This is a genomic window from Paenibacillus sacheonensis, assembly GCF_009909195.1.
GTDB lineage: Bacteria > Bacillota > Bacilli > Paenibacillales > Paenibacillaceae > Paenibacillus_Z > Paenibacillus_Z sacheonensis.
Map to the genome: position 1 here is coordinate 1 of NZ_JAAAMU010000003.1, position 115,343 is coordinate 115,343.

Genomic DNA, 115,343 nt, shown 5'->3' on the forward strand with positions numbered 1-115,343 from the left:
AGCGTGAAGCCCCCCTCAAGATGAGATTTCCCAGTATGTAAGACCCCTTGAAGACGACGAGGTTGATAGGTTCGAGGTGGAAGCGCAGCAATGCGTGGAGCTGACGAATACTAATCGGTCGAGGGCTTATCCTAGAAGTTATCCTGTTTGCTCAGCTAAGCAAGACACCTTTCGCAAAGGTTCGTATCCAGTTTTCAGGGTGTAAGCTGCCCGAGTTACATACCGTTCCCTGATAGCTCAGTTGGTAGAGCACTCGACTGTTAATCGAGTTGTCACAGGTTCGAGTCCTGTTCGGGGAGCCATCATGGAGAAGTACCCAAGTGGCTCAAGGGGACCCTCTGCTAAGGGGTTAGACTGCGTAAGTGGTGCGAGGGTTCGAATCCCTCCTTCTCCGCCAGTTCTTGTTTTAATGAAAGTAAGGCCCGTTGGTCAAGTGGTTAAGACACCTCCCTTTCACGGAGGTAACAGGGGTTCGAGTCCCCTACGGGTCACCAATAATGGAGGCTTAGCTCAGCTGGGAGAGCATCTGCCTTACAAGCAGAGGGTCGGCGGTTCGATCCCGTCAGCCTCCACCATCTTTATAGTAGTTAACGACGCGGGGTGGAGCAGCCCGGTAGCTCGTCGGGCTCATAACCCGAAGGCCGCAGGTTCAAATCCTGCCCCCGCAACCAATTCAGACATGATCGGACAAGTTCCGAAGTGAATATTACGGAGCCGTGGTGTAGTGGCCCAACATGCCTGCCTGTCACGCAGGAGACCGCGGGTTCGAATCCCGTCGGCTCCGCCATTAATTCACTTGCTCAAGCGGCTCGGTAGCTCAGTCGGTAGAGCAGAGGACTGAAAATCCTCGTGTCGGCGGTTCGATTCCGTCCCGAGCCACCATTCTTCAAATGTTTTATCACCATGCCGGTGTAGCTCAGTTGGTAGAGCAACTGACTTGTAATCAGTAGGTCGTGGGTTCGACTCCTATCGCCGGCACCATTATTTCCTTGAGTCATTAGCTCAGTTGGTAGAGCACCTGACTTTTAATCAGGGTGTCGTAGGTTCGAATCCTACATGACTCACTTGTTTTGCGCGCGTATGGCGGAATTGGCAGACGCACCAGACTTAGGATCTGGCGGGCAACCGTGGGGGTTCAAGTCCCTCTACGCGCACCATCAATATGCGGAAGTGGCTCAGCGGTAGAGCATCGCCTTGCCAAGGCGAGGGTCGCGGGTTCGATTCCCGTCTTCCGCTCCATATTTGCGCCCTTAGCTCAGCTGGATAGAGCGTTTGACTACGAATCAAAAGGCCGGGAGTTCGAATCTCTCAGGGCGCGCCATTTTTTCACGAAAGATCGGCATTAGCGGGATGTAGCTCAGCTTGGTAGAGCACCTGGTTTGGGACCAGGGGGTCGCATGTTCAAATCGTGTCATCCCGACCATATCTAAACGACGAAGCTCCTTGTGCAAGCAAGGGGCTTTTTTTGTTGTGTTCTAGTTGTGATTTTCAATACTTTTTGGTTGATAACCAAGTTGAGTAACCCAAGTCCAGCATGACACCTCTTGAGTTTCTTCAGCCTCAATAATAATCAGCCCCAATAAATTGACAGCTATTGTCATTTTCGGTTGACTTAACGCCGTAATCTTTTATTCAGCCGCGTTTGACATCGAAATGCATGCGGCAGAGCGGGTCCGCCTTGTGTGCTTGCAGCACCGACGATGACGAATCCTGCCGATTCGTAAAATGCTTTCGCGAGGTTGGCGGTTACCTCTATACGCAGACCGCGGCGCGCGATGTCGGCGATCAGCGCACGCGCGACGCCTCTACGCATCCAATCCGGATCGGTGAACAAATCCTCGAGCTCGAGGTAGTCCTCGACCGGTCGCGCCGATGCGAAGCCGACAACCTACCCGTCAACGACAGCAACATGCGCGAACGGCAGCAATGCGGTGTCCCACACCAGCCCTTCGGGATGGGCGGCGATTAGATCGTGGTCAGCTTTGTTGGTCAGCGAAGATCGCCGATAGACGTTGCGCAGTATGTCGATGTCGCCCGCGACTGCGCTCCGAATGACGAAGTCGGCCGAAGGGATCAAGAGTCTGATATGCTATAGTCATACTGCCCCATTCATTTCACTTCACGCTCAAGGTTTTCGATCCTGTCTCGGATTGACACATAGATAGGCGTATCAGCTTCTCCAGCTACGATTGCTTTCTTCAAGGCTTGAATCTCGATCAAGACGATAAACCGCTTGAGTTCAGCCAGATTTATCATGATCTAACGCTCCTCGCCCCACGTTTACCCCGTCACCGTGTACTGGATGTATATTATATCGGGGCTAATGTTAGTCTATTGAGCTGGCCGATCTCGGGTCGCTTAATATGCCTCGCGCTTAGCGCCCTTAGTCATTTCGGCGGGCAATGCTTAGAACAGCATCGTGGTTAGGATCATTCGCTTGTGGCAGGTGCCGAGTTTCAATGAGGTGGCGAGCCAGTGAACAGGATTAATTTTCATAAAAACGTTTTATATGGAGAGAGCGATAAACTGGATTTTTTGAAAGCGTTTTTATTGTTTTGCGCTCCTAACCCCAGTAACATCAAGGGTTTTAAAGTTATAAAAAACGTTTTAGTTTAATGTTGTTAGAAGTGCTGCTCTAATGGTAAGATGTGTCTATAGGCACATGTAAGTGCTTACAATCGATGAATCATCTTTCTCGAGGTGATGGTTCGCGATAAGAGAGGTCATTCTAAAACGTTTTAAGTGTACAGCCTAAGTCATCATTATTCATTCTGGGGGGCTAAGTTCATGCAAAACAAGAAAGTTATTGCAATACTTACCACGGCCGTGCTATCGACAACGCTTCTAGCGGCATGCGGATCGAACAACAATGATCCGAACACGAATACACCGGCTAATACTGCGAATGACCAACCAGCGAACACGAACAACTCGACGGATGCACCGGCGAACGACGGAGGCAATAAAGCCGACGACACGCCGAAAGAAAACAAAACGATCACGTTCTCGACGATTACGAACTACTATACGGCCGGCCTTGAGATCGCGGCTGAGGATTATCACAAGCTGCATCCGGAAACGACCGTGAAAATTGATATTGTAAGCGATAACACGACGTACCAAACGTCGTTCCAAGCAAAAATGGCAGCCGGCGGCGACGATGCGCCTGATATCGTGCACGCCAACTTGCTCGGCGACACGCCGAACAATAACATCGCGAAAGGCTTTATTCTCAAGCTGAACGATTTTATCGAGCAGCCTAACCCGTACAATAATGGCACGTCGCTGAAAGACGGCATCGTTGCCGACTACTGGAAGAATGCAACAGACTCGGCGAACGAAGTCTACATGCTTCCATTCGACCTTGTAGGTACGGGCTTCTTCTATAACAAAGATATTTTCTCGAAAGCTGGCATTACGGAAGCGCCGACGACGTGGGAGGCATTATTTGATGCCTTGCAGAAGATCAAAGATGCCGGCACGATACCTCTCGCAATGTCGCAAGCGACCGGAAGCGATTACGAGGGCTGGATGGTAGGCGCGTTCCTGGATTGGTCTTCGCGTTCGCTTATCCCTGATACATGGCTGCAGCCTGGCGATGCCAGAGACACGCCGGAAGCCGACAAAATCAACTCTACGCTCAAATACAGCCCGGATGATCCGTTCTTCGACGTAGGCGCGGTCGGCGACGTAGAACGTCAGCTCGCCCTTTGGAAATCCGGCAAGTACGACGCAACAGGACCGGCTGAACAAAAAACATGGACGACGCTGAAAAAGCTGTCCACTTACCTGCAGCCTGGTTACGCAACGATGAAAGACGCCGACGCTTATCAGCTGTTCATCTCCGGTAAAGCGGCGGCTTACTGGAACGGAAGCTGGCAGGTCGGCCAAATCTTGAAAGATCAAAAATCGCTCGGCGACAAAGCGTTCCAATGGGGAACATTCAAATTCCCGGACTTCGCTACGCCGGATCCGAACTTCCCGGGCCACCCGCGCGGTATTCTCGTACCGGGCCACCAGCTGTCCGTTACGGCTAAGAAAGATCAGGAAACCGTTGCTCGCTCGAAGGACTTCCTGCAATTCCTGTACTCGCCGGCCGAAGCGCAAAAAGTATTCTCGGCTACGATTGATGCCGGACAATTCGTCCAAGGTCCTAGCTTGGTCAAAGGCGTAACGCTGCCGGATGAAATCAACGCATATCTGGATGGGTTCAAGGTAGCCGGCAACATGGCGCCGATCTCCCTGCTGACTGGCGGTAACCCTGCTGCAGAGCCAAATGCAACGGCTGAAGGGAAAAGCCTTGAACTGCAATACTACAACGATAAAATTTCGCTCGACGAGTATCTGAAGAAGAGAGCCGCGCTTGCGAAGAAAACGAACGAACAGTACATCGCGGACAACAAATACGACTTGGATCCGAAAACGAATCCTTAATCCTCATGAAACGGCGACGGGGCTGTGGCGAAAGCCACCCCCGTCCCCTCTTTTAACCAAGTCATTTGCTATGGAAAGGAGATCCAATAATGAACTTGGCCAAATGGAGAAGATACGGGATCTCGTATCTGTTCCTGATTCCGTCGTTTCTGTTCATTGCGACGTTCCTGTATTATCCGGTCCTCCTGGCTTTCTTTCATTCGTTTACGAAATGGAATCTCGTCACGTCGGAATGGGTAGGGTTGGATAACTTCAAGAAGTTCTTCAATGAAGGTACCTTTGCAACAGGTGCGAAGAACCAGTTAATCTATACGCTGACGGACGTTGTTAAAGCAATCGTGTTCCCGCTGATCGGCGCGGAGCTGGTGTACTTGGTCGGGGGCAATAAAATCAAGTACTTGTTTCGGACCGGCTTTATCTTGCCGATGCTGCTGCCTGGTGTCGTATCGATTCTTCTCTGGCAAAATATTTACGATCCCACGAACGGGCTGCTGAATCAGCTGCTCCATGCGATGGGCTTCACTTCCACGCATGCATGGCTCGGTGAAGAAAAAACGGCTATCTGGTCCATTGTCATGATGGGACTGCCTTTTATATCCGGTCTTCCGTTTCTCATTTTCTATGCGGCGATCGGCAACATGAACCAGGAACAGCTGGAAGCAGCCCGCATCGACGGTGCAAACGGCTGGAATGTGTTTACGAAGATGCACTTGCCGTTCCTTATGCCGCAATTTAAGATCGTTATTATTTTGACGATTCTCGGCAGCCTGCAGGATTACGTAAAAATTATGATCTTGACCGGAGGCGGTCCGGGCGTCGCGACGACGAACCCGGCGATGATCATGTACAACGCGGCCTTCGGCAGCTCGCAGTACGGCTATGGATCCGCCATTGGCGTAGCGCTGTTCTTGGTGATTCTTGTCCTTACGATTTTTAATTTGAAATTCCTGAAAACGGACTATTAAAAAGGGGGGCGCTCACATGACTGGTTCATTGACGAAATGGACAGGTGGGGTTCTGCTCACCATTTTGCTTATATTAACGTTGGTACCATTCGTATTGCTCATCTTCTTCTCGTTCAAGACGCAGCTCGAGGTGCTGATCGACTTTTGGGGCATGCCGGATAAGCTTCATTTTGAGAACTACTCGGCGGCGTGGAAAGCGGTCAGGTCCAGCATCGGCAACTCGTTGTACGTATGCGTGATTACGGTAGCAGGCGCCGTATTGATCGGTTCTTTGTCGGGGTACGTTTTTGCGAGACATAAATTCCCGCTCAAAAGTCCGCTTTACATGCTCTTGATCGGCGTCATGATGATCCCGTCCCTTCTAACTGTGGTACCGTTATATGCGATAATTACGAACCTGCATATGACGCATTCTTTCTGGGGCTTGATACTTCCTTACATCTCCGGAACGCAGCTGCTCGGCATCATGCTGTGCCGTACGTTGTTCGAATCGCTCCCCGAGGAGTTGTTCGAAGCGGCTCGCATCGACGGCGGTAGCGAATTTTATTTGTACTCCCGGATAGCGCTGCCGCTCTGCGTGCCGATTCTCGTCACGATCGGCATCGTTACGTTCTTGGCCGTATACAGCGATTATCTCTGGCCGTTCATTGTTTTGGATCAATCGCAGCAGACGTTTACGATGGCTGCCGTCGGATTGAACAAATCGGGCCGATCGGATATCGGACTTTCCTTCGCGGCCTATATCATCGGCAGCGTGCCGACCGTTCTCGTTATTCTATTCGGCATGAAATACTATATCGAGGGCATGGTTTCGGGCGCAGTTAAATCGTAATCGAAAAGAGGATCAATATGGAGACGCATTCTGTTGATGTGAAGCTGCCGCTGTGGATCTGGCATCCAGAGCGGGAGAAGAGGCTCAGCCTCGTTCTGACCCGCACCTTCAAGGCGGAGCATGATATTTCCCAAGTCTCCTTCCATACCGCGTTTACTGGCGGAGCGCGAATCCTGCTTGACGGAGCACTGATTGCAACGGTAGACGAACAGGCCGGCAATGCCGGCGCATTCATGCAAATCGCTTCATTTCCGGCAGCGCTGGCAGCCGGGGAGCATGAGCTGCGATTAGAGCTGACCTGCAGCGAGATCGTTCCGCTTGCCGAAGTGAATTATTATTTGTGGGATCGCAGGGTTGGCGCAATCGCGTACCTGCAAGGCGAGGGATTATGGCTGGCTTCGGACGAGGAATGGGCCGCCGACGAATCCCAAGCCGCGGTGATTTGTTTGCTTGGCGAAGAGCCTTTCGGCGATCTTGAGAACAGCCCGTCGTCGTTCGTAATCGGCGGATTCGGAGACATTCGGGCCTATGACTTAAATCACGTCACATTGCTGCAGGGCAAAGCGATTCAGGCTTCCGTAAGCGGTTCGTCGGTGCGACTGACCGGACAGCACGGCGCGGACGGGAATCTTACGCTTCCGAAGCAGGAGCAGCTTCAGCTGTTCTACCATCTCCGCAAACAGGATGAATGGAAGGCGATGCGCGGCATTCAGAGCGAGATGGCTCTGGAGGAAGCTTCAACGGTCGTGCTGGATATCGGAGCGGAGCATAATTGCCGATTTATCGCCGTAAATAACGGCTTAAGCGCCGTGAAATTGCTTTGGAACGGCGGCGAGTCGCAGCATGAGCTTAACCACTACGACGGCTGCATTACGGAATGGGTGGTCGTAGAGCCGGGGCAGACCGTATGCACGCTTCCTCAAGGCTTTCGCTATATTCAGCTGCAAGTGCTCGGCGAAGCCGGACAGCCGTTCGACTTGGAGCTGACTTTCCAAACGGTTCATGTCGCGCTGAACCAAGTGGGACGGCTGGAAAGCGACTCGGAACAGCTGAACGAGATTTTCAACGTAGCCGCGCATACGAGCCGCATTTGTCATCAAATCGGCCTGTGGGACGGGATTAAGCGAGACCGGCTCAATTGGACGTTCGACTTTTACTTGGCGGCGAAATCCGATTATTTCCTGTGGGACGATTATGCGGTCATTCGCCGTGCGGTGCGGGAGCTCGGCTTCGGCACGCCAAGCGGGCATTGGATGAACAGCATCTGCGAATACACGCTGTGGTGGATCAAGACCGTCTGCGAGTATTACGTTCAAACGGGAGACAAGGCTTTCGTGCTGGAGTTGAAGGAACCGCTGCAGCGCCATGTCGGATGGGTACAGCAAAATACGCGTTCTGGCGACGGACTCCTCGTGCAGGAAGGCATCCTCGTCGAGTGGGTGCCCATCTCCGATCACGAGAAGCGGATTGCACTGCAGGCGATATATGCACTGACGCTGCAGGATTTAAAGAAGCTGTCGGCAAATCTGCCCGAGCTGGAGCTGGAATTCAGCTGGCCGTTGAAGGCGCTGGCGAGCAGCGAGTTTATGAAGCCGGAGTACGCGCTCGCCGTCAAAACGCTCGGCATCGCCAGCGGATACGTCTCGGACGAGGCGGCGGTCGCATTCCTCGAGAGCTATACGATGCAGGATCCGCTGACCCCGCTGTCGGGGTTCCAATTGGCGGAGTGTTACTCCCGTTATGGCCGCCACGAGCAGGCGCATGATGTGATCTCGCGGATCTGGGGCGGCATGCTGGATAATGGCGCGACTACCTTCTGGGAAGCTTGCAAGCTGGATATCACCGGTGCGCAGGATTTCCATGATGCCCTGACGACGTACACGGCTTACGGCTCCTATCGGATGAGCCTTTGCCATGCCTGGTCGAGCACGCCGGTCAAGTGGATTGGCGAAATCGTCCTTGGCGTGCAGCCGCTCGAGCCCGGCTACCGCAGCGTGCGCATTGCCCCGACGCCTGTCGGAGGCATTCGTGCCTGCAGCGGTACGGTGAACACGCCGCTTGGACCGCTTACGGTCAAGTGGCATTTGGACGAGAAAGGCGAGCTGCAGACGTTCGTGACTGCGCCGGCGGGCATGAAGCTCGTGGAGCCAGATCGATTGAACATCGAGCAGGAGTCTCTATAACCAATAAATGAACAGCCAATCAGAGGCACCTTTCGAAGCAAATCGCGGACGGAGACTTAACGTCCCGCATCCTCGTGCTTCGAGAGGTGTTTTCTGCGCGGTGGAAATTTCTGGATAAAGGAAACAGGTCCGGATGGCTAGAAATAGGAGAGGGAAAGCGGATTACAATCCGGATGGCGGAAAGACAGGCTTGAGTGCTGGCGTCAGCCCTTCTATGAACTCAGTACTCGCAGCTATTGAATAAGTAGAAAAACGTCCCTGCTGGTTGCGACCGGCGGGGACGTTTTATGGCCGCGCACATTGAGTTTACGGCACGTGGATGATTAGTTCCAAGTTATTTTCAGCAGATGCAAATAATGAAGCAGCGCGGCTTGGCAGGCTTCGCCGGATGCGGGCAAGCTTAGCAGAAACGACTGAAGAGCGGCTTCCGTTTCGATGCGATATGGCGCTGCCCAGCGTCTGCCCGCCGATTGCCAAAACAACCGGGAAGCGCTGCGGTTCAGCGTGTCCTGCATTTCCTGATTGCGGCTGAGCGTGATGATGCTGTCCAGGGCGTAAAGCTCGAATTCGCAGAGAGCGGTGCCGCTGCCGGCAGACGTATTCGATTGGAGCGTGGCGCGCAGCTCTTCCAACAGCGTGCTTGATCGCTCACGAAGTCCTTCCGGATCCAGCTGCCTGACGGTGATGATAGCGAACAGCAGCATAGCGGCGATCAGCTCCAGCAGGTCACCGGCCCGCTGAGCGGAAGTATCCAGCACGAGCACGCCATGCTTCGGAATGATTTTGACAAAGCCTTCCGTTTCCAACTGCTGAAGCGCCGCGCGGACCGGTGTCCGGCTCATGTCCAGCTGCGCGCTGAGCTGCACCTCGGAGGTTACCGTGCCTCTGGCAAGCGTGCCTGCAACGATTTGTTGATAGATGATATGATAGGCTTGATCGCGAAGCGTTTGATGGGGCATCCGGTTGTCGGCACCTCCTCTTGGAAAAGCGCAGTGTATGGTTGAAGTATAGCATAGACTGGAAACGTGCAAGTAGAGAGCAGATCGAGCGCATGCTGCGCTGCATAAGGAGATGGACGGAATGAGCAAACCGGAGGGAGCCATGACGCTGCGGGAGACGGCGTTCCAGGTCATGAAGCAGCATATCGTGAATGGCGAATGGCCGGGCGGCATGTTCTTGTCCGAGAAGTATCTGAGCGAGCTGCTGGGGATGAGCAAGACGCCGATCCGTTCGGCGTTCGACAGGCTGGAGATGATGGGGCTCGTCAAGCTGTCCCCCAAGCAGGGCGTCTTCGTCCAGGAGCTGTCGCTGAAAAAGATTCTTGAATTCTACGAGCTGCGAATGTCACTGGAAACGTATGCGGTTCGGAAGCTGACAGGGCGGATGGACGCGGAGTTCTTCCGCAGGCTGGACGAGAATATCGAGCTGCAAGGCGAAGCGATCCGCCAGGATGATATTTCCCGCTATGTCGGGTTGGACCGCGAGTTTCACGCCATGATCGTCGGCGGACTCGATAATGAAGAGTACATGGAAGTGATGTCCCGCATCCAGGACAAGTTCCTGCTCGTCGTGCGCATGACGTTCGTCAAAAACAAACGGCGCCTGATCGGCAGCATCGACGAGCATCGGCAAATTCGGGATGCGCTGGCCGGGCAGGACGCCGCGCTGTCCGCACGGTTGATCGAGGCGCATATCGAGTATGTGAAGAAGATTATGTTTTGAGGGTTACCGTAGCTAACGGTTGTGTCAGAGGCTAATCTGCCCAAAATGGCTATTTCAAACAAGTAACGGTTGCCAGGGAGCTTAATCGGCGATTATTTCGCGCATCGGCCGCTCAGCTCTCAATAACGGCAGCTACAACCGTTAAAGTTTTTGAAGTCGTATTTTTGTTGGATTAGTGACGCTGGCAAGCGTTAGAAACCTGAGCCTGTGCTCCAGCAGCAGGGAATGCTGCATTTTCCAGCCTTTCGCAGAAGCGAGCGCCTTGCTGCATTCTCCGGCCTTTCGAGAAAGTAGGCGAATGCTGCACTCCCCGACCTCCGTCGGTGAGCGCAAGCCAATCGCCAAGTCCATGCCCTCGAAGCGGGCGAATGCTGCACTCCCCGACCTCCGTCGGTGAGCGCAAACCAATCGCCTCACGCAAACCAATCGCCTTACCATTCATCTCATGTATACAAGTCATACATCTTGTTCCCTCTTCGCCGCTGTGCTACGTTGAAGCTAGCAGTTCACTTTTGGGGCAAGGGGAGAACAAGGATGAAAATCACCGATATTCGCACGTTTATTTTGGGCAACCCATGGAAGAACTGGCTGTTCGTGCTCGTGGACACGGACGAGGGCGTGACCGGGCTGGGAGAGGGGACGCTGAACGGCTTTGCCAAGACGGTCGAGGCTGCCATTCATGAGCTGAAGCATCTCGTCGTCGGCCGCGATCCGTTCGATGTCGAGACGATCAGCTTGAAACTGTTCCGCGACGTGTATTCGGACGGCGGCCAGATTCAAGGCTCCGCGCTGGCGGCGATTGAAACCGCTTGCTGGGACATCATGGGCAAGGTAACGAATCAGCCGCTGTATAAGCTGCTCGGCGGCCAATGCCACGATAAGCTGCGCGCTTACGCCAACGGCTGGTACCGCGGACCGAACACGCCGGAAAATTTCTTCGAGAAAGCCAAGGTCGTCGTGGGCAAAGGCTACACGGCGCTCAAATTCGATCCGTTCGGCGCGGCTTGGCGCACGGTAAGCCGGCAGGATTTCTCGGCGGCGATCGAGAATATCGCAGCCGTCCGGGAAGCGGTCGGCCAAGGCGTCGACATTCTCATCGAAGGGCATAACCGGTTCAGCGTATCCACCGCGCTGCAGTTCGCGGACGCCATGCTGAAATACGAGCCGACTTGGTTCGAAGCGCCGGTACCTCCTCATCTGATTACCTCCATGGTGGAGGTTGCCAGACGGAGTCCCGTACCGGTCGCTTGCGGCGAAGACTATTACTCCCGCGAGCAGTTTGCGGAGCTGCTGCGCCATGACGCGGTGCATATCGTCCAGCTGGAGCCGCAATTCCTCGGCATCGCGGCATCGAAGCAGGTATGCGGCATGGTCCATGCGCATAACGGCGTCACGGCGCCGCACAGCGCGCAAGGCCCGGTCTGCTCCGTCGTCTGCAGCCATTTGAACATGGCGACGCCGAACTTCTATCTTCATGAAATCTTCGACGAGTTCAACGAGCCTTGGGAAGAGCAGGTGCTGATGCCGCCGCTGAAGGTACAGAACGGCTACGTGATGCCGCCGGACGGCCCGGGACTCGGCGTGGAGCTGAACTTGGAAGAGCTCGACAAGCATCCGTACCAGGTGGGCAATTGGCTGCCGCTGTTCAAGCAAGGCTGGGAGAAACGCGAGTCGGTCAAATAGAGGAGCGATGAACGATGACGCAAGAAATCGCGAGGCAGTTCGCGCGGAAGGCGGAGCTGCTGCTGGATGCGAAAGCAATCCTGGCGGAAGGACCGCATTGGAACGCGAACCAAAACAAGCTGTATTGGGTGGACATTCAAGGCTTGTCCTTCGGAAGGCTGGACTTGGCTTCCGGACGCAACGAGCAATTCCCGATCGGCAAAACCGTCGGAGCCGTCGTAAGCGATGCCGTGGACGGCGAGATCGTCTATCTCGCGACGCGCGACGGATTCGAGCGTTACGACTGCCGCACCGGGGGGCTGACCGGCGTGGCAGACCCGGAGGCCGATAAGCCGGCCAACCGGTTCAACGATGGCAAATGCGATGCTGCCGGGCGTTTCTGGGCCGGCACGATGGAGGATGCGGAGGCGAACGTCTCCGGCGCCTTGTACGTGCTGGACAACGATCTGAGCTGCCGCAAAACGCATGAGAACGTCGGCGTGTCGAACGGCATTGCGTGGAACGCGGACGAGACCGAAATGTATTATATCGACTCGATGAAAGGCACCGTAACCGCGTTCGATTACGACGCGTCTTCCGGCAGTATCGCCGCTCCGCGGATCATCATCGATTTCGCCGGCGAGCAGGGCGCGCCGGACGGCATGACGATCGACGCGGAGGGCATGCTGTGGATCGCGCACTGGGGCGGCTGGCAGGTATCCCGCTGGAATCCGCGTACGGGCGAGAAGCTGGGGGGCGTGTACGTGCCCGCGGCGAAAGCGACTTCCTGTACGTTCGGAGGGGATGAGCTGGATGTCATGTACATCACCACGGCTCGCATCGGCCTAACGGCGGAACAGCTGGAGGAGCAGCCGCATTCGGGCGGGATTTTCGTCTGCCGGCCTGGCGTAACGGGAACGCCGACGCATGCGTTTCGCGGCGCCGCGGGCTTAAGCTAAACTTTAACAAAAACCAGACTCAAGTCGGCTATCAAAGTCTCTTAAATGGGGTATAGTAGAGATAGAGACGGATGCGGAACGGAAGATCACGCTGCGTCCAGATGCGAGGAGATGGTGTTTGTTATGAAGAGGCATGTACTGGGAATCGCGCTGACCATTCTAGGTGTATCGGCTTGCATTTCAACGGTGTCGGCTGTTGATAACGAGTACACGCCAGTCAAGCAAACGCCGGATACGATCACGGCATTCATTCACGGAATCGACGTGCAGAACGGCAAGGAAACGCTGCAGGCAGACCCGATCGAGTGGTTCGAAGGCAAAGCGGCGGACGAGGAATTCCTGAAGCGCGAGGCGGATTCCGGTCTCGACGGCGCGCCGGACGGCTATTATATCGTCAACGACGACGAGAAGCTGGAGACGCTCGAGGTGGACCCGCAGGCTGCCGTCGTCATGCAGATCTATGACCGCACGGGCAGCCTGGTGGACGCGACGACGGAGTGGAACCAATCGATCTCACTGGCGAAGTTCAACGCGATCTACCGGAACAAGGCCGTTCTCGACGTGAGCGCTTATCCGTATCACTTGACGATAAAGGACGGCAAGGTCGTCCGCATCGTGCAGCAGTTCGTGCCTTGATCGGGCGCGCACCGCACGCATAACGCACGTACGTTCCAACGAACATAAATTCAAACCCTTCCGCGATGGCGGAAGGGTTTTTCGTTTGCCCGGCGTAAGTTAAGGGAGACAGGCTTTTGGATGGCCGACAACGAAGGAGCTGATCCGCATGTTCGATCCCACGATATTCGATAACCTGAAGGTGGCCGTCGAGAATTACGTCTACGACATGGACAACTTGGATGCCCGCGTCGTCATTACGCATCGCATCGACCGGCTGGAGATGGCCGTCATGGCACGGGTGTTCGCGCTGCAGTTTACGCTTGCGGAGGGCAGCGGCATCACCGCCGAGATTCGGTTGGAGTCGTCGCTGAAGGATTTGGCCGCCGAAATCCTCGAACAGGACGGGGCCGCTGGCTGCGCGGTCAGATTGCGTTTCTACATGCCCGTGGATGAAGTAGAATCGGCGTGCGCTTACGTGGAGCAGCAGTTGACCGAGCTTTGGCAGACGGACATGCCGCCCACGCAAATGATCAGTTATCTGTATGGCGAAGGAGCGGTCCCGTCGTATCAGAACGAGATCGAAGTGCATTTTAACCGCAAAATCAACGAAGAACAGATGGAGGATTTGCCCGGGTTGATCGAGCATATGGTGCAAACGCTGGAAACGCTGGAGGCGTTCGCGGGAGAGCTGGCGTAATCGCATGATCGGCTTGGCAATCATCGCACTGCTTCGGCGGGTCCAACCTGCCGTCGGGGTCCGCAGCCGGAACATAGGCCAAACCAATGACGGATATAGGAACTTCGTATTTCACGCGCGCCGCCCTTTCCGATTATGATCGTTATACACTTGGAGGTGGACGTTATGGATAATATGAACCATGTGCGCGCGACGTTCGACGGAGCGGCCGGCGGCTACGACGAACAGCGGCGCAAATTGATTCCTTGCTTTGATGATTTCTACGGGACCGCAGTCGCGCTGGCCGAGACGAGCGAGTCTCGGCCTCGAATACTCGACCTTGGCGCGGGTACGGGCTTGCTGTCCTCCCTGCTTCTGAAGAAGCTTCCGGAGGCCCGGCTCACGTTAATCGACTTGTCGGATAACATGCTGGCCGTCGCGAAGGAACGTTTTGCAGGACGGACGGGCATTGAATACGTGCGCGAGGATTATACGTCTTACACGGCGGAGCAGGCATGCGACCTGATCGTATCGGGCTTGTCGATCCATCATCTGACGGACGAGGGCAAGCAGGCCGTATATCGGAACGCTTATAACAATTTGAAGCCGGGCGGTATCTTCATCAACGCCGATCAGGTACTTGGTCATACTCCGTTCATCGATGCGCATTATAAGGAAGACTGGAAGCGCAAAATCGAAGCGAGCGGACTAACGCGCGCGGAGCTGGACGCCGCCTACGAACGGACCCGAATCGACCGCATGGCGGGCCTCGCCGAACAGCTGGTATGGCTGGCGCAGGCCGGCTTCTCGGACGTGGACTGCGTCTATAAATCTTACAATTTCGTCGTCTTGTTCGGCAGAAAAGCCTAATGCGGAGGCTGCCGTTTCTTTGCTGCCGATATTCTTGAGGGAATGCCGGCTTTTTGTTGATCTAAGGACAGAGCCCTATCCTTAAAATCCCGAAGCCGTCGTCCGATATAGTACATGGCACCTAAATTGCGGGACTGGACGACGTTGTAGCTCCACGGAAGAATGTTCTATTTTACCGATGTTGAATTTTTCCAGCGCCTGCTATAATGGTAGTCTACCTTTTCAATAGCCTGGAAGGAGATTCTATGCGAACTAAATGGATTGGTTGTCTGGCACTTATTTTCATTGTCATCGTCGGCGGTTTCGGCTTGCGTGCTCACGACGCCTCGGCCGTAACCAAGCTTCCTTATCAAGCGAAAGTCACGACCACGGCGCTTAACGTCCGAAGCGAGCCTTCCCTGCAGGCTTCCGTCGTCGGGCAATTGAGGTCAGGGGCCGTAGTCACCGTCACCGAGGAAGACGACGACGGCTGGGTACAGATCAAAGGATCCAAAATTTCCGGCTACGCGGCCGGCTATTTGCTGCATCGGACGGACAGCAGCGGCCAAACGGCAGGCTCGTCCTCGTCCTCGGTCGGCGGCAAGGCAAGCTCGAGCCCGGGATCTACCGCGACCGTCACCGCGGATTCCCTGCGCATTCGTTCCGGGCCCGGGACCGGCTACTCCGTGATCGGTTCCTTGAAGCAGGGAGAGCAGGTCAGCGTCGCGGGCAGCCAAAGCGACTGGCTGAAGATCCGCACGTCGGGCGGCTCGACGGGCTGGGTAGCCAAGGAGTACGTCGGCCAAGGCGCGCCGCGGCAGACGGAGCAAACGCATTCTTCCGGCAACGGCATCAAGGGCAAGCTGATCGTCGTCGATGCCGGCCATGGGGGAAGCGATCCCGGCATGATCGGAACGACGTACGAGACGCAGGAGAAGGAGCTGACGCTCAGCACCGCGCAGTACGTGAAGCAGGAGCTGACCCGGCTCGGCGCGAAGGTGATCATGACGCGGACGACGGACGTGAAGCCGGAATTGTCGGAGCGGGTGCACATCAGCGAAACGAACCGCGCGGATGCGTTCGTCAGCATCCACTACAACTCCTCGGAGAAGAAGACCAGCGGCACGCTGACGTTCTTCTATTCCGAAAAGAAGGACAAGCCGCTTGCGTACGCGATCGAGGCGCAGCTGGACAAGTCCGGCATCGGCCTTCGCAGCAACGGCCTCTCCTTCGGCGATCTGTACGTGCTTCGGGAAAACAGCACGGTGGCCGCGCTGGTCGAACTGGGCTTCCTCTCGAACGCCAAGGACGAGTCGATCGTCCGCGGATCGGGATATCAGAGGAACGCTGCCGCGGCGATCGCGCGCGGTTTGGCGAATTATTTCGACTGATTCGGCGCGAGCTCGGCTCGGAGTCTAGGCACGACGTTTGCCGAAGGCGGGAAGCAGCGAGTCAACAGCGAATCAGCAGCGAATCAACAACGAATCAACAGTGAAAGACCTTCAGCTATGCATGCTGAGGGTCTTTTTCGTGCGCTGCGGCAGCATGGAAGACTCGAAGCGTTTTCTAAAATAGTTGTCCACCATCGGCGGTAATTCCATTACAATGAAAATCAATCAGACCCCGCGGAGGAGAATGCCCGTGAAGATCGATTTTCGTACGATCGCGCCCTACGTCCGTTTCGTTCAGGATTATCATGGCTACGACGATTACAAGATTCAGCCCCGCGTCATTTACGATCATGAGATCATTTTCGTCAAGAAGGGCAAATGCGTGTACCGGATCGGCGAGAAGGAATACACGCTTCGCAGCGGGGACGTGCATTTCATGCCGCCGAACGTGCTGCATTCGTGCCATGTGCCGAAGGGGGAGGATTTCTCGTATTTCGCGGTGCATTTCGATCTTGTCTATATGGGGGAGAAGCTGGACTTCTCCGCGGACGATGTTTATGTGCTGCCGTATGGCGAGATCGACGAGGTGCCGTACGACGAGGAATTGGCCGGGCGTCCGGCACCGGAGTTCCGGGAGGTGCAGTTTCCGTTCGTCATGCAGGCGGCCGATACCATCGTGCTGCACGAGTGGTTTCAGCGCATGCTGGCGGCGTACAGGTCGAAGCATTTCGGCTACGAGATGGAGCTGCGCGCGTTCCTGCTGCTCATCCTTGCCCGGATGACGGCCTCGGTGGCGAACAATGCCGGCATCGCGAAGGAACATGCGCACGGCGGCAAGATCGCCTATGCGATGCAATATATGGAGCAGCGTTATGAGGAACAGGTGGATCTGCGGCGGCTGGCAGATGACGCCGGCATGTCGCCTTCTTATTTTCGGGCCTTGTTCAAAGGAGCGACCGGCCGGACGCCGCTCGAGTTCCTGACCGCGGTTCGCATGGAGCGGGCCAAGGCGCTGCTGCACGAGGGGGATTATCCGATCCACGACATATCGGCGCGCGTCGGCTATGCGGACATCCATTATTTCAGCAATTTGTTCAAAAAAATCGAAGGGCTCTCGCCGAGAAATTATCGGTTGTCCGTCCAGCGCGGAATCGGCGTGGGGAAGAGGGAACGCAATGCCGAATAAGAGGGAACAGCGTCGATAATTACAACTTTCCAGGCGCGTTTCCTTCAAACATAACTTAAAGAAAGCGGTTACAATTGAGGAGTCAGCCCATTTTCGAAAGCGAGAGGGGACTTCAGTTATGAACCGATTTTGGAAGAAGCTGTCCGTAAGCGCGGCAAGCTTGGCGCTGCTGCTCGGCGCCGGAGAGGGAGTCGGATTAACGGGCGCGGGCGGAATTGCGCACGCGAACAACACGACGTACTACGTCAACAACCAGAGCGGCTCCGGCTGCAGCAATGCGGGAGCGGGCACATCCAGCGCGGCGCCGTGGTGCGACTTCACGCCGGTCAACGCGGCGACGTTCCAGCCGGGCGATCAGATTCTGCTGGCTCGGGGCGCGGTGTGGAACCAAGTGCTGCAGCTGCACGGCTCCGGCACGAGCGGCTCGTGGATTACGCTCGATGCGTACGGCAGCGGCAGCAAACCGAAGATCCAGCGCAGCGGCAGCGCGAACGATCGAACGGTGTACATGTACGACCCTTCCTACTGGAACGTGCGCAACCTGGAGGTCGCGAACGCCGGCGACGGCATCCGGGTCAGCTATTCCACGCTTGGCCACGAGGGGCTGCGTTTCGATAACCTCTACATCCACAACATCGACAACGTGGTCAACGCCAGCCCGACGACGCCGGACGGCGTCTATTATTCGACGGGCATTCTCATCGACGCGAACGCGGCGCCCTTCCCGAATACGAGCCAGTGGGTGAGCCGGGATATCGTCATCTCGAATTCGGAGATCGCCTACACGACCGCGCCGATCACCATTATCGACCAGGTGACGTCGAGCAGCGAGGAGACGAAGAACGCCTTTCTGAACGTGAGGCTTAAAAACCTGAACATTCATCATGCCAAAGGGCCGATGGGCATCCGCAACACGACCGACTTCATTATGATGGACTCCCGCATGGACAGCATCGGCTACGTGGCGCTGCCGCAGGGCACGACGGGCATTTTCGTCTGGAAAACCGACAATTACGGCTTCATCAACAACGTGTTGAACAACGTGCCCGCCACCGGTTCGCCGGACGAGACGATGATCGACATGGAAGGATACACGAACAACACGTACTACTACGGCAATTACATTTCGAATACGAACGGTCCGGGGATGGAATTTCTGCAATTAGGCGGAGGCAATCCGCCGAGAAACCCGGCGCTCGACCATAATACGAACAACACGGTAGCCGGCAATACGTTCGATTCCAATCACGGTTATGCGATGAAGACGATCAACAGCTCCAGCAACCCGACGGGCACGATCAGCGACAATCTCTATTACGAGCTGGGCTCCGGCTTGACGACGGGCAGCTTCGCGGGCTTCACGCAGACGAACAATATCAGCATTTCCTCCGCAAGCAGCCTCTACAATGGCGGCAAGCAGTACAGCGGCACGGCCAATACGGGTGGCAGCTCCTGCACGACGGGCAGCGCATGCTGGTCTTACCAGCTCTACAACGGCAGCAGCTACGGCGCGCTCAGCTACGATTCCGGCAATGATTGGTGGGGCACTTCGGGCGGCAACGTATCGCGCTTCAACCTGCTTCCGAATGCGACGTCCAGCAGCTGGGCAGCCAAGGCATGGACGGCGCCGAGCACGGGCACGATCAGCCTTCGCGGACGCGTACTGAAGAGCGACATCTCCGGCGGCGACGGCGTAAAGGCGCGCATCACGAAGAACGGCAGCGTCATCTGGCCGGCTTCGGGAACGCCGCAGACGATCGGATATAATGATCAATCCGGTTACGCGGCGAATTTGGACGCCGTTGCCGTCAGCGCGGGGGACGTTATCCGCTTCGAAGTGAACAACGGGGGCAGCGGCAATGCGACGGCGGATACGGTCAGCTGGTCGCCGACGGTCGCCTATACGGGAACCAGCTGCACGACGGGCGTGAATCTCGGCTTATGCCGCACGTACAGCTCTTCCTCGCAGTGGGACGGTTCGCAGACGGCGGACAAAGCGTTCGACGGCAACTCGTCGACGAACTGGCAGTCCGCCCCGGGTTCCTACAACGGGCAATGGCTCGAAGTGAATTTCGGCGCCAATACGACCTTCGACAAGGTGGTGCTCTCGGAATACGGAAGCCGCACGAGCGGATTCCGCATCGAATATTGGAACGGCTCGGCGTGGACGACGGCCTACACCGGCACGTCGATCGGCAGCGTCGCGTCTCCGAGCACGCACACGTTCGCTCCGGTCACGGGCAGCAAGGCGCGGATTTACTATACGGGCGGCACGAGTACGCCGATCCTGTACGAATTTGAGCTTTACAATTCCGGCTGCGGCGGCGCGAATCTGACGCGCTGCAAGACGTACGGCAGCTCCTCCAACTGGGATGCGACCCGCACGGCGGCGCAGGCGTTCGACGGCGATTATACGACCGTCTGGCAGACGGCCGGCGGCGCGGCGGTGAACGGCAGCTGGGTGGAAGTGAATTTCGGCGCGAGCACGACGTTCAGCCGGGCCGTCCTGTCGGAATACGGCAGCCGCACGACGGGCTACCGCATCGAATACTGGAACGGCACGTCGTGGGCGACCGCGTACACGGGCACCTCGATGGGCAGCGTGACGACGCCGAGCACGCATACGTTCGCGGCGGTGACGGGGACGAAGGCAAGAATTTATTTTACGTCCGGCATCGATATCCCGTTAATCTATGAATTCGAATTGTACGCGACTTAATAGCTTAGGCGGCAGACGATAATGGGGACCCGAAGACAATGGGAGCCCGATGACCTGAGAAACGAAGCGGAAGACATGACAGCAGGAATGAACGTTCATGTAACGTAAACGTACGACGGGCTCGACTAACAAATGACATCAGGAACGATGGAGGGACTTGCAAGTGAACGAAACGACTGGAACTTTTCTCGCTGGCGCCATTCGATGGGATGCTTGGTTTCCGACGAATGCCTCTTACCCGGGGTTCGTGGATCCCTCGCTGTACGCGCGGTACGGCAGCAGGGAACCGATCGACGGCTGGTTCGATTCGGAAGTGCCGGATCATGCGGAGCGCGTCGATAAGCAGATCCAAGCGGCCGCGGACGGGATGCTCGATTTCTGGGCATTCGTCTGGTACCCTGACGACGATGCCCACGAAGGCATTCGGAAGCTGAACAATCCGCTGAAGGACTATCTGGCTTCCGCCAAGCACGGCCTGCTGCAATTTGCGCTCGTGCTGCAGACGGGCTGGGTTGCGGGACGGCAGCAGCAAGAGCGCAGAGGATGGCGCGAGCGGAACGTTCCTGAGTTTTTGACGCTCATGGAGGACCCGCAGTATGTGCTCGTGAACGGCAATCGCCCCCTCGTGTTCTGGATGGATACGGAATTTCTCGATCACGAGGAACGGGGCTTCGGGGCGGCATGGGCGGAGGAGCTGGCTTATCTAGCCGATGCCTGCAAGCTGGCGGGACTTGGCGCACCGTACTTGGTCGACATGCGAAATGACTACGAATCGGCGGCGCGCTTCGGGTTCGACGGCGTATCGGATTACGGGCCGGCATCCCACAAGGGCGAAGGGCATTACAGCTTCGCGGAGCTGGCGCGCCATGACCGCGACAAACGGAAGCCCGAGCACGGGCTTGCGATCGTCCCTGGCGTGAGCGCGGTCATCGATCCGAGCCCGCGGCATAACGACGCATGGACGCAAGCGGTCGGAGCCAGCTACTACGGCTTCTCGTTCGAGTATCCGACCTATGCCGAATGGTTCGGGCACTTAAGCGAAATGCGGGATTGGATGCATGCGAATCCGCAGCATACCTGCTCGCCGCCCGTGATGGCCATCTATGCCTGGAACGAGCTGGACGAAGGCGGGCCCGGCATCATGCCGACGAAGCAGGAAGGGACGATGTTCCTCGATGCGCTCCGCGCGGCCAAGACGGGCGTTCATCCGGAGCGGATCGAGAACCGGGTGAACGACTCCAATCCGGCGATCGATTACGTCGGGAACTGGCGGCGCGAACGCGGCATCGCCGGCTGCTACAACGACGACTTCACGTGGAGCGGGGCAGCGGGGGATTCGTTCTCGTTCTCGTTCGAGGGAACATGGCTTCAATTGTGCGGCGAGCTCAATAACGCCGTCGCGGTCGTCGAGCTGGACGGCGTGCCGGTCCAGGAGGCGAAGGATTGTGCGGCTCATGGAGATGGGCTCTCTCGTTCGGCCGCATGGTTCGATGCGTCCGGCCTTGCCCCGGGCAGCCATAGGGTGAAGGTGACCGTCGGCAGCCATGCGGAGGGAGAAGCCGCCGATACCCGCGTGGCGCTGGACGTTATCCGATTCGGGTGATTCGCCGTTACGGGTTCAGCTGCGATTGGGACAGCTGCGATTGGGACGGCCGACGAAAAAAGGCTGCAGTTGCCGATCAATCGCTGCGTTCAGCAGCTTTGCGGCCTGCTTAGTCCCGAGCACGATCCCGAGCTCAGCCCCGAGCTCAGTCCCAGCGCGGCTCCGAATTGTCCGAACGCGAAATAGGCTGCTGCTTTTATGATGAGCATGGAATAAAAGAGAGAAATCCATCGTTAATTTAAACATGGGCTTCTCTCGTGATTCGAGAAGGAAGGGCCACTGGGCCTTTCCTTCTTTTTTGTTCGTTCGGGATGCGGCATGGCCAGGCAAAAAGCAGGCGCAGCAGGACAACCGCGCTAATTTAATGCCGAGTTGTAACTCTTCTGTAACGACATTAATTAGGGGACGATTTATAATCGTCCATGTAGCCGAAATCAGCGGTAATTATAGACAGCAAGAGGGGTCATTTCCCCTTCTGGAAGGAGAATGCTTTATGCCAAAACCTGTTGGAAGCAGCCGGTATATGCCAGGACTCGACGGATTGCGGGCGATCGCGGTTCTAGCGGTCATTGCGTATCATCTTAACCTCTCGTGGGTGCCGGGCGGCTTGCTGGGTGTCGGTATATTCTTCGTCCTTTCCGGCTACCTCATTACGGACATTTTACTGAAGCAGTATGCCAAATCGGGACGGCTCGATCTGAGAGATTTCTGGATCCGCCGCGCGCGAAGGCTCCTCCCGGCGATGATGATCATGCTCGCCCTCGTTACCGCGTGGCTGCTGATTACCGATTCGGAGCGGCTCGCCTCCATGAAGGGCGAGATCGTCTCGGCGCTGCTCTACTATAGCAATTGGCGGCTTATCTTTCACGATGTCTCTTATTTCGAAAGCTTCGGACCGCCTTCCCCGCTGGGGCATCTGTGGTCGCTGGCGGTCGAAGAGCAATTCTACCTCGTATGGCCGATGGCGCTCCTGCTGCTGATCCGCGGCGTGAAGCGGCGCGGCAGGCTGATGCTGTGGATGCTGGCGGGAGCCGCTGCATCCGCGGGCGCGATGGCCTGGATCTACGTACCTGGCCTTGATCCCAGCCGTGTCTATTACGGCACGGACACGCGTGCGTTCGGTTTGCTGATCGGGGCTGCATTGGCGGTCGTCTGGCCGAGCTGGAAGTTGAACGCGTCGATCTCGCGCCGCGCCAGGCTGGCGGTGGATGCCATCGGAACAGGCGGTCTGCTCGTTGTGGCACTGATGATTGCGCTGGTCGGCGAATACGACGCTTTCTTGTACCGGGGCGGCATGGTGGTGCTGTCCATAGCGGCAGCCGCGGTCGTCGCCGCGATGGCCCATCCCGCAAGCAGGCTGGCCCGCGCGATCGGCTGCAGGCCGATGCAATGGCTCGGCGCCCGCTCTTACGGCATCTATTTGTACCATTATCCGGTTATCGCGCTGACGACGCCGGCGGCACAGGTCGACGAGTTCCATCCGCTGCGCGCGCTGCTTCAGGTGCTTGCTTCCATGGCGCTCGCGGAATTGTCCTGGCGTTACGTGGAGGAGCCGATCCGCCATGGCGCGCTCGGCAAGCTGCGCAGCTGGCTGGTGGCCGGTAGCGGGGTACGCCGGACCGGACGAAGCCGCGGCTTGATGCTTGCAGGCATCTGCGCGCTTGTCGTCGCGAGCGTGTCCTGTTCCAATCAGAACAACCTGGTGCAAGGAGACAATGGCAAAGCGCAGACGGGAGAAGGCCAAACGGTCGGCGTCGGCGCGTCGGACAGCCAAGGCGAGGGCGTTTCGGATTCGGGTACGCAAGGGACGACACCGGACGTCGGCTCAGGATCGACGCATCAAGACGAGGGAAGCGAAAGCGATATAGGTTCGGAAGCCCCGGGCATGGACACGGGCACGGACATGGGCGGGGCGCATAACGGCGGCTCGGACAGCGTAAAGCCTGGCTCTCCTGACGGAACAGCGATTGGATCGAATGGAGATTCGAACGGCGGAAAGGATACTGCGGGCGGCTCGCCTGCCGATTCCGGCACTGCGGGCGAAACCGTCGATAATGGCAGCTCTGGCGGAGCGGGAACCGCCGGGGGCTCGCATGGCGGAAGCGGCGTAAAAGATCCCGCAGGCACGGGCGGCTCGACGGATAAGCCGGGTTCTTCCGGATCGGGCGGCGATTCCGCACCGCCCGCGGATGACGACGGCGACGAGCAGGCCGAGATCCCGCCGGCAATTGCGGCAGACGGGATTACCGTCATCGGCGACTCCGTGATTCTGGATGCGAAGCCATTTCTGGAGAAGCTTATTCAAGGCATCGTCGTGGACGGCAAGGTCGGCAGGCAATTTACGCAGGCGGACGACGTCGTCGCCGATCTGAAAAAACAGAACCGGCTGGGCAAGACGGTCGTCATCGAGCTCGGCACGAACGGATCCTTCACGGAGAAGCAGCTCGACCAGCTGATGGAGGCCATTGGCGCGGACCATACCGTGTACTTCGTGAATACGCGGGTGCCGCGCAAGTGGCAGGATACCGTCAACGACATGCTGTCCGATGCCGCCGCAAACCTGCCGAACACGAAGCTGATCGATTGGTATGCCGCAAGCAAGGATCATTTGGATTTCTTCGGCAAAGACGGCGTTCACTTGAAACGAAGCGGCGGCGAATTCTTCGCTGACTTGATCGCAGGCTCGCTTCAATAGAAGAGGATAGGACACGAGGGAGGCCGAGAGGCCTCTCTTGTTCGTGGCTGGATGCAAGAAGCCGCGCTCGGAGATGCGACAACAAAAGCGCCGGTATCGGACGGCGCTTTCAGGTATTCGTACATTCAACTCGTTTGTTTAACAATTCGTACATTTAGCAATGCGTTCCTTTAGCAGTTCGGATAGTGATAGATATCGTTGATTTGGTTGAACGGATAGTGGAAGGTAGCGAATTGCGAGGTGTACATGTATTGCAGGACGTATACTTCGCCGCCCTGCACGCCGCACAGCTTGCCGGATACTCCTTGTCCGTTGCGCATGGAAATGCCTACATGGGTCCCGACGAGATACGTCGCCTTTTGCTGCAGCTGCATGCTGCCTTGGGATTGGCTTGAATTGGGCATGAACATAACGGATCGCTCCTTTGGAAGCATAGATGGGAAGCTGTAGTAAACGTATGCCCCGGTATACGGCTGGGGTACAGCGAATGCCCACCTCGGGCGTAATTATATGTCCCGCTTGCAACCGGCAGCTCCGGGGAGAGGGCAGGCTGCAGATGGATGCTGTACCGATCCCCGCTGCGCGATCCAGCGTCTCTCTTGGTTTTGGTTGATCGACTGCTCATGGTTACGACGGATCTCAATGCAGACGGGAGAGTGCCTAATGAGGAAAGGATCGTTTGCGGAAGTTTGCGGAATTGTCCCATAGGGTAAATTATTCCTGAAGCGATCTTATCTCCGCAGCCGGTAGATTACGGGAACGAAGGGAAGACGGTTGATAACCGTACAGCCAGAGGGGACGCTTGCCCCTCCGAATCGGTTCATGGCGAGGCTCGCGTTCATGTTTTCTTCAAAATGACGGACGAGCCGAGGTTCAAGCAAGCTGAAAAAACGGCAGAAATTTGGAAGAATTCCATCCTTTCGGGAATACTATCCGGGTAAAAGAGCATATGTGAACATTGTGTCAACTAAATTAACACAGATGTCCGGAAGTTCACGTTCTTTTTAACAAAACTTATTTACAAAATAGCTAAATCCCCGTATATTTGATACATATCCAAACAAATGTTAAATAGGGATCTTTACAAATGTTCAGTTCAGGGGCGGCAGTACACTACTTAATTTTAGGAAATGAGGCGTTTCGAACATGAAGAAAAGTTTAAGCTTGCTAGTCATTTGCATGCTGGTATTGGCATTGGCTGCATGCGGCAGCAAAAATAACGGCGGCAACAACACGGATACAGGCAGCAATAGCGGTACGAACAACGGTGCCAACAACGGCGGGGAGAAACCATCATTCAAGGCCGGCATGGTAACAGACTCTGGCACGATTGATGACAAATCCTTCAACCAAGGTACTTGGGAAGGCTTGGAGCGCGCGACGAAAGAACTCGGCGTGGCAAGCAAATACCTGAAACCGGCCGGTACGACCGAAGCCGACTACATGAAAGAAATCGGCAACCTGTACGACGCAGGCTACAAAATGATCGTCGTGCCGGGCTTCAAATTCGAAACGGCCATCTATGCGTCCCAAGATAAATACAAAGACGCCAACTTCGTTCTGATCGACGGCTCGCCGCATACGGCGGAAGACCCGACGCCGAAAGTCGGCACGAACACGGTATCGATCTTCTTCGCGGAGCATGAGTCCGGCTTCCTCGCCGGCGTAGCGACTGCGGTTCAACTGAAGGAAGGCGAAGCCGGCTTCATCGGCGGCATGGAAATTCCGCCGGTCCAGAAGTACAACTGGGGCTTCCAGCAAGGCGTGAAATACGCGAACGATAACCTCGGCACGAAGATCAGCATGAAGAAAGAGAACGTTGTTTACCAAGGCAGCTTCGACAACTCGGCGGCAGGCGGACAGCTTGCGGCGCAAATGTACGACCGCGGCGTGAACGTCATCTTCACCGCGGCGGGCGGCGTAGGCGTGGGCGCGATCAACGAAGCGAAGAACCGCGCGAAAGCAGGCAAAACCGCTTGGATCATCGGCGTCGACGGCGACCAATACAAAGACGGCGTATATGAAGGCGACAAATCCGTTATCTTGACATCGGCAATGAAGAAAGTCAACGAGGCTTCCTTCGACATGGTGAAAGCATTGCAGGAAGGCAAATTCCCGGGCGGCCAAACGTTGACGTTCGACATCAAGAACGACGGCGTCGGCATTCCATCGGAGAACCCGAACCTGACGGAAGACACCATGACCAAAGTGAACGAAGCGATTACGAAGCTGAAGAGCGGCGACGTGAAAGTAGCTGCCGAAAAAGGCGACTTGATCAAGTAAACGATTGCCATAAGCATGTCATATCCAGAAGAGACGGAGGCTCCGTCTCTTTTTGGTTACTATTTATCGATCGTGTACGCAAAGCATGATGCGAATAAGGCGAAAAGGGGCCGTAACGTATGGATTTTGTAGTGGAAATGCTCAATATTCGCAAAGAGTTTCCGGGCGTCGTAGCCAACGACGACATTACGCTGCAGCTTCGGAGAGGCGAGATTCACGCGCTTCTCGGCGAGAACGGAGCCGGCAAATCCACGCTCATGAGCATTTTGTTCGGCATGTATCAGCCGGACCAGGGAAGCATCCAAATCAACGGGACTCCGGTGAAAATCGCGAATCCCAATATCGCGAACAATTACGGCATCGGCATGGTCCATCAGCATTTTAAGCTGGTCAGCAATTTTACCGTTACCGAAAATATCATCTTGGGCAACGAGCTTACGTCATGGGGCATGCTTAACCTGCAGGGAGCCGCTCGCCGAATCAGGGAGCTGTCGCAGCACTACGGCCTGAACGTCGATCCGGACGCGAAGATCGAAGACATCTCGGTCGGCATGCAGCAGCGCGTCGAGATTTTGAAAATGCTGTATCGGGACGCCGAAGTGCTCATTCTCGACGAGCCGTCGGCCGTTCTGACGCCGAAGGAAATCGAAGAACTGATCAAGATCATGCTTAATCTGGTCAAAGAGGGCAAATCGATCATCGTCATCACCCATAAGCTTAAGGAAATCAAAGCGGCCGCCGACCGGTGCACCGTCATTCGCCGCGGCAAGACGATCGGCACGGTCGACGTCAAGACGACGAGCGAAGCCAAGATGGCGGAAATGATGGTCGGGCGGGACGTTACGTTTACCGTCTCGAAGGAAAGCAGCAAGCCGGGCGAAGTGATCTTGCAGCTCAGCGACCTGACCGTTAAGAACAACAAGAACGTCGCGGGACTAAAGCAATTCTCGCTGGACGTGCGCGCCGGAGAAATCGTGGGCATAGCCGGCGTGGAAGGAAACGGGCAGACGGAGCTGGTCGAGGCGATTACCGGCCTGCGCAAAGCGGAAAGCGGAAGCATATTCTTGGATGGACAAGACATTACCCGGGATTCCATCCGTTCGCGGATCGACAAAGGGATCGCGCATATCCCCGAGGATCGGCAGAAGCGCGGTCTCGTGCTGGACTATACGCTGGAGGATAACATGATTCTCGAAGTTTATAACCGGCAGCCGTTCTCCAAGCGGGGCATTCTGAACCGGTCGGCCATTCGCAAATACGCAAGCGCCATTCTAAGCAGCTTCGACGTGCGTTCGGGCCGCGGGCCGCTGTCCGTAACCCGCTCGCTGTCCGGCGGCAATCAGCAGAAGGCGATCATCGGCCGCGAAATCGAGCTCAATCCTTCGCTGCTCATCGCCGTTCAGCCTACGCGCGGTCTCGACGTCGGCTCGATCGAATACATTCATAAGCGGCTCATCGAGCATCGGGACAACGGAAAAGCGGTTCTGCTGATCTCGCTTGAGCTCGACGAGGTCATTAACGTATCCGACCGCATCGCGGTCGTGAATAATGGGGAATTGATCGGCGTCGTAAACGCATCCGAGACGAACGAACAAGAGATCGGCCTGATGATGGCCGGCGTAGGCAAAGGGGGAGAACAATGAGAAACCTCATCATATCCCTGTGCGCCGTGCTGTTCGGCTTGATCGGCGGCGGCGTGCTGATGGCTGTCACGGGGCATGATCCTTTCGAAGGCTATAAATTCCTGTTCCAAGGGGGCCTCAAGAATTCGCAGCGCCTCGGCGATACGCTCGCGACGGGAACGCCGCTCATCTTCACGGGATTGTCGGTGGCATTTGCTTTCCGTACGGGCCTCTTCAATATCGGCGCCGCGGGCCAAATGCTGTTCGGCGGCTTCTGCGCGACCGTAATCGGCTTGAACGTCGATACGTCCAGGCCGCTGCTGCTGCTCATGATGATCGTGGCGGCATTGCTTGGAGGCGCCGTGTGGGCGTTCATCCCGGGGCTGCTGAAAGCGCGGTTCAACGTTCACGAGGTCGTATCCACCATCATGATGAACTGGATTGCCTATTGGACGATCTATTACGCGGTACCGGCATACCTCAAGGCGGAATCCGTGGAAACGGAATCCCGGCTACTGCCGGACAAAGCAACGCTCAAATCGACGTTCCTCTCCGACATGTTCGGCGGCTCGTATATCAACATGGGGCTTTACGTCGCGGTGATCGCGGTCATCATCATTGCGTTCATCATCAATAAGACGACGCTCGGGTATGAGCTTAAGGCCGTCGGCTATAACCGCCATTCCGCGGAATACGCGGGCATCAAGGTGAACCGGAGCATCATCACCTCGATGCTGATCTCCGGCGCGCTCGCGGGTCTCGGCGGCATGGCCCAGTTCGCGGGCAACGGCGCCAACATTCAGATCGGCGTGCTGCCTACGCAAGGATACGACGGAATCGCCGTAGCGCTCCTCGGCGCGAACTCGCCGCTCGGCGTATTGATCTCCGCGTTGTTCTTCGGCCTGTTGTACTCGGGCCGGGGCTTCATGAACGCCATGACGGATATTCCGCCGGAAATCGCGGATTCCATCATCGCGATCATTATCTATTTCGCCGCGACGAGCGTGCTGATGGACAGATTGATCACCCGTATCGTCAACCGCCGGCGGGCTGCCACGGGCGGCGCAGGCACGAGCGGACCGGTCAGCGGAAAGGAGAACGCATAACCTATGTGGACGACAATCGAGCAAATTTTCCCGTACGCGATCATGTTCACCATTCCGCTGCTCATCACCGCTCTGGGCGGTCTGTTCAGCGAACGAAGCGGCGTCGTCAATATCGGCCTGGAAGGGCTGATGGTCATGGGCTCCTTCATCGGCGCGCTGACGATCAGCAAGCTGCAGACGGCATGGCCGCAGCATATGGTGGGCGCTATATGGATTGGCCTTCTGGTCGCGCTGGCGGCGGGAGTCCTCTTCTCCTTGCTGCATGCTTTCGCGAGCGTTCATCTGAGCGCGAACCAGGTCATCAGCGGAACGGCGATCAATATGATCGCGGGCGCCATTACGGTATTCTTGTCCCGAAACATTACGGGCAGCGGCAACATCCGCTTGACGAACGGCTTCCAGTCCTTCGACGTTCCGTGGCTGTCCGATATTCCGATCCTTGGACCGCTGCTGTTCACGAAGACCTACTGGACGACGTGGCTTATTCTGGCCGTCGTGCTGATTAGCGCTTGGGTGCTGAAGAAAACGCCGTTCGGCCTGCGATTGCGCGCTTGCGGCGAATATCCGCAGGCAGCCGAAGCAGCAGGTGTCAACGTGCGCAGAATGCGTTATATTGGGGTTATGATTTCCGGTGCATTCGCCTCGCTCGGCGGCGCGATTCTGCTTGTCACGATAGCCGGCGAATTCACGGGCACGGTCGCCGGTCTTGGCTTCCTGTCCTTGGCGGCGCTGATCTTCGGCCAATGGCGGCCGCTCGGCATCCTGGCGGCGACGCTGTTCTTCGGCTTCGCCAGCACGGTCGCCAACGTTTCGCAGGTCATCCCTGCGCTGCAGGATATTCCTCCGATCATCCTTAAACTGTTTCCATACGTGATTACGCTGATCGCGCTCGTTATTTTCTCCAAGAGCTCGCAGGCGCCGAAAGCGGCAGGGGAGGTATTCGATTCCGGAAAACGCTAACGATTGCATGGGATAGGGGAGTGTTGGGAACAAATGTATGACGAACGCACAGACGACAAACGAGGCAAAATGCTTGACGCCGTTCGTATGTATTACCAGTTGGACTACAGCCAACAGGAAATCGCCAAGCAGCTCGGCGTGTCCAGGCCGACAGTCAGCCGTTTCATTCAGCAGGCAAAGGAAGAAGGGTACGTGGTCATCAGCATCATCGACCCGCTCGAGAACAACGATCTGCTTGCCGGCAAAATCGAACGTAAATTTGGGCTCAAGAAAGTCGTTATTGTCAACGTACCGAACTACACGGACGTCGTCGTCAGGAAATACCTGGGCGTAGCGGCGGCCAAGTACTTGGACAATATCATCAAGGATGGCGACATCGTGGCGGCGACGTGGGGAACGACGCTGTACGAGGTCGCGCTGAACCTGCAGGATAAGCACGTGAAGGATGTCAAGGTCGTGCAGCTGAACGGCGGGGTCAGCCATTCGGAGACGAGCACGTATGCCAGCGAGATCATCAGCTTATTCGGCAAGGCCTTTCACACCGTCCCGTACTTCATTCCCCTGCCGGCAATCGTCGATCACCCGATCGTGAAGAAGACGATCGAGACCGACCGTCATATCCGCAACATATTGGAGCTGGGCAAGAAGGCGAATATCGCGATGGTGACGGTCGGCGCCCCGACGGAAGATTCGGTGCTGATCAAGGCGAACTATTTCAACGAGGCAGAGCTGAAGCTGATCTATGAGAAAGGGGCGGGAGACATCTGCTCCCGCTATTTCAATATCAACGGCACGATCTGTTCGCAGGAGCTCGATCAACGCACGATCGGCATCGACTTGAACGACCTGAAGAAGAAGGAGCAGTCCATCCTCGTGGCGGGCGGCATTCGGAAGGTGGACGGCATCTACGGGGCATTGCGCGGGCGCTACACGAACGTGCTGATTACGGACCAGTTCTCGGCGAAATATCTGATGGAGCGCCCATAACTTAGAGAGAGAAAGGAAAGATCGACATGGATAAGGAACTGGCAGGAGCAGCCTTGGCTGCGTACTTTGATCATACGGCATTGAAGCCGGAGACGGCGTTCGCGGACATCGTGAAACTATGCTCCGAGGCGAAGGAGCACGGATTCGCGACCGTATGCGTCAATCCATACTGGGTCGGGGAAGCGAAGGAGCAGCTGAACGGCACGGGAGTCGGCATCACGACCGTGATCGGATTCCCGCTCGGAGCGAACAGCACGTTCGTCAAAGTAGCGGAGACGAGAGACGCGATCGCAAGCGGCGCAACCGAAATCGATATGGTGCTCAATGTAGGCGCCTTGAAGTCGGGACGTCTCGAGGTCGTGGAGAAGGACGTGCGGGCGGTGGCGGAAGCTTGCCAAGGAAGCGCGTTACTGAAGGTTATTCTCGAAGTCGGCCTGCTGACGGACGCAGAGAAAGTAACGGCAAGCGAGATCTGCAAGCGCGCCGGAGCCGATTACGTCAAGACGTCCACGGGCTTCGGTCCCGGCGGCGCGACCGTGAAGGATATCGCCTTGATGCGCAAGACGGTCGGACCCGACATGGGCGTGAAAGCATCGGGCGGCGTGCGCGATCTGGAGACCGCCCGCGCGCTCATCGCGGCAGGCGCGACGCGGATCGGCGCGAGCGCCGGCGTCGCGATCGTAAGCGGCGGCAAAGGCGAAGGGTATTGATGGGTTAACTTCCGATAATCGCAAGCCGCACGGCAAGAATTGCACGGCAACAAGGCTGATAAGTGCGCAGCCTGGAGCGAATTTCAAACCATACGCGAAGGAGCTGCCCCCGGTCATGTTCATGACACGGAGGCAGCTCCTCGGTGATTGTAGGTCAGGATTGCAAGTAGCGGTCGCGAACCACGTTCAAGTGATGCAGCTCGTGTCCGGCGATGACGCAGGCGAACGCGCGGGCGGACATCGTCGTATTGCTGGCGGTTCCCTTATGCAGCCAAGCGTCCGGCGCAATCGTGGATGCCAGGCTGATCGTCGCGGCGCGCACCGCTTGGCAATCGCTTAGCAGCTGCTTCACGGAGAAGCCGTCGAAGTTCGCGGCGGCAATGTAATCGTCCTGCTCGAAGCCGGGCAGAGGCGTCGTATCGCCGCGGGCGATGCGCATCATGCGGTAGCTCATGACGCGCTCCGTATCGGCCAGATGGCCGAGCACCTCTTTGAGGCTCCATTTGCCGGGCGCGTACCGGAAGAGGGCTTGTTCTTCGGACATGCCGGAGAATAAGGCTTGCAATAGGCTGCTGTTGCTTTCGAATTGGGCCAAGACGTCGTCTGTCTGAACGAGACCGATGTAATTGCCAAAGTGGCCGCCGAATTCGTCTGCGAGCGGTCGGTTGAGCATCGTCTTCATCTCCTCACAAAGGTTGAATTTCTAGCGCATATGGGTGTAAGCTACTAGAACAAGCGTAACCCCCGCGAACGATAATGACAAGGAGTGTTTACAAGAATGGCAGGAAGATCGAAGGAAGAATTGCAGCATGGCGGCATCTCGCATTTGGGCAATCAAGGCACGCAGTATTCGTTTAACTACAGCCCGGAAGTGTTGGAATCGTTCGAGAACAAGCATGTCGGCCGGGATTATTTCGTCAAGTTCAATACGCCGGAGTTTACGAGCCTCTGCCCGATTACGGGCCAGCCGGACTTCGCGTCCCTCTACATCTCGTACATCCCGGACGTCAAAATGGTGGAAAGCAAATCTCTCAAACTGTATCTGTTCAGCTTCCGCAATCATGGCGACTTCCATGAGGACTGCATGAACATCATCATGAACGACCTGATCGCCTTGATGAATCCGCGTTACATCGAGGTATGGGGCAAATTCACGCCGCGCGGCGGCATCTCGATCGACCCTTACACGAACTGGGGCCGTCCGGGAACCAAATTCGAAGAAATGGCGCATTATCGTCTCATGAATCATGATCTGTATCCGGAGAAAGTCGACAACCGGTAATCCGCCTCTCCTTCGGCGGTCGGAACAGGCTGTCGAACCGTAACCAAGACCCCGGCGACTTTCATCGGATAAGCCGCACTCAGCACAAAGGAATTCTCTCTTGCATTCTCGGCCTCCTTGGATGATGCGTCATCGAAGCGATCCGAGACTGATGAGGGGAGGAGCCGCGCGAGCCGTCGAACGGCAGATCGGCTTCTTCCAATGGCGAAAGGACGTGGCTGCAAGCAATGAAATTTTCGTGGGAACGCAATCTGATCGTACTTTGGACGGGCGTATTTTTCTGCAGCATGGCCTATTCCATCTCCATCCCTTTCCTGCCGATCTTCCTCAATACGGAGCTTGGCGTGGAGCATCATCTAGAAGCTTGGTCGGGCATCGCCTTCGGCATTACGTTTCTGGCAAGCGCGCTGATCTCGCCCTATTGGGGTTCGCTTGCCGACAAATACGGGCGCAAGCCGATGTTGATCCGGTCGGGCTTCAGCCTGGCCGCTCTTTATTTGATTAATTACTTCGTTCATGATCCGTACTGGTTCCTGGTCATCCGGATTTTCCAAGGGCTGCTGGCCGGCTTCGTGCCCGCCTCGATCGCCCTGGTCGCGACGAATACGCCGGAAGAGAAGACGGGATATGCGCTCGGCATCATGTCGACGGCAGGAGCGACGGGCAGCATTCTCGGGCCTCTCGTCGGCGGTTTGGTCAGTCATTATATCGGTAACCGCGAGGCGTTCCTGTTCTCCAGTGCCATCGTGCTCGTCTCCGCGCTGGTCGCGGTCTTCCTCGTGAAAGAGCAGAATTTCAACCGGAAGGCGGCGCGCTCGCATGTACTGGACGACCTGAAGCATGCATTGTCGAATCGCAGCTTCACGATTCTGCTGACGATGGTCGCGATCAGCACGTTCTCCGTCATGATTCTAGAGCCGCTCATTACGGTCTACGTGCTTCGGATGGGCGTCCCCAAGGACACGGCGTCGCTGAGCTCCGGCATCGTCTTCTCGGCGGTCGGCATCGCCACGGTCATCATGGCGCCCCGATGGGGCAAGATCGGCCGGAAGATCGGCTACGAGAAAGTATTGTTCATCGGTCTGATCGGCGGCGGAATCGGGAATATGCTGCAGGTGCTGACGACCAATTATATCGGTTTCGGCATTCTTCGTTTCGGCTATGGCTTGTTCTTCGCCGCGGTGAACCCGTCGATTAACGCGATGATCGTGCAGACGACGGAATCGGATTTTCGGGGACGGGCGTTCAGTCTGAATCAATCTTCCTCGCAGATCGCCACGATGGCCGGGCCGATCATCGGCGGACTATTGGGCGGCTGGATGCCGATCCGCTGGATATTCGTCATCAACGGCAGCGCGCTGCTGCTGGCCGCCCTGCTGTTCAAGTCGCGGAATCATGGCAAGGCGTCGGTTGCCGCGAGACATAGCTGAGCTAGCTAAAACGCAGCTACTGCAAAGTAAAAGCATGGCTGCAGCATCCCTGCGTGCGGATGCATCCATAAGAGAGGCTGCCTCTTCAGGAGGCGGCCTTTTCGTCATGTTCTGACATTTTTCTCTAATTCTCGTTCTCTATTGAATCGGCGCATGGTATAGTAATCGGTAGAATAAGGCAGTTATTGCCGACTGGTCAGCGTTGCTTTCGAAATCGCTTTGCAAGACAGGCGGTTCATAGATTAATAGTGTGATCGTTAGGGGGACAATATCGTTCATGGCCAAGAAAAAGAGCAAGAAACGGCAGCATTCGGCGAGAAGGGCAGCCCGGATGATCGGAGCGGCCGCCGCGGTCATGCCGCTGGCAATTTCAGTGCCGATTATAGCGAGTGCGTATACCGAACAGGGGCCGCAATCGATTGCGAATATCGACGGACTGCTGGCAAATGCGTACAGCGCCGCGCTGATCGCGGGCAACAGTTTTACGATCGATTTGGATGAGGTCTTCCAGAATGCGGACGAGCTCGAATATACCGTCATTGTACAGAATGCGCCGGTAGCGGATGTCTACGTAGCCGAAGACGGCGAGACGGGCAAGAGCCTTCGCATCGGGCTGAATAAAACCGGCATGACGAAGGTAGATCTGCAAGTACGGAATCCGGAGAGCGATACAATCGTCCATGAGCGATTCACGCTGAACGTGCGGCCGAATTCGGACCTGAACAGCTCGGGCACCGCGACCGTCGGCGACGTCGTCCGCTACTACAATGCGCATCCCGAGCGCTTCACGACGGCGGAGGATGCCCGCCGCCTGCTGCAGGCTGCCGTAACGAGTTCCGCGCCGCCGGTCAATCATGCGCCGCAGGCAAATCCGGAGACGCAGCACGTCAATCTGCTGCTGGACGAAGAAGACGAAAGCACGATGTACGCGTCGATCGAGCTGAGCGATTATTTCAGCGACGAGGATGGAGATTCGCTGGCTTATGAAATGATTGACGGTCCGGGTCCTGCGTCGAGCGGTTCGTTCGCTTACGGCAAGATCGTCGAAGGCTCCACGCTGGAGCTGCATGCGCGCGGGAGCTCCGGCGAAGGCGCGGAGGAGTTCGTGGTGGAGGCGACGGACGAGAGCGGCGAGAAGGCGACGAAGACGTTCCGGTTAACGGCGGCGTGGGCGCCTGAGCCAGAGAATCATGCGCCCGTCGCGCACACGATCGGCGATGAGAATACGTTCAGCATTCGGTACGGGCAGTCGGCGGACATTGACTTATCGCAAATGTTCGAGGATATCGACGGGGATGAACTAGTATACGATTTCGATATCGATTCGGAGTATGTCGGCGTCACGCCAAACGGCTCGAAGCTGGAGCTGCACACGACCGGTTCCCCCAGCGTGACGAAACTCACGGTCATGGCGAGCGACGATGGCGAAGAGAATTGGGTGCCGCAGACGATTACGATCATTCCTGAAGGATGGGCTGATCTTCTGACCGATAAGACGTATTCAAACGCGCAGGCGACGACGACGATCGATTTATCTGTCTACTTTGACGGCACCGCTACTTACAGTGCTTCCGCGGAAGGTTCAGTCCAGCCATCCGTCGCCGGCACGAAGCTCAAGCTAGAGCTGACGCCGGATTCCAATTCTTCGGTGAATGTGGATGCTTCGGACGGTCACGGATTGACGATTCATGATACGTTTGACGTACACGTCGTTCCAGGCATCGTCGTCCAAGATATCGGTCAGCAATATTTGCAGGATAACGGGGATGGCGGCTTTAATGCCGAGATCGATTTGAGCAGCGTTTTCTCGGGAGCGACGTCGTACAGAGTGACGGACCACGACGTCGATTTATTCGGGAGCCTTAGCAGTCATATGGAATGGTCGAATAACGCCCTGCTGTCGCTGCAGACCTTGGGCTCGGTATACGGAACGTCCGTAACCGTTGAAGGCAAGGATAGCGAGGGAGAAACGGCTTCCTGTAGGATTTACCTCCGTCGTAACACCGCGCCTTATGTCTGGTCCCCCAACGAGTCTCCGGACGGAGTCTTCGTCAAGAAAGGCGCCGAGCCGGTCAAAGTGTGGCTTTCGGACGGCGAGGAGGATGCGATTCGAAAGCTGAAGGCTGTTTCAAATGAGGAGACCATCAGCGCAAAACCGGATATCGAGGAAGGCGCCATCATCATCAGCGGGACGGAGCCTGGCAGCGGGAACGTCGTCGTCGATGTTACTGACGGTCTGCCAGGCGGTGCCGCACACTTCACGCTGCCGGTGTACGTTTATGAGGAAAAAGTCGACTTCGATGGCTGGAATGATTGGAGCGCTTCGCTTGACGTATCGGCCTACCTAGACGAGCTCGATACCTCCGAGAATTCGGAGCTGACGGTCACGGTTAACGGAAGTTCACTCATCGATGCCGACGGCGCGAGCATGGATGGCGCATTCGTTTATTTTAATGCCAAGGCGGACCCTCAGTATCCGGAAGCGCCGATGCTTGGCAGAGAGCTTGTCACGTTAAGCATTAGTGACGGGCATAAAACGAAGCTAATTACCGTCTACATTAATCACTTGGACATCTCCGCTTAAAGAACGGAGAAGTAACGGACGGATTGCAGGAAAGGCCAGCTTGCGAAGCTGGCCTTCTTGCCGTCCCGGGACAGGGATGCAGGAAAGGATGGCGCAAAGATGAACAAACCGGACGATCGGAATGCCGTCCGTGAAGCGCTGCGGGCTGGCAGATACGACGAGGCCGAGCAGCTCGCGACAGCGGGCATACAGGCCGAACCGCTCGCTCCGCAAAGCTGGGTCTATCTGGGAGAAGCGCTGCTTCATGGCGGATATGCGAATGCGGCGCGCCGCGTGTTCGATCGGGCAGCGCTGTTGGATCCTCAAGCACGGTGGATGCCGGACGTGGAACGGGCTCTTGTGTCTCGTTCGGCTGGACCGGATCGAGCGGATATCGTACGGCTGCTTGAGCCGCCGTACATCGTCTCGGTTGCTGCGGCTGTTCTGACGCGCAATGAAGCGCGCAGCATCGGGCGCTGCATCGAGAGCCTGCTCGGTGCCGTGGACGAAATCATCATCGTCGATTCCAATTCGACGGACGGCACGATCGAGATCGCCGCGCGTTATCCGAACGTGAAGATTCTGCAGGGCGTTGCGCTGAAGGACGACTTTGCGGGCAAACGGAACGCAGCCCTGCCGCATATTCAGAGCGATTGGGTGCTGTGGGTCGATGCCGACGAATGGCTGTTTCCGGAGGATGCTCGAGCGGTCCGAGAGACGGCGGGACTCTTCCATCGCGTGCGCGAGCATATCGTGCTGAATATCAGCCAGGTCAATCACGTGTCGGGCAAGCAAATGACGGACTTCGGCATGCCGCGGTTGTTTCCGATGAACCGAGGCTTGCGTTATTACGGCCGGGTGCATGAGCAGGTCGTCATCCAGGGCGAGGACATGTACGACGAAGCCATTCTGCGCCGCAATGTGCGCATTCGTCTGCATCACGACGGGTACGAGCCGGAGCGAATGGCGGAGAAGGGAAAAGTCGCCCGCAATCTGCGGCTGCTCGCGATCATGACGGAGGAAGAGCCGGACAATCCCGGATGGCTGCTCTATTATGCGCGCGAATCGCTTGCAGCCGGGCACAGCGGCGCCGCGAAGGAAGCGCTGCTGAAGGCGGAGGCGGCCGCCGAGTCCACGCCGGGCTTTGGCAGGCATCTGCAGATCTATCAGCTGCTGCATAACATCCATATGTCGGAGCGGGATTTCCGCGAAGCGGAACTCGCGTGCCGCAAGGCGCTGGCCGTGCAGCCGGATTTCCCGGATGCGCTGTATCATCTGGCTCAGGCCCAGGCTGCGCTTGCCGCGGAGGCGCTGCGTCAGGCGCAGCAGCATGCGGAAGAGGCGAAGTCCGCCTTCCGGACTTACAGGGGAGCGGTCTCGGCGGACGAAGCGATCGCCGACTGGAAGGCGGATTTGTTGATCGCCGACCTGGAGTCCATGAGAGGAAGACGGACGGAGGCCAAAGCGAAATACGAGGCGCTGTTCGCCCGCCATCCGGAGCTTGCCGAGCGGCGCATGAAACGGAGGGGAAAGGACCTTTCGTAAACGTTCGCGATTCACTGACAGGCTGTTGTCAGGGAATGAGGGGTATAGTAGGAACAAGAGCGGCCTATTAGATCACTTGGAGGCGAACGAATATGTTTACAAGCGTTAGCGAGTTTATCGGAGAGTACCGTATGGAGTCGAACGCGACCCAGAAGCTGCTGGATGTCCTGACGGACGAATCGCTCCAGCGTCAGGTCGGGGAAGGCTACCGCACGCTGGGCCAATTGGCTTGGCATCTCGTGCATGACGACTCGGGCATGCTGCAGCGCATCGGATTGAAGTTCCAAGCGCCGCCGGCATCCGCGGAGCCGCCGCAATCGGCCGTCGCAATCGCGCAGGCGTACCGGACGACGGCAGCATCGCTGTTGGAGGCAGCGGCGGGTTGGAGCGATGGCAGGCTGCTGGAGAACAACGATATGTTCGGTCAGCAGTGGTCTAATGCATATACGTTGTACGCGTTCCTGAAGCACGAGATCCATCACCGCGGACAGCTGACGGTTCTGATGCGTCAAGCCGGCTTGCCTGTTGCGGGCATGTACGGCCCGTCCAAGCAGGAATGGGAAACCATGGGCATTCCGGCGCCGACGAAGTAAGCGGATGAAAGAAGACTGGTTATTGGCGCAAATGCGGTGACTAAGAGAGTTGAAATTCTAAGAGGTTGCCCGCATAATGCAAGGATCGCAGTGATTACAGTGATCGCATTGAACGAAAATTCACAAAGGCCGCAGTCCCAATGGGATTGCGGTCTTTGCTGTATATAAGCGTACAGGAAACTGCGAAGACCCGGGTAGCTTTAGGGCACTAAGCAGGGCAGGAAGCCTACCGAATATGTTACCGAAACTGCTAACGAACCTGCTGCCGAAAACTCTAACGCAACCTGAAGTCCTTATTGTCCCGAAAATGACCCCCTCCGCTGGGCTAACGAATCTCAGCAGCGTTATTCGGCAGAAAATCCTGAACGGGGGAGCAGCTGAGGCGAAAAACGATTGAGAGGTTCGTTACATTTTAAAAACCTGACATGCAAGGCAAATAGAGCTCGTCAGGTTCGTTAGCGATCCACCGGCAACCGCGGGCCGTGGCCCGTAACCCAGCGGATCGGAGGCGGCGAGTGCGGCCAGACCGGGGCATCACCCGGCCAGAAGCTTTATGCCGCTTGAGGCGTGCTCTCGTTTTGAGCCTGCCAAGCGTCTCGCCAGGCAAGCAGCTTTGATTTCAATTTGCGCAGCCGTTTCATGATCGTCGACGAACCTCCTAACCGCTTCATTTTGCTGTTTCCAGCTTAACGCGGCTTTGTTATCGGGCCGTTAGCGGAAAGTTAGGGGGGCGAGAAGAAAATGTAAAGATCCCGCGATTGCCGATTGCGGCGGCGCGGGATCTTTTTGCCGCGGCCTGCAGCTAGGCCAGGCAGGCTGTTCGTTACCCTTCGGAGGCGGCCTGACGCAGAAGCGCCTCGTTCGCCTGCCGTCCGAAATGCTCGGCCCAGCCGAGCGGCGTGCTGCCGTATCGGGCGTCCTTCAGCGAGAGGTCCGCGCCGCGGCGGATGAGCATGGCCGTCAGCTCCGCATTGTCGCCGGCCGCTGCCCAGTGAATTGCCGCCGCTCCCGTTCGGTCGAATCCGGAGGGAACGCCGTTCACGTCGGCGCCGCGATCCAGCAGGCAGGCGGCGCATTCCAGACTGCCGCCGATGACGGCGTAGATGAGCGCTTGCTGCAGCAGCTCTTCCGGCTTGGCGCCGCCCGGAATCGGTATGTTCACCGGTTCGCGATGGCGTCCGGCGCTGGGCAGCAGTCCGCCATCCGGGCCGAAGAACGAGGGAAGCAGGTCGACGCGTCCCGCGGCTGCGGCCAGCTCCAGGTCCAGGGCGGCTCCGCGCTCCAGCAGCAAATCCCTGACCTTGCGGCAGCCGTACCAGACCGACTGGGCGAGCGGCCTCCTGTCGTCGTTCAGCCCGTCGACCGGGGATCCGGCGTCGATGAGGAGCCCCGCCATGGCGGGGTCGTCATTGCTGGCCGCCCACTGCAGGCCGGTTTCCCCATGCTCGGGATCGATCGCCCTGGCGTTGACGTCGGCACCCGCCGCAAGCAGCAGCTTGCCTGTCTCGAGCTGGCGCGGATAGTGTCCCGGCCAGTCGCACAGCTGATGCAGCAGCGTGCGGCCTTGGGCCGAGCGTGCATTCGCGAGCCCGGGGTGCTCGGCTAGAAGCTCGCGCAGCCGCTCGGTCTCCCCGAGCTTGACGGCTTGATAAGCGGCGCGATAGCTCTCTCGAAAGTTCTCGTTCGCGGCTTGGTCATCGATATCGTTGGCGCAGGTCAACGGGAATCAGCTCCTTTTTTTGGGAAGGACAGCTTTTCTATCGCCTTCACTCTATCATGAATCGCCGCGGGGGAAAATACGATGTAATAAGCGGTTGTAGCATGGGGCGCTCTGTCTGTTTCGGGAAGGGGGCGTTATGCGCATGGAATTCGGGCTTTCGGAGGAGCAATCGATGATCCGGGACATGGCGGCGCGGTATGCGGAGCAGGAGGCCGCACGCAGGGCCGGACCATTAGACGAGTCGGAAACGTTCGACAAGGAATCGTTCGGCGAACTGGCGGAGCTGGGCTTTACGGCGCTGCCGTGGCCGGAGGAGGACGGCGGAGCCGGCGGCGGCTTCATTGGCTTCGCGCTGGTGCTGCAGGAGCTGTCGCGGGCGAACGCCTCGCTTGCCGCGGCGTTATGGGCCCATGTGTATCTGGCCGCTTGGCCGCTCATGCGGTACGGAGGCGAAGAAGCGATTCGGCGATACGGGGATCCGCTGCTTACGGGGAGCATGCTTGGCGGCGGCGTCCTGCCGGGAGCAGCCGGCAGCGCTTCACGGCTTCGGGTAGGTTTGACGGCAGCGCGGGACGGATCCGATTACGTGCTGGAAGGGCAGCAGAAATACGTACTGGGCGGCTCGCAGGCGGATCTCTTCGTCGTCTACGCGGAGACGGGCGGGGAGAAGAGGCGAAGCGGCGGCCGCAAACGGTACAGCGCCTTCATCGTCGGCAAAGACTGCCTGGGGCTCGACATTCAGCCCGTGACGAAGAAGCTGGGCCTGCGTGCCGCGGGCATGGCGCATCTGACGTTCAAGGGCTGCCGCGTGCCGGAGGGCTGCCGGCTCGGCCGCGAAGGTCAGGGAAGCCTGCTTGCGCGCGAAGCCGCGGCTGGCGTGCGCTGCGGATTGGCGGCCATCGCCGCAGGCATCGCGCGGGGAGCCGCGGATGCGGCGCTGGGGTACGCGCGGACCCGGACGCAGTTCGGCAGGCCGATCGCGAAGCATCAGGCGATCGCGAGCATCCTCGCGGACTTGGATACCGGCGCGGACGCCGCGCAGCTGCTCGTACGCCAGGCGGCATGGCGCGCGGATGAGGGGCTGGAGGATGAAGGAGCGGCGGGTCTGGCGCTGCGGTTTGCGGCCGACGCGGCGATGTCGGGCAGCATTCAAGCCGTGCAGGTTTATGGAGGTTACGGCTACATGAAGGAATATCCCGTCGAACGTTACATGCGGGATGCGAAGGCGGTGCAAATGTTCAAAGGGCTCGACGGGCCCGATCTCATGCCGCCGCAGCGGCGGGCGGGGAAGGGAAAAGAACGTGTCTGAGACGGTTATCATCGGCAGCGCGCGCACGCCTTTCGGCAAATTCGGCGGCGCTCTGAAAGGGAGAACGGCGGCGGAGCTTGGCGGCATTGCCCTGCAGGGCGCGCTGCAGCGGAGCGGATTGGCATCCTCTTCGGTCGACGAAGTGATCATGGGCATGGCGATCCAAGCAGGAGCGGGGCAAAATCCGGCGCGCCAAGCGGCCTTGCATGCCGGATTCGGCGCCGAGATACCGGCGGAGACCGTGAACAAGGTCTGCGCTTCCGGCTTGCGGAGCATCACCATGGGGGCCCAGATCATCGCGGCGGGAGATGCGGAGATTATCGCGGCCGGCGGCATGGAAAGCATGAGCGGCGTACCCCATGCCCTGCGGGACTACCGCTTCGGCCGGCGCATGGGGGATGGCGCCGCCGCGGACCTGATGCTGGGAGACGGGCTGCGCTGCGCGGCCGGGGGCGGGCATATGGGCGATTATGCCGACAGCCTCGCGGCTTCATACGGCATCTCCCGCACGGAGCAGGACGAGTGGGCGCTGCGCAGTCACGAACGAGCGGTACAGGGCATTTTGCATCGTATCTTCGAGACGGAGATCGTACCGGTACCGCTCGCGGACGGGACGCCAGCCGCCAGTCACGTCTTCGCCGTCGATACCGACGAACCGCCGCGCGGCGACACGAGCATGGAGAAGCTTGCCGCCTTGCGGCCGATTTTCAACGCGGGGGGAGCCGCCGCTGGCGCAGTCTCCATCTCGGGTGCGGGCTCTGGTGCAGGTTCGAGCCCGGGTGCAGGCGCCTTCGCAGAATCGGGCGCGGGCAGAGGCACGATTACGGCGGGCAACGCGCCGGGGGTGAACGATGGGGCCGCGGCCGTCATCGTCGCCTCGCAGGCGCGCGCGCTGCGCGAAGGATGGGCGCCGCTCGCGACGATCATCGGGCATGCGGCGATCAGCGTAGAGCCGCATCTGTACCCGATCGCGCCGGCGCTGGCCGTGCAGAAGCTGCTCCGGCGTGAGGGGCTTCAGCTCGATGCGGTAGACCGCATCGAGCTGAACGAAGCGTTCGCCGCCGTCGTGCTGGCCTGCGGCAAGCTCCTCGGCTGGGATGCCGACAAGGTGAACGTGCACGGCGGCGCCATCGCGCTCGGGCATCCCGTCGGGGCAAGCGGGGCGCGGATCGTCGTCACGCTGATCAATGGACTTCGGCGGCGCGGCGGCGGTCTCGGCATAGCCGCGATCTGCAGCGGCGGCGGTCAGGGAGATGCGCTGCTCATCAAGGTCGAAGGTTAGCGGCGAGAAGCACGGGATGAACGAGCGCAGACTGCCGGCTGGCGGATCTCATGGTTATGCATCCACAATTCCCGGAAAGGAGCTGGCATGGTGACGATTCAGAACGTATCCGTAGTCGGAGCGGGGCAGATGGGCAGAGGAATCACGCAGGTCGCGGCGCTGGCAGGCTGCCGGGTACTGCTTCACGATACCGACGACGCTCGAGTCTCCGCGGCGCTCGAGGCGATCGGCAGCGCGCTGGCATCCGGCGCCTCCAAAGGTCGCATCTCCCCGGAAGAGGCGGCGATGGCGCTTGCGCGCATCGTCCCCTGCGGCAATTTGAGCGCGGCGGCCGAGGTCGAGCTGGTCATCGAAGCGGCGACGGAGAACATGGCGGTGAAGAAGAAGATTTTCAACAATCTGGACGGGATCTGCGGGAGACGGACCATCCTGGCCAGCAACACGTCTTCGCTGTCCTTGACGGAGCTGGCGGCGGCGACCCGGCGGCCGGAACGGGTGATCGGCATGCATTTTATGAACCCCGTGCCGGTTATGAAGCTGGTCGAAATCATCCGCGGGCTGCGAACGAGCGACGAGACGTACGCGGAGACGGCGGCTCTCGTGGCGAGGATGGGCAAGACCGCGCTGGAGGTGCGGGATTTTCCGGGCTTCGTGAGCAATCGGGTGCTGATGCCGATGATCAACGAGGCCATCTATGCGGTGTACGAGGGCGTGGCGTCCGCCGAGACGGTGGACGGCATCATGAAGCTGGGCATGAACCATCCGATGGGGCCGCTCGCGCTGGCCGATCTGATCGGGCTGGATACGTGTCTGGCCGTCATGGAGACGCTGCACGAGGGGTTCGGCGATTCCAAATACAGGCCATGTCCCTTGCTGCGAAGCTACGTCCACGCAGGCTGGTTGGGTCGCAAGAGCGGCCGAGGGTTTCACGGCTATGACGATGCGGAGGGGAGCTGAACTCCCAATGAGGTTTCGGTTTTCGCAAGAACAGGAGGCGCTGCGGGAGCGGGTGAGGACGTTTGCACGGGCCGAAGTGGCGCCGGCGGTAATAGGAATGGAAGAGAACGATGCTTTTCCGCGCGAGCTGGTGAAGAAAATGGGGCGCGAGGGCTTGCTCGGCCTGCCGATCGCGGCCGAATGGGGCGGGAGCGGCTGCGACATGGTTTCCTACATGCTGGCAATCGAGGAGATCTCTCGTGTCAGCGCTGCCGCGGGGGTTATTCTGGCGGTGCATACGTCCGTCGGCACGCTGCCGATCGTCTACCATGGAACGTCCGGGCAGCAAAGCCGCTGCTTGCCGCGGTTAGCCTCGGGCGCTTGGCTGGGGGCGTTTGCGCTGACGGAACCGCATGCCGGCTCGGATGCATCGGCCATCCGGACAATCGCCCTTCGCAGGGAGGGCGGTTATGCGCTGTCGGGCACCAAGGTGTTTATCACCAACGCGGGCGAGGCGGACCAGTACGTGTTGTTCGCCGTCGTGCAGGACGATGCGGCGCAGACGAAGACAGGGAGCTCCAGTACCGGCGGCAGCGCCGGCGGAGGCATCACGGCTTTCCTGGTGAGCAAAGACACCCCGGGATTCACCGTAGGCCGCAAGGAGAAGAAAATGGGGCTGCGCGGCTCCAATACCTGCGAACTCATACTGGAGAACGTTCAGGTACCGGCGTCGCAGCGGCTAGGCGCGGAGGGGCAGGGCTTCCGCATTGCCAAATCGGCGCTGAGCGGGGGCCGCATCGGCATCGGCGCGCAGGCGCTCGGCATCGCGCGCGCGGCGCTGGCGCTGGCGGAACGCGAGCTGCCGCAGGTGCCGCGGCGCCAGCGGGCCAGAGCCGATGCGGAGCTGCTCGACCTGGCCGCTGCGACGGAGGCCGCCGCGCTGCTCGTCTACCGCGCGGCGGAGCTGCTGCAGCGCGGGCGTCCCTGCACGAAGGAGGCGTCCATGGCGAAAATGTTCGCCAGCGACACGGCCGTTCGCGTGGCGACGCGGGCACTGCAGTGGTGCGGTCCGGAAGGACTGACGGAGGAGCACGCGGCGGAGCGTTACTTCCGCGATGCGAAGGTTACGCAGATTTACGAAGGGACCAACGAGATTCACCGAATCGTGATCTCGGGCGAGCTGCTGAAAGGATAACGCCATCATTGGAAAGGAGGGATTGCGATGGACGGAAGCGGTGGGAACGGTTATCGCTGCGACGTTGACAAAGGGACTGATTTTGGCGCCGGAGGTAATGGCGGCGTTGAAGGTGCGCTCGGCGAGGGCACTAGCGGAAGCGGGGTTAGCGGCAGCACCTCTATTGGCGCCAACGGCGCCGCGGGCGAGCACCGGCGCGGCGGCGGTAACCGAGCTTCCCCCGGCAAGCGCTTCAGGGAAGCAATTCGGCAAGAGAGGCCGCTGCAAATCGCGGGCGCCGTCAATGCGTACGCCGCGATGCTGGCGCAGGCGACCGGATTCCGCGCGCTGTACGTCTCCGGCGCCGGCGTGGCCAACGCGTCCTTCGGACTGCCGGACCTTGGCATCACGACGCTGAACGACGTCGCGGAGGACGTGCGGCGCATCGCGGGCGCGGTGAATCTCCCCATCCTGGCGGACGCGGATACGGGCTTCGGATCCGCGTTCAACATCGCGCGTACGGTACGCGAGATGATCCGGGCGGGCGCCGCGGGCATTCATATCGAGGACCAAGTCGCCGCGAAGCGGTGCGGCCACCGGCCGAACAAGGCGATCGTGCCGCAGGGCGAGATGGAGGACCGAATCGCCAGCGCGGCGGACGCGAGGCACGACGAGCATTTCGTGCTGATGGCCCGGACGGATGCGCTGGCTTCGGAAGGCATGGAGGGAGCGATCGCGCGCGCGCTGGCTTACGTGGACGCGGGGGCGGATATGATTTTCCTGGAAGCGGCGACCACGCTCGAGGAGTACCGGACGTTCACGGCCCGGGTGAAGGTACCGGTGCTCGCGAACGTGACGGAGTTCGGACGCACGCCGCTTATGACCGCGGAGGAGCTGGGCGGAGCGGGAGTGGCCATGGTGCTGTATCCGTTGTCGGCATTCCGGGCGATGAACGCCGCCGCGCTGCAGGTGTACCGGACGATTCGGGGGAAGGGAACCCAGGCGGACGCCGTTCATCTGATGCAGACGAGGGAGGACCTGTACGGGTATTTGGACTACTACGCTTACGAGCGCAAGCTGGATGCGCTGTTCGATGCAGGGAGGAAGCCGGAGGAGGGATGAAGGATGGCGGCGAAGAAGCCAGGAGGGCTGGCCGGGGTCGAGGCAGGCACGACGGCGATCAGCACGGTGGGAAAAGACGGCTGCGGGCTGACGTACCGCGGATATGCGATCGAGGATTTGGCGGAGCACGGCAGCTTCGAGGAAACGGCGTACCTGCTCATACGCGGCAAGCTGCCGAACGTCGACGAGCTGACGGATTACAGGCGCAAGCTGGAGGCCGCAAGCCGGCTGCCGGCAGCGCTGCAGCGGATCTTGGAGCTGCTGCCGGCGGACGCGCATCCGATGGAGGTGCTGCAGGCCGGCTGCGTCGCGCTCGGGACGCTGGAGCCCGAGCTCCCGGAGCGGCCGGCGGCCGATCTGGCGGACCGGCTCATCGCGTTGACGGGGCCGATGCTGCTGCATTGGTACCATTATCACCGGCGGGGCGATGAGGACGACAGCCCCGTCAGCATCGCAGGCATCGGCAATGGGCAGACGCCGGATCGGTCCGCCGATATCCGGAGGCCGCAATTCAGCGCGGATACGGATGACGGTCTGCCCGAGTCCGTCGGGCCGGAGGCAGACGGGGCAGCGTCCGATGAGCGAAGATCGGCCTCGGGCCGGGCCACGGTCAGCGGCCGGCAGCTCGCCCGCGAACCGAAAAGGGGGCGCGGCGATTCGGCGCCTGCCCGGAATGCGCCCCCCGTCGTGACCGGGGGTCCGCAGCCCGGGAGCGATTCGACGGCCGGATCCGCCCCGGGCAGCGCCGGGCGCGCGGCCCAAAGCATCCCCGCGTCTGGCGGCGGCGCTGCTCCGAGCAGTCCTGCTCCAAACGCCGCTCTAAGCCCTGCACCAAGCCCCGCGCCGGGCAGCCCGCAGTTTGCGGACATCGCAGCCGATGCTGCCGACGAGGACTATACCGTCGCAGGCCATTTTCTCTACCTGCTGCACGGCAAGCACGCCGCTATCCGGCACCGGCGCGTGTTCGACATCTCGCTCACGCTGTACGCGGAGCACGAGTTCAATGCATCCACCTTCGCCGCCCGCGTCACGGCGTCTACGCTGTCGAATTTCCATGCCTGCATCGCGACGGGCATCGGCACGCTGCGCGGCAACCTGCACGGCGGAGCGAACGAAGCCGTCATGGAGCTGATCGAGCGATTCGGGACGCCGGAGGAAGCGGCAGAGGCCACGCGCGCTCGACTGGCGGAGAAGCAGCTGATCATGGGCTTCGGCCATCGGGTGTACAGCGTGTCCGATCCGCGCTCCGACATTATCAAGAAATGGTCCGAGACGTTGTCGTACTGGTCGGAGGACGGTTACTTGTACCCGGTCTCGGAGGCGGTCGAAGCCGTCATGCGGGAGGAGAAGGCCTTATTCCCGAATCTAGACTTCTACAGCGCGACGGCCTATCATTTCATGGGCATTCCGACCGCCATGTTCACGCCGATCTTCGTCATCGCGAGGCTGGCCGGCTGGACCGCCCATATTATAGAGCAGCGGAGGAACAATCGCATTATCCGGCCGTCGGCCGCCTACGACGGACCGGAGGTGCAGCCGTGGCTGGAGCTGCATGCCAGGCGTTAGAACGACTAACGAGAGCGAGGTGATGGAGCGTGTCGCAAGCGCATGAACCGAACGTAAGACCCGAGCCGGATCAACTGCTCGTCGACATCGCCGATTATGCGGCGAATTACCGCATCCGGAGCGAGACGGCGTACGAGACGGCCCGTTATTGTTTGATGGATACGCTGGGCTGCGGCATTCTGGCCTTGAAATACCCGGCCTGCACGAAGCTGCTCGGACCCGTCGTTCCGGGAGCGGACCTGCCCGGAGGCGTCCGAATTCCCGGAACGTCCTACGAGCTTGATCCCGTGACGGCGGCGTTCAACATTGGGTGCATGATTCGCTGGCTGGACTTCAACGATACGTGGCTGGCGGCGGAATGGGGTCATCCATCCGATAATCTCGGCGCGATCCTGTCCGCGGCCGACTATGTCAGCAGACGGAACGACGCCGCCGGCAAGCAGCCGCTCACGATGCGCGACGTGCTGACGGCCATGATCAAGGCGCATGAGATTCAGGGCGTCCTGGCGCTCGGAAACAGCTTCAACCGCGTCGGGCTCGATCACGTCATTCTCGTCAAGGTCGCGTCGACGGCCGTCGCCGCAGGCCTGCTAGGCGGAACGAAGGACGATATCGTCAACGCGCTCTCGCATGCTTGGCTCGACGGCCATCCGCTGCGCGTTTATCGGCACGCGCCCAACACGGGCTCGCGCAAATCCTGGGCCGCGGGCGACGCGGCAGGCCGGGCCATCCAGCTGTCCTTCCTCACGCTGCGCGGCGAGATGGGCTATCCGTCCGCGGTAACGGCCAAAGGCTGGGGCTTCAGCGACGCGCTGTTCCGAGGCAAGCCCATCGCCCTCGAACGGCCCCTCGGCTCCTACGTCATGGAAAATGTCCTGTTCAAGGTCGCCTACCCGGCCGAGTTTCACGCCCAAACGGCGGTCGAAAGCGCCGTCCGGCTTCATCCGGTCGTGTCGGGAAGGCTGGACGATATTGCCCGAATCGTCATCTCGACGCATGAATCGGCGATCCGCATCATCGACAAGACCGGTCCGCTTCACAATCCGGCCGATCGCGATCACTGCCTCCAGTATATGACTGCGGTCGGGCTGCTCCACGGCAATCTGACGGCGGACCATTACGAGGAGAACGCGGCGGCGGACCCCCGTATCGACAGGCTGCGCGGGCTGATGAAGGTGACGGAGAACGCGCAGTTCTCGCGCGATTACTTCGATCCGGATAAGCGGTCCATCGCGAATGGCGTCCAGGTGTTCTTCCGCGACGGCAGCATGACGGAGCAGGAGGTCACGGAGTATCCCATCGGCCATCGCCGCAGGCGGGAAGAAGGCATTCCGCTGCTGCTGCAGAAATTCGAAGCGAACCTGGCGACCCATTACAAGAGCGAGCGGGTGCAGCGGCTCGTTCAGCTGTGCGGCAACCCGCAGGAGCTGGAAACGATGGCCGTCCATCGCTTCATGGACCTGCTCGCGAACTAGCGGCATGCTCTGCGCGAAGCCAAGGCAGCGGCTCTCCGCCGCCTTGGCTCACGACTTTTTCGGCTTAACTGTGCTATGATGCTAGCAGATAGAGACGCTAGCAGCGAGCTGAGAGGAGGCCGGCAATCGGCATGGGAAACTCGATTTTCAATCCTGATCGACTCTACAACGGGAGTTCGGATTTGCAGCTGCTCTACTGGGGCAAGGAAAGCTGCGCTCCCGGCCATTCTGTCGGTCCGGGCATCCGAGAGTGCTGGAAAGTGCATTTTATTCACGACGGGTTCGGGCACGTGACCGTCGGCGATTATACGTATCGGCTGTCGGCGGGCGAGGGCTTCATCGTCTACCCGCAGGTCGTGACCCACTACGAGGCCGACACGGACGAGCCATGGACCTATTCGTGGGTGGCGTTCCAAGGCGCGCAGCTGCGCGAGATCTTGGCCGGGACAAGCCTGTCTCCGGAGCATCCGGTATTCCCGATGGATCTGCGGACGATGCCGGGCCTCTACGACGCTCTGAACGAAGCGGTATCCCACGGAGGCGCGGCTGGCCTGCGGCTCACCGCATTGCTATATGAGTTCATGTTCGCGTTGACGGAAGCGGCTCCGGCCTCGTCGGCAACGCCGGCCGCCCGCAAACAAGACGGCTACGTGCACCGCAGCATCGGTTTTATCCAAACCCACTTCTGCGAAAATATTTCCGTCGGCCAGCTTGCCGCCCACATCGGCTTGGACCGCAAATATTTCTCCGTCCTGTTCAAGGAAGCGCTGGGCATGCCGCCGCAGCGGTATTTGCTTCACTATCGGATGGACAAGGCATGCGAGCTCCTGGAGAGCGGGGCCTATACCGTAGGCGAAGTGGCGCGTTCGGTCGGGTATCAGGATGCGCTGCTGTTCTCGAAAATGTTCAAAAAAGTGAAGGGCGCCTCCCCGAAGCGCTTCATACCGGCTGGCATAAAGCCTGACTTTGTGACATAACAATCAGCCTTGCTGACATTGGCTCGTCCTTCGCCTTCCAGTAAGATGGGAGGAGTGAAACGATGAGGAGGATGGAGCAATGACGTATATAGCAGAACAAGAACGATACGACAAAATGACATACAACCGTTCCGGAAAGAGCGGCCTTCGCCTGCCGGCGATCTCGCTCGGGCTGTGGCATAACTTCGGCGGCATCAACGTGCTGGAGAATCAGCGCGCGATGGCGAGAAGGGCATTCGACCTCGGCATTACCCATTTCGACTTGGCCAACAACTACGGGCCGCCGCCGGGTTCCGCGGAAGAGAACTTCGGCACGCTGCTGAAGCAGGACCTCGCGCCGTACCGGGACGAGCTCATCATCTCGACGAAGGCCGGGTATTACATGTGGCCGGGGCCTTACGGCGAATGGGGCTCCAAGAAGAATCTCGTCGCGAGCCTGAACCAAAGCTTGACGCGGATGGGTCTCGACTATGTCGATATTTTCTACCACCACCGTCCGGACCCGAACACGCCGCTGGAAGAAACGATGAGCGCGCTCGATCTGATCGTCCGCCAGGGCAAGGCGCTGTACGTCGGCCTGTCCAACTACTCGGCGGAGCAGACCCGCGAAGCGTCGCGGATTCTCAAGTCGCTCGGCACGCCTTGCCTCATCCACCAGCCGAGCTATTCGATGCTGAACCGATGGATCGAGGACGGCCTGCAGGATGTGCTGGACGAAGAGGGAATCGGCTCCATCGCCTTCTCCCCGCTTGCCGGAGGCATGCTGACGGACCGCTACTTGAACGGCATCGCGCCGGATTCGCGCGCCGCCGGCCCTTCGGTCTTCATGAAGCCGGAGCAGGTGACGGAGGAGCGTCTGGCCAAGGTCCGCAAGCTGGACGAGCTGGCGAAGTCCCGCGGCCAGAAAATGTCGCAGCTGGCCCTCGCTTGGGTGCTCCGCGGCGGCCGCGTCACTTCCGCCCTCATCGGCGCGAGCAAGGTCAGCCAGATCGAGGATGCCGTCGGCGCGCTGGCCGCGCTTGAATTTACCGGCGAAGAGCTGGCCTTGATCGAAGGTATTTTGCAAGGGTAACCCAGTAGAATGCAGCGTATTTTCGGATACGCTGCGTTTCATTTCGCCGGCGGAGCATGCGCCGGCTGCATGACCCCAATCGGGACACTTGGAAAAAAGTGTACTGGTTGGGGTTATTTGTGCTTTAATGAATGCATTCCGAGGGCCAAGCCCCGAATGAAGCATCTTTAGCAGAGAACGGGCACCCGGGCCGAGCTGTTTTCTCATGCCGGGGAATGCCCGCTAATCCCATGCACAGGAGGTTTTATTTTGGCGCATGACCGCAAACGATTTCATTTCGATAACTTGTATTTCTTGAATCCCAAGCAGTACGAGCTGTTCACGCTTTATCAGATCGGAGACTTGAGCTGCGATTCCGGGTATGTTCTGCAGGAGCATACGCAGGTCTGCTACGAGATCACGTACATCATGTCGGGGAAGGGATGGTTCTCGACCAACGGCAGGCGAAGCGAAGTGGAGGCGGGGGACCTATATATCAATATCCCAGGCGAGGTGCATACGGGCGGCGCCGACGATAAGGAGCCGTTCCGTTATTTCTACATGGGGTTTCTGTTTAACTTGCAGCAGGACGACGACTACCGCGAGAGCTACGAGAGTCCGTTCATCCATATTCAGAAAATGCTGGACAAGCGGGAGAATCCGCTGACGAAGGACCGCCTGGACATGCAGCACACGTTCTTGAGCGCGCTGAAGGAATTCCGCAGCATGTCGCATTATTCGCAGATGATGACGCAGACGTATTTGAATCAATTGATCGTGCTGATGTACCGCAATTTCTTCTCCGATTGGGACAGCACGTACCACTATGACCAAGGCAGCGGCGGAACGAAGGAGATCGTCTACAACGCCATCAGCTATATCGACAACAACATGCTGACGATGCAGGATTTGGCGGAGGTATCGAGGGTGCTCGGGTACAGCTATTCCTATCTCTCGCATCTGTTCACCGAGGAGACGGGGATCAGCCTGCGCAACTTCTATTCGCAGAAGCGGCTGCAGAAAATGATCGAGCTGATGAAATCGCAGACCTGCAGCATCACGGAAATCGCCTCGACCATGCAGTATCAGTCCATACATTCGTTCAGCCGCGCGTTCAAGAAGGCAGTGGGCTTGTCGCCTACGGAGTACATTCGTTTGTATGTCAAAGAGTGACTTGTTGTGTTCAATGTTTGGGGAGTGACCGGAGTGTCGATATGGAGTCGGAAAAGCGTGAGCGCTCGCCTTTGTAGTCAGATTTCTACCTATACTCACTTATATGATCAAAGAAATTAGAACTACAACAGCGATTGGAAATCCATATCGACCGCAGGTCATGCCCTTGCCATCATCTAAACAATGGCACAACTTTAAAGCATGAATGGTTAAATACAGCCCATCCCGATTCAGGTAAGATCACCTTAAGCAACGCACTCTTGAAGAGGAAGAGGGGACGATATGGGAAATGCGAGACGGTTGGCTTCCATCGCATTGGCGGGCAGCATGGCATTTGCGATGTTGTCGGCATGCGGCAACGGGAATTCGAATGACGGCAATGGATCATCTGCGAATGCGAATTCGCCCGACGGGAAAGCGGCGGATACGAACGCGAACGGCAAGAACGCAGGGGGCACGAACGCGGCGGGTACGACGAACGACAAGCCGAAGAAGGACATCACCTTGAATTTCTGGACCATTTCGCTCAGCCCGAACTTCGACGATTACATCAACGGCCGCATCAAGAAGTATCAAGACGAGCATCCGGGCATCACGGTGAAATGGACCGATCTGCCTTACGGCTCCATGGAGAACAAGCTGCTGACTTCCATTGCCGGCGGCAATTCCCCCGATGTCGTCAACCTCAATACCGGCATGGCGCTGACGCTCGCCGCCAAGAACGCCCTTGTCGACTTGAACAAGGAAGCGACGGAAGAGCAGCGTTCGATCTATTTTCCCGACCTCTACAATTCCACCAAGCTCGGCGACAGCGCCTATGCCTTTCCTTGGTACTTCGGCTTATCCGTCTTCATGTACAACAAGAAAATTTACGAAGAAGCAGGGCTCGACCCGAACAAACCGCCCGTCACGCTCGACGAGCTGAAGCAGCAGGCGGTTCAGATCAAGGAAAAGACCGGCAAGTACGGCTTCACGCTCGTCTCCAATCCGCCTGCCGATCTGTATTTCTCCGGCGTGCCGATGATCAGCGAGGACAAGAAGACGATCATTCTCAACACGCCCGAAGCGCTGGCGTGGGCGAAATGGAACAAGGCGCTGTACGACGAGGGCGTCATTCCGAAGGACAGCGTCGGGGCCGATGCCAATTACGCGACCGACAAATACCAAGGCGGACAGATCGCGACGCTGACGACGGGCGCGAATTTCCTGAACCGCGTCAAGACGAACGCGAAGGACGTGTTCGACAACACGCTTGTCGCCAAGATGCCGGCCAAGAAGGAAGGCGGCAACTATCAGGCCAGCCTGATGGACGTCGTCGTGCCGACGATGAGCAAAAACCATCCCGAAGCGATCGACTTCGCCAATTACATCACGAATGACGAATCGCAGCTGGAATTCTGCAAAGTGGTCAATATTTTGCCATCCACGAAGAAAGCGGCAGCCGATCCGTTCTTTACGCAAGGCGGCGACGATCCGGAATCGAAGGCGAAGATCATCGCGGCCTCGATGGTCGGCCAGGCCAAGGACTTCACGCTCGGCATCAAGGACGAATCGAAGGTGCTGGATCCGCTCTGGAAAGGCTGGACGAAGATGATGCTCGGCCAGCAGTCGCCGGAGGACATGCTGAAGACGGCCGAAGCGGAGATGCAGAAGCAATTGGATGCGGTCAATGCGGGAGGGTAAGTCGACTTGCGGGGAGTGAGCTTCTCTCTCCCCTTTATCTAGGGGAAGGGGGAAATCCCGTTGGCTGCAAAATGGTCCAAACAGCAGAGGAGCCGCGCCCGTTTCGCGTATCTCATGATCGCTCCGGGCGTCCTGCTGCTGATCGTGTTTACCTTTTATCCGATCCTATACGGCCTTCCTCTCGCGTTCACCAATTACTCCGCCCTCGATACGACGAAATGGATCGGGATGAAAAACTTCCAGCGGGCGTTCAACGATCCGGACTTCTACGTAGCGCTCAAGAACTCGTTGATCTACGTGATCGTCGTGCCGATTATCCAGATCATCGCGATCTTGATGGCCGTGCTGGTGAATACGAAGCTGAAGTTCGTCGGCTTGTTCCGGGTCGCCTTCTTCATTCCGGTCGTTACGTCCATGGTCGCGGCGGCGATCGCTTGGAAGTGGATGTACGAGGAGCAGGGAATCATCAACTATATCCTGCGCAGCCTCGGCCTTACCCATCACGATATCGCGTTCATGGTCGAGCCGAAGTATGCGCTGGCAGGCGTCATGCTGGTGACGATTTGGAAAGGACTCGGTTATTACATGATGATCTACTTGGCCGGGCTCCAGTCCATTCCGAGCGAGCTGCAGGAAGCGGCCCGAATCGACGGGGCTAACCGCCTCCAGGTCATCCGCCTGATCACCATTCCGCTGCTGATGCCATTCGTGCTGCTCTGCTCGCTGCTTTCCGTCATGGGCGCGATCCGCGTGTTCGACGAGATCTTCGTCATGCACGGTCCCAAGGGCGATCCGATCAACTCGACGCTGGTGGCGAGCGTGTACACGTACAAAGTGGCGTTCCAGGATTTCGACTTCGGCTATGCGGCCGCCATCGGGCTCGTCGTCGCGCTGATCATTCTGGTGTTCTCCTTGTTCATGTTCCGGTACACGAGGAAGGGAGGGCTGACCTATTATGAATAATGCCGCCTCGCTCCGGAAGATCGCCTCCGGTATTATCCTGTACGCGCTGCTGGTACTGACGGCGCTGCTGTGCCTGGGCCCTTTTCTATGGCTGCTCTCCACTTCGCTCAAGGTAAACGCGAACGTCTATAAATTCCCGCCGCAGCTCATTCCGTGGCCCCTCAACTTCAAGAACTTCAGCGACGTGTTCCATATCATGCCGCTTTGGACGTATATCAAGAACACGGTGCTGATGACGGGAATGGGCGTCCTGCTGAACGTGATCATCTGCACGATGACGGCGTATCCGCTCGCGCGCATCGCGTTCCCGGCGCGGAATTTCGTCTTCTATGCCATCGTGAGCACGATGATTCTGCCGAATGCCGCCGGGATGATCGTCAACTTCATCATCATCCAGAAGCTGCATCTGTATAACACGATTCTCGGCATCGTCCTCCCGTCGGCGGTCAGCGTATTCAACGTTTTCCTGCTCCGGCAGGCGTTCATTACCATCCCGAACGATATGGAATATTCCGGGCGGATCGACGGGGCGGGCGAGTTTCGGATCTTCTGGAACATCATGGTGCCGATGGTGCGGCCCGCGATCGCGACGGTCGTCATCTTCGACTTCATGGCCTTCTGGAACAGCATGATCTGGCCGATCATCATCCTGGACGACAAGGAGAAATATCCGCTCGCCGCGGCGCTGCAATATTTGCAAGGGAACTTGTCCTATAACTTCCCGTATATCGCGGCCGGCACGATCATCTCCGTGATTCCGATCATCGTTATTTTCCTGGTGCTGCAGAAACAGTTCATTAACGGGATGGTCGGCGCGGTCAAAGGGTGATGCAGCGCGGGCCCGCGATCCCGAATTCGAGATAATGAGGAGTGGTTATGTTGAAACGTAAAATCGCATTGGCAGTGTCCCTCGGTCTGATTGGCGCAAGCACGGCTTTCGCGGCAGCGGCTCCGACGCCGGAGACGGTTCCGGTTGCTTCCCTTCTGCCCGCCGTTCACCTCGAGAAGCCGCAGCTGACGGGCACGGGCGGCAAGCTGCTGCTCAGCGATTCTCCGGAAACGTTCGCAACCGCCGGCGCGTTCTACCGGGATACGGCCGAAGGCGAGTTCCGCGTGTTCTGGCATCATCAGAACGAGGCGCCGCAAACGCTGACGGTCGGCGTCGCGATCACGAACACTTCGGCGGATACGGTCTCGTTGTATCTCGAAGGCAACGGCATCGGAACGAACATCTATGTCGACGTCGCCGGCCAGTCGGCGCTCGCCGACTTCATCGCTTCCGAGAACAAACGAACGCTGGCGGCGGAGCTCGCCCCGGGCGAGAGCTATTACCTCGACGCGCCGACGGACAACAACATTACGAACAGCGGCATCGTGCAGTTCGAGGCCGTGTCGGGCAAGAAGAACGCCCCTGCGCAAGTAACGGCCACCGTATTAAGCTATGACGCGAAGCCGGAACATCCGGAGCAGGTCGCGGTGCTTCCGGAAGATTCGCATACGCGGGGGACGTTCCCCCACTTTGACCGGACCGGCACGATTCAGTACGATACGTCGATCGGCAGCGCCTACTTGCGCATCGATTCCGCGGCATACGGCCAGTGGAGCGACGCCATGCCAGGCGAATACGAGGATGGCTGGGATGCGGTGGACGGCAACAAGCCCGTCATCAACAACGGCAACTACGGCGTGATGTACCATCTGAACACGGAGATCGTCAACAGCTTCCACCATCCGCGGCAGGTCGGCTTATTCTTGAATCCGTCGGGCGGATACGGACACTACGTCGTCAAATGGAACAAGAACATCTTCCAATCGGGGTACCTGACGTACGAGAACGCTTGGAACATCACCGACTTCAAGCTGAATCCGAACGGCGGGACGTACAAGTCCGAATTGAGCCTCACCGGCGGGGCGGCCGGTCCGCAAGTCATCTATTTCACGAATCAGCAGAAATAATAGGATCGAGGGGGCTTACCCGATGAGCAAGGAGATGCATGCCGATCTGGTCGTTATCGGCGGCGGGACCGGCGGCTGCGCGGCGGCGCTGGCGGCTGCCAAGATGGGCCTGACCGTCATCATGACCGAAGAAACGCCGTGGATCGGCGGCCAGCTGACGAGTCAAGCCGTGCCTCCCGACGAACATCCCTGGATCGAGCAGTTCGGCTGCACGAGGAGCTACCGGCGGTTTCGCGAGGGCGTGCGGCAGTACTACCGGGACTATTTTCCGTTAACGGCCGAAGCCAGGGCGAACGTCATGCTGAATCCGGGCAACGGCTGGGTAAGCCGCATTTGCCATGAGCCGCGAACCGCGCTCGCCGTGCTTCGCCATATGATGGCTCCTTACGTCCATAGCGGCCGACTGTCGATTCTGACCCGTTACCGGGTGGAGTCGGCCCGCACGGAAGGAGATAACGTTCTATCGATTACGGTGGCAGGGTCGGAGCAGCTGGACCGTCTTGAGCTGACGGCCCCTTATTTCCTGGATGCGACGGAATGCGGCGACGTTCTGCCGCTCGCCGGCGTCGAGTACGTCACCGGCGCGGAATCGCAGCGTCAGACGGGGGAACCCCACGCGCTCGAGGGCGACCCGCAGCCGATGGACATGCAGGCGTTTACGTATTGCTTCGCCATGGATTATCTCGAAGGGGAGAACCATACGATCGACAAACCCGGGCAGTACGACTTCTGGCGCGAGTACAAGGCGGACTTCTGGCCGGATCGTCTGCTCAGCTGGACGGGCGTAAAACCGGCGACGCTGGAGCCGATTCCATTCGACCTGTTCCCGGACCGAGACTGGATGTCGCTGATGGGGTACCGAAGGATCGTCGACCGGAGCAATTTTGCGCCGGGAACGTATCGCAGCGATATCTCGCTGGTGAATTGGCAGCAGAACGACTATTGGCTCGGCCCCGTGATCGATGTGAGCGAGGAAGAGAAGGCGCGGCACCTCGAGGCGGCCAAGCAGCTGAGCCTGTCCCTGTTGTACTGGATGCAGACGGAGGCTCCCCGGCCGGACGGCAAGCAGGGCTATCCCGGCCTGCGCCTGCGTAATGACGTCGTCGGCACGGCGGATGGGCTTGCCATGGCGCCATACATCCGCGAATCGCGCCGGATCAAAGCCGAGTTCACGGTGCTGGAGCAGCATCTGAGCACGGAATGCCGCGGCACGGAAGAAGCGGAGCCGTTCACCGATTCCGTCGGCATCGGGTGCTACCGGATCGATCTTCACCCGAGCACGGGGCTGCGCCATTACATCGATATTTCCAGCCTGCCGTTCCAAATTCCGCTCGGCAGCCTGATTCCCGTTCGCGTCAACAATCTATTGCCCGCAGGCAAAAACATCGGCGTCACCCATATCACGAACGGCTGTTATCGGCTCCATCCCGTTGAATGGAACATCGGCGAGGCGGCGGGCTATCTGGCTTCCTACTGCCTGCAGCATGGCGTCAAGCCGCGGGATATCCGCAATCGGCAGGAGCAGCTGCTTGCGTTCCAAAAGCTGTTGATCCAAGAAGGAATCGAACTCGCCTGGCCGGAGTCCCGTCCGGTCTAAGCTTCACGACTACCTATAAGCAGGGAGTGTCTACTATGACGAACACCATTCGGATTGGCGTTATCGGAGCGGGCTCGATCTCGGAGAGTCATCTGAAATCCTACCTCAAGAACCCGAATGCCGAGCTTTACGCCATATGCGATTTGAACGAGCAGCGAGCGCGGGCCAAGGCCGACAAGTATGATATCGCGCATGTCTATACGGACTATCTCGAGCTGCTTGCGAACCCCGAGATCGATGCGGTCAGCATCTGCACGTGGAACAACAGCCACGCGGCAATCAGCATCGCGGCCGTGAATGCGGGCAAGCACGTGCTGTGCGAGAAGCCGCTGTGCCGGACGGTCGAAGAGGCGCTTCAGGTGGAGCAGGCCGTGGGGCAAAGCGGCAAAATCCTGCAGGTCGGCTTTGTCCGGCGGTACAGCGCGAATACGCGGATCGTCAAGGAAATGGCGGATCACGGCGAGTTCGGCGAGATCTACTACGCGAGAGCGTCCTGTATCCGGAAGCTCGGCAACCCCGGAGGCTGGTTCTCCGACCGGGAGCGCTCCGGCGGCGGGCCGCTGATCGACGTCGGCGTTCACGTCATCGACCTGTGCTGGTATCTCATGGGCCGGCCCAAGGCGAAGTCGATCAGCGGCAATACGTACAAGAAGCTCGGCAACCGGGCGAACGTACAGAACTTGGCCTATTACAAGTCATCCGATTACGACGCGGAGCAGAATACGGTGGAAGATATGGCGAACGCGCTCATTCGCTTCGAGAACGGGGCATCGCTGTACGTGGATGTCAGCTTCGCGCTTCACGCGAAGGAGGACGAGCTGACGGTCAAGCTGTACGGGGAGAAGGGCGGCGTGGAGCTGGAGCCGTCGCTGACCTTCATCACGGAGAAATACGATACCATTCTCAACGTGACTCCGCAGATCAACAACCTTTCGTTTGATTTCGCGGCCGGCTTTCAGGATGAGATCAATCATTTCGTCGCGGCATGCAGCGGCGGCAAGCAGACGTTGAGTCCGGTCGAAGACGGCGTCGAGATGATGAAAATGCTTTGCGGCATCTACGAGTCGGCCGCGAGGGGAGAAGAAATCCGGTTATAACGGCGGATGTGGGGTGCGAGCATGAGAACGATCGGGTTCATCGATTATTATTTGGACGAGTGGCATGCCGAGCATTACCCGGCGTGGATCGAGCAGGCGTCGAACGGCGAGATGAAGGTTGTCTGTGCGTACGGCAAAGTCGATAAGATCGGCGGGCTGACGAACGCCGCCTGGTGCGAGAAGAAAGGCATTCGGCTGATGGCCTCCATAGAGGAGATCGTTGCGGCGAGCGACTATCTGGTCGTGCTGTCGCCCGATCATCCGGAGTATCACGAGGAGCTGGCGGGGCTTCCGCTGCGTTCGGGCAAGCCGACTTACGTGGACAAAACGTTCGCGCCCGACCGGAAAACGGCGCTTACGTTGTTCGAAACCGCGCGCAGGCACGGTACGCCGCTCTATTCCAGCTCCGCGCTTCGTTATGCAGCGGAATATGCCGAAGCGGATAAGCAAGGAATCGCGGTCATCGGCAGCCTGGGACCGGGAACGTACGACAATTACGCGATTCATCAAATCGAGCCGATCGTAGCGCTCATGGGCTGCGAAGCCAACCGCGTGATGTACATCGGCAATCCGGCCTCGCCCGCGCTGCTGATCGGGTTCGCGGACGGCAGGCAGGCGGAGATCCGGCATTTCGGCTGGAATTGCCCGTTCGGCATGACGGTGCAATACGAGACGGGGACCGCCGTAACCTTGAAGCCGGAATCGGATTATTTCGGAGCGTTTATCCGGGCGATGCTGGCGTTCTTCGATAGCGGCGTCTCCCCGGTGGATCCGGCCGAGACGATCGCGATCATGACCATTATGGAGTATGGGCGATTGGCGGCGCAGCAGCCTTATGTATGGATGGAGCTGCCGGCGGCGGGGAAGGAACTTGGCGAGGCAGCAAGCGGAATAAAGTAAATCGACGGCGATAGTGTCGATAGGAAGCGAAAAGCTTGCCCTGATTGGGCAAGCTTTTACTTTGTTCATTTAATATAATGCGACTCTTAAGGCAGGACGTCTTGGTTTCTTTGCGCTCGAATAGGGTTCAATGGCCGCTCTGCTCGATAACTTCCGAGACGACCGGCACGAAGCGCTTCATGACTTCGAGGTGATCGGACAACGCCGCGGCGGCGAGCCCGACGTCCAGATCCTGTCCGGCGCCCAGGGCAATCGTCGTTCGGTAGCGCAGCTCGCCGTCTTCGATGTCCATCTCGTAGCTGCCCGAAGTGCTCCCGTAGTTCTCGCCAATGAAGGCCAATGCGGTTTCCTCGCGCAGGGCAGAGGGAATCGCAGTCGGGAAGACGGAGTAAAGGACGATCGTGCGCGCCGCCTCTTCCACTTGAATGACGCTGCCCCATTCGGCTTCGTCCGTGTAGAAACGCAGCCGCATGAGCTCATCGTTGACCGGTTCCACGATAAGCGCCTTGGCTTCCAGGTAGCGTTGCATTTGTGCATAGAGGGGAGTGGCGCGGACCGGATCGTGGGCGGTCTTCTCGCGCCAATTCGTTCGCAGGCTGATGGTCAAGCGTCCGTTCTCGTCGCCTTCCTCAGGCTGTTGAACCAATTGCTTCAGTTCGAGCGCGAGCCAGCTCTCCGTCTGCTTCAATTGAACGGAGAGGGAGGACTTCGCCGATTCGCCGGACGGTAACAAAGCATCGAGAACGTCTTCCGCATCCATCCCTTGCGAGATGAGCCCGCGGACGATGGCCGGACGCAAGGCGACGAGCAGCTCGGCTGGCCGCCCCGGCTCGAAGGTCGCTTGATTCAACCTGACGCTGCCGAAGCAATGAAACCATTCCTGCGCCACGATGGCCGCGCACGTCTCGCCGTCGACTTCCAGAAGCATCTCGCAGGATCCGGCCGCGGAACCCGAATCGTCGTAGTGCAGCTCGATATGAACGATGACTGCAGATAGGGAAGCTCCGTCCAAGGTACGGAACAGGAGAGGCAGTTGCGTCTTTACGCTGGATCGTTGAATGGCCATGTCGGGCAGATCTCCTTGTTCTTTCATTCTAAGTATATAATCGGCTATAAAGTTTCCCTTCGCAACAACCGGCTAAACGAACGCGCCATACGCCTCGTCCTGAGGGGGATGCTAACGATCGCCAGACACGTTATTTCCCTGTTTTGGCCACTTTTCATTTTCTAACGCTCGCCACGGTGCTTATCTGCCGACTAACGACCCATTTCGCTTGAAAATAGTCAACTAACCATGCTAGCGATCGTTTTAGATTTTAAAACGAGGCGATTGGAGCGAAATAGCCACTGTCACGAGCGTTAGAGACGCCGCACATCACCGCTTACTTCGATTACGCGTCTCGCACGCTTAGGACGCGCGCTTACGTCTCGAAACCAAGGAACCCGCCCTTGAATTCCAATTCGCCGTTGTCGTTCGTGCCGAAGCCTAGCTTGCCCAAGCTCTTGGATTTCTCGACGGACACTTTGGCGATCTCCGCATCCACTTCGAACGTCTTCGTCTCGGCGGCTCCAAGCGAAATTTCCCATTCCTTTGGCGTGCCGGTCTTGGTCCATTCCTTATCGAACGAGAGCGAGAGATCCAGGGAACTGGACAGCAGAATCTTGTTTACCTTCTCGGTGGCGCTCGTGGTCGGCTTGCCGGTTATCCAGCCCTTGACCGTATCGTTGATCGTCTCGTCCCCTTTGATCTTCTCCACGAGGCCTTTGCCGACGGAGTCGAATTGAGGAAGGGTGAACATGACGTCCGAACCGGTGTCGAGCACGCCGCCCATCCCTTTCTTGACGCCTTCTTCGTCGCCCCTCATCTTGCTCTGGAGGAGGCCGGCCACGTTCTTGGCTCCGCCGACGATCGGGGTAACCCACTTGGAGGCGATCTTCGCCCAATCGGAGACATCCTCGCCGTAAGCGAACGGAATAGAGCCTTTGGCTTCGATGGACAAGCTGCGCATCTTGTCGTTCACGAAGGCGAGCGAGCCTTCGAGTCCGAAGGCCACGCTCGTGCTGCCAAGCTTGACCTCGGTCGTGGCGCCGGCTTCCCAAACGCGTTTATTCGATTTGAAGCCGAGCGCCGACGCTTTGTCCTTCAGGGAGGCGACGTCGGTCTTGTCGCCGAAGCCGGTCTTGCCGGGCGCGGCCGTCTTTCCGGTCTTGGTGTTGTGTTCCGCTACTTTGTCTTCGATCGTCTCTTGGTCGTAATGATGCAGGCGCTTGTAACCCAATTCGCCGCCCATCTTGGCCACGCCGGCGTTGATGTCGGCTTGGAGCTTGGCCATGAGGCCGACGTCGACGTAGTTGCCTTCCTTCATGTGCGTCTGCTCGATCATCGCCGCCCACAGCTCGGCTTCCTCGGTCTTCTCCATGCCGGACTTGCCGCCTTGACCCCAGAAGTACTCCGCCGCCCGGGGCGCGATATTGCGCATTTCCCGGTACATGCCGTACGAGAGCAGCTTCATGACGCCGACGGAGTCCTTGGACTGGCTCTCCATGAACAGGCCGGCGCGGAAGTTGGCGTCCAGGCCGAACGTCTGGAAGCCCGCCCCGAACGTAATCGAGGCGTTGACCGTCAGATCGCTCTCCTCGCGCTCCGCCTCCGCGGCCAAACCGAACAGGACGTAGACGTTGCCCGTGTGGTTAACCGGGATCTTCAACTCGAATTCGAACGAGCTGGAATCGCCGTTATTCGGAACGGCAAGGTCGATCACCTTGCCCACCTTCGCGAAGCCGCCGTTCAGCGTATCGGCTTCGACGGCTTGCTTGATGGACTTCTCCCCGACCTTGTCCGCGGAGACTTGCGACTTGACCCCGCTCGCGATCTCACCCTGCTTGACGGTGTCCGCCGGGACGCTCGAATCGCCCTTCTTGCCTTTCGTGATCGCCCGGGCGGCCGCGACGGCTTCCGTCTGCTTGACTTTCAGCAGCTCGATCGCTTTGATCTGCGCGCCTTTCTTGGCGGCGGCGCCAATCTTATCCGCATCGCCCGGATTGCTCCTCGCAACCTCGAAGGCGGACGATTGCGCGGATGTTTTCAACGCGCCCTTCGTCGCGGCTTCCGGCAGCACATGCTTCGCGATATCGATCGCGCTCTTGTCGACGACGGCGTTGACGGAGCCTTTGGAGAGGGATGCCGCCTGCACCTTGGCCAGCATCCCGTAATACTTCTTGCCGAGCTCGGACTTGCCCGCCGTGTTCGTGTCCGTGTCCAATTGGCCTTCGATGTCTGCCCGGGCTTGCTCGTTCGCGGCGGTAGCCAGCTTCTTCACGAACGCCTTGGTCTCGTCGGAAGTCGTGCTGAAGAACCCCCGTTCATACCCGAGCTTCATGACGACGGCGAGCTTGATCGGATCGAACAGCTTGTTCGTATAAATCGATTCGATCACGTTGTCGGCGACGAGCGCGTCGTTCGAATCGTGCCGATCCTTCAAGTCTTTCATGCCGGCATCTTTGACGTCGACGCTGCCGCTGAGGAAGGAAGCATCGTTCTTGATTCGCAGAGCCAGGTCCTTCTTGATCTGAGTGACGAGCTCGGTCAGCTTGCCGTCCGCCGCGGTCTGGCCTGTCCGTATCGCCTGCTTCTTGGCCTCGTCCTGCTGCTTGGCGAGCGGCGTCTTCAGCTTGGGCAAGACGGAATTATAGCCTTCCTTGGCCTTTTGTTCCAAAATCGCCCTGTTGTCGGCGCCGATGGCGGCTCGAACCGTGTCGTGGGAGAGGCGGGTCAGCGAATCCTCGACGATCATCGCCTTCCTGACGTTCTCCTCGGCGTACTTCTTGGCATCCGCCTTTTCGTCAGCCGTCGCGCCGACGTCCGCTTCGATGTTGTTCTTGACCTTGTCGATCGCCGCCTGACGGACCGAGTCGCGCAAGGCCAGCGCTTCCTTGTTCGTGAGGAGATACTGATCGGTCTGCTGCTTCGCGCCGGATATCAGGGATTGATAGAGCTGGGTGGCGATTATCGGCGTATGTTGGTCTCTGTAGGTCGCCAGGTCCTCCTTGCGCTGCTCCTCCGGGGACTTCTGCGCCTGGAGCGGCGCTTGCCCGGCCATCTGCGGCGTTTGCTGGCTGGCCTGTTGGTTGCCGGCCGTGCTTGAGACAGGCCCCCCTTGCGTCTGATTGCCCTGCGGCGGCTTCGGGCTCTTCGAACTTCTGAACAAGCTCTGGAACACGGCAATATCCCCCTCGATACCCATATATGGAATCCATTATACATGAGCTTTCGGGAAAAACGCGCGAATAACCAAGAAAAAAGTGGAAGAAGAACGAATTTTGCATTATTTTGGATTTGATATGTAGTATGATTGAAGCATGCATGGAACGAATTGCTAGATAAGGTGGAAGCGCATGTGTTAGCGAAGCTCCAATCGCTGTTTAATCTCAGATTCGAGGATCGGCAGAAGGTATGGATCATGGGCACCGTCTTCTTCTTGGCGGGCTTGTCGGAGATGGTGAACTATACGTCCTTCATGGCGCTCTTCAATAGCCGCGTAGGCACGCAATATTTGCCCATGATGTACCTCGCGGAAGCGGTGCTGATGCCGCTTGAAGGTTGGGCCTTCTCCTACTTGTCCCAAAAATTGCCGAAACCCCGGTTTATGATCGTTATGTATGTCGTGTTTATCGCCATAGGCGTGGTCAACGGGGGAGGGCTGCTCGTTTCTCGCCTGTTCGATCTGTCTTGGATGGGCTTCTATGTCATCTTGTTCCTAGGCTCCAACTTCGTTATTCGGCAGCAGACGCTGCTCATGTGGAGCACGGCGTTCGATCTGTGCCCGACGCAGCAGGCCAAGCGCGTCATGCCCGTGTTCGTGCTGTCCGCCATCTTGGGCGGCATCGCTGCCGGGCTCTTGTCCAACTTGTTGGCGCCCGCGATCGGTCCGGAACTGTTATACATACTGGCGACGCTGTTCTTGTTGGCGGGATTGCCGAACTTCATGAAGGCGATCAAGCAATACTTGATTCCGCTGACCTTCAAGAACGAGAAGGAAGAGGAAGAAGAGCAAGGGGAGCGGCTGGGCTCGTCCTTCTATCTCAAGCAAGCGCTGCGCTCGCCGTTCCTCATGACGGTAATCGGAATCATGACGCTGATGCCGGCCGTTTATTTTCTCATCGAATATCAGTATTTCACTTCGGCGCAGGCGGTTTACACCGACGAGGCCGAACTTACTTCGTTCTATGGGCTCATGGTCATCGTGCTGTTCTGCGCGGCATTCCTGCTGCAGCTGTTCGCGTCCAGGCTGATCGATTTGCTCGGTGCGAGCAACACCGTGTTTGCGATCGCGATCGCGTTCCTCGGCAGTTTCGGTCTCGTGAGTTTGTTCATCGGGACGCCGTACGCGCTGGCGGCCGTCTCCGTAGGCTATTGCTTGTCCTATTTGCTGCTCTATTATTTTGCCGAGCCCAGTTATCAATTTTTCTTCAAAATGCTCCCCCTCAAGCACCGGGACGGCTTCCGCTATATCGCGCAAGGAATCGCCGCTTCGGCGGGCGTGCTGATCGGGTCGGGAGCCGCGATGCTGCATTCCGTCCTGGGCGTGGAGATGACTTGGCAAGCGATCATCGGCACGATCATGGCCGCTTTTTTGTTCCTGCTGGCTTGGGGGAATCGGCATCTCTACATTAAGGAGCTCGTCCGTTATATCCAGATCGGCACCTCGTCCGTCAAGGATTTCATGAACGAGTTTATCGAATCGATGAAGAACGACCGCGTGAAGCGGACCCTGCTCGAACAATTGCGCCATCCGAACGAAACGGTGCAGCAGCTGACGATTCAGTTATTCGCCGGCAATCCGGATGCGGCCGCCACCGAAGAGCTGCTGCAGTACGCGGAGCGGCGCGGCGGTCGGTCGAGAGCGGAGGCGCTGGCCGCTATTCCCCCGGGGAGCTGGAGCAAGATCAAGCTGGAACGATTGGAGCCTTTCATTCGGGACGGGGACGAGGACGTGCGGGCGATCGCGTACCGCAAGCTATTCGCGTCGCCTTCGTGGAGCGGCGAGCGGGAACGTTGGACCCGGCAAGCCAGGCACGACGGAAGCAGGCTCGTCCAGGCCGAGGCGCTTCGCGTGATGGCGCAGTCGGAGAGCCTTGCGCGGGAGCTGCGGGCTTGGCTCGAGGAGCGGAATTCTTCGACGGTGCTGGCCTGCCAAATCATCGGAGAGCGTCAGCTGAAGGATCACTACTTCGATGTCATGATGTGCATGCTCGAACCGACTCCCTTCGTCAGGAATATGGCGGTTCGCACGCTTGGCCGAATCGGCGACGAAGAGACGGCCAACAACCTGGGGGAGCTCTTGATCGGAGCCGACGCGGAGCTGTGCGCGACGATCGAGGAGGCGTTCATCGATATCGGAACGGCCGGCATGCCCGTCTATAACCGATTCATCGCCTCGTACAACGACGAGGTGTGGCGAGCCGCCGTAACCGCGATCATCGCGGTCGGCTTGGAGAAGGACATTCACGAGACGGTCGTGCCTTCTTGCATTCAGAAGCTGCGCGAGCTGCGAGCCATTCGGGCCTATGTCGACCGTATCGGGGAAGCGGGGCACGCGGAATGGACGGAGCTCGCGCGGATGAGAAGCAACGAGTTAACGCTCTCGCTGCTGGATACGATTTGGACGGTCATGCTTCGCTTCGGTGACGAACGTTCCATTCCCCAATTGCGGAAGGCGCTCGAAGGCGAAGACGAAGAGGTTCGCGACAACGGACTGGAGATTCTGTCCGAAGGGCTCGGCAATGCGAAGCTGGCGGCCGCGCTGCTCGCTTTTTATCAGAGAAGGGGCCAGCCCGTGAAGGGCCGCGGCGGTTCCGGCTCGCAACTGCCGGACGAAGCGTTAAACTTGGACGAAGCAATTACCGATCCGTGGCTGCAGGCCATCGCGATCAAATCCGGAGCAGCGGAAGGGGCGACCGCATTGGTAAACAACTGGGAATATTTGAGCGCGCTCGACAAAATCGTTTTCCTGAAGCAAGTGCCGCTATTCCAAGATATCTCGATCGAAGAGTTGGGCCGTATCGCCAGCATTGCCCATGAACGGGTCTTTCCGGAAGGGGATTTCCTGATGAAGCAGGGCGAGCGGGCGTCGTCCATGTACGTGCTCGTGGACGGTCACGTCGAGATCGGCGGACGGAACGAAGGCGGAACGTTCGGCACGATCGGCATCATCGGGGCGAAGGAATCGATCGGGGAAGCGGGTTTGTTCGACGAACGTCCGTCGCATGTGTCCGCGCAGGTAATCTTGGACGAGGCCCGCGCCCTGGAGATCGAGGGAAAGGAAGTGGCGAAGCTCGTGCGGGTGTACCCGGATGTCGGCGTCGGCTTGCTTCGTTCGATCGGCCATCGTTTGCGAATGATGGAGGATTTGGTGCTTAAGCTCGGATAGCAAACAAGGGGGCGACGGCATGCGGCAGGTAAGCGTTCGACTGACGCCCTCCATGAACGAATGGGCGAAGCTTAACGGGCTCGTCGCGTCGTTCTGCAAAGCGCAGTCGCTGACGAACGAATTGCGGTTGGATCTGCAGCTCGTCTGCGAGGAATGGTTTACGAATATTGTCGTTCACGGTTATGAAGAAGGCGGAATCCATCCGAGCGGCGCTGCCCCGATCGACGCAGAACTGCGTTTGGAAGAATCGGACGAGATCGTTCTCACCTTCCGCGACGGGGCAGGGTTCTTTAATCCGCTGGAGAGAGAGAAGCCGGATTTGGGGCTGGAAGCGGAAGAACGCCCGATCGGGGGATTGGGCATCCACCTGATCAGGGCCAAGATGGATAATTGTTCTTATGCAAGAACGAATGACCGCAACGTATTCGCCATGCGGGTAACCGCGCGAAGAATGAAGCAATAAGGCATATGCAATAAGGCATGGGGAGCGAAGGACGATGAACGTAACGGTCGATACGCAGAATCAAATTCGGACGGTGAGGATAAGCGGCCGGCTGGACGGCACGACGATGCAGGAGCTGGAGGAACGATTCCTTCGGCTTGCGGACGAAGGCGGCTCGAGGTTCGTCTTCGATCTTAGCCTGCTCGATTATATCAGCAGCGCGGGGCTTCGCGTCATGCTGCTGGCCGTGAAGAAAACGAAAGCGGTTGGAGGCAAGCTCGCCCTGTTCGGCCTGAACGACAACGTGAACGAGATTTTCCGCATATCCGGCTTCTCCACGATCTTCTCCCTGTTCTCCGCGGAAGAGGAAGCGCTTGCGTTCGTATCCTAATCGAGAAAGACGAGGGGCATGCAATGGCATTCGTTATTTCTTTCTGGGTTGCGTTGGCGGTCCTGCTGCTAGCTGCCGGAATGCTGCGCATCGTCCGCAAGGAGCAGCATAGAACGACCAAGCTATTCAATATCGGCCTTCAGCTTAACGCCACGATCAAGCGGAAGGACCTGCTGGGAATCATCATGGAGACCGCCTCCCGCGAGATGTCGGCGGAGGGATCGTCCATTATCCTCGTCGACCAGAAGACGGGCGAGCTCTACTTCGAAGTGGCGACCGGCGATAAGACGGACGAGGTGAAGGAGATCAGGCTGAAAGCCGGAGAAGGCATTGCCGGTTGGGTGGCCGGATCGGGCCAATCCGTGCTTATCGCCGACGCCGCGAACGATTCCCGTTGGTCGAACAAGGTCGCGCTGAAGGTGAAGATTCCGACGCGCAACATGCTGTGCGTGCCTGTCCGGTCCGGCGGCAAAACGCTCGGGGTGCTGCAGGTCATCAACAAGCGCGGAAGGAGCGCCTTTAACAAGCTAGACCTTCGCCTTCTGGAGATGATCGCTTCCCCGACCGCTATCGCGCTGGAAAACATGCTTCTCTACGAGGCGCTCGAGCAATCGATCGAGAACCTGCGCGTGACGACGGCCGCCAAGGAGAGAATGGAGAGCGAGCTGAAGATTGCCAGGGACATTCAGATGAGCTTCCTGCCGGGCGAGTCGCTTCGCTCCGGCAAGGCCGACCTGCACGCGCGCTTGATACCGGCGCGGGAAGTAGGCGGCGATTTCTATCACTTCATGGAGATCGGCGAGGACAAGCTGCTGATCTGCCTGGGCGACGTCTCCGACAAAGGGATGCCCGCGGCGCTGTTCATGTCGGGCTTGATGATCTGGATTCGGGCAAAGGCGACGACGGGCTTATCGCCCGCGGCGATCTTGATGGCGATTAATCGCGAGATCAGCACGGAAGAGTCCACGATGTTCGCGACCATCTTCCTCGCGATTCTGGATACCCGGACAGGGGCGATAACGTACTGCGACGGAGGGCATTGCACGCCGCTGATTTTGTCGGCCGGCGGGGTTAGGGAGCTCGAGACCACGAAGCATCTGCCCGTCGGAATCTTCGGCGATTTGCGCTACGAGGATAACGAAGACACGCTTGCGGAGGGCGAAACGCTCTTGCTGTACACGGACGGAATCACCGAAGCGGAGAATGGCAGAGGGGAGTGGTTCTCCATGGAACGGCTGCGCGAAGAGCTGGGGTTCCATGCAAGCCGATCCCCGATCGAATTGACGGAATCGTTGGTGAATGCGGTCGCTCGGTTCGCCGAGAAGCATCCGCAATCGGACGATATCGCGATCATGGCGCTGCAATACGCCGGATCGTAGAATTTAATCTCGAAATTACTCGGATTTTGTTGATCTTTGGCGGATATCGTGTGATTATTAGGATGTTAACCATTATTTGCATAAAATCGGAACCGGCAGCGCTTAAGGAGTGACCGAATGACGGATATACAGAGGGCGTACAAGGACCCTTCGGACCATCTTTCCGATGAGCTGAAGCGACTGGATATCCGCTTGGAATCGGAAGCCTTGCATATGAATGCGGCTCCGCAATCGGAGCTGCCGTTCAACGAGTTCCCCGGCTTGTTCGTCAATGCGTCGGAAGCCAAATCGTTCCTTGGCGACGACAACAACGGATTCGCTTACACCTACGAGCAGGCCGAACGGCTTCAAGCCGTCGAAGCCCGTCTGGAAGCCAGACTGCAAGCGACGGAACGACAGGGCATCCGGCTGCCGCTCGTCGCCCTTCGCAGGCGATTCGGCTTGGGCGAACTCGAGTCTCGTTGCCTGATCGCCGCGGTCGCTCCCCATGCCGGACGACCTTACGACAAGGTTTACGGTTATCTGCAGGGGGACTACGTCAGTCCGTACTTGTCCATTGATCTTATGCTTCGCCTATGCGGCGACGACGCGGCAGAGCGCAGATCGATCATCCGGCTGCTGTCCGAAGGCTCCTCCTTCCGCGACGATTTCTTCGACGCGCGGGACGATCGCGCCCAAGCTCCTGCTTCGTCTTTGCTCTCGCGAGCGGTTCGGCTCAAGGATCGCATGGTCCATTATCTTCTCGGCATGGCATGGAAGGAGAACGGACCGCTGGCTCGCGTTCGGTTCTATCCTTCATCCGAAGCATCCCTGCCGCCGATCTTGCTTCATGAGGAACTCCAGAAGCGCGTGAACGACTACGTTCTGCAGAGAAGAGGGCGGGAAACCGCTGCGGCGCTAATGATTCACGGGCCCTCGGGGAGCGGCAAAACGTATCTTGCGCGGCAAGCTTGCGCGGCGCTCGGGCAGTCGCTCTTGGAGTGGGATCTGCGGGACGCCCCGGAAGAAGAACGGCCTTTTATCGAAGCTATTGATCGTTTGCTGGTTGAAGCCAAGCTGTCGGAAGCGATTCCGGCTTTCGATCATTTGCATATCTTACAACGTCCTCGTTCGGATAGAACGACCGAAGACAGACGATTGGAACGTTTGATGGAACGGCTTGACGCCTGCAAGCAGCTTCTCTTCCTCTTCAGCGAGGAAGAAGTCAAACCCGTCATCGCTCTCGTCCATATGGTTGCGATTCACATCCCGCTCGGCACGCCCGACATCGGCGAACGAAAGCGACTGTGGCAATCGTTGGCGAAGCCCGACATGCGTTTATCGTCGGAAGCGGCGGAAACGTTAGCCGGGAAGTTTCAGTTCACCCCGGGAAAGATCGCGGCCGCGATCGACGACGTGCGCAAGTCCGCCGAATGGCGGTCGCCGGGCAAGGGGGATAGCTCCGTCGGCCAAGCCTCGCCGTTGCTGCATCGGGCGGCGTACCAGCTGATCAGCCATGGGCTGAAGGAGAAAGCGGCGAAGCTGGAACCGAGATTCGGCTGGGAGGATCTCATCCTTCCGCCCGACACGGAGCAATTGCTCCGCCAGGCCTGCGACAGAGTGAAGTACCGTCATCAGGTGCTCCACGAGTGGGGATTCGAAGGAAAGCTGCCATACGGCAAAGGCATCAGCATGCTCTTCACGGGACCTCCGGGAACGGGCAAGACGATGTCGGCGATGGTCCTTGCCAAGGAGATGGACTCGGAGCTCTATCGCGTCGATCTGTCCAGAGTGGTCAGCAAGTACATCGGCGAGACGGAGAAGAATTTAAGCGACATCTTCGATCAAGCCAAGCTTAGCGGAGCCATTCTGTTCTTCGACGAAGCGGATGCGCTGTTCGGGAAGCGCTCCGAGGTGAAGGATTCCCACGATAAGCATGCCAACATGGAGACCGCGTACCTCCTTCAGAAGATGGAAGAATACGACGGCCTGACGATTATGGCGACGAACTTCGCGCAGAATCTGGACGATGCTTTCACGAGGCGGATCCCCTTCATCATCAAATACCCGTTCCCCGACGCGACCCAGCGAGAACAACTGTGGCGCGCTACGTTTCCCAAGAAACTGCCGGTCGCGGAGATCGATTACGCCTTTCTCTCCCAGACGCTCGAGCTGGCCGGCGGTCCGATCAAGAACATCGTCGTCACCGCGGCGTTCCTGGCGGCCAGGGAAGGCGTGCCGGTCTCGATGAAGCAAATCATCGGAGGAGTCGTCCAAGAGTACAAGAAAACGGGAAAAGTGTTGTTAAAAGACCGTTTAGGCGTTTACGCCGACTATTGGAAGGGGTGAGAACGATGGCTGACTACACGGTAATCTCAGACATAGGTTTATCCTTGGTCAAGGTGCTGCGGGAAGCTCTGGTGCCGGAGCTGATCGCGCACCCGGACGGAGTGGGGCTTGCCCATCCGCATGACAAGGGCGATATGAATCTTAGTCTGTACTTATATCAGATTACGGAAAATCCCGATTTTCGCAGCAACGAGCTCATCGATCAAGGAGGAACACTCCGTTATCCCTCGATCGCGCTGGACCTGTCTTACTTGATTACCGCGCATTCCGCTTCCGATGTGCTGACAAGGGCCATCGACGAGCATCGCATCATCGGAAGGACCTTGCAGACGCTTCATGATCATAACACGTTGAGAGGCGACGATTTGGTAGGGGCTCTTGCCGGATCGGACGGGGTCTTCCGCCTCGCCAAGGAAGAGATCCCTCTGGACGTGGCGATCAGCCTGTTCCCCGACGTGCCGTACAAGCTTTCGCTTAACTACCGGATCGGACCGATCTATGTGGATTCGAATCGCTTGAAACCGGTGGGACGCGTACGCGAGCGCCATGTCAAGCTGAATCAAAAGCAATGAAACGCGTAGCAGCGACCGATTCGATTACCGAATGGGTCTTGCATATTTACAATCCGAAGGGAGGAACCGATATACTCGCAGGTTAACAGGAACTTTTGCTGCGTGGAATATCGGGTAATCAAAATGGCTGAGTATCTATCACCAGGCGTTTATGTAGAAGAATTCGACAGCGCGGGGCAACCCCTCTCCGGCGTAAGCTCCAGCACGGCGGGGTTCATCGGCATTGCCGAACGCGGTCCCGTTGAAGGCTTGCCGGTGCTGGTCACGGGCATGAACGACTTCAAGAGGAACTACGGCGGATATCTATCGGACAACCAGTTCGGCGCCTACCGGTTCTTGGCGTACGCGGTTGAACAGTTCTTCGTCAACGGCGGTTCGCGCGCGTACATCATGCGCGCTACTCCCTCGGATGCCGCCGTGGCTGCAAGCGAGGACGATCTCTTCGCGGTAACGGCGAAGAATCCCGGCGCATGGGGCAACGCGGTCGAAGTGTTCATCGAGCCTTCGAGCAAGGTCAAGACGCAAATTTTCGAAGTTATTGGCGCCGGCAAGTATCGCGTGAAGAACGCGTCGGGCTTCCATGAGGGCGATTCTGTTACCTTCACGGACGGCGAGAAGCGGACAAGCACGACCATCGTGCTCATTAAAGACAACGTCATCGAATTAGCCGACGATCTTGGCACGGACGTCGTCGACAACGGCTTGCTTCCGGTTAAAGTGCTCGCGGCCAGCGACTTCTCCTTGTATGTCGCTTATGGGGACGAGTCGGAACTGTACGAGAACTGCTCGTTCAACGCCAACGCGGCAAGTTATGTCGACAAGGTGACTTCGAGATCGGCATTGCTGACCATCGTAGCAGCCAAGGATGCGAGCATCGCCGCATTGTTCGCCGAAGGCAGCAAGTACGCGATCGCCCTCTCCGGCGGCTCCGACGGCACGCAAGGCGGCATCAGCGCTTCGGATTACATCGGCGAAGACAACGGGCCGGGCAAACGTACGGGCATTCAAGCGTTCGTCGATAACGATCAAGTCAGCATTATGTCCATCCCGGGCGTAACCGAGCCTAACGTTCAATTGTCGCTCGTTGCGCATTGCGAGAACTTGGGCAGCCGATTTGCCATTCTCGATATTCCGAGAGAGAAGACGAAGGTTTCCGACGTGCTCACTCACCGAGATATCTTCGATTCCAGCTATGCCGCTATGTATAATCCATGGCTTCAAGTGTTCGATCCGCTGGAGAAACGCAACATCTTCGTTCCTCCGTCCGGCACGGTCGCGGGCGTCTACGCGCGCAGCGACAATACGCGCGGCGTGGAGAAAGCCCCAGCCAACGAAGTCGTGCGCGGCGTAACCGGACTTGACGTGCAGTACAATAAAGGCGAACAAGATATCCTTAACCCAAAAGGCGTAAATCTAATCAGAAGCTTCTCCGGACAAGGCATTCGCATCTGGGGCGCAAGAACGACTTCTTCCAATGCGTTGTGGAAGTACATCAACATTCGCCGCTTGTTTATCTTCGTGGAAGAATCGATCAAATCGGGCACGAATTGGGTCGTCTTCGAACCGAACGACGAGCGTCTGTGGGCTCGCGTGCAGCGCACGATCGACGCGTTCCTGACGCGCGTGTGGCGCGGCGGCGCTTTGGTGGGTTCGTCACCGTCGGAAGCCTTCTTCATCGATATCAGCGCGAACACGATGACCCAGGACGATATCGACAACGGCCGACTGATCTGCGTGATCGGCATCGCGCCGGTCAAGCCGGCGGAATTCGTCATTTTCCGCATTACTCAGAAGACTAACGAGCAATAATGGCCTCATAGCATAACCCTTATTCTAATTGTGACAGGAGAGGACGATTAAACGATGGCAGGCGAACGCAATGATCCATATCGCAAGTTTCGATTTCGTGTAGAAGTAGAAGGGATTGAGCAAGCCGGTTTCAGCGAAGTCTCCGGTTTCGATGCTTCCCTCGATGTAATCGAGTACCGGGAAGGCACCGATACGATTACGCCCCGCAAGCTTCCCGGCCTGGCGAAGTACGGCAACATCTCCTTGAAATGGGGAGCGACGGAAGCCATGGATTTGTTCGAATGGATTCAAGAGTGCATCGTCGAGGGCGCGATCGAGCGCAAGACGGTCACGATTATCGCGATCGACGAAGAAGGCGAAGACGTTGCCACGTGGCAAATCATGGAAGCGTGGCCGACGAAGTACACGGCTCCGGACTTCAATGCGACGGCATCCGAAGTGGCGATCGAGCTGCTCGAGCTGGCGCATGAAGGCATGCTGAGAACACAATAATAATCGCTTGATGCTGAGGAACAACAGTCCATTTTGTTGTTCCTTAGTTGTTATTCTAATCCCGTCTGGAAAAGTTAAACAATTAGCGGCGGGAAACGACCGATCACGAATATTTGAGGAGGGGCATGATGTCTTTCAAGACAGAATACGAATTCGAATTGCCAAGAGGATACGTGGACGAGAACGGCAATCTCCACCGCAGGGGCACGATGCGTCTTGCGACCGCGGCCGACGAAATTCTTCCGATGAGGGATCAGCGCGTTCAACAAAATCCCGGTTACTTGACGATCATTCTGCTGGCCCGCGTCGTAACGAAGCTGGGCGATCTGCGCGCGGTCGATACGAAAACGATCGAGAAGCTGTTCACGGCGGATCTCGCTTTCCTGCAGAATCTGTATCGCGAGGTCAACGAGACGGAGAAGCTCACGGTAAAGGCCATGTGTCCGAAATGCGAGCATGAGCACGAGGTCGATATTTCTTTTTTGTCCGAGATGGAAGGGGCTTAAGCCTGTACCCGGAAGAGAAGCTTTACGAGGAGACGGGATTTATAGCTTACTACTTCCATTGGACGCATGACGAGATTATGAACATGGAGCATAAGGAACGGCGCAAGTGGTGCGAGGAAATTTCAAGAATCAACCGGAAGACGAATGACGAGCCTGCCGCGAAGAACAATCCGTTCGACGTGTTCAAGAAGAGGTGATAGGCAGTGGCGAATAAATCGGATCAAGCGAGAGCATACGTCGTCGGGGCGTATCGCTTCATGGTGGAATTGGACGGAATGCTGGTCGCCGGATTTTCCGAGGTGAGCGGGTTGAATTCGGAGCTCGAGCTTCAAGAAGTGGCCGAAGGCGGACTTAATCAATATACGCATCGGCTGCCGGGCAGGGTCAGGCTGGAGCCATTGGTTCTCAAGCGCGGGATGACCACGACCAACGAGCTTTGGAGCTGGTACTCGGACGTAATGAGAGGCGTAATCCAGCGCAAGAGCGGGTCGATCATACTCTATAACGAGAAGGACCAAGAATTTCGCCGTTGGAATTTCTACGATGCTTATCCGACCAAGTGGAGCGGGGCGGACTTGAGGGCATCCAGCAGCGAGATCGCGGTCGAATACGTCGAACTCACGCATAACGGCTTTAAGGCCAGGTAGTCGGAGAGGGGGAATTGAGGATGCGGTCCATTCGGCTTTCCGATGCGAATTTTGCTGACAACGTGATAGGGAAGTTCGGTTGGTCCATCGGACAGTCCTCGAACCGCCCGGGCATGATGGTGCATCGAACGGAGAGCAGGCCGGGCTCCTTCGCGGCCGCGCCGCTCCATGTCGACGTGCACATTCGGCAGATTCGATCCATGCTGCAGATGCATAGCCTTAACGTGAAGCAAACGATCGAACAGCGGATGATGGCCGAGAACCGGATTACCGAGCGCCTGATCCTAAGGGAAATCAGGGAGATCGTCGTGCCGGGGCAAGCGACGAGAAGCGAGCGTCAAGCGGAAATCCGGTCGGCGCAGATCAAGAATGACCGTATGGAGCGGCTAACGGAGCGTTCTACGGATCGGTCGGCGGATCGAACGGGGCTGCTTCCTGCACAGGAGTCTATTGAGCGACAGATCGAACGCCAGATTGAGCGTCAGATCGATAGTCAGATTGTACATCGTGCCGAGCTTCGGCCGGATGCTCCCTTGGAACGTCATGTCGAGCGCCAGGCGGAGCGGTCAGCGCCACCCGAAGGACGCGTTTCGGATGCCGGGATGTCGAGAGATATGCGGGAGAACCCGAAGTCCGAAACGGATAAGAAGGCGCAACCGGATTCGAAACGGCAAGCCGGGCTGCCGGAACGGCAAGTTCGAGACAACGATCGTCAAGCAGAACGTCAAGGCAAGCGTAGCGTAAACGATCACGCCGAGCGGGAAGTCGAGCAGCAAGTCGAGCGTCGGATCGAACAGCAAGTCGAACGTCAGGTCGAAGAGCAAGTCGAGCGTCAGGTAGAGCGGCAAGTCGAACGTCAAATCGAAGAGCAAGTCGAACGTCAGGTCGAGCGGCAAGTCGAGCGTCAGGTCGAAGAGCAAGTCGAGCGTCAGGTCGAGCGGCAAGTCGAACGTCAGGTCGAACGTCGGATTGAGCAGCAAATCGAGCTCGAAATCGAGAAGCGACTGCGGCAAGCGGATCCGCTTGACGAGCAGCGTGCATTTGGGAATGCGGCGCGGGACCCTCGCCTTCAGAGGGCCGGAGGTACGACTAGCCCCTCGCAGGTTCGAGATCGGTCCACCGGTAGATGGTTGCCCATCGTCCGCGAGCTGCGTAGCAAATATACTGAAGCGTTCTATTCGTCATCGTTGCCGAGGGCATTCCTTGCCCAACGCGAAATAGCCGTTACGCTTCAACGAATTAACCAATCGATTCGAATGCAAACATGGCGGACCCAGCCCGAGACACAACCGCTGAGCTCCCCTGAATATAGAACGCTTTCCGGTCTCGCTATCGTTCATCGACAGCTCCCGTCGTTACAGCAAACCATGCTGCAAAGAAGAGCCGAGATAGAAGAGATGAGGCAATGGATTTCGAATATGCGCGATACGGCGCAATACGGCAGCAGCAAGCCCGCGTCATCCGGGAAGTTGGAGAAGGCTGCCGAATTAATCGGCAACGCCGACAAGAGTTCTCGTCGATCCGTCAATCGGGGCGTGCCGGATTCCCATCCCGTGCAAGCTTTGATCCAGCGCTTGCTGCCGGCAGCGGTACAATCGGCGCTGGGGCTTCAGCCAAGCCAAAGGCCTAACGAATTCATCAATCGTGCTATTTTGCATCGGAGCAGCCCGAGTATTCAACTCAGGAACGCTTCGGGTTCTTGGCGAGTAACGGAGAAGATCGTTCGCGAAATTCGAGAAAATAGAGCGGTCATCGACGCCGTCAACGGTGCGGCCGTAAAGCCGAGCGAAACAGCTCAACCAGACAGGCCAGGGAGTTCAATCCCGCGGCCGGGAGAAGCGCTTGCCCGACAGACGGCCAGGCTTCGGGCGGCAGAATCGGATGCAGGGCCAGAGGCTGTTCGGGAAATTCGTCGCACCGGAACGCGGGATAGGAACGAGAGCGGTGAGATTGTTCATGTACAAGCCGAGAATCGCGCCTATCTAACGGAGAGGCTCGTGCGGCATTTGCGACAGGAACAACGGATGTACGAGCATCACCTCCAACAGCCAACGATCGTTGTTGGGAACGCGGCGAAGAACAAATGGCTGACGCGGGCAAGCGTCTCTCGTTTCGACGGGAATCGCAGCGGTTCCCGCAGCAATGGCATGATTCACGGCAATCCTGTCTTGAGGCGAGGCAACAATAACGCCTTGCCAAGCGATAAGGCCATCGACATAAGCCGCCAGACCGGCGGCAACGTGTCGGCGAGCATGGCCGTACAGCCGATCCGGGCACTTAGGCTTCCAAGCCAACCCGATCATGCGAGCCCTGAACGGACGATAGCCATGGCCCATGTCGGTGCCAATGAGAAGCTTATCGTTCCAGCGAGTTCTATCCAACCGGATCGACTCGGCAGACGTTCCGATCCGATGAACGTGGTCCAACGATTAAACGCGAACAAGACGACCACCATTCGTCAAGTCGACCGTGTGAATAACGTAAGCAATTATTTCGTTAACCATACCTTCACGAGTACGATGACCAATAAAATTGCCGGTAATGCTACCCAGAGAGTTACCGACAGAAATACCAGCATAAATACCCGCAGAGATACGAGCAGCGAAATCAATAAAAATATAGCAAGAGATACCAACAGAATTACCGCAACAAATGCCAATCGGGATATCGCCGTTCCAGTCCACCCAAGTAATCGCGTTACCAACGAAAACCAAGCCAATCAAGTCATTAGTCATCTCAGCAACAACATTAACAAAAACAGCAACAACTACATCAAAAACATCAAAAACATCAACAACACTATCAACAATAATCTCAGCAAGATCAACAACGCCACCGGTAACATCATCAGCAACATCGCCAGTACCATCAACAATGCTGCCGGAAACATCATCAACAACGCTACCAATAACATCATCAACAATGCTGCCGGTAATATCATCAGCAACGTTACCAATAACATCATCAACAATGCTACCAATAACATCATCGGCAACGTTACCAGTAACTTCATTAGAAACGTCATGAGCAGCGCCAACAACCATTTGGCTCGGCCAATCGTTCGGCCTGCGCTGCAAGAGCATCGTCAAGTTCGGAGAGTTTCCGCAGCATCGGGCGACGGAACTCGGCAGAATCAAGAGCAGGACAAGTCGAATGCGCCGGAATCGAACGGGCGGCAACCTTCCGACGCGACACGGCATGCATCTGCGCCGCAGGCAGCGCAGCGAAGCGCGGAACAAAGTCGCGCCGCGACCGTGATCCATGCCGCCCGGAGCCATGCAACGGAACGCCGCATCGTGGAGGATCGCACGACGCAGCTCCAGCCAACGCGCACGGAGACGGCGCACGTCCATTTGCGGCTAGGTCAGCAAGCCGCCACGCGAATGGCGGGGCTGGCTCGACAAGCAAGCGCGCACCGGATTTCGAATACGCAATCGATGAAGCTTACGAACGCGTCCCGTAAGCAAGCGGAGACGTCGAGCGGGCAGGTGCCGAACAGACCCGGCAAGCAGCCGTCCGAGGGACTCCTGGGGGGTAGGCGAATCGCCGGCTTGCCTGCTTCGGGCCGGAGGAACGACGAACTCGTACAGGCGGTTTCCGGCCTGAACCGTTCGGGCGCGCATGCAGGAAGTCCCGCGAGAATCACGGAGGACGGCATGGCGGCAGGCAGCCCGTCCCTTATCATCTCGTCTGCCAGAACGCCGTCCGTTCAATCGGCTTCCTCCGCGTCTCGTCAAGCGGTGAATCCGTCGCCCGTTACCATGGACGTTCCCGTCAAGGCGTCCGTCCGGCACGTGCACGAAGAGCCGGTGATTCGTTCCTTGGAGGTTGCGATCAAGACGATCGAGCAGGATCTGAACCTGGCGAAGGAAGAGCTGGCGAAGCCGAAGCTGGACGTGAACCGGCTAGCCGACCAAATGTATAAAGAATTCTCGAAGCGAATGCGGCAGGAGCGGCAGCGCAAAGGAATCTAATCCCCGGAGGTGAAGAAGGTTGGCACTTAAGAAAGCTATGATTCTCGTTCATCGCGGCCCCGTTACCGACCGCGTGGACGTCTTGTTCAATCCAAGCGAATATGAGCTCGATTCTTCCAACCAGTACTCGTGGAAGACGATTCCCGGGCTCTCCCAGCCGATCCCTCATTTCGTCAGCGGCGAAGCGACGACGCTGACGATGGATCTCTTCTTCGATTCTTACGAAGCGCAGACGGATGTCCGCAAGCATACGATGAAAATCGTCGGCTTGCTGGACGTGGACAAGGATCTTCATGCGCCGCCGCTCTGCAAATTCGTGTGGGGCTCCTTGCAATTCAAGGGCGTCGTCGAGAAGGTAGCTCAGAAATACACGATGTTTCTCGATTCCGGCATTCCGGTCCGGGCTACCCTGGCGGTTACCTTCCGCGAGGTTCAGAGCGTCAAGGAGCAATACAAGAACATTCCGCGCCAATCCGCGGACCGAACGAAACAACGGACGATCAAGCAAGGCGATCAGCTATGGCAGATCGCGGCCGAAGAATACGAGGATCCGGGATTGTGGCGAGAGATCGCCCGCGCCAACGGAATCGTGAATCTGAAGCAGCTGGAGCCGGGGTCCGTGATCAAGATTCCACGATTGTACGGATGAGGTGAGAATGAACGGCGATGTCTACCATTAAACTAGGAACCGACACTTATACGTTCGATGATCTGGAGCAGAAGTACCGGAGTTTTATCGCGCCTGCCTATAAGGTATTGGTGGACAGCGCGGACCTGGGCCGGGAGGGCATGGCGCTCACGGACATTTCCGTCGAGACGACCGTTGCCGACAAGTCGGATGTCGTTCGTTTTACGATCAATAACGCTTACGATCTCGTTAAACGGGATTTCGAGTGGATCAATACGAACGTGAAGCTCGGCAGTACGCTGGAAGTTCAACTTGGCTACACGGACCGGCTGACGCCCGTCTTCTTCGGATACGTCACTGCGATCAACGTCGTCTTCCCCAGGGACGGTACCCCGCAATTGTCGATTACGGGCATGGATCTGTCATTCAAGATGATGAGAGGCCGGGGGGTCCGAAGCTACGTCGACTTGAAAATCTCGGATATCGTGAAGCAGATCGGGACGGAATACGGAGCGGTGAGCTTCGTTATCGACGAGACGAAGGTGAAATGCCCGACGTTCGTCAAGAAGCCGGATAACGACTATCATTTCCTTCATGAGCTGGCCCGGACGATGAACTACGAGTTCTTTATCGTCGGCAAGACGCTTTATTTTCGCGAAAAAAACAAGAATAAGTCCCCGTTGATGACGCTCTCCTGGGGGAAGACGCTCATCCAGTTCAACGTCGAGATGAATATCGCCGAACAGGTATCCAAGGTCGTGGTCCGAAGCTGGGATGCAAAGGAAGGCAAAGTAAACGTCGGCACGTCCGGCCCGATCAACAAGATCGGAACCAATACGAAGACGGGTTCGGACGTGCTGAACGCGCTGCTGAGCAACGCGTTCGAAGAGAATCTCTACGTGAACACGGTGGATAAGCAGGATGCCCAGATCAAAGCGGATGCGGCGATGGAGGAGCGCGCGATGAAGTTGGTTACCGGTGACGGGGAATGCATCGGGCTGCCCGAGATCCGAGCGGGGCGGTTCATCCAACTGGAGGGGCTGGGAAGCCGTTTGAATCAGCCCTATTATATCGTCAGCGCGACGCATACGATCGACGAGTCCGGATATATTACTCAATTCCAGGTCGAAGGAAACGCGGTGTAGCGATGAATGAGATGTTCGATTCTTTTAACAAGATGAACGATATGATGCTGGGGCTCGTGAACGGCGTCTATATCGGAATCGTGACGGACAACAAGGATCCGGAGAAGTACGGCCGCGTGAAATTGACCATCCCCGTATTCGACGAGCAGAAGACGACGGGCTGGGCGCGCGTGGCGACGATGATGGCCGGCAAGGATCGGGGGACGCTCTTCGTTCCCGAGGTCGGGGACGAAGTGGTCGTTGCCTTCCAGATGGGCGATCTCCGATATCCGATCGTCATCGGCAGCATGTGGAACAACAAGAGTCTTCCGCCCGCCGGCAAGGACGACAAGAATAACATACGCAAGATCGCTTCCAGGGCCGGCCACGAGTTCAGCTTCGACGACACGGAAGGCGACGGCAAGATCACGGTGAAGACCAAGAAGGGGCATTCGCTCGAAGTGTTGGACAAGTCCGACACGATTACCCTGAAGGAATCGAACGGGCAGAGCACCATTACGATCAAGGGCGGGTCGAGCAACGAGATCAAGGTCGTGAGCGGCGAGACGAAGATTACCATCAATAACAAAGGCGATATCGAGATCAGCAGCCTCAAGAGCCTGAAGCTGAAATCGGCGCAGATCACCGTCGAGGCGACCGCCACGATGGATCTGAAGGCAGGAGCCGCGCTCAACATCAAGACGGACGGCATGCTGACGTTGAAAGGCTCCATGGTCAAAATCAATTGATTTTGGTCCGGTAGGTTCGTTAAGGAGGACACCATGTCGAAGGAATTTTTGGGCCGAGGTTGGAAATTCCCGATCGAGGTCGACGAGGCGACGGGGCGCATCAAGCAGAGCGAGCACGAGGACAACATCGCGGAGGCCATTCGAACCATCATCTGGACGTCCAAAGGCGAACGCCTGATGCGCCCGGATTTCGGCTGCGGAATCGACCGTTATTTGTTCGAGACCAATGACGATACGACGCTGCGATTGGTCGAAGCCGAGGTGGAAGAAGCGATTCGGATGTGGGAACCGCGCGTGCACGAGATCGAAGTGCTGGCGGAGAGGGATGCCAATGACGAATCGAAGCTGCTGCTTCACGTGAAGTACGAAGTCAGAACGACGAACAACTTGTTTAACCAGGTATATCCTTTCTATCTGTACGAGGGATCAAATTAATTGCCATCGGAGAGAGTCGAATGACCAACTTAAGCTCGGGCAGGGGGCCGTTATCCAATCCTCCGGCGATCGATACACGCGATCGGGAACAGCTGATCGAACAAATGAAACGATTGGCGCCTCATTATACGCCAGAGTGGAGATTTCGCCCGGAGGATCCCGACCCGGGGACGGCGCTCTCCCTTCTGTTCGCGCATTTGCTCTCGGGGAACATCGAGAGGCTGAACCAGGTGCCGGGCAAAAGCTTCCTGGCCTTCCTTAATCGCTTCCACGTGGAGCTGGCCCAGGCGAAGCCGGCGCTTGCGCAGATTACGTTCCAATTGACGGAAGGGACGCCGGAGCCGGTGTATATCGATCGCGGGGTCCAATTAGCGGCCTCCGTCCCAGGCGAGGACAGGCCGATACTATTCGAGACGGCCTCTCCGATCCTGCTGACGTCGGCTCGGATTACGGACGCGTTGACGGTAAGTCCGCGCCTGGATCGCATCGTTCATCTCATGCAAGACGGCGCCATGGAGCGGCTTCCTGGCGAGGGACGCGGGACGGCGCTGTTCGGCCCTGAAGGCGACAACCTGCAGGAGCATGCCATGTATCTCCGGCACGACTATCTCTTCCTGCTCCGTAATCCCGCTTTGCTGGAATTCACCGTCTTCCATTCCCGCAACGGGCAGGCCGTCGACGAGTCCGTGCAACTGCTCACCGATCCCGGCAAGGTGCGCTGGGAATATTACAGCGGCGGTCAGTGGGTCGAGTTCAACCGCGCGTACGGATCGGGAGCGACCATTCGCCTGATTAAGTTTACGAATCAACCGATCGATCCGTACGATTATAACGGAATGCCCGGCCGGTGGATTCGATGCCGGGCCGTTTCAATGGAAGAGCAGTCGGGTTCCATCGCCCTAAGCAAGGTTCAGTTGGATCGGCTGCGCATGAAGAGCGAATACGCTTCCCCTAGCAAGGAAGACGGCATTCGTCCGGACCGCCTGTACTTCAATGACGTTCAGTTAAACGACGAGGAAGCCTGTTTGCCGTTCGGGGATTTCTTCGCTCTATTCGGACTTTTCTATTTATCCAGCGAAGAAGTGCTCTCCAAGCGAGGGGCGACCGTAACGCTGCTGTTCGATGCGGAGATTCTCCAGCATAAGCTCATTCCGGACCAGCCCGTTCAAATCAATTGGAAGCCTATCATGAAGCGGCACGAGATGGAGAAGACGGAGAGCTATGATCCGGTCACGGTAGCCACGATTCAGTGGGAATATTGGAACGGCTACTCGTGGGCGTTGCTGCCGATCGACGCGAGCGCCCAGAAGCTGTTCAGCGTGCCTTGGGAAGGGCGGCAGGCGAAGGAGATGACGTTCGTCGTTCCGGAGAATCTTGCGCCGATTTCCGTGAACGCGGAGGAGAATTATTGGATTCGCGGACGCATCGTTCAAATTCTGAACGCATACTCGCCGAAAGCGATCTATTATTCGCCGGTCGTGTCCGGCTTAAAGATGCGGTTCGGATACGGGCAACCGGAGCGTTCCCCGCAGCGACTGTTCATTCAGAACAACATGGAGATCAAGGAACGAACCGGCGAGGCGCAGCTGGGAAGCGATGTCTTCCGGCCTTTCATCGCGCTCGAAGGACGTTATCCGGCCGTCTGGTTCGCTTTCGACGCGCCTCCGGAACGCGGGCCGATTCATCTCTATCTGCAGCTGGTCGAGCGGCGGGTCGCGGAAGACGATATTCCCTTCATGGAATGGGAGTACTTGAAGAAGAAGGGGTCATCGTCCAGCTGGGCGCCGTTGCCTACTGCCGACGACACGAACGGATTTACGCGAAGCGGAGACTTGCAGTTCGTCGGTCCTCGCGATTATGCGGTCGGCGAGTTCTTCGGAATGAGCCGGTATTGGATCCGGGCCGTTAACCGGGACGGCCGTTACGACAAGCCGTCGGAAGAGAAGAACGTGCCGCGGGCGTTAAACATGGCGTTGAACACCGCGCTTGCCATCCAGCAAGAGACGATTCGGGGCGAGCTGCCTCAACGCGTCGAAGAGCACGATACTTTCGAAGAGCAGGTCGTCGAGCGTTACGTTTTGGCGGAGAAGCCGGTCTTATCCGAGGAAGTCTGGGTAGACGAGACCGGCAACATTTCGAAGGATGAACTGGAAGCGCTGGAGAGGGAAGACGGTCTTGTCGACGTGGTGCGGGATTCGGAGAAGGAGCTGTTGCGCGTATGGGTCCGTTATCGCGCCGTCGACCAATTCCTGCGATCCGGTCCGAAGGACCGGCATTATCGCATCGACCGCGCGACGGGCAGCATCAGCTTCGGAAACGGCAAGGAAGGGAAGAAGCCGCCCCATCTCGGGGATGATTCCGTACGCGTCACCTATGCGGCCGGAGGGGGCAAGCGCGGAAACGTTCCGGCAGGCGCGATCAGCGTTCTGCAAGATGCCATCGCCTACGTGGATCGCGTTTGGAATCCGTTCGCGGCGGCGGGAGGCTGCGACCTGGGGACAGTGGAGGAAGCGACCATTCGCGGACCGAAGCTGTTCAATCATCGCAACCGCGCGGTGACGGCGGAGGACTTCGAATGGCTGACCCGGGAAGCGCATCCGAACGTGGCCAAGGTGAAATGCCTTCCGAACCTGAACGCTAAGCTCGCAAGGGAGCCGGGAGCCGTGTCCATCGTCGTTTATCCCAAGTCGGGCGTGGGAAGCGGCGCGCATTTCCAAGAGCTGAAGCGAACGGTCGAAGCCAGCCTGATGGCAAAAGCGGCGTCGAGCATCGCGTTTCCAAGCAACCTGCAAATCATCGAGCCCGCCTTGCTGCAAATCGGCGTTCAAGCGACCGTATGGGTCAATAGCATGGATGACGTCGTCCCGGTAGAACGCGAGATCATGCGCAAGCTGGACGGGTTTCTTGATCCGATCACGGGGAATGCCGACGGCCATGGGTGGGAAATCGGAAGAATCATTCACCATTCCATGTTCTATACGCTGGTCAAGTCCGTCGGGCCCGTCATGCATATTCCCCAACTCGCCTTGGAGATCTACAAAGTAGAGAACGGGGAACGCGCGGAATGGAACGCGGACCGGATCTCGGAAATTCCGCATGGCATCTTCGTCCCGGGAGAGCACCGCATCTCGGTCGAAGTGAAGAAATAAGGGGGAAGCCGCATGTTGCCTTTGCCTAATCTAGACGATCGCACCTTCCGCGACTTGCTGCGCGAAGCGCGCGATTTGATTCCGGCCATCTATCCGGCTTGGACGGACGAGAACGAGCATGACCCCGGAATCACGCTCCTGGAATTGCTCGCCTGGCATATCGAGATGCAGCAATTCCAGCTCGACCGGGTGACGGCCAGCCACGAACGCAAATATTTGAAGCTGTTAGGGGAGGCTCCCAGAGACCGCGCCCCGGCGACAACCTCGGTCAGCTTCTCCAAGGCGCTCAAGCAGCTTCGCTTGCCCTATGGAACGCTGCTTCGGGTAGGAGAGCTTCCGTTCGAGACCGTTCGGCCGCTCACGATACTGCCGGATACGTCGAGACGGATATACGTACATACCGAAGATGGCACGACGGAAATAACGGACGACTTCGAATCCGGCAGCGCCCCGTTCTACCCCTTCGGATTGAAGGCCAGTGTCGGATCGAGCATGGTCATCGAATTCACGGCGTCTTTGCCCGAAGCGGCGCCGCTGTCGCTATGGTTCCAATTGAACAATCAGGAACCGGATCACCGCATCCCCGCCAGGTACCGGCATTTTACGCCATCCGGCCGAGTGGAATGGGTGTATTGGGACGAAGGCGGCGAGTCGGCCGGCGGTTGGAAGCCGATCGCTATGGAGCGTGACGAATCGTACGGGTTCCACCAGAGCGGTCCGATCCTGTTCGAGATTCCGCTCGGGGCCGGCAACGTGCATCGCATCAAGGCGCAATTGGTTGCCGGGGAATACAGCGACCCGCCCTGCATACAACGATTGATGTGGAACGAAGTGTTCGTGAAGCAGGGCCGGACGTTAATCGTCTCGGAGAACTTCGACGGATCGCAGGCCGCCCGTCAACCGCTTCCGTTAGCGCATGCTTTGTTCCATAGCGGGCATGTGTTTGTTCAATTCCAGCGGAAGGACGGCGGGTGGATCGACGTGAGCGAGGCGTCCTTCGCTGTTCAGCGCGGGGACGGGCAAGCTTCTCTTGTGTTCGACGAGCAAGTCGTCCTGCCGAACGATGAGCGCAGCATTCGGGTCATCGCGACGTCCTCCGAGTTCGGCGACCGGATGTACTTGGGAAGCGGCACCGGCATTTCCGGGCAAACCTACTCGCTGCCGATTCTTCCGATGCTTCCCGATCAATTCGGCTTGCAAGTGGGATGGAGCCGGGACGGCGGGTCGGAGATCGTCTGGCAGGATTGGCGGAGGGTACAGGACTTCGATGAATCCCATTCCGGAAGCTTCGACTTCGTGATCGACGAAGAGGAGGGCGTCGTTCGATTCTCTGACGGGGTATACGGAGCGGTTCCTCCTTCGTCGGCCGTTCCGAATATACGGATTACGGGTTACCGAAGCGGCGTCGGAGAGGACGGCAACATCAAGGCCGTGGCCATCAACGAAATCGACGAAGACTTAACCGTGCAGGTGACGAATTTATATCCCGCTTACGGCGGATCGGAGCCCGAGACGCTGAAGGAAGCGATGCAGCGTGCCAGGTTTGCCGTTCTGGAGCCGAAGTGCGGCGTCACGGCCGAGGATCTGGAGGCGCGTGTGAAGGAAATCCCCGGTCTGCGGATCGCCAGGACGAAGGCGATTCCCGGTTATAAAACTTCTCTGACGAATTTTCCGGCGGAGCGGTCCTTCAGCGATATCTCGATCGTGGTCGTTCCCTACAGCATCCGGAGCTGGCCGAAGCCGACGGAAGGCATGATGGAGACCGTGCGCCGTCATCTCGAGCCGTACCGGTTGCTCACCACCAAGCTGCATATTATCCCGCCGGAGTACGTCAAGGTCACGGTAAGGGCGGTCATCGTCGTCGAGCCTCGCTATGAAGGAAGAGAGCATGAGGTGAAGGCGATGCTGTCCGAGTGGCTGCAGCCCTACGGCAAAGATTCGCTTCATGGCTGGGAGTTCGGCAAGCCGATATACAAAAGCGAAATTTACGAATTGATTCATAAGGTTCCGGGCATTCGTTACATACAGGACGTGTGGCTCATGGCGGACGGCAAGGGCGTCCATCGCGAGGAAGGCGGCGACATTCGCATCCCTCCGAACGGTTTGGTCGTATCCGGCGATCACGAAATCGAATATGTTACGTCATTCTGACAGGAGGAGCGCTAGCGTTGAGCGAACCTAAGTTTTTCTCATTCCGGCAGCCTCCCGACTGGAGGCGAGGCACCGGCAGTCAACTGGCAACGGTCAAGGACGGCATTACGATTGAGAGGGAATATGTTTACCGGCATGCCAGCAGGCATCCGCTTCTGTATCCCGAGCTGGCGCCTCCGATCGCGGAAGCCGAAGCGGACGGCGACGGGCGGTGGTTCCTGCTCGACGGCAACGGCGTTATCTGGCGAACGGATCTATCCAGCCACTATATCGAACGAATCGCGCAGACGGACAAATCCCAGTCAGGCCATTCGGCGCTGTTTACCGCAACCCGCGATTCCGTCATCGTCATGCTGCCGGATATTGCGACGACGATCCAAGCGGTCGCGATCGAGAACTCCCAAATCAGATGGTCCCGGGCGGATTGGAACCAAGAGCCGTTCTTCGGGGCGCTGATTACGGCGGACGGGGCGGGCGGCTTCCTGGTGCTGGCCAATCTAAGCGGCCGGAGCGAGGTTTATCTACTTCGCTATAACGGTTCTGGAGATGCCATCGGTTCGATTCTCCTACCGATAGAGGAAGGCTTGGACTTGTCTTCGGTTCCGAGGGGACGTTTCGAGATCGCTATAGGAAGCGACCAGCAGGGATGGCTATTGGATAAAGAAACGAATGCGCTCATTCGGCTGCAGCTGCAGGAGAACAGTGCTTCCTACGCGCGTATTCCCGATGAAGCGGGCAAGCTCGTATCGATTTGCGGCGACGGTCAAGGTCTCCTGTGGGGCTTGTTGGACGCCGAGACGAATGCGGGCGCTCCTACGCTCGTTCGCTTTCACCCGAATGGCGAAATCGTCGAACGCGGGTATGCGGGGAACGAAGGAGGAGATCGGCTATTCTTCGGCAAGGACGCGCTGTTCCTGTTGGATTCGGCGAACCGCTGCATTCACGTCGTTCGTTCCGTCTCGGAGACGGCGATCTGGGGAGCGTTAAACAGAAGGCTGGGGATCTGGCTCAGCGACGGGCTCGACAGCGGTTGGGAAGAGACCGAGTGGCACAAAATCGTCATGGGCAGCAGCCAAGAGATCGATACGCAGATTATCGTCCGCTGTTACGCTTCGGATAGCAAAGAGGTCGTGCTGGGGCGGGAGAAAGTGGACCTCGATGCCTATATCGCGGATCCGGATATCTTGATGGAGATGAAGCTGAACGCGTTGTCCGGGTTATGGTCCAAGCCGTTAGCCGACCCGCAGGATGCGTTGCTCTTCAAGCTCAAGGGGCGTTACCTTTGGGTGTATCTGGAGTTGATCGGCTCGGAGAGCCATGCGCCCGTCGTGCACAGCCTGGAGGTTCATTTTCCAAGAAGCACGTACCTGGAATACTTACCTGCGATCTATCAACGTCATGAGCCCAGCAGGGACTTCCTCGCCCGCTATCTTAGTTTATTCCAGACGATCATGGACGAGACGGACCGGCGGGTGTCGCAAGTCACGCGGGTGTTCGACGCCGAGGGCGCGGACGGCCGTTCGTTGCGATGGCTGCTCGGCTGGCTGGGCATCGACGGCGAGGATTATTGGACGGAGGAGCAGTTGAGGAAGCTTCTGAAGCACGCTCACGTTCTCTATAATTTGCGCGGCACGAAGACGGCGATGGAACTTTTGATCTCCATCTATACCGGCGAGAAACCGATTATTCTGGAATACGAGCAAGTGAAGCCGCTTAAGGAGAACCCGGAGATGGGAGAAGTCGCGGAGCGGTTGTACGCGGCCGACCCGCACGTATTCAACGTTCTGGTCAAATCGGAGCATGCCGATACGGAGATGAAGCGGGTATCCTTGCTGCATCTGATAGACGACTTCAAGCCCGCGTTCGCAACGTGCAAGCTGGTCGTGCTTCAGCCGTGGGTCTATATGGACCTTCACTCTTATCTGGGCATGAATACCGTATTGTCCGAACCGACGCTGCTGACCTTGGACGGCAAGTCGTCCATGCCCCATCACACCATTACGATCGACTTGGGACAAGATAACCGCATGGATCAACATACGAAGCTCGGTTTGGATTCTCGTTTGGAATAAGGAAGGGAGAGGGGATTAAGGATGAACAGATCACGGTATATTCCATTTGAGAGGAACCGTTACTTCTACGGCAAGCTGCTGACCGTGCGGGATTTCATGTCGGAGCAAACGTATGCTTCCGATAAGCGGAGGCTCACGAATCGCCTGTTGCACGGAAGCGGGGTCGTGTCCGGCTTGCAGGTCGTGGCCGTCGACGACAAGTCGATCTCGATCGAGACGGGAGCCGCGCTCGACCAATTGGGGCGCGAGATAATCGTTCCATCTCCGGTAACGGTCAAGCTGTCCCAGTTGGACGGATTCACGAACAACGAGTATGCCAAAAACGTCTATCTCTGCATTACCTACGACGAGAAAGGCAAAGAGCCGGTCCATACCGTTGCGGGAGCGGGGGGACGCGACGGCGACATCAGCGAGCATAATCGCATTCTGGAGAGTTACCGGCTCTTCATCAGCGAGCAATCGCCGGCGCCGAGCATGCAGGAGTACGATCATCTGATCGAAGACACGGCGATTTGTTACGGAGACGCGCAAGTCAGAGTGCTCCAGACGGTTCCGCGTTACTTGGAGCCCGGGCAAGCGTTCGACCTGCGCATCACGATCGAGAAGAACCTGCAAACCTCGCATGTCGCGTTCGAATACGAGCCGGAATGGAGCGGCTTCGAACCCGCCGAATCGTTGCCGGACGGCAAGATTCGATTCACCGAACCGACGGACGGAGAGCAAACGGTCTATAACCGTACGATTCGGGTTCGAGCGCTTCCTATGGAGCCGGGAGAGATTCGGGCGGTTCGTTCGATAAGCGCGAAGCCCGGCACCGCGCGTCTGGTCGTGGGAGACAAGCTGATCTACGAGCTGTCGCGCATACAGCAAACGATCGAGATCAGCGAAGAAGCCGCGGAGAAGCGCATGATTCGTTCCTTCTATGCGAGATCGCTCGATCGGGCATTGGAATCGCCGGCGGACCCTTGCGTGCACTTGGCCAAGATCAACCTGCTGCAGATGGGCGCTACCTATGTCATTGACAGCGTAGATCCGCTGCCGTTGCAAGATTACGTGATGAACGCGACGATGCTTTACAAGATTCTGTTAGCCCAAGGAAGCATCGCCAGGCAAGCGGAAGCAGCTCCGGTTATCGCGGAGCCAAGCCCTGCCGTCGCTCTTCAAGCGGAGGGAGCGTTCCCGGATCTTCAAGAAGAGTTCAGGTTGTTCGAGGGTGCCAAGGAGGAGAGCGAGAAGGAAGAGCAAGCGATGTCCGGAGTCGCCGAGATCTCCATTATTCCTCCGCCGAAGAAGTGGTACCAAAGACGCGAGAGAAGCTTCTATTCCGAGGAGATCAAGCACGGCTTCGGCGGCGGACCGGTCTACATCACGGCAGGCTTGTCCGACGAGCGGGACGAGAGCGCGGTTATCGTGCCCGAGATTTGGAATCGCAGCGATGCGGTTTATTACGGCGATCAAGCGGTCTTCGGCAAGAGCGAGCATGCTTCCGAGCTCCCGAAGGTGACCATCGCATTGGTATACTACCCGAAGAAGGGCACTTTCCGCATTGGCATAAAGGTGCACGGCAAGACGGAACGCACGCGTCTGCGCATTCGCTGGTGGGCGCTGCGGACGACGGACCTTCCGGCGGAGACGGACGGCGACGCGGCTCAGGAGCTTGCGCGGGGCCGGCAGGAGGCCGCGGCGGCACGGGCTTAACGGTGTTGCGGTTGCGCGTCAGCGCATTCGCATTCGAATTGGAAGCGGCGCGAAGCCGGGACGAAGAGACGAATGCCCGAACGAGGGGATGACGATTCCGAATGCCGTCGAAAAAATATGCCATGCAGGGGAAGATCCCCCGCATGGCATATTGGTCGTGGCCGTAGTTGTCAGCATGGTTCCTATTCCGAGACAATCGTGGCACTAATCGGTTTCTTCGCTGTCGTACCCGTACTATTCGTATCGAATCGATAGATAAGCTTGTCCTGAACGAAGGTCGAGGAAGCAGTAAGCTCGACCAGAACGGTGGTCGATTGCTCGGCCTTGGCTTGGGCGGACAGATCTTGATACAAACGCTCGAGGACGGGGCCGTTGCCGATCTGAACCTCTTGCACGGCAGCATCCCCGGAGCCGGATGGATCCATTTCGACGACAAACGACAGCTTCATCTCCGGGTACTTCACGAGAAGGGACGGCGATTCTTCCGGCGATGCATCCGCTTCGCCCGGCAACGCTCCGGAAGCGTCCGCCCCGTCCACCGCGTTCGGATCATCGGCCAAGCCCGCATCAGCGCTCGTGGTAACCGCGAGCGAAGCGACATCCGCGGCATCCGAGACGGGAGCGTGCAACACTTCGACGCTGGTCGATTTGCCGAGCAACTCCTCCAGACGGACGGCACTCAATCCGAGGAAGGCGGAAGGATTCAATTCCCCCTTCGCGAAGTAGCCCTTATAGGTCACGCTGCCGTCGTCTTTGTACCACGTGCCGAGGCCGTCGAGCTTGCCGTTCGCGAAGGAGCCTTGATATTCCAACGCTCCCTCCGCGTTATACTGCTGGCCTTGCCCATGGTACTTGCCGCCGGCGAACGCTCCCTTGTAAACGAGCAATCCGGCGTCTCCGTAGAGCTCGCCCTCTCCTTGATAGTTGCCGTTCAGGAAGCCGCCTGTATAGATCATCGTGCCAGTAGACGAGTACAGGGTTCCGTTTCCGCTAAAGAGCCCGGCCAAGAAGTCTCCCTCGTACTTGACGTTGCCGCTCTCGAAAAATTCGGAACCCGCGCCGGAAGGCTTGCCGTTGACGAATGCGCCGCTATATTGCACCACCCCGTCAGCGAACAACTTCTTGCCCGTTCCGTCGTATTTGCCCGCCAGGAACCCGCCCTGATAAATCATGGCGCCAGTGGCGTCATATGCCGTCCCATCGCCGTTAAACCCTCCGTTCGCATAGCCGCCTTCGTACAGCAGCTTGCCCGACTCGGAGTAACTGCTCCCCGCCCCGTTCGGGCTGCCGGACATGAACTCGCCCTGGTACGAGACGTTGCCGTTCGGATAATAGAGCCTGCCTTGTCCCTGATAAACATTGTCGGCGAATAGACCCGAGTAAATCAGTCGGCCATCTTCATCGTAGCGGCTGCCATCGGTGATCATGCCGCCCGCGAACGTGCCTTGTTCCTTAAGAACGCCGTTCTCCCAGTAGAGCTTGCCTTCGCCGTCGTATTGCCCATCGGCCAGCTTGCCTTTGAATAAGAGGTTGCCGCTCGCGTCTTTGACCTTGGCATCGCCGGTATAGGTACCTGCTTGACCGTCTGCCGCTACCGTGAACGATGGCGTGCGGTGGAACATCTTGTTGATAAACTTCGGTGGCCGGATAAAGAGGAAGAAGTAGAGGATGAGGATAATCAGGACAACGATGACGATCAGTTTCTTGGAGACGTAAGTATCGCCGAATCTCCAGTAACTGTCCTTCGTGATCTCTTTCTGTCCGAGTATGGACTTAATGAATCTCTTCAGAAATTTGGCGAGAAGCTTCGGCCAATTCTTCAGCCGCTTGAGCGGCATCAAGAATTTCTTGATAACCGGAGTAACGTAAGGTTTTATAAGTTTCTCAATCAAGAATTTCGACTCCTTCAGGGAACTTGAACCGTTACTTGACCCGGATTAACGATTTGGATGACGCCGCCCCAATTGCACATGCACTTGGAGGAATTGTTGAGGGCGGGGAAGGTTCCGACCATGACGGTCGGCGACCCGGGAGCCCAAGGCGCCGCGGTGACGGGAACGCAGGGCATCGGAGTGAGCACGCCGAATGCCGCGGCCGTCGCGGAAGCGACCGTCGGATTAGCCAGCGATTGGCACATGCCGAAGGGAAGGATATTCACCATGGGCTTGCTATCCATAATGTTAGCGTAAGGCAACGACTGGATAACCCGATTGGCGGGCATGACCATCAATGCGCCGGGCGCCAATCCAAAACTGCATTGTAGGCTTGCGCCGGCGCAAACGAATTGTCCCATAGGAACTCCTTTTAAGTGACATTTATTAACTTTATTCTACTAAATCTATCAGGATTCATCAATAAATGCGAGGCAATAAACACAAAACCCTGGATTTATAGTACTATAGGAACTAGAGGATGAAACTGGTAATTGAGCGGAGAACAGGGGAAATGCAATGCGCGTTTATCGGAAAATAATCGTTTTGGCGATGTGCCTGTTCCTGGGAGGAACGATCGTCGAGGCGGACAAGGCGCCCGAAGCGCCGGCTCAAGCCGGCGGCGAATTGTTCGCAGCATATATATATGCCTCGCAGCGGGTCGGCATCTGGACGGATTATGCAGCCGCGATCGCAAGCGAGGGCAAGTCGATCGAGGTGAAGCGTCAATTCGGCTTGGTCTCCGCGGAAGAGGCTCAGACCTGGACGGACCGTAAGACGGAAGCGAACCGTCAGCTCCAGCTGGCGAAGCAGCTCAGGGATTCGGCGTCCGCTAAGTTGGCGAGCGGCTATCCATGGAGCGCCGGCGCCTTGGCCGGCACGCCGCAAGCGGCTGCGGTTCAAGCGGATGCCAAGCTGGCAGCATCGCTGCAGCAAGCCCTGCAAAGTCAGAAGAAGGCGAAGGGCGAGGTCGAATCCGCGGCTTGGATGTTCAAGTCGGGTTTAGCGGATTCCCTTCTGCTGCTGGGCAAAGAAGACAGTTACAAGCAAGCGAACCTGGCGGCGACAGCTGCTAAAGAAACCTATACGCAGTCTATCCTCGCAAGTTACGCGGCCGCCAATGCTTCTCCCATGAAAGTTTCCGCTCTGATGGCGGCACTGAAACGAGGACCAATCCCCGCGCTGGCCGGCGAATGGCTGAGCGCGCTATCTCCTTATCTGAAGCCGCTGCTAGCGAAGTCGAAGATTTCCTATCCGATCAAGAACGGGGAAGTCGGCATCCCCCTGAGGCTGATCGCGGAAGAGCTCGGTTATCGAGTCATGTCGGACAAGACCGCGGACCGCATTCAACTGACGCGATCATCGAATAGCATCGTTATCTATCCCAAGCAGCAGCGAATGACCAAGAACGAGCGGCAATATCCGCTTGCCGAAGCGCTTTTCACGCAAAACAACATTACCTACGTACCCTTATCCTTCTTATGCGATGCATTTGGTTTAGAGGCCGTTTGGCGCGATGCGGATCAGCAGGTGCTTAGGATATCCCCGATAATTGGGAAGGACGGGTCGTCTTGAAGGTAAAATTCACAACATTGCTTCTGGCCGTTGTCGCCATAGCGGTCTCGCTTGGGGTATTTCGCGACTATTGGACGTTGAATCCGTTTAAGAACGAAGCCGGTTATACGAATATCTCCCGCGTCACGACGGATCGGGACGGAGCGATCTATACGATTACCGATTCGAAGAAAGTGATTCGGAAAGTCGATGCGTCCGGGAAGCTCTTGTATTCCGTGACGAGCGACCTGGATTCCACCCCGAACGCGATCAAGCTGTTCGGCAGCGTGACGGCAGACGATGAAGGCAATGCTTATGCGCTGGTGACGATCCTGGACTCGTTCGGCTTGCATGTGTTCGGCGAGCGCATCGTCAAGATCTCTCCGGACGGGTCGAAGAAGAGCACGATCTACGCCGTGGATTATCAGGCATCGGACAATCTGCTGCGGGTCGGCAATATTCAATCGCTCTCGGCCAAAGACGGCGCGCTTTACTTCTTCCGCAAGGAAGCGCATGCCGCGTCGCTGTTGAAGCTGACGACGACCGGCTCCGCGGATCGGGGCCAAAAGCCCGAGGTTCTCCGGACCGTCGAGATGTCGGAGAATCGCTACTTGAACGAATTGACCGGCAACGACGAGAAGCGTTTCTTCTATACGACCAAACGCGGACGCCTGTTCGAAGTGAACGAGGGGAATTCCGTTAAGCTCTACCCGCAGACCTCGGATTTGCTGCTGAATTTCCCGGTGAGCATCGTAAGCGGCGGGGATTATGTCTATTTTATCGATTATCACGATGCCGCGGTCAAGAGGATGAGCCTCGTCAAGCCGGAGGCGCCTGCGGAGTCCGTCTTGCCTTTCGCTCGATTGGCGAGCGTATCCGACAAGGAGGAGTGGTCGGACTTCACGAGCATTTACGTCTCGGATACCGCGGTTACGGTCGCAACGGGCGATCAGTTGATCCAGTTGACGCTGAAAGGGGAGATTCTCTCCTATAAGACCGGCTATCACTATCCGAAGCTGGCGATATGGCTGAAGCTCGGTTATTGGGCGCTGATCGCGGCGATGGGCGTTCTGCTGCCGATGCTGGTTCGCTTCGTATACGTGCATCTTCTACGCCGGAAATTGTTCCTGTTATTGAAGCAATTAGCGATCATCATTCCGGTCGTCCTCTTATTCATGGGGGGCTTGTCCTATTCGGTGTATACGTCCTTCTCCGGCGAAATCAAGAAGAACACGGAGAGTCAGCTGAAGCTGCTGGCCGGCAACGGCAAGTACCTCGTGAACGGAGATAATCTAGAGAAGCTGAACGCTCCCTCGGACTTCATGAGCGAGGATTATCAAACGATCAAGGAACGGCTTAACGGGGTGTTCTCGCAGGACGGGGAGAGCCGCGACGGCTTGTACAACACGATTTATCGCTATGTGGACGGTCAGTTGTATATCCTCATGGACGATGACGATAGCGTGACGATGTACCAACCGTTCCCGATCAGCGAGGATAACTTGCCCGTCTTGAAAGAGGGGAAGGTCGTGTCCGGCGAATGGGAAGACTCCACGGGGCAGTGGATGTACGCGCTCGGACCGCTCTATAACGCCAAGGGCGACATTATCGGCATCTACGAGACTGGCAAAGACATGACCGGGATCAGCAAGAGCACGTCCGCGTTAGTCATCAAGATCCTGAAGATCATCGCGTTGATCGGAGGCGTGCTCCTGATCGTCATAACCCTCATGACGGTCTACCTCTTGTCTTCCATTAATAAGCTGAGACGCAGCGTTAACCTGATCGCCAGCGGGGAATGGGACGTCAAGGTTCAGATTCGCACGCGGGACGAGGTCGAGGAATTAGGCGAACGTTTCAACATGATGGCAAGCTCGATTCGCCAGTATATCCAGGAGATGACGAAGCTTAGCAATGCGTACTTCCGATTCGTTCCGCAACAATTCCTGAAGGTGCTGGGCAAAAAGAACATGACGCAGATTAGACTCGGGGAGCAAACGAATCGGCGGATGACGATGCTGGTCTGCAATACGCGCAGCTTCTCGGCGTTCTCGAAGACGCTCTCCACGGACGAGAACTTCCGATTCATTAATTCTTTCCTTAAGGAATTCGGCCCGGCTATTCGCGAATATGGCGGCTTTACGAGTCGCTACCTTGGCCCGGGGATGCTCGCGATGTTTCCGAATGAACCCGAAGAGGCGCTGAAGGCGGCGATGAAGCTGCGAGCGACGCTGGAAACGTACAATGTTCATCGGCAGCATTCGGGCTATGAGCCGATTAACATCGGCGTCGCGGTTCACACGGCGGACGTCATGATCGGTATCATCGGCGAGGAACAGCGCTTGGAGGGCAGCGTCGTATCCACGGACGTGGAACTGACGTTGGAACTCGAGAAGCTGTCTGCCAAGCTTGGCGTGAACGTCTTATTGTCCGAGAATTCCATTCGTTCGCTCAAGATGCCGCCGCAAGGCGCTTATCGTAAGCTGGGTTCTTTTCAGTTGGCGGAAGAGAGCTCCACGATCGAACTGTACGATGTGTTCGAAGGGGATCCGGAGCATATTCGCAAGCTTAAGCAGGAGACGAAGCAGTCGTTCGAGCGTGCGGTGGAGTTGTTCCGGAGCGGGCGTTTCTACGATGCCAGGGAAGTGTTCGTATCCGTGGTGAAGCGGAATCGTTACGATCTGGCCGCGAAGCTGTACTTCTTCGAATGCGATCGGTATTTCCAAGAAGGCGTCTCCGAAGAGTGGAACAACGCGCTTAAGATTTCTTGATAGGGGGAGGGCTGGCCATGAAGTCGAACGCCTTGGAGCAAGGTGCCGTGCAGTTGAACATCAAGACGGTGAAGAGCGGGACGGAGGCGGGAAGGGTATCGGACTTCCTGCTCGGCGATGCTTGCTTCGACGATCAACGTTTCACGCCGGGCGAGACGGAACAGCTTCGATGGCTGCCCATGCGAAGCTTGCAGGAGAATCACGTGAATTGCTGGTACACGGAGGAGAACGGCGAGGTGATCTCCGCCATCGTCTTCGTCGAGAACGAGCATCGAAGCGGAGGCTACCGCCTCGATTACTTCGGCGTTCATCGCGAGTACCGTCACCGCAAGTTTGGCTGGCAATTGATGGACGCCATGTTTACCTATTGTACGTCGCAGCGCGGGAGGTATATCGAGACGTTTACCTGCGATCTGCCGGAATACGCGAGCGCACGCAAGATGTTCGAACGCAACGGTTTTATCTTCATGTGCCATCTGCCGGATTACTATTATCCTGGCGAGGGCAAGCTGCTCTACATCAAGACGTTGGCGGATGCCGCCACGAGCTGAGCGTCGGAAATCCACAGTAGATCGTTTGCAAACGAATCATCAATCGCCGTGCAGCCTTAGGGCTCCGGCGTTTTTTTGCATGCCCAGTAATGACGCGGCTTTAGACGTCTATACAAAAAGCGAAGTACAAAAAGCGGATTTTATGAAAGTTCGCGTTAAAGTATTGGAGTATTGAGAGTAACAATAGCCGACCTTATCGCTCCACCACGGCCTCCGCCTCGATCTCCACCAGCAGCAGCGGATCGATCAAGGCCTTCACCTCCACCATCGTCGCCACGGGCTGAATGTCATGGAAGAACTCCCCGTGCGCGCGTCCGATCTCTTCCCACTTGGAGATATCCGTCACGAACATGCGCGTGCGTACGACATGGGACATGTCCGCGCCCAGTTCCCGCAGCGCCTTCTCGATCGTTTGCAGCGCGAACTTCGCTTGCGCGTACGGATCGCCGACGCCGACGACTTCGCCGTCCTTCACAGCCGTCGTGCCTGCGACCTCTATGCGGTTCCCAACGCGAATCGCGCGGCAGTAGCCGACCAGCGGCTCCCAAGGCGAGCCCGTAAAAACGTGTTTCTTTTCCATGCGATCCCCTCCCGTCGATCCTTCTAAGCTTTATTATACCGAACGCGACGGGCGATGTATCGGGACCATTGCTTCATTTCCGCGCTTATGATAAATTAGGTAACACCTAAATTTATTAAGCAATGCCTAATATCTTGTCCGAAGAGGAGGTCCGACATGCTGGCATGGATGCTGCGTCAAATCATGGCGGAACGGGAGATTTGGTCCGGTGCCGCACTGGGCCGGCTGCTCAAGGAAAAGGCCGGCTACGAACTGTCCGCGCCGTCGATCAGCGCGCTGCTGAGCGCGCCGCCGAAGCAGATCAAGGCCGAGACGATGGATGCGTTATGCACGGCGCTCGCTTGCACGCCAAGCGACTTATGGGTGCATACGCCGACGCATACAAGAGGCGCTTAACATACACAGAGAGGGAGTATCGTACCATGGCCGAGAAAATCATCCTCCCGTTCGGGGATCCGGTATTGCGGAAGATCGCCAAGCCCGTCGAGGACGTCAATCCGAGAATCATCAAGCTGCTGGCCGATCTGGCCGATACGTTATACGCTGCGGAAGGAAGGGCAGGGCTTGCCGCGCCCCAGATCGGCATTTTGCGCCGGGTCGTCGTCATGGACGTCGGGGACGGCTTGATCGAGCTCATCAATCCGATCATCATCGAGTCGTCCGGCGAACAAATCGGCGCAGAGGCCTGCTTATCCTATCCCGGCTATCGGGGACTGGTGACGCGGGCGCAAACGGTCAAGGTGAGCACGCTGACGCGAGCCGGCGACACGATTGTACTGGAGGCGGAAGGTTTCCGTGCGATCTGCATGCAGCATGAGATCGATCATTTGAACGGAGTCCTGTTCATCGATCATGTGAAGGAACCGTACGTGGTGCATGAGGAGACCGGGCATCGGGTTCGCGTGATGGATGCGCAGAAGCTGAGCAGACCCATGTAAATCCGGTTTGTCCGGCGCCCAACGGGCACGACCCCGATTAAGGCAGCCAGCCCGCAACCTGCAGGAGCGACAACACCACTTCAATCACGATGAGGATCACGACGATCCATTCGACGAACAACCCCCGTATGGAGTGGCTGATCGTCGAGAAGCCCTCCATGATGTGATAGAGCACTTCCGTCTTGCTCCTCATGATGGTATGCCGGTCGTTCAGCTCGAAGAATTCCAGCATCTTGTCGTAGAACATGCCCGCATTGCCGTTGGTCCACGTAATATCGGGCTTGTCGAGAATCATGATCGATCCGAGGGTGTTGTATTCATGCCGCACGATGGTCGCGGTCGTTCGCGCCAGTTCCTTGTTGCCGATGCGCAGCTTTCCTTTCTCCAGCCGGTCGATCATATACTCGAGCTTGTCGTGAATCTTGCCGAGCTGCTCCTCGATCTTCTCGAGCGCGACGGACTTCGCGAGCACGGTGGCGATCAATTCCGGATAAAACGGCTCAAACTCCGGGACGACGACGTATTCGTCCGTCCATTCGAGCTTCTCCGTTTCTTCTTGATGCAGGCTGTAATCGTCCGTATAGCGGGTCGCATGCTGAATCTCGATGTCCGGTTCGAAGCGCCGAAGGAAAAGCAGCATGTCATTCATCTCGTCGGGCTTGGTTTGGTTCACGAACACGATGCTGCCGAAGGAGAAGACAAGCACCTGCTGCGATCCGCCGATATTGTGGCGAAAGATGGAGGTTAAGATATCATCCTTCAAAATCAACGGTTCTTCCCACGTGAATTTCTTCGGTATTCCGCAATAAATGGCGATTTTGTTGAGGTCGATTTCGTTTGCGACGGCAAAGGCTCTGAACGTGATAGCTTCCATGATCATCTCTCTTTTCGGTAACGGCCTATTGAATTCCCCAAAAATCCTATATTCCTTGTATCCCCAAATAAGTACGCGCGGACACTTGCCCGTGCTAATCTTGTTGGCGTAAGCTGCGATTGTCCGCGTAGAACGAACAAAACGGGCAAAATGGAGAAGCCGAGGAAACCGGAGCAAGATGAAACAGGACAGATTTCAACATCAGACAGCACTATGCGGGGGTGAACGTGGATCAGCCCTTCGGCTATATCCTGCGGCAGTTCATGACGCGCGACGCTTGGCTGGACCGGCATGGTTCTGAGCTCCGAGGCGCAGCAGCCTCATACATAGGCAAAACGTAGAACGAAGCGTCGCGAAACGAGAAAGAGCACTCCCGCCGGGAGTGCTCTTCAGGCATCTATGGTTGTTCGCCGCGCAAAGGGTCTATCGCAATAAGTGATAAGGCACCGTAGCCACGACGACGTCCTTCTGATTGAACAGATACGCACGGAGCAGCAGACTGGATTGGTTATGCAGGATGTTATGCCACCAGTGCTTCGTGATGAATTGCGGGATAAGCACCGTGATGTGGTCGGTCTCCTGCTGTTTCCATTCCACCGTCTCGATAAAGCGGACGATCGGCCGGATGATGCTGCGGTAGCTGGAACGCAGGACGATCAGGCGAACGCCGGGGTTCCACTCTTCCCATTTCTTCTCGAGCCGTTCGATCTCTTCCTCGTCGAAGCCGACATAGACGGCGACGACGTTGTCCGTCAGCGACTTGGCGTAGCTGATGGAATGCAGCACGACCTTCGTAATGCCGGCGACGGGAACGACGATGGTGCTGCCCTTGATCGCGGGCTTCTCCTTGTCGATGTTGATCCGGAGCTCTTCGGCGGTGTTCATGTAATGCCGGTTAATCTTGAAGAAGATGAAGATGACGATGGGCAGGAAGATGAAGACCATCCAGATCTGCGAGAATTTCGTGAAAATAAAGATCAGCGTGATGATCAGCGTCGTCAGCATGCCGATCGTATTGACGATAAGCCCGAACATCCAATTCGCCGGTTTCAGGCGCAGCCAGCGCAGCATCATGCCGAGCTGGGAGAGCGTGAACGGGATGAATACCCCGACCGCGTAGAGCGGGATGAGATTCTCCGTGTCCCCGTGGAACAGGATGACGAGCAGCGCCGAGAAGACGCCGAGGAAGATAATGCCGTTCGAGAACCCGAGCCGGTCGCCGCGCACCATGAAGGCATGAGGCATGTATTTGTCCTTTGCCAGCATGAAAGCCAGCAGCGGGAAGGCGGAGTACGCGGTATTCGCGGCCAGGAACAGGATCAGCGCGGTAATCCCCTGAATGGCGTAGTACAGGAAGCCCCGTCCGAATGTAGCGTCGGCGATCTGCGAGACGACGGTTTCCGCCGGATCCGGCGCAATCCCGTTCCAGTAGGCCAGCAAGCTGATGCCGATGAACATCGCCCCGAGAATAACGCCCATCATGACGAGCGTCATCGCCGCATTGCGTTCCGCGGGCTTCTTGAAGTTCGGGATGGCGTTGGAGACGGCCTCGACGCCGGTCAGCGCGGAACAGCCGGAGCTGAAGGCTTTCAATAATAGGAACAGGCTGATATTCGAGACGGCCGTCCCGAGCTCGGGAATATGGCTGCTCGGCCCGTGGATGATCACCTTGACGACGCCCGCGATAATGAGCAGGAACACGGCCCCGACGAACAGATAGACGGGGTAGGCGAGCACGGATGCGGATTCTCCGATCCCCCGCAGGTTCATGACGGTCAGGAAGACGATCATGATCAGCGCGATGAGCACCCGGTGGTCATGCAAGGACGGGAAGGCCGACGTGATGGCGTCCGTTCCGGCCGAGGAGCTTACGGCGACGGTCAGGATATAGTCGACGAGCAGCGAGCCGCCGGCCAGCAGGCCCGTGGAGACTCCAAGGTTGTCTTTGGCCACGATGTAGGCGCCGCCGCCCTTGGGGTACGCGTAGATCGTCTGGCGGTAAGACAGGATCAGAATCAACAGCAGGCCCAGGACGGCGATCGATATCGGAATGGAATACCAGACCGCGGCGAATCCGGCGGCGACCAGCACGAGCAGGATCTGCTCGGTGCCGTAAGCGACCGACGACAGCGCATCGGAAGACAGCACGGCAAGCGCCTTGAGCTTGCTCAGCTTCTCGCCTTCCAGTTCGGCGCTCTTCATCGGCCGCCCGATTAATAATCGTTTGAATCGGCTAATCATGGATGGGACCTCTCTTCTCTCCACATAAGGAAACAATGTCTAGGATTGCTATTAGAATATCCGTATTGAACAGAATTCATTATAGCAGAAATCATGCGCGTTAAAAGATCTCGTCAGGAATAAATAGACAGGGATTGATCAAGGAAGCATGGATGATATACTTGGAACAAATACGCCAATTCCGCCTGCGCCGAATGGCTGGCAGGGGAGAACCGGAGGGAATCATGTCGACTTTGCTTAAATGGGACGGACATACGCACACGAAGTTTTGTTATCACGGCAGCAGCGCCGAGTCGGAGGCCTACATCGACCGCGCGATCGAGCTGGGATTCCGGCGCTACACGATCAGCGAGCATCCGCCGCTGCCAGCCGGATGGGTACCGGACGAGAAGCTGATGGCCGAGCTCGCCATGCCGGAAGCGGAGCTGCCGCTTTATCTGGATTACGTAACGTCCATTAAACAAAAGTACGAAGGACGAATCGAGATCGCGACGGGACTGGAGATGGACGTGCTGCCGGGCGCGCTTTCTCATACGGAGGCGATTCTGGACCAGTACGGCGATCGCCTGGAGGACGTCGTCTATTCCGTTCATTTTTTGCCGGGCCGAGGCGGCATGCGCTGCATCGATTTCACGGCGGAAGATTTTACGGAGAACCTGCTGGCTTATTACGGTACGATGGAGAAGGTCGTCGACGAATACTATAACCACGTGGAAGCCGCGATCGAATGGGCGGCGGGCTTGCCGATGCGCAAGCGGATCGGGCATATCAACCTGATCGAGAAATTCGCGCTCAAGCTCCCTCCCGTCGACGAGGCGCAGATCAAGCGCCGCCTGGAGGGGATTCTGCCGAAGCTCGCGAAGAGCGGCGTCGGGATCGACGTCAACACGGCCGGACTTCGCGTGGCGACCTGCGGCAAGCCTTACGTGCCGGAATGGTTCTTCGCTGCCTGCAAGGAACGCGATATCCCGCTTGTCTATGGCTCCGATTCGCACCGCCCGGACCAGGTCGGCTTCGGATACGATTGGTTCGAAGCCCAAGCGATGCGGTAAATAAATGTTTAGGCCTCCTGACTGCCGCTAAGGAGAGCGCTCATGTCGTCCGTTGTCCGCGGCCGCTTGTGGAGTTATTATTTTTTTTGCATCCTGGATGCATGGCCGGCGCTTCGCGCGTATAGATAACTCAAAGGGCGAATGCGGAGGCAGTCCGGCTCTCGGCCGATCATGGAGAAGGAATGAGGCAGCATGACAACGACAGTACCGCAAGTCTATGATCCTAGTATTTGGCAGATCAGCTATTGGGAATTAACGCTCCGTCTGGTCCTGGCGCTCGTGCTTGGCGGACTTATCGGTTTGGAGCGCGAGCTCGGCGGACATTCCGCGGGCTTTCGGACGCATATTCTCGTCTGCTTGGGCTCGGCCGCAATCGTGCTGTTATCGATGTACGGGTTCTCCGAGTTTTCTTCGGATCCGAACGTTCGGCTTGATCCGGCGCGTCTCGCGGCGCAGGTCATCAGCGGCATCGGGTTTCTGGGCGCCGGCACGATTCTGCGCACGGGCATCACCGTGTCGGGGCTGACGACGGCAGCATCGCTGTGGGTCGTCGCCGCTATCGGTCTGACGGCAGGGGCGGGCTTCTACTATGGCGCCGCCGTGCTGACGCTGCTCGTGGTCGTCAGCCTGTTCGTACTGAATAAGGTGGAGAAGAAGTTCTCGCGGGCCAAGCGAAAGCGGGACTTGGTGCTGCGCGTCAACAAAGACTCGTCGAGCCTGAGCCGGGTCGTGACGGAGCTGCATCGGTTCGGCATCGGAATCAATAAGATGATCGTCGAGAACGAAGAGGCCGATATCTCGGATCGCGCCGAGATGCTGATCGTCCGGCTGCAGCTCAAGCTGGGACCGTCCAGGCGATTCGAGGACGTCATCGTCGCGCTGGCGGCGATCGACGGCGTGTACGGGCTGGAAGCGGGCATGGAGTCGTTATAGGGAGCAAAAAGGATTGAAGTTTGAAGGATCGAGAAACGCACGCAGCGTTATAAAAGCAGCCATATCGGCGGAGGGGAGCGGTTCAAACGATGGAGAAATCATTGTGCTACCGCGGGGACGGCACGTTCACGATCGTCCAGTTTACGGATCTTCACTGGCAGAACGGAGAGCCGGATGACCAGCTGACCCGCATCCTCATGGAACGCGTGTTGGAAGCGGAAACACTGGATCTCGTCTTGTTCACGGGGGATGTGATTTACAGCAAAAATTGCGAGGATCCGCGTCAGTCGTTCCGGGAAGCCGTCAAAGCCGTCGACAGCCGTGGCATCCCGTGGGCAGCGGTATTCGGAAATCACGATACGGAGCATCTCGTCACGCGGGCCGAGCTGATGGACGTACAGCTGGAACATCGCTGCTGCGTAGCCGAAGCGGGGCCGGCGGAGTTAAGCGGCGAAGGCAATGCCGTGCTGTTCGTGCGCGATCCCGAGAGCGGCGAGCCGGTCAACGCGCTCTACCTGTTCGACAGCGGCAGCTATTCCGAGGTTCCGCATATTATGGGCTACCAATGGATCCAGCGCGACCAGATCGCCTGGTACACCGCGCGTTCGGCGGCGATCTCGGCCGCGAACGGCGGGGTTCCCCTGCCGTCGCTGGCCTTCTTCCATATTCCGCTGCCCGAGTACAAGCAGGTATGGAAGAAAGAACTGTGCTTCGGCAGCAAGCATGAAGGCGTCGCCTGCGCGCCGGTCAATTCCGGTCTGTTCGCCGCCATGCTGGAGATGGGCGACGTTGTCGGCACGTTCTGCGGCCACGACCACGTGAACGACTATTGGGGCGCCCTGCACGACATCCGTCTGTGCTACGGCCGGGCGACCGGGTTTCAGACCTATGGCCGCGAGGGATTTCCGCGCGGGGCGCGCATCATCAAGCTGGAACGGGACGCACGGGATTTCGCGACGTATGTCCGTTTGGACGACGGAACCGTCATTCGGGAGCCGAAGGAGCATTACCCAAAGGGAATGGAATCCTGAAGGCGGTGATGATGGCTATTCGGGCACGCTTGGGTTTTCGCGCGTAGGCGCGAGGGTTCACGGAATGGCGTCGGGAATCGGACGCCGGACGCTTGTCCTTCGGGGCAAGGTTGTCCGGCGCTCTTTATTTGTGCTACGCTTAGTTATAAGCGCAAACAAGGAGCATGAGGCAATGAAACAGGTTCTGGTTACCGGATACAAAGCTTCCGAGCTCGGCATTTTCTCCGACAAGCATCCAGGCGTGTCCATTATTAAGAAAGCGCTCAAGCAGCGGCTTGGATCGATGGTGGAAGAGGGACTGGAATGGGTTATCGTGAGCGGTCAATGGGGTGTTGAGCTGTGGGCTGCAGAAGTCGCGCTGGAGCTTAGAGCTGAATATGGTTCGTTGCGCTTGGCAGTCATTACGCCATTCCTGGAGCAGGAAGAGAATTGGAGCGAACAGAAGAAAACGGTGTACGGCACCATCCTTGCCGGCGCGGATTACGTCAACAGCGTGTCCCATCAGAAATACGCCGGACCTTGGCAATTCAAGGGGCGCGACCGGTTTCTGCTGGACAACACGGATGGACTGCTGCTCATCTACGACGAGGAGCAGGAGGGATCGCCGCGGTTTCTGCTGGAGCTTGCGAGAAGGCACGCCGAGTCGGTCCCGGATTATGCGATCATCGTCATCAACGGCCAAGACCTGCAGCAGATCGCCGAGGAAGAACAGTATCGCGAGTACGAATAAGAAGGAGTGTTCGGCAGTATGCCCCAACTTACGATGCGAGGCGTCAACATCACGGAAGTCATGAAAGTCAGCAAAGCGCTCATCGACGAACTGGCGGCAATTTGCCGCTGCAGCCGAGATAACTTCACCATCGACTGCATCGCCACGACTTCGATTTCGGACGGAGTCATCGTGCCGACTTTTCCTTTTGTCGAGGTCGCTTGGTTCGACCGCCCGAGAGACGTTCAGGACGGCGTGGCGAACGCCATCACCAATCATTTGCTGCTCACCGGCATCGCGGAGGTCGAGGTTGCCTTCAAGGTATACCGGGAAACCCATTACTACGCCAACGGACAGCCGTTTATGGTGAAGGCCGGACCGCCGGTATTCGATTAATGGCGCTTCTGCCTGAACGAGCGGGGCGGTTCGCCCTGCTCCCGCTTGAATAAGGTGCTGAACTGCGCGTCGCTCGAGAAGCCGCATTCCTCCGCGATGGCGGTGACGGGAAGCGCGCTGTGCAGCAGCAGATGGCTTGCCCGCTGAATACGTTTATTCAGCAGGTAGGCGATCGGCGACCGGCCGAACTTCTTCTTGAATAAATGCCTGAAATGATGATAGCTGTACCCCACCATCTCCGCCAATTCCTCCACGGTAATCTTCTGGTTGTAATTCTCGTCGATATACGCCCGCGCATAATGCAAATGATCGGCCGATTCTTTGAATGCGCTTACTTGGACCTTCCGTTGATGCTCGATCACGATCATGCCGAGCAGGTAATTCAATTTCTCCGGATAATAGGGCCGCTGCTCCTGCATCTCGGTCAGCATGGCAAGGAGAAGCTGCTGCAGAGGCCTGTCCGTTTCCTCCTCGTACAGCCCTTCCCGAAGCTGCATGTCCAAGCCTGACAGCCGGAAGCCGACGCAGATGACATCCGTATCCGTCAGCCGGCGTTCGTCATGGAGGGTGCCCGCGGCGAGGATCGCGTAGGTGCCGCTTCGGTAGCCGTGCGCGGCATCCCGAATATGGGTCGTGCCGCTCCCCGAACCGTAATAGACCAGCTCGTAGCAGGTGTGCGCATGCATCGGCATATAAGAATTGGCCAGCCGGACCGATTGAAAGAGAAAATCCATCTGCGCCTGCATCTGATCGCGCTCCTCTGCTTATAGCCAAATCATACAAACAATCAGCCATATGATAATACAATCCAACGGGCAGCCATTGTAAAATGAGCAGGAATCCAGGCATTGCCTGCCTGCATCATAACCAAATCATAAAAGATTTCGCTGCGCGAAACAACCCTGAACGACACAGGCTTTCAAACAGCGTCATACCTTTGGGAGGATGAGAACGAACATGGTACAATTCCCGGTCATTTCGGATCAACTAATGCTGCAGCGCCTCGCGCACCCGAAGCGCAGCGTCCGCATGGTGCTGGACACGGACACCTTCAACGAGATCGATGACCAATTCGCCGTCGTCTATGCCATGAAATCGCCGGAGAGCGTGACGGTCGAGGCGTTCTATGCCGCGCCGTTCTATAACGACTTGTCGTCGGGACCGAAGGACGGCATGGAGAAGAGTTATAACGAGCTGCTGAAGATCGCGGGCCATCTTCCGGAAATGGCCGGAATTCCGGTCCACCGCGGTTCGGAAGGCTACTTGCCCGGCGCGGAAACGCCGGTCGAGAGCGCAGCCGCGCGGGATCTGGTGGAGCGGGCGATGGCTTCGTCCGAAGAGGATCCGCTCTACGTCGTGGCGATCGGCGCGATTACGAATGTCGCGTCCGCCATTCTGATGGAGCCGCGCATCATCGAGCGGATCGTGGTCGTATGGCTGGGCGGACATGCCCTTCACTGGAGAGATACGGCCGAGTTCAACCTGCATCAGGATCTCCATGCTTCCCGCGTCATCCTGAACAGCGGCGTGCCGCTCGTCCTGATTCCATGCATGGGCGTGACCTCGCATCTGCACACGACGCTGGCCGAGGTGGAGAAGTTCGTGAAGGACAAGGGCTCCGTCGGCCGCTATTTGTACGAGACGTTCCGCGATTGCAGCAAGGACCATTTCGGCTATTCCCGCGTCATTTGGGATATCTCGACGATCGCTTACCTCGTCAATCCGGACTGGACGCCAAGCACGCTCATCCACAGCCCGCTGCTCTCGGAGGATTTTCATTTTAGCATCGACAACACGCGCCACTTCATCCGCATCGTCGACCATGTTCACCGGGATGGCGTGTTCAGCGATCTGTTCCGTAAGCTGGAAGACTAGGCATAGCGCTCTGGCAGACTGCGGCGTGCTCCGGGAAGAGGACCATTGTTCCAGCGATATACTGGAACAATGGTCTTTTTTTTGCTGATAACCGCATCGTTGAAGCTCGGCTTGCGTATAACCAGGTTACAACCCTTGGAAGGATGGCGATCGTAGTGGCGGATACCGGTTTAGACCGCTTGGCGGAAGCGAAGGAGCGGAAGCATCGAATGGAACGGGCGCAGCGCCGGCAGGAACAGCTGCGCAGCCGGATTCGCGAGAATGAACGGCTGATCTTCGAGCTGGAGCTGAAGCTGCAATCCGAGCAGGAAGACGTGGACAAATTAACCCGGATGTCGCTGGCGAATTTGTTTCATACGCTGCTTCGCAGCAAGGATGAGCAGCTCGAGCTGGAGCGGCAGGAGGCGCTTGCCGCGGCGCTCAAGCTCCAGGAAGCGAGGGATGCGGAGGAGCGGATGAAGGGCGAGGTCATCAGCCTCGGCGACGAGCTTACGGCCTGCGGAAGCGCGGACCGGGATTACGAGCGGCTGCTGCGGGAGAAGGAAGAGCTGCTGCGGCATTCGTCCGCCTACGCGAACGAGCTGGCCGCGATGGATGCGGACATCGCCGACAAGTCGCTCCTGGCCAAAGAAATCCGCGAAGCGCTGTCGGCCGGGCGAAGCGTGCTGCTCTCGCTGGAGGATGCCTCGAACAGCTTGGAGAAAGCGGAGAACTGGGGCAATTGGGACCTGTGGGGCGGCGGAGGCATGATCAGCACCCATATGAAGCATGAGCACGTAGACGACGCCAAACGCTCCATCGGCAGCGTGAACCACATGATGCGAACGTTCCGCGACGAGCTGGCGGACTTGGAGAGAAACGTCGATATTCATGTCGACATCAGCGGCATGTTGAAGTTCGGCGATTATTGGTTTGACGGGCTGATTACGGATTGGGTCGTACAGAAACGGATCAACAACGCCCAGGACCAGACGCTGGACGCGCTGCATCAAGTGCGAACCATCGTCAATCGGCTGCAGTCCGAGTATACGTCGGCGGAGTCGGTGTTGGCCGGCCTGCAGTCGAACCGCGTCCATTGGATCGAGACCAGCAAGGCGGAATAATACCGGCAGCAAGAAAGGAGGCTGTCCCAATGCCATGCGGCATCGGGGCAGCCTCCTTTTGTTGCGGTCGGGCGAGTAGTTCTATGGTCGGTCTTAGCGCTCGAAGTGCTTTTGCCTTAGTTCTTTATCCTAGGACATTAGTTCATGTTCTATGGCCTTAGCTCTGGGTTCTATATTCTATATTCTATATTCTATATTCTATGGCCTTAGCTCATCGTTCTGTCGTCTCCACCTTGATCTCGGCAATGGACTTGGAAACGGTCTAGAAACGAGCCAAGTAGGCTTCCAGGGTCAGGCCGAGCTTCTTGACGTCCTTGGCGACGAAGACGCCGACGTAGCGGACATGCCACGGCTCGTACATGTAGCCGGTCTCGGTCTCCTTGCCTTTCTCGTACCGGATGATGAAGCCGTAATCGGCCGCGTGGGCTTTCAGCCACTTGCCTTCTTTCGTCTCGCCGTAGCTCTCTTCAAGCCCGTAATGCACGCTGGCGCTGGAGACGTCCATGGCCAGGCCGGTCTGATGCTCGCTTTGGCCGGGATGCGCGCTGAACGTGTTCGCTTCTTCCTCGCCGTGCGTTTTGGCATAGGCGTTGAAGATCGACTTCTGCGACGGGTAGGAGCGGTAGCCGGACACGGCTTTCAGCTCGATGCCGTCTTTCTTCGCGCCTTCGAACAGCTTGCCGAGCGCTTCCGCGGCGACCTTGCGCATCTGCTGTTTCGGACTGTCGCCGGAGAAGGAGAATTCGACGGGTGCTTTGATCAGGTCGTCCGGCACATAATCGGAAGCCAGCTCGCGCTTCTTATTCACGAGCACCAGAGGACTGGTTGCATTCGTGACATACGAGATGCCGCCCTTCTCGACGGTGGTTCGCGATGCCGCGCTGTCGTGCATGAATTGCTGGAATTCCGTTTGCGCTCCGGCCGGTTCCGCAGGATCCGCCGCGCTGCTGCCCGAATTCGCATCGGATGAAGAATTATTGCCCGAGTCCGACGGCGAAGAGGCGTTATTGCTTGTCCCGGGCGAAGTCGCCTTAACGCCCGTGACGGTGTGGCTGCTGCCGGAATTCGCGGCCGCGGAATGACCGAACGTATCTTGCATGTACGTGGTTTGAGTCCATATAATGGCGGCGGCACCGAGCGCGATGCCGAGAACGACGACCGGTATGACGATGGATTTCTTCAAGCGTATCTTGCCTCCTCAATTGCTGCCCGGTCTAGATATAGCGTCGGCAGGCTGATATCTCTTATCCCGTTCACTTGAGCGGGCATAAGATTGCAGCTCCGTGCAGCTTTCATGTACCTATCTTATACGAATATTATAGATAGAATTGTTGCACTTGTACAACGCGCTAAAGCTTCCAACCCCCTATTTGCAGTCTTTTTAAGTCGAACGGTGTCAAAAAATGTCTTCCAACATGCTTGGTGACTGGTGTAATATGGAATCTATTGGAATTCATTATAGATAGGGGCATAAGAACGAAATGAAGACGAAACAAAGAGCGACGAAGTCTGGTTTGAAGCTCGTGCTGCTACTGGCAGCGACGGTCGTTGCATGGACGACGGTGTCTGCGCAGAACGTGCACGCGATGGATGTATGGGGTATCTACAAGCAGGCGCAGACGCTTGAGAAGCAAGGCAAATATGCCGATGCAATCGCGAAGTATAAGCAGATCGCACCCGAGTTCGCGGCTAAGAAGGAATACGGAAACGCCGCGGGCATGTATCGCCGAATCGGCGACGACTATGCGAAGTTGAAGAAATACGACGATGCCGTCGCCGGCTGGGATTTGGAAGCCAAATATGCCGGATTGGCCGGGCAAACCCAGATCGGCATCGCGGCGAAGCGCCGCGCGGACATGCTGCGCAGCCATGCCAGCCTGTTCGTCGAGACGACGGCCGCGGCTGTCGGCAGCAGCTACGCGCATGGCGCCAAATTCGAGCCCAAGAACGGCGCGCTGCTCGGCGCATACGCGGAGCAGGATCCCGCCGTTCATAACCCGAACACCGCGAAGCCGTTCTACACGGAACAGTTCCCGGTGCTGACGGAGAAGAAGCATGCCGCGTATTTGGAATATTTCACTTACGGCAAGCCGCTGTCCAGCATTCAGAGCCACATCGATCACGCACGCGCGGCAGGCACGGCGATCGAGCTGGGGATCCAGCCGCTGAAGGGACTCGGCGAGGTGCAGGACAATGAATATCTGCACCAGCTCGCCCGCGACATCGAAGCTTCGGGCGTAAAGATGTTCATCCGGTTTGCCAACGAAATGAACGGCGACTGGGTACCGTGGCATGAAGCGAATCCGAAGAACTACATCGATAAATTCCGAATCGTCGCGAACGTATTCCACCAAGAGGCACCGAACAATGCCGCGATGGTCTGGGCGCCGGACCGTCTGCCGGAGAATACGATCGCATCCTATTATCCCGGCGACGACGCGGTGGATTGGGTCGGCGTGAGCTTGTACTCCATCTTCAATCCGGCGCTCGATCCGCTTCAGCAAGGCGAGGACCGCTCCAGCCATCTTGAGAAATTCGATTACATCTACAAGCTGTATGCCGCGCGCAAACCGGTGTTCATCTCCGAGGGCGGCGTCGCGTACATGTATCCGGAGAAGAAGCAGGACAAGACGGATTGGGCCGTGTACAAAATGAAAGAGTTTTACGCCACCCTGCCGATGCTCTATCCGAAGGTGAAAGCCGTCTTCTGGTTCGACAGCAACCACGATGCGTCCGCGAGAATCAAATATTACATGCTGTCCGCGAACGCGAAGCTGCTTGCCGCCTATAAGCTCGCCGTCGCCAACCCGTTCTATCTGAGCAATGTCGGCGACGAATCTCCGGTCGCTTACAAGCCGGCCAGCGCGTCTTCTCCGGTAACGGCTTCCGTTCAGCGCGTCTCTGCTCATGTGAAGACATGGTCGGCGACGCTGGCCAAGGTTACGTATCAGATCGGCGGGAAGACGGTCGCGACGACGACGTCGCTGCCATGGACGACGCAGATTGACTTCGCGCCTTACAAAGGCAAGAAGATCGATGTCGTCGTCAAAGCGTACGACGGCAGGAACACGCTCGTCACGACGCAGACCGTGCCCGTGAGCGTGAAATAACGAAGTCTTGGTCCGGCAGTGCGAAGGGGGGATATCGGCGCCTCCGCGGTGCCGGACATTTTATTATTCCCGCTAGAAATGATTACCCGCAAGAACGACCGGAGAACCGAGGGCAGTGCGGCGGAAGCCGGCAGCTATGCGGCGGCCGCGCGTTCTTTCGCT

92 protein-coding genes, 13 tRNA genes, 1 rRNA gene and 1 pseudogene are annotated in these 115,343 nt (G+C 57.8%); 90 read left to right on the top strand and 17 right to left on the bottom strand.

Annotation, left to right across the window (positions count from 1 at the left end; translation table 11 throughout):
• From GT003_RS05575 to GT003_RS05640, 14 genes are all read left to right on the top strand, one after another.
• A 23S ribosomal RNA gene (locus GT003_RS05575) occupies window positions 1–134 on the top strand; the annotation flags it as partial.
• 92 nt (window positions 135–226) lie between these two features.
• Window positions 227–302: transfer RNA gene (locus GT003_RS05580), tRNA-Asn, on the top strand.
• A gap of 4 nt (window positions 303–306) precedes the next feature.
• A tRNA-Ser gene (locus GT003_RS05585) sits at window positions 307–397 on the top strand.
• A gap of 22 nt (window positions 398–419) precedes the next feature.
• Window positions 420–494, top strand: a tRNA-Glu gene (locus GT003_RS05590).
• Between the two features lie 5 nt (window positions 495–499).
• Window positions 500–575, top strand: a tRNA-Val gene (locus tag GT003_RS05595).
• A gap of 19 nt (window positions 576–594) precedes the next feature.
• Window positions 595–671, top strand: a tRNA-Met gene (locus GT003_RS05600).
• Between the two features lie 39 nt (window positions 672–710).
• Window positions 711–787, top strand: a tRNA-Asp gene (locus tag GT003_RS05605).
• A gap of 19 nt (window positions 788–806) precedes the next feature.
• A tRNA-Phe gene (locus tag GT003_RS05610) sits at window positions 807–882 on the top strand.
• A gap of 23 nt (window positions 883–905) precedes the next feature.
• Window positions 906–981 (top strand) — tRNA-Thr (locus tag GT003_RS05615).
• Window positions 982–991: 10 nt separating this feature from the next.
• Window positions 992–1,064, top strand: a tRNA-Lys gene (locus GT003_RS05620).
• A gap of 10 nt (window positions 1,065–1,074) precedes the next feature.
• Window positions 1,075–1,157: transfer RNA gene (locus tag GT003_RS05625), tRNA-Leu, on the top strand.
• A gap of 7 nt (window positions 1,158–1,164) precedes the next feature.
• A tRNA-Gly gene (locus GT003_RS05630) sits at window positions 1,165–1,239 on the top strand.
• 5 nt (window positions 1,240–1,244) lie between these two features.
• Window positions 1,245–1,321: transfer RNA gene (locus GT003_RS05635), tRNA-Arg, on the top strand.
• A 25-nt stretch (window positions 1,322–1,346) separates the two neighbouring features.
• Window positions 1,347–1,423: transfer RNA gene (locus GT003_RS05640), tRNA-Pro, on the top strand.
• Between the two features lie 189 nt (window positions 1,424–1,612).
• Here GT003_RS05640 and GT003_RS32415 read toward each other — a convergent pair.
• Window positions 1,613–1,876 (bottom strand): annotated as a pseudogene (locus GT003_RS32415) (GNAT family N-acetyltransferase); the annotation flags it as partial.
• Window positions 1,877–2,109: 233 nt separating this feature from the next.
• Window positions 2,110–2,256: a hypothetical protein gene (locus tag GT003_RS05650; protein ID WP_161695353.1), complete on the bottom strand. Its 147-nt coding sequence runs from the start codon at window positions 2,254–2,256 to the stop codon at window positions 2,110–2,112.
• A gap of 531 nt (window positions 2,257–2,787) precedes the next feature.
• Between GT003_RS05650 and GT003_RS05655 the strand changes: the two genes are divergently transcribed.
• The 4 genes from GT003_RS05655 to GT003_RS05670 all read left to right on the top strand — a co-directional run bounded on the left by GT003_RS05655 (window position 2,788) and on the right by GT003_RS05670 (window position 8,414).
• Complete coding sequence (locus tag GT003_RS05655; RefSeq protein ID WP_161695355.1) at window positions 2,788–4,434, top strand: ABC transporter substrate-binding protein; 1,647 nt, start codon at window positions 2,788–2,790, stop codon at window positions 4,432–4,434.
• 89 nt (window positions 4,435–4,523) lie between these two features.
• Window positions 4,524–5,399: a carbohydrate ABC transporter permease gene (locus GT003_RS05660; RefSeq protein WP_161695357.1), complete on the top strand. Its 876-nt coding sequence runs from the start codon at window positions 4,524–4,526 to the stop codon at window positions 5,397–5,399.
• 16 nt (window positions 5,400–5,415) lie between these two features.
• Complete coding sequence (locus GT003_RS05665; protein ID WP_161695358.1) at window positions 5,416–6,231, top strand: carbohydrate ABC transporter permease; 816 nt, start codon at window positions 5,416–5,418, stop codon at window positions 6,229–6,231.
• Window positions 6,232–6,248: 17 nt separating this feature from the next.
• Window positions 6,249–8,414 carry an alpha-L-rhamnosidase-related protein gene (locus GT003_RS05670; RefSeq protein ID WP_161695359.1) on the top strand — a complete coding sequence of 722 codons (2,166 nt, stop codon included), beginning with the start codon at window positions 6,249–6,251 and terminating at the stop codon, window positions 8,412–8,414.
• 323 nt (window positions 8,415–8,737) lie between these two features.
• Here GT003_RS05670 and GT003_RS05675 read toward each other — a convergent pair whose 3' ends face one another.
• On the bottom strand, window positions 8,738–9,373 hold the full coding sequence (locus GT003_RS05675) for a GntR family transcriptional regulator (RefSeq protein WP_161695360.1): 636 nt from the start codon (window positions 9,371–9,373) through the stop codon (window positions 8,738–8,740).
• Between the two features lie 121 nt (window positions 9,374–9,494).
• Between GT003_RS05675 and GT003_RS05680 the strand changes: the two genes are divergently transcribed.
• From GT003_RS05680 to GT003_RS05730, 11 genes are all read left to right on the top strand, one after another.
• On the top strand, window positions 9,495–10,136 hold the full coding sequence (locus GT003_RS05680; RefSeq protein ID WP_161695361.1) for a GntR family transcriptional regulator: 642 nt from the start codon (window positions 9,495–9,497) through the stop codon (window positions 10,134–10,136).
• A 534-nt stretch (window positions 10,137–10,670) separates the two neighbouring features.
• Window positions 10,671–11,819: a mandelate racemase/muconate lactonizing enzyme family protein gene (locus GT003_RS05685; protein ID WP_161695362.1), complete on the top strand. Its 1,149-nt coding sequence runs from the start codon at window positions 10,671–10,673 to the stop codon at window positions 11,817–11,819.
• Between the two features lie 14 nt (window positions 11,820–11,833).
• A complete protein-coding gene (locus GT003_RS05690; RefSeq protein ID WP_161695363.1) occupies window positions 11,834–12,757 on the top strand; it encodes an SMP-30/gluconolactonase/LRE family protein in 924 nt (307 codons plus the stop codon).
• Between the two features lie 123 nt (window positions 12,758–12,880).
• Window positions 12,881–13,393: a hypothetical protein gene (locus GT003_RS05695; RefSeq protein ID WP_161695364.1), complete on the top strand. Its 513-nt coding sequence runs from the start codon at window positions 12,881–12,883 to the stop codon at window positions 13,391–13,393.
• A gap of 148 nt (window positions 13,394–13,541) precedes the next feature.
• Window positions 13,542–14,072 (top strand): hypothetical protein, encoded by a 531-nt coding sequence (locus tag GT003_RS05700; RefSeq protein WP_161695366.1) that lies wholly within the window; start codon window positions 13,542–13,544, stop codon window positions 14,070–14,072.
• 165 nt (window positions 14,073–14,237) lie between these two features.
• Entirely contained in the window at window positions 14,238–14,921 is a 684-nt protein-coding gene (locus GT003_RS05705; protein WP_204798963.1) for a class I SAM-dependent methyltransferase, read from the top strand.
• Between the two features lie 245 nt (window positions 14,922–15,166).
• Entirely contained in the window at window positions 15,167–16,291 is a 1,125-nt protein-coding gene (locus tag GT003_RS05710; RefSeq protein ID WP_161695367.1) for an N-acetylmuramoyl-L-alanine amidase family protein, read from the top strand.
• Between the two features lie 250 nt (window positions 16,292–16,541).
• On the top strand, window positions 16,542–17,477 hold the full coding sequence (locus GT003_RS05715; RefSeq protein WP_161695369.1) for a helix-turn-helix domain-containing protein: 936 nt from the start codon (window positions 16,542–16,544) through the stop codon (window positions 17,475–17,477).
• Window positions 17,478–17,595: 118 nt separating this feature from the next.
• Window positions 17,596–20,196, top strand: coding sequence for a discoidin domain-containing protein (locus GT003_RS05720; protein ID WP_161695371.1), 2,601 nt, complete (start codon window positions 17,596–17,598; stop codon window positions 20,194–20,196).
• Window positions 20,197–20,359: 163 nt separating this feature from the next.
• Window positions 20,360–21,799 (top strand): hypothetical protein, encoded by a 1,440-nt coding sequence (locus GT003_RS05725; RefSeq protein ID WP_161695373.1) that lies wholly within the window; start codon window positions 20,360–20,362, stop codon window positions 21,797–21,799.
• Window positions 21,800–22,292: 493 nt separating this feature from the next.
• Window positions 22,293–24,494, top strand: a complete 2,202-nt coding sequence (locus tag GT003_RS05730) for an acyltransferase family protein (protein WP_161695375.1) — start codon at window positions 22,293–22,295, stop codon at window positions 24,492–24,494.
• Window positions 24,495–24,664: 170 nt separating this feature from the next.
• Here the strand turns inward: GT003_RS05730 and GT003_RS05735 are convergent, their stop codons facing one another.
• Window positions 24,665–24,904, bottom strand: coding sequence for a hypothetical protein (locus GT003_RS05735; protein ID WP_420831477.1), 240 nt, complete (start codon window positions 24,902–24,904; stop codon window positions 24,665–24,667).
• Between the two features lie 736 nt (window positions 24,905–25,640).
• On the opposite strand from GT003_RS05735, the gene GT003_RS05740 reads away from it, so the two are divergent.
• From GT003_RS05740 to deoC, 6 genes are all read left to right on the top strand, one after another.
• Window positions 25,641–26,777, top strand: coding sequence for a BMP family ABC transporter substrate-binding protein (locus tag GT003_RS05740; RefSeq protein WP_161695377.1), 1,137 nt, complete (start codon window positions 25,641–25,643; stop codon window positions 26,775–26,777).
• Window positions 26,778–26,896: 119 nt separating this feature from the next.
• On the top strand, window positions 26,897–28,420 hold the full coding sequence (locus tag GT003_RS05745) for an ABC transporter ATP-binding protein (protein ID WP_161695379.1): 1,524 nt from the start codon (window positions 26,897–26,899) through the stop codon (window positions 28,418–28,420).
• On the top strand, window positions 28,417–29,505 hold the full coding sequence (locus GT003_RS05750; protein WP_161695381.1) for an ABC transporter permease: 1,089 nt from the start codon (window positions 28,417–28,419) through the stop codon (window positions 29,503–29,505). The genes GT003_RS05745 and GT003_RS05750 overlap by 4 nt, the downstream gene beginning before the upstream one ends.
• A gap of 3 nt (window positions 29,506–29,508) precedes the next feature.
• Window positions 29,509–30,465, top strand: a complete 957-nt coding sequence (locus GT003_RS05755) for an ABC transporter permease (protein WP_161695383.1) — start codon at window positions 29,509–29,511, stop codon at window positions 30,463–30,465.
• Between the two features lie 33 nt (window positions 30,466–30,498).
• Entirely contained in the window at window positions 30,499–31,452 is a 954-nt protein-coding gene (gene deoR / locus GT003_RS05760; RefSeq protein WP_161695385.1) for a DNA-binding transcriptional repressor DeoR, read from the top strand.
• A 26-nt stretch (window positions 31,453–31,478) separates the two neighbouring features.
• Window positions 31,479–32,162 (top strand): deoxyribose-phosphate aldolase, encoded by a 684-nt coding sequence (gene deoC / locus GT003_RS05765; RefSeq protein ID WP_161695387.1) that lies wholly within the window; start codon window positions 31,479–31,481, stop codon window positions 32,160–32,162.
• 154 nt (window positions 32,163–32,316) lie between these two features.
• On the opposite strand, the gene GT003_RS05770 is transcribed toward deoC, so the two are convergent.
• Entirely contained in the window at window positions 32,317–32,835 is a 519-nt protein-coding gene (locus GT003_RS05770; protein ID WP_161695389.1) for a DinB family protein, read from the bottom strand.
• A 105-nt stretch (window positions 32,836–32,940) separates the two neighbouring features.
• Between GT003_RS05770 and queF the strand changes: the two genes are divergently transcribed.
• The 5 genes from queF (at window position 32,941) to GT003_RS05795 (ending at window position 39,575) form a co-directional block, all read left to right on the top strand.
• A complete protein-coding gene (gene queF, locus GT003_RS05775) occupies window positions 32,941–33,444 on the top strand; it encodes a preQ(1) synthase (protein WP_161695391.1) in 504 nt (167 codons plus the stop codon).
• Between the two features lie 227 nt (window positions 33,445–33,671).
• Window positions 33,672–34,874: an MFS transporter gene (locus GT003_RS05780; RefSeq protein WP_161695393.1), complete on the top strand. Its 1,203-nt coding sequence runs from the start codon at window positions 33,672–33,674 to the stop codon at window positions 34,872–34,874.
• A 277-nt stretch (window positions 34,875–35,151) separates the two neighbouring features.
• Entirely contained in the window at window positions 35,152–37,458 is a 2,307-nt protein-coding gene (locus GT003_RS05785; protein ID WP_161695395.1) for a hypothetical protein, read from the top strand.
• A gap of 99 nt (window positions 37,459–37,557) precedes the next feature.
• A complete protein-coding gene (locus GT003_RS05790; RefSeq protein WP_161695397.1) occupies window positions 37,558–38,982 on the top strand; it encodes a glycosyltransferase family 2 protein in 1,425 nt (474 codons plus the stop codon).
• 92 nt (window positions 38,983–39,074) lie between these two features.
• On the top strand, window positions 39,075–39,575 hold the full coding sequence (locus GT003_RS05795) for a DinB family protein (protein WP_161695399.1): 501 nt from the start codon (window positions 39,075–39,077) through the stop codon (window positions 39,573–39,575).
• An 823-nt stretch (window positions 39,576–40,398) separates the two neighbouring features.
• On the opposite strand, the gene GT003_RS05800 is transcribed toward GT003_RS05795, so the two are convergent.
• Window positions 40,399–41,295, bottom strand: coding sequence for an ankyrin repeat domain-containing protein (locus tag GT003_RS05800; RefSeq protein WP_161695401.1), 897 nt, complete (start codon window positions 41,293–41,295; stop codon window positions 40,399–40,401).
• Window positions 41,296–41,437: 142 nt separating this feature from the next.
• Between GT003_RS05800 and GT003_RS05805 the strand changes: the two genes are divergently transcribed.
• The 17 genes from GT003_RS05805 (at window position 41,438) to GT003_RS05885 (ending at window position 61,556) form a co-directional block, all read left to right on the top strand.
• Window positions 41,438–42,604 (top strand): acyl-CoA dehydrogenase family protein, encoded by a 1,167-nt coding sequence (locus GT003_RS05805; protein WP_161695403.1) that lies wholly within the window; start codon window positions 41,438–41,440, stop codon window positions 42,602–42,604.
• On the top strand, window positions 42,597–43,886 hold the full coding sequence (locus GT003_RS05810) for an acetyl-CoA C-acyltransferase (protein ID WP_161695405.1): 1,290 nt from the start codon (window positions 42,597–42,599) through the stop codon (window positions 43,884–43,886). Before GT003_RS05805 ends, GT003_RS05810 begins: the two co-directional genes overlap by 8 nt.
• Before the next feature lie 90 nt (window positions 43,887–43,976).
• Window positions 43,977–44,843, top strand: a complete 867-nt coding sequence (locus GT003_RS05815; protein WP_204798962.1) for a 3-hydroxybutyryl-CoA dehydrogenase — start codon at window positions 43,977–43,979, stop codon at window positions 44,841–44,843.
• Window positions 44,844–44,850: 7 nt separating this feature from the next.
• Complete coding sequence (locus tag GT003_RS05820) at window positions 44,851–46,017, top strand: acyl-CoA dehydrogenase family protein (protein WP_161695409.1); 1,167 nt, start codon at window positions 44,851–44,853, stop codon at window positions 46,015–46,017.
• A 27-nt stretch (window positions 46,018–46,044) separates the two neighbouring features.
• Window positions 46,045–47,118, top strand: coding sequence for a methylisocitrate lyase (gene prpB / locus GT003_RS05825; RefSeq protein ID WP_161695411.1), 1,074 nt, complete (start codon window positions 46,045–46,047; stop codon window positions 47,116–47,118).
• 3 nt (window positions 47,119–47,121) lie between these two features.
• On the top strand, window positions 47,122–48,684 hold the full coding sequence (locus GT003_RS05830; protein WP_239566078.1) for a citrate/2-methylcitrate synthase: 1,563 nt from the start codon (window positions 47,122–47,124) through the stop codon (window positions 48,682–48,684).
• A 29-nt stretch (window positions 48,685–48,713) separates the two neighbouring features.
• Complete coding sequence (locus GT003_RS05835; protein WP_161695413.1) at window positions 48,714–50,159, top strand: bifunctional 2-methylcitrate dehydratase/aconitate hydratase; 1,446 nt, start codon at window positions 48,714–48,716, stop codon at window positions 50,157–50,159.
• 131 nt (window positions 50,160–50,290) lie between these two features.
• Entirely contained in the window at window positions 50,291–51,136 is an 846-nt protein-coding gene (locus tag GT003_RS05840) for an AraC family transcriptional regulator (RefSeq protein ID WP_161695415.1), read from the top strand.
• Window positions 51,137–51,215: 79 nt separating this feature from the next.
• Window positions 51,216–52,208 (top strand): L-glyceraldehyde 3-phosphate reductase, encoded by a 993-nt coding sequence (mgrA, locus tag GT003_RS05845; RefSeq protein WP_161695417.1) that lies wholly within the window; start codon window positions 51,216–51,218, stop codon window positions 52,206–52,208.
• A 249-nt stretch (window positions 52,209–52,457) separates the two neighbouring features.
• Window positions 52,458–53,360: an AraC family transcriptional regulator gene (locus GT003_RS05850; protein ID WP_161695419.1), complete on the top strand. Its 903-nt coding sequence runs from the start codon at window positions 52,458–52,460 to the stop codon at window positions 53,358–53,360.
• A 282-nt stretch (window positions 53,361–53,642) separates the two neighbouring features.
• Complete coding sequence (locus GT003_RS05855; protein WP_161695421.1) at window positions 53,643–55,043, top strand: ABC transporter substrate-binding protein; 1,401 nt, start codon at window positions 53,643–53,645, stop codon at window positions 55,041–55,043.
• A gap of 60 nt (window positions 55,044–55,103) precedes the next feature.
• Window positions 55,104–56,006, top strand: coding sequence for a carbohydrate ABC transporter permease (locus GT003_RS05860; RefSeq protein ID WP_239566077.1), 903 nt, complete (start codon window positions 55,104–55,106; stop codon window positions 56,004–56,006).
• Window positions 55,999–56,835, top strand: coding sequence for a carbohydrate ABC transporter permease (locus GT003_RS05865; RefSeq protein ID WP_161695423.1), 837 nt, complete (start codon window positions 55,999–56,001; stop codon window positions 56,833–56,835). Before GT003_RS05860 ends, GT003_RS05865 begins: the two co-directional genes overlap by 8 nt.
• Window positions 56,836–56,882: 47 nt before the next feature.
• Window positions 56,883–57,962, top strand: a complete 1,080-nt coding sequence (locus GT003_RS05870; protein ID WP_161695425.1) for a hypothetical protein — start codon at window positions 56,883–56,885, stop codon at window positions 57,960–57,962.
• Between the two features lie 22 nt (window positions 57,963–57,984).
• A complete protein-coding gene (locus tag GT003_RS05875; RefSeq protein ID WP_161695427.1) occupies window positions 57,985–59,559 on the top strand; it encodes an FAD-dependent oxidoreductase in 1,575 nt (524 codons plus the stop codon).
• A 35-nt stretch (window positions 59,560–59,594) separates the two neighbouring features.
• Window positions 59,595–60,656 carry a Gfo/Idh/MocA family protein gene (locus GT003_RS05880; RefSeq protein WP_161695429.1) on the top strand — a complete coding sequence of 354 codons (1,062 nt, stop codon included), beginning with the start codon at window positions 59,595–59,597 and terminating at the stop codon, window positions 60,654–60,656.
• A gap of 21 nt (window positions 60,657–60,677) precedes the next feature.
• Complete coding sequence (locus GT003_RS05885; protein ID WP_161695431.1) at window positions 60,678–61,556, top strand: Gfo/Idh/MocA family oxidoreductase; 879 nt, start codon at window positions 60,678–60,680, stop codon at window positions 61,554–61,556.
• A gap of 127 nt (window positions 61,557–61,683) precedes the next feature.
• Here GT003_RS05885 and GT003_RS05890 read toward each other — a convergent pair whose 3' ends face one another.
• Window positions 61,684–62,622, bottom strand: a complete 939-nt coding sequence (locus GT003_RS05890; protein WP_161695433.1) for a YbjN domain-containing protein — start codon at window positions 62,620–62,622, stop codon at window positions 61,684–61,686.
• Window positions 62,623–62,977: 355 nt separating this feature from the next.
• The gene (locus GT003_RS05895; protein ID WP_161695435.1) at window positions 62,978–65,776 is read right to left on the bottom strand and encodes a hypothetical protein; all 2,799 of its coding nucleotides are present in this window, start codon (window positions 65,774–65,776) and stop codon (window positions 62,978–62,980) included.
• Between the two features lie 177 nt (window positions 65,777–65,953).
• On the opposite strand from GT003_RS05895, the gene GT003_RS32990 reads away from it, so the two are divergent.
• From GT003_RS32990 to GT003_RS05950, 11 genes are all read left to right on the top strand, one after another.
• Window positions 65,954–68,986, top strand: coding sequence for a cyclic nucleotide-binding domain-containing protein (locus GT003_RS32990; RefSeq protein WP_161695438.1), 3,033 nt, complete (start codon window positions 65,954–65,956; stop codon window positions 68,984–68,986).
• 19 nt (window positions 68,987–69,005) lie between these two features.
• A complete protein-coding gene (locus GT003_RS05905; RefSeq protein WP_161695440.1) occupies window positions 69,006–69,449 on the top strand; it encodes an ATP-binding protein in 444 nt (147 codons plus the stop codon).
• A 34-nt stretch (window positions 69,450–69,483) separates the two neighbouring features.
• Window positions 69,484–69,819 (top strand): STAS domain-containing protein, encoded by a 336-nt coding sequence (locus tag GT003_RS05910; protein ID WP_161695442.1) that lies wholly within the window; start codon window positions 69,484–69,486, stop codon window positions 69,817–69,819.
• A 23-nt stretch (window positions 69,820–69,842) separates the two neighbouring features.
• Window positions 69,843–71,198, top strand: coding sequence for a GAF domain-containing SpoIIE family protein phosphatase (locus tag GT003_RS05915; RefSeq protein WP_161695444.1), 1,356 nt, complete (start codon window positions 69,843–69,845; stop codon window positions 71,196–71,198).
• A gap of 117 nt (window positions 71,199–71,315) precedes the next feature.
• Window positions 71,316–73,526, top strand: a complete 2,211-nt coding sequence (locus GT003_RS05920) for an AAA family ATPase (RefSeq protein ID WP_161695446.1) — start codon at window positions 71,316–71,318, stop codon at window positions 73,524–73,526.
• A gap of 5 nt (window positions 73,527–73,531) precedes the next feature.
• Window positions 73,532–74,098, top strand: a complete 567-nt coding sequence (locus GT003_RS05925; protein WP_161695448.1) for a Pvc16 family protein — start codon at window positions 73,532–73,534, stop codon at window positions 74,096–74,098.
• Between the two features lie 123 nt (window positions 74,099–74,221).
• Window positions 74,222–75,907 carry a phage tail sheath subtilisin-like domain-containing protein gene (locus GT003_RS05930; protein WP_161696179.1) on the top strand — a complete coding sequence of 562 codons (1,686 nt, stop codon included), beginning with the start codon at window positions 74,222–74,224 and terminating at the stop codon, window positions 75,905–75,907.
• A gap of 54 nt (window positions 75,908–75,961) precedes the next feature.
• The gene (locus GT003_RS05935) at window positions 75,962–76,399 is read left to right on the top strand and encodes a phage tail protein (RefSeq protein ID WP_161695450.1); all 438 of its coding nucleotides are present in this window, start codon (window positions 75,962–75,964) and stop codon (window positions 76,397–76,399) included.
• 128 nt (window positions 76,400–76,527) lie between these two features.
• A complete protein-coding gene (locus GT003_RS05940; RefSeq protein ID WP_161695452.1) occupies window positions 76,528–76,905 on the top strand; it encodes a phage tail assembly protein in 378 nt (125 codons plus the stop codon).
• 2 nt (window positions 76,906–76,907) lie between these two features.
• Window positions 76,908–77,102, top strand: a complete 195-nt coding sequence (locus tag GT003_RS32995; protein WP_161696181.1) for a DUF6760 family protein — start codon at window positions 76,908–76,910, stop codon at window positions 77,100–77,102.
• A 6-nt stretch (window positions 77,103–77,108) separates the two neighbouring features.
• Window positions 77,109–77,552 (top strand): phage tail protein, encoded by a 444-nt coding sequence (locus GT003_RS05950; RefSeq protein WP_161695454.1) that lies wholly within the window; start codon window positions 77,109–77,111, stop codon window positions 77,550–77,552.
• A gap of 566 nt (window positions 77,553–78,118) precedes the next feature.
• Here the strand turns inward: GT003_RS05950 and GT003_RS05955 are convergent.
• Together GT003_RS05955 and GT003_RS05960 are read right to left on the bottom strand one after the other, a co-directional pair.
• A complete protein-coding gene (locus GT003_RS05955) occupies window positions 78,119–78,565 on the bottom strand; it encodes a hypothetical protein (RefSeq protein WP_161695456.1) in 447 nt (148 codons plus the stop codon).
• A 1,416-nt stretch (window positions 78,566–79,981) separates the two neighbouring features.
• A complete protein-coding gene (locus GT003_RS05960; protein ID WP_161695458.1) occupies window positions 79,982–80,641 on the bottom strand; it encodes a hypothetical protein in 660 nt (219 codons plus the stop codon).
• Between the two features lie 207 nt (window positions 80,642–80,848).
• Here GT003_RS05960 and GT003_RS05965 point away from each other — a divergent pair, with 207 nt between their 5' ends.
• The 9 genes from GT003_RS05965 to GT003_RS06005 are packed head-to-tail and all read left to right on the top strand — an operon-like array spanning window position 80,849 to window position 93,532.
• Window positions 80,849–81,526: a hypothetical protein gene (locus tag GT003_RS05965; RefSeq protein ID WP_161695460.1), complete on the top strand. Its 678-nt coding sequence runs from the start codon at window positions 80,849–80,851 to the stop codon at window positions 81,524–81,526.
• A 19-nt stretch (window positions 81,527–81,545) separates the two neighbouring features.
• Window positions 81,546–82,175 carry a CIS tube protein gene (locus tag GT003_RS05970; RefSeq protein WP_204798961.1) on the top strand — a complete coding sequence of 210 codons (630 nt, stop codon included), beginning with the start codon at window positions 81,546–81,548 and terminating at the stop codon, window positions 82,173–82,175.
• Between the two features lie 17 nt (window positions 82,176–82,192).
• A complete protein-coding gene (locus GT003_RS05975) occupies window positions 82,193–83,299 on the top strand; it encodes a phage late control D family protein (protein WP_161695462.1) in 1,107 nt (368 codons plus the stop codon).
• A 2-nt stretch (window positions 83,300–83,301) separates the two neighbouring features.
• Window positions 83,302–84,027: a phage baseplate assembly protein V gene (locus GT003_RS05980; protein WP_161695464.1), complete on the top strand. Its 726-nt coding sequence runs from the start codon at window positions 83,302–83,304 to the stop codon at window positions 84,025–84,027.
• Between the two features lie 33 nt (window positions 84,028–84,060).
• Window positions 84,061–84,462 carry a GPW/gp25 family protein gene (locus tag GT003_RS05985; RefSeq protein ID WP_161695466.1) on the top strand — a complete coding sequence of 134 codons (402 nt, stop codon included), beginning with the start codon at window positions 84,061–84,063 and terminating at the stop codon, window positions 84,460–84,462.
• A 20-nt stretch (window positions 84,463–84,482) separates the two neighbouring features.
• Window positions 84,483–87,611, top strand: a complete 3,129-nt coding sequence (locus tag GT003_RS05990; RefSeq protein WP_161695468.1) for a baseplate J/gp47 family protein — start codon at window positions 84,483–84,485, stop codon at window positions 87,609–87,611.
• 12 nt (window positions 87,612–87,623) lie between these two features.
• Window positions 87,624–89,762: a putative baseplate assembly protein gene (locus GT003_RS05995; protein WP_161695470.1), complete on the top strand. Its 2,139-nt coding sequence runs from the start codon at window positions 87,624–87,626 to the stop codon at window positions 89,760–89,762.
• Between the two features lie 17 nt (window positions 89,763–89,779).
• A complete protein-coding gene (locus GT003_RS06000; protein WP_161695472.1) occupies window positions 89,780–91,834 on the top strand; it encodes a phage tail protein in 2,055 nt (684 codons plus the stop codon).
• Window positions 91,835–91,855: 21 nt separating this feature from the next.
• Complete coding sequence (locus GT003_RS06005; RefSeq protein ID WP_161695474.1) at window positions 91,856–93,532, top strand: hypothetical protein; 1,677 nt, start codon at window positions 91,856–91,858, stop codon at window positions 93,530–93,532.
• Between the two features lie 182 nt (window positions 93,533–93,714).
• Here the strand turns inward: GT003_RS06005 and GT003_RS06010 are convergent, their stop codons facing one another.
• Together GT003_RS06010 and GT003_RS06015 are read right to left on the bottom strand one after the other, a co-directional pair.
• Entirely contained in the window at window positions 93,715–95,424 is a 1,710-nt protein-coding gene (locus GT003_RS06010; protein WP_161695476.1) for an MORN repeat-containing protein, read from the bottom strand.
• A gap of 14 nt (window positions 95,425–95,438) precedes the next feature.
• Window positions 95,439–95,825, bottom strand: a complete 387-nt coding sequence (locus tag GT003_RS06015) for a DUF4280 domain-containing protein (RefSeq protein WP_161695478.1) — start codon at window positions 95,823–95,825, stop codon at window positions 95,439–95,441.
• Window positions 95,826–95,982: 157 nt separating this feature from the next.
• Between GT003_RS06015 and GT003_RS06020 the strand changes: the two genes are divergently transcribed.
• The 3 genes from GT003_RS06020 to GT003_RS06030 are packed head-to-tail and all read left to right on the top strand — an operon-like array spanning window position 95,983 to window position 100,339.
• Window positions 95,983–97,038 (top strand): copper amine oxidase N-terminal domain-containing protein, encoded by a 1,056-nt coding sequence (locus GT003_RS06020; RefSeq protein ID WP_161695480.1) that lies wholly within the window; start codon window positions 95,983–95,985, stop codon window positions 97,036–97,038.
• Window positions 97,035–99,788, top strand: coding sequence for a HAMP domain-containing protein (locus GT003_RS06025; protein ID WP_161695482.1), 2,754 nt, complete (start codon window positions 97,035–97,037; stop codon window positions 99,786–99,788). Before GT003_RS06020 ends, GT003_RS06025 begins: the two co-directional genes overlap by 4 nt.
• Before the next feature lie 17 nt (window positions 99,789–99,805).
• On the top strand, window positions 99,806–100,339 hold the full coding sequence (locus tag GT003_RS06030) for a GNAT family N-acetyltransferase (RefSeq protein WP_161695484.1): 534 nt from the start codon (window positions 99,806–99,808) through the stop codon (window positions 100,337–100,339).
• A gap of 193 nt (window positions 100,340–100,532) precedes the next feature.
• Here GT003_RS06030 and GT003_RS06035 read toward each other — a convergent pair whose 3' ends face one another.
• Window positions 100,533–100,919: a RidA family protein gene (locus GT003_RS06035; protein ID WP_161695486.1), complete on the bottom strand. Its 387-nt coding sequence runs from the start codon at window positions 100,917–100,919 to the stop codon at window positions 100,533–100,535.
• 156 nt (window positions 100,920–101,075) lie between these two features.
• Here GT003_RS06035 and GT003_RS06040 point away from each other — a divergent pair, with 156 nt between their 5' ends.
• Together GT003_RS06040 and def are read left to right on the top strand one after the other, a co-directional pair.
• Window positions 101,076–101,315: a helix-turn-helix domain-containing protein gene (locus tag GT003_RS06040; RefSeq protein ID WP_161695488.1), complete on the top strand. Its 240-nt coding sequence runs from the start codon at window positions 101,076–101,078 to the stop codon at window positions 101,313–101,315.
• A gap of 26 nt (window positions 101,316–101,341) precedes the next feature.
• Complete coding sequence (def, locus tag GT003_RS06045; protein ID WP_161695490.1) at window positions 101,342–101,857, top strand: peptide deformylase; 516 nt, start codon at window positions 101,342–101,344, stop codon at window positions 101,855–101,857.
• A 37-nt stretch (window positions 101,858–101,894) separates the two neighbouring features.
• Here def and GT003_RS06050 read toward each other — a convergent pair whose 3' ends face one another.
• Together GT003_RS06050 and GT003_RS06055 are read right to left on the bottom strand one after the other, a co-directional pair.
• Window positions 101,895–102,731 carry an RMD1 family protein gene (locus GT003_RS06050; protein WP_161695492.1) on the bottom strand — a complete coding sequence of 279 codons (837 nt, stop codon included), beginning with the start codon at window positions 102,729–102,731 and terminating at the stop codon, window positions 101,895–101,897.
• A gap of 423 nt (window positions 102,732–103,154) precedes the next feature.
• Window positions 103,155–104,972: an APC family permease gene (locus tag GT003_RS06055; RefSeq protein ID WP_161695494.1), complete on the bottom strand. Its 1,818-nt coding sequence runs from the start codon at window positions 104,970–104,972 to the stop codon at window positions 103,155–103,157.
• 224 nt (window positions 104,973–105,196) lie between these two features.
• On the opposite strand from GT003_RS06055, the gene hisJ reads away from it, so the two are divergent.
• From hisJ to GT003_RS06080, 5 genes are all read left to right on the top strand, one after another.
• The gene (gene hisJ / locus GT003_RS06060) at window positions 105,197–106,024 is read left to right on the top strand and encodes a histidinol-phosphatase HisJ (RefSeq protein ID WP_161695496.1); all 828 of its coding nucleotides are present in this window, start codon (window positions 105,197–105,199) and stop codon (window positions 106,022–106,024) included.
• Window positions 106,025–106,216: 192 nt separating this feature from the next.
• Window positions 106,217–106,957, top strand: coding sequence for an MgtC/SapB family protein (locus GT003_RS06065; protein ID WP_161695498.1), 741 nt, complete (start codon window positions 106,217–106,219; stop codon window positions 106,955–106,957).
• An 89-nt stretch (window positions 106,958–107,046) separates the two neighbouring features.
• Window positions 107,047–107,988, top strand: a complete 942-nt coding sequence (locus GT003_RS06070) for a metallophosphoesterase family protein (RefSeq protein ID WP_161695500.1) — start codon at window positions 107,047–107,049, stop codon at window positions 107,986–107,988.
• Between the two features lie 172 nt (window positions 107,989–108,160).
• Complete coding sequence (locus GT003_RS06075; protein WP_161695502.1) at window positions 108,161–108,718, top strand: SLOG family protein; 558 nt, start codon at window positions 108,161–108,163, stop codon at window positions 108,716–108,718.
• Window positions 108,719–108,736: 18 nt separating this feature from the next.
• Window positions 108,737–109,093 (top strand): DUF1904 family protein, encoded by a 357-nt coding sequence (locus GT003_RS06080; RefSeq protein ID WP_161695504.1) that lies wholly within the window; start codon window positions 108,737–108,739, stop codon window positions 109,091–109,093.
• Here GT003_RS06080 and GT003_RS06085 read toward each other — a convergent pair.
• Complete coding sequence (locus GT003_RS06085) at window positions 109,090–109,839, bottom strand: AraC family transcriptional regulator (protein WP_161695506.1); 750 nt, start codon at window positions 109,837–109,839, stop codon at window positions 109,090–109,092. The two genes, GT003_RS06080 and GT003_RS06085, sit on opposite strands and share 4 nt — an antisense overlap.
• Before the next feature lie 199 nt (window positions 109,840–110,038).
• On the opposite strand from GT003_RS06085, the gene GT003_RS06090 reads away from it, so the two are divergent.
• Complete coding sequence (locus GT003_RS06090; RefSeq protein ID WP_161695508.1) at window positions 110,039–110,968, top strand: nucleoside hydrolase; 930 nt, start codon at window positions 110,039–110,041, stop codon at window positions 110,966–110,968.
• A 143-nt stretch (window positions 110,969–111,111) separates the two neighbouring features.
• Window positions 111,112–112,071, top strand: a complete 960-nt coding sequence (locus tag GT003_RS06095) for a hypothetical protein (RefSeq protein WP_161695510.1) — start codon at window positions 111,112–111,114, stop codon at window positions 112,069–112,071.
• Between the two features lie 262 nt (window positions 112,072–112,333).
• On the opposite strand, the gene GT003_RS06100 is transcribed toward GT003_RS06095, so the two are convergent.
• Window positions 112,334–113,260, bottom strand: coding sequence for a M15 family metallopeptidase (locus tag GT003_RS06100; protein WP_420831479.1), 927 nt, complete (start codon window positions 113,258–113,260; stop codon window positions 112,334–112,336).
• Between the two features lie 292 nt (window positions 113,261–113,552).
• Here GT003_RS06100 and GT003_RS06105 point away from each other — a divergent pair, with 292 nt between their 5' ends.
• Complete coding sequence (locus tag GT003_RS06105) at window positions 113,553–115,181, top strand: glycosyl hydrolase (RefSeq protein WP_161695512.1); 1,629 nt, start codon at window positions 113,553–113,555, stop codon at window positions 115,179–115,181.
• Window positions 115,182–115,343 lie beyond the last annotated feature (162 nt).

Coding starts and splice junctions, on each gene's coding strand:
- GT003_RS05990 (WP_161695468.1), top strand. CDS start 84,483: ATGACCAACTTAAGCTCGGGCAGGGGGCCGTTATCCAATCCTCCGGCG.
- GT003_RS05695 (WP_161695364.1), top strand. CDS start 12,881: ATGAAGAGGCATGTACTGGGAATCGCGCTGACCATTCTAGGTGTATCG.
- GT003_RS05655 (WP_161695355.1), top strand. CDS start 2,788: ATGCAAAACAAGAAAGTTATTGCAATACTTACCACGGCCGTGCTATCG.
- GT003_RS06095 (WP_161695510.1), top strand. CDS start 111,112: ATGGCGATCGTAGTGGCGGATACCGGTTTAGACCGCTTGGCGGAAGCG.
- def (WP_161695490.1), top strand. CDS start 101,342: ATGGCCGAGAAAATCATCCTCCCGTTCGGGGATCCGGTATTGCGGAAG.
- GT003_RS05820 (WP_161695409.1), top strand. CDS start 44,851: ATGAGGTTTCGGTTTTCGCAAGAACAGGAGGCGCTGCGGGAGCGGGTG.
- GT003_RS05680 (WP_161695361.1), top strand. CDS start 9,495: ATGAGCAAACCGGAGGGAGCCATGACGCTGCGGGAGACGGCGTTCCAG.
- GT003_RS05885 (WP_161695431.1), top strand. CDS start 60,678: ATGAGAACGATCGGGTTCATCGATTATTATTTGGACGAGTGGCATGCC.
- mgrA (WP_161695417.1), top strand. CDS start 51,216: ATGACGTATATAGCAGAACAAGAACGATACGACAAAATGACATACAAC.
- GT003_RS06055 (WP_161695494.1), bottom strand. CDS start 104,972: ATGATTAGCCGATTCAAACGATTATTAATCGGGCGGCCGATGAAGAGC.
- GT003_RS05745 (WP_161695379.1), top strand. CDS start 26,897: ATGGATTTTGTAGTGGAAATGCTCAATATTCGCAAAGAGTTTCCGGGC.
- GT003_RS06050 (WP_161695492.1), bottom strand. CDS start 102,731: ATGGAAGCTATCACGTTCAGAGCCTTTGCCGTCGCAAACGAAATCGAC.
- GT003_RS05785 (WP_161695395.1), top strand. CDS start 35,152: ATGGCCAAGAAAAAGAGCAAGAAACGGCAGCATTCGGCGAGAAGGGCA.
- queF (WP_161695391.1), top strand. CDS start 32,941: ATGGCAGGAAGATCGAAGGAAGAATTGCAGCATGGCGGCATCTCGCAT.
- GT003_RS05920 (WP_161695446.1), top strand. CDS start 71,316: ATGACGGATATACAGAGGGCGTACAAGGACCCTTCGGACCATCTTTCC.
- GT003_RS05855 (WP_161695421.1), top strand. CDS start 53,643: ATGGGAAATGCGAGACGGTTGGCTTCCATCGCATTGGCGGGCAGCATG.
- GT003_RS06030 (WP_161695484.1), top strand. CDS start 99,806: ATGAAGTCGAACGCCTTGGAGCAAGGTGCCGTGCAGTTGAACATCAAG.
- GT003_RS05780 (WP_161695393.1), top strand. CDS start 33,672: ATGAAATTTTCGTGGGAACGCAATCTGATCGTACTTTGGACGGGCGTA.
- GT003_RS05935 (WP_161695450.1), top strand. CDS start 75,962: ATGGCAGGCGAACGCAATGATCCATATCGCAAGTTTCGATTTCGTGTA.
- deoC (WP_161695387.1), top strand. CDS start 31,479: ATGGATAAGGAACTGGCAGGAGCAGCCTTGGCTGCGTACTTTGATCAT.
- GT003_RS06075 (WP_161695502.1), top strand. CDS start 108,161: ATGAAACAGGTTCTGGTTACCGGATACAAAGCTTCCGAGCTCGGCATT.
- GT003_RS05905 (WP_161695440.1), top strand. CDS start 69,006: ATGCGGCAGGTAAGCGTTCGACTGACGCCCTCCATGAACGAATGGGCG.
- prpB (WP_161695411.1), top strand. CDS start 46,045: ATGGACGGAAGCGGTGGGAACGGTTATCGCTGCGACGTTGACAAAGGG.
- GT003_RS05685 (WP_161695362.1), top strand. CDS start 10,671: ATGAAAATCACCGATATTCGCACGTTTATTTTGGGCAACCCATGGAAG.
- GT003_RS05795 (WP_161695399.1), top strand. CDS start 39,075: ATGTTTACAAGCGTTAGCGAGTTTATCGGAGAGTACCGTATGGAGTCG.
- GT003_RS06105 (WP_161695512.1), top strand. CDS start 113,553: ATGAAGACGAAACAAAGAGCGACGAAGTCTGGTTTGAAGCTCGTGCTG.
- GT003_RS05700 (WP_161695366.1), top strand. CDS start 13,542: ATGTTCGATCCCACGATATTCGATAACCTGAAGGTGGCCGTCGAGAAT.
- GT003_RS05880 (WP_161695429.1), top strand. CDS start 59,595: ATGACGAACACCATTCGGATTGGCGTTATCGGAGCGGGCTCGATCTCG.
- GT003_RS05710 (WP_161695367.1), top strand. CDS start 15,167: ATGCGAACTAAATGGATTGGTTGTCTGGCACTTATTTTCATTGTCATC.
- GT003_RS05875 (WP_161695427.1), top strand. CDS start 57,985: ATGAGCAAGGAGATGCATGCCGATCTGGTCGTTATCGGCGGCGGGACC.
- GT003_RS05705 (WP_204798963.1), top strand. CDS start 14,238: ATGGATAATATGAACCATGTGCGCGCGACGTTCGACGGAGCGGCCGGC.
- GT003_RS05830 (WP_239566078.1), top strand. CDS start 47,122: ATGGCGGCGAAGAAGCCAGGAGGGCTGGCCGGGGTCGAGGCAGGCACG.
- hisJ (WP_161695496.1), top strand. CDS start 105,197: ATGTCGACTTTGCTTAAATGGGACGGACATACGCACACGAAGTTTTGT.
- deoR (WP_161695385.1), top strand. CDS start 30,499: ATGTATGACGAACGCACAGACGACAAACGAGGCAAAATGCTTGACGCC.
- GT003_RS05750 (WP_161695381.1), top strand. CDS start 28,417: ATGAGAAACCTCATCATATCCCTGTGCGCCGTGCTGTTCGGCTTGATC.
- GT003_RS05690 (WP_161695363.1), top strand. CDS start 11,834: ATGACGCAAGAAATCGCGAGGCAGTTCGCGCGGAAGGCGGAGCTGCTG.
- GT003_RS06085 (WP_161695506.1), bottom strand. CDS start 109,839: ATGCAGGCGCAGATGGATTTTCTCTTTCAATCGGTCCGGCTGGCCAAT.
- GT003_RS05770 (WP_161695389.1), bottom strand. CDS start 32,835: ATGCTCAACCGACCGCTCGCAGACGAATTCGGCGGCCACTTTGGCAAT.
- GT003_RS05980 (WP_161695464.1), top strand. CDS start 83,302: ATGAATGAGATGTTCGATTCTTTTAACAAGATGAACGATATGATGCTG.
- GT003_RS06080 (WP_161695504.1), top strand. CDS start 108,737: ATGCCCCAACTTACGATGCGAGGCGTCAACATCACGGAAGTCATGAAA.
- GT003_RS05755 (WP_161695383.1), top strand. CDS start 29,509: ATGTGGACGACAATCGAGCAAATTTTCCCGTACGCGATCATGTTCACC.
- GT003_RS05930 (WP_161696179.1), top strand. CDS start 74,222: ATGGCTGAGTATCTATCACCAGGCGTTTATGTAGAAGAATTCGACAGC.
- GT003_RS05910 (WP_161695442.1), top strand. CDS start 69,484: ATGAACGTAACGGTCGATACGCAGAATCAAATTCGGACGGTGAGGATA.
- GT003_RS05730 (WP_161695375.1), top strand. CDS start 22,293: ATGCCAAAACCTGTTGGAAGCAGCCGGTATATGCCAGGACTCGACGGA.
- GT003_RS05735 (WP_420831477.1), bottom strand. CDS start 24,904: ATGTTCATGCCCAATTCAAGCCAATCCCAAGGCAGCATGCAGCTGCAG.
- GT003_RS05940 (WP_161695452.1), top strand. CDS start 76,528: ATGTCTTTCAAGACAGAATACGAATTCGAATTGCCAAGAGGATACGTG.
- GT003_RS05740 (WP_161695377.1), top strand. CDS start 25,641: ATGAAGAAAAGTTTAAGCTTGCTAGTCATTTGCATGCTGGTATTGGCA.
- GT003_RS05925 (WP_161695448.1), top strand. CDS start 73,532: ATGGCTGACTACACGGTAATCTCAGACATAGGTTTATCCTTGGTCAAG.
- GT003_RS06070 (WP_161695500.1), top strand. CDS start 107,047: ATGGAGAAATCATTGTGCTACCGCGGGGACGGCACGTTCACGATCGTC.
- GT003_RS05985 (WP_161695466.1), top strand. CDS start 84,061: ATGTCGAAGGAATTTTTGGGCCGAGGTTGGAAATTCCCGATCGAGGTC.
- GT003_RS06065 (WP_161695498.1), top strand. CDS start 106,217: ATGACAACGACAGTACCGCAAGTCTATGATCCTAGTATTTGGCAGATC.
- GT003_RS06035 (WP_161695486.1), bottom strand. CDS start 100,919: ATGGAAAAGAAACACGTTTTTACGGGCTCGCCTTGGGAGCCGCTGGTC.
- GT003_RS06005 (WP_161695474.1), top strand. CDS start 91,856: ATGAACAGATCACGGTATATTCCATTTGAGAGGAACCGTTACTTCTAC.
- GT003_RS06015 (WP_161695478.1), bottom strand. CDS start 95,825: ATGGGACAATTCGTTTGCGCCGGCGCAAGCCTACAATGCAGTTTTGGA.
- GT003_RS05650 (WP_161695353.1), bottom strand. CDS start 2,256: ATGATAAATCTGGCTGAACTCAAGCGGTTTATCGTCTTGATCGAGATT.
- GT003_RS05660 (WP_161695357.1), top strand. CDS start 4,524: ATGAACTTGGCCAAATGGAGAAGATACGGGATCTCGTATCTGTTCCTG.
- GT003_RS05665 (WP_161695358.1), top strand. CDS start 5,416: ATGACTGGTTCATTGACGAAATGGACAGGTGGGGTTCTGCTCACCATT.
- GT003_RS05670 (WP_161695359.1), top strand. CDS start 6,249: ATGGAGACGCATTCTGTTGATGTGAAGCTGCCGCTGTGGATCTGGCAT.
- GT003_RS05675 (WP_161695360.1), bottom strand. CDS start 9,373: ATGCCCCATCAAACGCTTCGCGATCAAGCCTATCATATCATCTATCAA.
- GT003_RS05865 (WP_161695423.1), top strand. CDS start 55,999: ATGAATAATGCCGCCTCGCTCCGGAAGATCGCCTCCGGTATTATCCTG.
- GT003_RS06020 (WP_161695480.1), top strand. CDS start 95,983: ATGCGCGTTTATCGGAAAATAATCGTTTTGGCGATGTGCCTGTTCCTG.
- GT003_RS06090 (WP_161695508.1), top strand. CDS start 110,039: ATGAGAACGAACATGGTACAATTCCCGGTCATTTCGGATCAACTAATG.
- GT003_RS05790 (WP_161695397.1), top strand. CDS start 37,558: ATGAACAAACCGGACGATCGGAATGCCGTCCGTGAAGCGCTGCGGGCT.
- GT003_RS05805 (WP_161695403.1), top strand. CDS start 41,438: ATGGAATTCGGGCTTTCGGAGGAGCAATCGATGATCCGGGACATGGCG.
- GT003_RS05870 (WP_161695425.1), top strand. CDS start 56,883: ATGTTGAAACGTAAAATCGCATTGGCAGTGTCCCTCGGTCTGATTGGC.
- GT003_RS06040 (WP_161695488.1), top strand. CDS start 101,076: ATGCTGGCATGGATGCTGCGTCAAATCATGGCGGAACGGGAGATTTGG.
- GT003_RS05890 (WP_161695433.1), bottom strand. CDS start 62,622: ATGGCCATTCAACGATCCAGCGTAAAGACGCAACTGCCTCTCCTGTTC.
- GT003_RS05975 (WP_161695462.1), top strand. CDS start 82,193: ATGTCTACCATTAAACTAGGAACCGACACTTATACGTTCGATGATCTG.
- GT003_RS05915 (WP_161695444.1), top strand. CDS start 69,843: ATGGCATTCGTTATTTCTTTCTGGGTTGCGTTGGCGGTCCTGCTGCTA.
- GT003_RS05840 (WP_161695415.1), top strand. CDS start 50,291: ATGGGAAACTCGATTTTCAATCCTGATCGACTCTACAACGGGAGTTCG.
- GT003_RS05995 (WP_161695470.1), top strand. CDS start 87,624: ATGTTGCCTTTGCCTAATCTAGACGATCGCACCTTCCGCGACTTGCTG.
- GT003_RS05720 (WP_161695371.1), top strand. CDS start 17,596: ATGAACCGATTTTGGAAGAAGCTGTCCGTAAGCGCGGCAAGCTTGGCG.